Origin of the sequence: Burkholderia sp. HI4860, from assembly GCF_002223045.2 — a bacterium.
GTDB lineage: Bacteria > Pseudomonadota > Gammaproteobacteria > Burkholderiales > Burkholderiaceae > Burkholderia.
In genome coordinates, this window is the sequence record NZ_NKFO02000003.1 from 3,153,595 (window position 1) to 3,267,923 (window position 114,329).

The window sequence follows — 114,329 nt, forward strand, 5'->3', positions numbered from 1 at the left end:
CGCACCTGCTTTTCGACCTGGTTGCCGGCGAGGCCGCCACCCAGCGCGCCGATGATCGTCATCGCGGTGCGGCCGTTGCCGTGACCGAACTGGTTGCCGAGCAGGCCGCCGGCTGCAGCGCCGCCTACGGCGCCGATCCCCGAGCTCTGGCCCGGCGTGCGCGTCTGCGAGATCGCGACGACCGTGCCGCAGCTCTGGCAGTAGCTCTGGGCCGGCGCCGACGGCTGCTGCGCGTATTGCGGCGGCTGCGGTGCCGTCGTATGACGGCGATGCGGTGCGGCCGGGCGCGGCGCGGGCTTCGGTTCAGCCTGCGCGACGGCGGCCTTCTGCTCGGCAGCCTTTTGCTGCGCGGCGGCCTGTTCGGCCGCCTGCTGCTGGGCTTGCGCGGCCAGCGCGGCGCTGGCGGCCGCGGCCGTATCGACGGCCGGCTGCGACGCGATCAGCGCGGCCTGGGTCTGACCGTTCTGTGCATTGTTGCTGTTGGCCTTCGGGAAGATGCCCGTGATCGCTGCCGTCGCCGCGAGGCTGGCGACGATGACGGCGCCCGCGGCGGTGGCGATGAGCGGGTGGAGGCGTTGCTTTTGCGGCGTGGTCTGATTCTGATTGTCCATTTTGTTCTCCAATGTCGATCCGGATCGGCGTGCTGCGCCGGAGCAGGATCCCACGCTCGGGAGCGAGCAGACTCGGCGTTCCGGCGCCTCGTTCTGGTCCCGTGGTCATGCGTGGTGACGCAACAGGAGTGTCGTCCACGGCCCAGCGGCGCGCCGTATCAAGGTGTAACGAATTGCAGCGGGGCGCCGGAAGCCATGACAGGGAAAACCCGGGGCAGGCCGTCGCGACGAGGGGATAAAACGGGGGAGGATCGAAAGCCGGCGGACGCCGGCTGGCGGGATTTACGCGTCGTTACAAAGCTGACGCGTGCGCGCCGCAGGGGCGCGGCGCACACGTGGGCGCAGCGATCAGTCTTCGCGGCGCAGGTGCGGGAACAGCAGCACGTCGCGGATCGTCGGGCTGTCGGTCAGCAGCATCACGAGACGGTCGATGCCGATCCCGCAGCCGCCGGTCGGAGGCATCCCGTATTCGAGCGCGCGGATGTAGTCGGCGTCGAAGAACATCGCTTCCTCGTCGCCCGCATCCTTCTGCTCGACCTGCTTCTTGAAGCGCGCGGCCTGGTCTTCCGGATCGTTCAGCTCCGAGAAGCCGTTCGCGATTTCGCGGCCGGTCATGAACAGCTCGAAACGCTCGGTGATGCCCGGCACCGTATCCGATGCGCGTGCGAGCGGCGACACCTCGACCGGGTAGTCGATGATGAAGGTCGGCTCCCACAGCTGCGCTTCGGCCGTTTCCTCGAACAGCGCGAGCTGCAGCGCGCCGATGCCGGCGTTCAGGAACGCCGGCTGCGACACGTCGACGCCGAAGCGCTTCAGTTCGGTGCGCAGGAACGCGTCGTCCGACAGCTGGCCGTCGGTGTAGTCCGGTGCGTACTTCTGGATCGCCTGCGTGATCGTCAGGCGGTGGAACGGCTTCGCCAGGTCGAGCTCGCGGCCCTGGTACTGGATCGTCGCGGTGCCGAGCGCATCGATCGCCGCCTGGCGGATCAACTGCTCGGTGAAGTCCATCAGCCAGCGGTAGTCGGTGTACGCGGCGTAGAACTCCATCATCGTGAATTCCGGGTTGTGACGCGGCGACACGCCTTCGTTCCGGAAGTTACGGTTGATTTCGAACACGCGCTCGAAGCCGCCGACGATCAGGCGCTTCAGGTACAGCTCCGGCGCGATGCGCAGGAACATCTGCATGTCGAGCGCGTTGTGATGCGTGACGAACGGCTTCGCGGCCGCGCCGCCCGGGATCGGGTGCAGCATCGGCGTCTCGACTTCCATGAAGTCGGCGTTGTCCATGAACTTGCGGATCGACGCGATCGTCTTGGTGCGGGCGCGGAACGTGTCGCGCGTTTCCGGCGTGACGATCAGGTCGACGTAGCGCTGGCGGTAGCGCATTTCCTGGTCCGACAGGCCGTGGAATTTGTCCGGCAGCGGGCGCAGCGCCTTCGACAGCAGGCGCAGCTCCTTGCACTGGACCGACAGCTCGCCCTTGTTGGTGCGGAACAGCACGCCGCGCGCGGCGACGATGTCGCCGCGGTCCCACTTCTTGAATGCGTCGTAGGTGTCGGCGCCGACGTCGTTCGGCGTCACGAAGAACTGGATCTGGCCCGATCCGTCCTGCACCGTCGCGAAGCTCGCCTTGCCCATCACGCGCTTGAGCATCAGGCGGCCGGCGACCGACACCTCGACCGGGTTCGCTTCGAGCGCGGCCTTGTCCGAATCGGCGAATTTCGTCTGCAGATCGGCTGCGTGATGTTCCGGGCGGAAATCGTTCGGGTAGGCGACGCCTTGTTCGCGCAGGGCGCGCAGCTTTTCGCGGCGCTCGGCGATGAGCTGGTTTTCGTCCGCGACGACGGCGGGCTGCGTTTGGGTCGGTTCGGTCATGATGGTCGGAATTCGGAGTGGGTGCGGCAACGCAAACGGGAAGGGCAAGGGGGCGCGACCCGGCAGGGTCGCGCCGCGGCGCTTACACGCCCTGTTTGAGGCTCGCGCTGATGAAGTCGTCGAGGTCGCCGTCGAGGACGGCGCGCGTGTTGCTCATTTCGACGTTCGTGCGCAGGTCCTTCACGCGGCTCTGGTCGAGCACGTACGAACGGATCTGGTGGCCCCAGCCCACATCGGTCTTGCTCGATTCGAGCTTGTCCTGTTCGGCCTGGCGCTTGCGCATTTCAACTTCGTACAGGCGCGATTTCAGCATCGCCATCGCTTCGGCGCGGTTGCGGTGCTGCGAGCGGTCGTTCTGGCACTGCACGACGATACCGGTCGGCATGTGCGTGATCCGCACCGCGGAGTCGGTCTTGTTGATGTGCTGACCGCCCGCGCCCGATGCGCGGTACGTGTCGATGCGCAGGTCGGCCGGGTTGATCTCGACTTCGATCGAGTCGTCGATTTCCGGGTAGACGAACACCGACGAGAACGACGTGTGGCGGCCGCCCGACGAGTCGAACGGCGACTTGCGCACGAGGCGGTGAATGCCCGTTTCGGTGCGCAGGAAGCCGTACGCGTATTCGCCCGAGACCTTGACCGTCGCGTTCTTGATGCCGGCGACGTCGCCGTCGGACTCTTCGAGCACTTCGGCCTTGAAGCCCTTGCGTTCGCAGTAGCGCAGGTACTGGCGCAGCAGCATCGATGCCCAGTCGCACGCCTCGGTGCCGCCGGCGCCGGCCTGGATGTCGATGAAGCAGTTGTTCGGGTCGGCCGGGTTCGAGAACATCCGGCGGAACTCGATGTCGCCCACGCGTGCCTCGAGCTTCGCGGCGTCTTCTTCCGACGCGACGAGCGTGTCCTCGTCACCTTCCTCGCGGGCCAGCTCGAACAGGTCGAGCGCGTCGCGCAGGTCGCTATCGAGCGCGGTGAGCGTCATGACGACGCCCTCGAGCAGCTTCTTCTCGCGACCGAGCGCCTGGGCGTTCTTCGAATCGTTCCAGACGTTCGGGTCTTCGAGTTCCTTGTTGACTTCGGTCAGACGCGCAGCTTTGGCGTCGTAGTCAAAGATACCCCCGGAGCTCGCCCGCGCGGTTGCGCAGGTCGAGCAGGGAGCTTTCGATCGCGTTGAGACGTTCCGCTTCCATGATCGTTCGCTATTCTTGCTTCGTAAAAAAGCGGAATTATAGCCGATCGGCGGGGTTGCCCGGTGACGCAAACGGTGCTCGCACGCGCGCCGCGGCCCCGTCCGGCGCGGCGTGCATGCATCGGCGGGCAATGCAGGCCGGGCGGCCCGCGTTCAGCCGGCCGCGTGTTCGACGATCAGCTGGACGCGCGTGACGCCGTTCCACGTGTCGGCGACGAGGCGGTAGGCGACCAGCGCGCGCTGCGGCAGCGGCTCCGTGTGATTGAACCAGATCGCGTTGAAGCGCTGGCGGCCGCGCGCCAGCTGCAGCTTCAGGTGCTTTTCCTTCACGAGCGACTGCGACACGACGTCGAATTCGCCGGAGAAAAGCGGGGCCGGAAAGCCTTGCCCCCAGACGGCCTCGTCGAGCAGCCCGACGAACTGCGGCGTGAAGTACGCATCCTCGAGTTCGCCGTCGGTTTCGATCACGCGGGCCAGCGCGTCGTCGGACAGCCATTCGCGCGCGACGGCCTCGAACGCGGCCGCGAAGCGCGGCACGTTCCCGGTGTCGAGCGTGAGGCCGGCCGCCATCGCGTGGCCGCCGAACGCGACGATCAGGTCCGGTTCGCGTTTTGACACGAGGTCGAGCGCGTCGCGCAGGTGGAAGCCGGGAATCGAGCGGCCCGAGCCCTTGACCCGCTTGCCTTCGTCGTCCGCGTGCGCAAACGTGAACGACGGGCGGTGGAATTTTTCCTTGAGCCGGCCGGCGACGATGCCGATCACGCCCTGGTGCCACTCGGGGTTGAAGAGGGTGATCGTGCACGCGTCGGCCGGATCGACGTCGGCGAGATCGGCGAGCGCCTGCTGCTGCATGCCGGCCTCGATCTCGCGGCGTTCGCGGTTCATCACGTCGAGCTGCTGCGCGAGATCCCACGCGCGGCCGATGTCGTCGGTGATCAGGCATTCGATGCCGAGCGACATGTCGGACAGCCGTCCGGCGGCGTTCAGGCGCGGGCCGAGGCCGAAGCCGAGGTCGAAGCCCGAGGCCGTACGCGCTTCGCGCGCGGCGGCGCGGAACAGCGCGGCGACGCCCGGCTGCATGCGGCCGTTGCGGATGCGCTGCAGCCCCTGCGCGACCAGCACGCGATTGTTGCCGTCGAGCCGCACGACGTCGGCGACGGTGCCGAGCGCGACGAGGTCGAGCAGGCCGTCGAGGCGCGGCTCGGCGTCCTTGTTTGCGAACGCGCCGCGGCGGCGCAGCTCGGCGCGCAGCGCGAGCAGCACGTAGAACATCACGCCGACGCCGGCGAGGTGCTTGCTCGGGAACGCGCAGCCGGGCTGGTTCGGGTTGACGATCGCGCGCGCGGCGGGCAGCGCGTCGCCGGGCAGGTGGTGGTCGGTCACGAGCACGTCGATGCCGCGCGCGTTCGCGGCCTCGACGCCCGTGACGCTCGCGATGCCGTTGTCGACGGTGATCAGCAGGTCGGGCTTGCGCGCGGCGGCGAGTTCGACGATCTCCGGCGTGAGGCCGTAGCCGTATTCGAATCGGTTCGGCACCAGGTAGTCGATCTGCGCGCCGAACATCCGCAGGCCGCGCACCGCGACCGCGCACGCGGTTGCGCCGTCACAGTCGTAGTCGGCGACGACGAGCAGGCGCCGCTTGTCGGCGATCGCGTCGGCGAGCAGCGAGGCAGCGTCGGCGCAGCCTTTCAGCTCGGTGGGCGGAACGAGTCGCGCCAGCGCGGTCTCGACGTCGGCGGGGGACTGCACGCCGCGCGACGCGTACAGGCGTGCAAGGACGGGATGCAGGCCATGGCGCGCGAGCACTTCGGCGTCGGCGGGCGCGACGGGACGGGTAACGATCCGGGTCATACGGGGTCTGCTTTGTTATTCGAACAGGGAGGCCAGCGCGCGGCGGCGCCAGAACTTGCGCAGGTCGCCGCGCGTCGCGTGCAGCGTCACGGAACTCGTGTCGCCGCACAGCGTGAAATCGACGCTCGCGAGCTCGCCGTTCTGCAGCGCGGCAAGGGCCGGCGCGAACCAGTCGCGCTCGAGCGCGGCGAGTCCGTCGTGCCAGCGCGCCCAGTCCTGCTCGATGAACGGGGTGGTCAGCACCGGCAGTTCGACGAGCGTCGCGCCATCGGCGGCGGGCAGCGTGCCGAATGCGGCCGGCGGCGCGCCGGCGTCGGCTTGCGCGGCGCGCGCGAGGCCGAGCGCCGCGGGCGACGCGGACAGCACGCGCGCGAACGGCTTGCCGACCGGCTTCAGCGTGCCCTGCGCATGGAACCAGATCGAATTGACGGCCGGCAGGCCACGCGCCTCGCGGGTCTCGTTGACCGGATGCTGGAACCAGGCCATCTGCACCTCGTTCTGCAGCTTCATCCACATCCGCGAGCGTTCGCCCGTATGGGCCTCGTGCGGCAGCCAGATCTCGATGTTGCGGCCGCTCGCGCGCAGCGGCGCGGCGCCGGCGAGGCGGGCGAGCTGCTCGCTCGACAGGTACCAGCGTGACGGGTTCGGCGCCTCGAGCCGGACGCCGAGCTCCTCGATCAGCGGCCGCGCGACTGCGAGCAGCGCGGCGGCGTCGCCTTCGTCGAGCGCGAGGGCCGCCGGATCGACGAGCACCAGGTGATCGTGCGCGATTTCGACGTGGACGGGCTCGACGCAGGCCCACGCGTGCGCGCCGGGGTCGCCGCCGTCCGCCAGCAGCATGTAGGGCGCGAGCGGCGCCTCGTCCGCGGCGTTGCCCTGGGTGGCGCCGAACTGGCGGGCCAGCCAGCGTTCGTGCGGCAGCGTGCGCTGGAAGTCCTCGCCGGCCACGCGCTCGACGAGGCTGGCGCGGGCGAGCAACTTTTCGAGCGCGGGGCTGTCCAGCGTGTGCAGGGACGAGGCCGCATCGGCCGCCGACGGCAGCGCGAACGGAACGAGAAAATGGAGGCGTCGGTCGTGCATGATGGTGCGCATTGTATGGCAAACTGCGCGCGTGATCGGGCCGGCTGACGGCCCGTTCGCGTCCGGCGGCCGTTTTTCGACCGTGCCCGGGCCGGTGGCCGCCACCGGGCGGCGGTCCGGCCGCGGGGCGCCTCCCCGCCGTAACCAGCAGAAAGGATTCGCTTGAAACTTCCGTACGAATGGCAGATCGGCTGGCGCTACACGCGCGCCGGCAAACGCACGACCGGTAACGGCTTCATTTCCTTCATCGCGCTCGTGTCGATGCTCGGGATCGCGCTCGGCGTCGCGGCGCTGATCGTCGTGCTGTCGGTGATGAACGGCTTCCAGAAGGAAGTGCGCGACCGCATGCTGTCGGTGCTCGCGCACGTCGAGGTGTTCTCGCCGACGGGCTCGATGCCCGACTGGCAACTGACCGCGCAGGAAGCGCGCCGCAATCCGTCGGTGATCGGCGCGGCGCCGTACGTCGACGCGCAGGCGCTGCTCACCCGCCAGGACGCGGTGAGCGGCGTGATGCTGCGCGGCGTCGAGCCGACGCTCGAGCCGCAGGTGTCGGACATCGGCAAGGACATGAAGGCGGGCCAGCTCGGCGCGCTGGTGCCGGGCCAGTTCGGCATCGTGCTCGGCGATGCGCTCGCGGGCAACCTCGGCGTGACGGTCGGCGACAAGGTCACGCTGGTCGCGCCGGAAGGATCGATCACGCCGGCCGGCATGATGCCGCGGCTCAAGCAGTTCACGGTCGTCGGCGTGTTCGAGTCCGGGCACTACGAATACGACAGCACGCTCGCGATGATCAACATCCGCGACGCCGAGGCGCTGTTCCGGATGGCCGCGCCGACCGGCGTGCGGCTGCGGCTGAAGGACATGCAGAAGGCGCCGGACGTGGCGGTCGAGCTGTCGCATACGCTGTCGGGCAGCCTGTACATTCGCGACTGGACCCAGCAGAACAAGACGTGGTTCTCGGCCGTGCAGATCGAGAAGCGGATGATGTTCATAATCCTCACGCTGATCATCGCGGTGGCCGCGTTCAACCTCGTGTCGTCGCTCGTGATGACGGTGACCAACAAGCAGGCCGACATCGCGATCCTGCGCACGCTCGGCGCGCAGCCGGGGTCGATCATGAAGATCTTCGTCGTGCAGGGCGTGACGATCGGCTTCGTCGGCACGGCGTCGGGCGTCGCGCTGGGCTGCCTGATCGCGTGGAGCATCCCGTGGCTGATCCCGATGATCGAGCACCTGTTCGGCGTGCAGTTCCTGCCGCCGTCCGTGTACTTCATCAGCGAGCTGCCGTCCGAACTCGTCGCGAGCGACGTGATCCGGATCGGGCTGATCGCGTTCGCGCTGTCGGCGGTCGCGACGCTCTATCCGAGCTGGCGCGGGGCGAAGGTGAAGCCGGCGGAGGCGCTCCGCTATGAATGATCGCGCGACCGCATTCGCGGATGCAAAACAACACAACAGACAGGATTCGGCCGGTATGCAGGAATACGTGCTTCAGGCGCGCGGGATCACGAAGGCGTTCGTGCAGGGCGGCTTCAACGTGCAGGTGCTCAACAATACCGAGCTGACGGTGCGGCGCGGCGAGAAGCTCGCGGTCGTCGGCGCGTCGGGTTCCGGCAAGAGCACGCTGCTGCACGTGCTGGGCGGGCTCGACGAGCCGAGCGCGGGCGAGGTGTCGCTGCTCGGCAAGCCGTTCACGCAACTCGCCGAGCGCGAGCGCAACGAATTGCGCAACCGTGCGCTCGGCTTCGTCTACCAGTTCCATCACCTGCTGCCCGAGTTCACCGCGCTCGACAACGTCGCGATGCCGCTGCGCATTCGCCGGATGACGACCGAGGACGCGCGCGAGCAGGCACAGGCGATGCTCGAGCGTGTCGGTCTCGGCCCGCGTGCGAAGCACCGGCCGGGCGAGCTGTCGGGCGGCGAGCGGCAGCGCGTCGCGATCGCGCGCGCGCTGGTCACGAAGCCCGCGTGCGTGCTCGCCGACGAGCCGACCGGCAACCTCGACGGCACGACGGCCGATACGGTGTTCAACCTGATGCTCGAGCTGTCCGAAACGCTCGAGACGAGCTTCGTGATCGTCACGCACGATCCCGATCTCGCCGCGCGCTGCGACCGCATCATGCGGCTGCGCGACGGCGTGTTGCACGAGGAGCCGGCACTGCCGGTGTAAGAAGCGAACGCGCTTGGCCTGCTGCCGGGGTGGTCCCGGTGCGGCGCCGGCGCGCAGGACTGCCCATGTGGATCGACACGCACTGCCATCTCGATGCCGCCGAGTTCGACGCCGACCGCGACGCGGTCGCGCACGCGGCGCGCGCGGCCGGCGTGTCGCGCATCGTGATCCCGAGCGTCGGGCGCGACAATTTCACGACGGTGCGCGAACTAGCGCAACGCACGCCGGGCGCGGTCTACGCGCTCGGCATCCATCCGATGTATACGCCACGCGCACGCGACGAGGATCTCGACCGGCTGCGCATGGAGATCGAGGCGAGCCTCGACGATCCGCGCTTCGTCGCGATCGGCGAGATCGGGCTCGACTATTTCGTGCCGGGGCTCGACGAAGACCGGCAGCAGTTCTTCTACCAGGGGCAACTCAAGCTCGCGCGCGAATTCGACCTGCCCGTGCTGTGCCACGTGCGCAAGTCGCAGGATCGCGTGCTCGCCGGGCTGCGCCGTTTCGGCGTGCGGCGCGGTATCGCGCATGCGTTCAACGGCAGTTTCCAGCAGGCCGAGGCGTATCTCGCACACGGGCTGCATCTCGGTTTCGGTGGCAACGTGACCTTTACGCGCGCGCTGCAGATCCGCCGGCTCGCGGCGCAGTTGCCGCTCGAGGCGATCGTCGTCGAGACGGACGCCCCCGACATCGCGCCCGAATGGGCGTACAAATCCCGCAACACGCCCGATCAGGTGCCGCGCATCGGCGACGTGCTCGCCGAACTGCGCGGGATCGACGCCGGCGCGGTGTCCCTATGCACTTCGGCTAACGCGCTCTCCGCGCTGCCGCGACTCGCACTTTCGTCCGCATAATCGTTGCCCTGAGGCGCCGCATTCTCGATGGTGGCGCCGGGTCGACGAGGAGGGGCGATGCGCGTGTGGTGGATCGCGTTCGTGCTCGGCGTGGCCGTACTGCAGCGGCAGGCGGCGCTGCCGGGTGCGCTCGCATGGACGATCGGAGGGGCCGTGCTCGCGGGCTGCGCGATGCTGAGCGTGTGGTGCATGCATCGCCAGCGTACGCGCACGACCGCCATGTTCGGATGGATGCTGTGTGCGCTCGCGGCCTGCGATGCAGGGTTCGGCTACGCGGCCGCGCGGGCCGAATGGCGGCTGCGCGACAGTCTGCCCGTCGAGTGGGAAGGGCTCGACATCGTCGTCACCGGCGTGATCCGCGGGCTGCCCGTGGTCGACGAGACAGGTGCGCGGCTGCTGTTCGCGGTCGAGTCGAACGATGCGGGGCTGGCCCGTTTTCCGCCGTTGATCCGGCTGTCGTGGCGCGCATATGGCGCATCGGCGACACGCGATCCACTTCCCGACCTGCGCGCCGCACAGCGCTGGCGTTTCGTCGTGCGCCTGAAGCGCCCGCATGCCGAGGCCAATCCCGGTGTGCGCGACAGCGAGGCGGCGTGGCTGGCCGCAGGCATTCGCGCGATCGGTTATGTCAGCGCGCCCCGGCGGGCGGAATTGCTCGATGCGCGCGCCGCGGGATGGCGTGCGTCGATCGATCGGCTGCGCGACGCGCTGCGCGCGCGTATCGACGAGTCGCTCGGCAGCGACGCCGGTCATCGCGGCATCGTCGCCGCGCTCGCGATCGGCGACCAGTCGGGCATCGGCGACGATGACTGGCACGTGCTGCGCAGCACGGGGACGAGCCACCTCGTTGCGATTTCCGGCCTGCATGTCGGACTCGTCGGCGCGATCGCGGGCGGGCTCGTGTCGATGGTCTGGCGCCGCCTGCGCTGGCGCACACGGGCCGCAACGCTCGTGTTTCCGGCGCCGTACGCGGCCGCGCTCGCCGCGCTGGCAGCTGCGGCCGGCTATGCGGCGCTTGCGGGCTTCAACGTGCCGGCGCAGCGCGCATGGTGGATGATCGCGGCCGGCGGCATTGCGTACCTGGCCGGGCGCAGCGTGCCGACTTCCGCGGTGCTGTGCGCGGCGCTTGGCGGCGTGCTGCTTGCCGACCCGTGGGCCGTGCTGTCGGCCGGATTCTGGCTGTCGTTCGGGGCGGTCGCCGTGATCCTCCTGGCCGTCGCCGGCTGGCGTGGCGTGCGTGAGGTTGATACGGAAAACGAGGAGGGCGATGGCACGGCCGGCTTGTCGAGCCGGTTGCGCGCGTGGGGTGCCCGCGCCGGGCGCCGGATCGCCGAGGCCACGCGCGTGCAGTACGCGGTGACGATCGGTCTCGCACCGCTCACGGCTGCCTGGTTCGCGCAGATATCCCTGTCGGGTCCGCTTGGCAATGCGTTCGCGATTCCGTGGGTCAGTTCGGTCGTGACGCCGGTCGTGCTGGCGGGAATCGCGCTACCCGCGCCGCTCGATGCGTACGCGTTCCGGCTTGCGCACGCGGCGCTCGAACCGATGATGACGCTGCTCGGATACCTCGCCGGCTGGCCGGCCGGCGTGTTCTGGCTGCGCATGCCCGACTGGCCGGTGCTGGTGCTGGCCTGCGTGGGCGTCGCATGGGCGCTGATGCCGCGCGGCTGGCCGTTGCGCTGGGCGGCCCCGATCACGTGGCTGCCGCTCGTCGCGCCGGCATCTGATGCGCCGCCGCCGGGCGGCTTCCGACTGACCGTGCTCGACGTCGGGCAGGGCGCGTCGGTGCTGGTGGAGACCGCGCGGCGCACCTTGCTGTTCGATGCGGGGCCGGGCGCCGAGTCGACCCACGCCGGCGCGCGGATCGTCGCGCCGGCGTTGCGTGCACGCGGCATCGCGGTGATCGATTCGCTCGTGCTCAGTCACGCGGATGCCGATCACGCGGGCGGTGCACCGGCGGTCTATGCGGCAGCCGACGTGCGCCAGCTGCTGGCCGGCATCGTGCCGAACAGCCGGTTGTGGCGCGATGCGGCAGCCGCCGGCGTCGCCGACCGGCTGCCGTGCGCGGCCGGGCAGCGCTGGACCTGGGACGGCGTCGCGTTCACGATGCTGTGGCCGCAAGGCGGCCCGGGCGCGGGCTCGTCGAACGGACGGTCGTGCGTGCTGCGCATCGACGCGGGCGAGACGTCCGCGCTGCTGACGGGTGATGTGGATGCGCGCGGCGAACGCCGGCTCGTGGACGCTGCGCCCGACGCGCTGGCCGCACAGATCCTGGTCGTTCCGCACCACGGCAGCCGCACGTCGTCGGTCGAGCCTTTCCTCGATTCGGTCGGGCCGCGCGTCGCGGTATTTCCTGTAGGCTATCGCAATCGTTTCGGGCATCCGCACCGGACGGTGCTCGCCCGTTACGAGGCGCGCGGGATCCCGCTGCCGCGCACCGATCGCGACGGCGCCGTGCGATTCGACGTCGCGCCGGCCGACGGCGGGTTTGCCTTCGAGCGTCATCGCGACGTCTGGCGACGGTACTGGATGGATCGGTGAGCGCGGCGAAAGCCGGCGTATCAATAAAGATGGCCCGGGATCCGCGCTCCATGCCGAAGCGTGGGCCCGGCAGAACGCGAAGCATGGGGCGAGAGCAAGCGCTAAAGCACTCACTCTCGTCGACCGCCAAGCATGGGACCGGAGTAAGCGCTGAAGCGCCAACTCCGGTCGACCGCGAAGCATGGGACGAGAGTAAGTGCTGAAGCACTAACTCTCGTCGACAAAGGAGACATCGGCGTTTGAAGGACATCCTCCACTTCTCGCATGCGAACGGCTTTCCGGCATCGACGTACCGCACGATCTTCGCCGAACTGGCCGACGACTACGAGCTGCGCTACATCGAACGGATCGGCCACGACCGCCGCTACCCGGTGACGCGCGACTGGCCGCATCTCGTCGAGCAACTGCTCGACGACATCGGCAGCCGCTACGAGCGTCCCGTCTGGCTCGTCGGCCATTCGCTCGGCGGCTACCTGTCGCTGATGGCCGCGCTGAAGAAGCCGCAATGGGTGCGCGGCGTCGTGATGATCGATTCGCCGATCATCGCGGGCTGGCGCGCCGGCGCATTGCGCGCGAGCCAGTGGGCGGGGCTCGACGAGCGGCTGTCGCCGGCCGCCGCGACGCGCAACCGGCGCACGCGCTGGTCAAGCCGTGACGAAGTCTGGCGCCACTTCCGCGAGAAACCGGCGTTCGCCCGCTGGGACGAACGGATGCTGGCCGACTACATCGACTACGGGATCCCGCAGGTCGGCGCCGACGGCGAGCGCGCGCTCGCGTTCGACCGGCAGGTCGAATACCTGATCTACCGGACGCTGCCGCACACGCTCGGCCCGCGGCTCGCGCATGGCGCGCCGGTGCCGCTCGGCTTTCTCGCCGGCACGCGTTCGCGCGAGGTGCGTCAGGTCGGGCTCGATGCGACACGCCGCGCGGCGCGCGGCCGCGTCGAATGGCTGGAAGGCAGCCACCTGTTTCCGATGGAGCTGCCGCTCGAGACCGCCCGCGCATTGCAGCGGATGCTGAATTCGCTGAAGGCGGCGGAGGGCGATGTGTCGCAGGGCATCACCCCGCTCGCGAAGCGCGCCTGACGCAGGGTCTGGCGGCCGGGGCGCCGCCTCCGGCACGCGCGGTTGCACCCGCCGGCGGGCGGCTTCGCCCCGGCGCGCACGACTGGTGCGGGTCGGCGCGAAAGGGCGCGATCATCACGCCAATTGCTGAGAGAAGGGCGGCCTTTACGGTATAATCCGTTTTTCCCGCGAGCATCCAGCGATGACCAAATATGTTTTCGTCACCGGCGGCGTAGTTTCTTCCCTTGGCAAGGGTATTGCCGCCGCTTCCCTCGCCGCGATCCTTGAATCGCGCGGTCTGAAAGTCACCCTCCTCAAACTCGATCCGTACATCAACGTCGACCCCGGCACGATGAGCCCGTTCCAGCACGGCGAAGTGTTCGTGACGGAAGACGGCGCGGAGACCGACCTCGACCTCGGCCACTACGAGCGCTTCATCAGCACGAAGATGCGCAAGGCCAACAACTTCACGACCGGCCAGATCTACGAATCGGTGATCCGCAAGGAACGCCGCGGCGACTATCTCGGCAAGACCGTGCAGGTCATCCCGCACATCACGAACGAAATCCAGGCGTTCATCGAGCGCGGGGCCGCGTCGGCCACCTGCGGTGAGCCGGATGTCGCGATCGTCGAGATCGGCGGCACGGTCGGCGACATCGAATCGCTGCCGTTCCTCGAAGCCGCGCGCCAGATGAGCCTGCGCCTCGGTCGCAACAGCGCGTGCTTCGTGCACCTGACGCTGGTGCCGTACGTCGCGACCGCCGGCGAACTGAAGACGAAACCGACCCAGCACAGCGTGCAGAAGCTGCGCGAGATCGGCATCCTGCCGCACGTGCTGCTGTGCCGTGCGGACCGCCGCATTCCGGACGACGAATCGAAGAAGATCTCGATGTTCTCGAACGTGCCGGAAGACGCCGTGATCTCGGTGTGGGACGCCGACAGCATCTACAAGATTCCGCAGATGCTGCACGACCAGGGCCTCGACCGCATCATCTGCGAGGAACTGAAGCTGTCGCCGAAGGACGCGGACCTGACCATGTGGTCGGAGCTGGTCGAAAAGCTCGAGAACCCGAAGCACGAAGTGACGATCGGCATGGTCGGCAAGTATGTCGACCTGACCGAGTCGTACAAGTCGCTGATCGAGGCGCTGCGCCACGCATCGCTGCACACGTCGACCAAGGTCAACATCGAGTACATCGACTCGGAAGAGATCGAGACGAACGGTGTCGACAGCCTGAAGCATCTCGACGCTGTGCTGGTGCCGGGCGGTTTCGGCCGTCGCGGCACGGAAGGCAAGATCGCGGCGATCCGCTATGCGCGTGAAGCCAAGGTGCCGTATCTCGGCATCTGCCTCGGCATGCAGCTCGCGGTGATCGAGTTCGCGCGCGACGTCGTCGGCCTGAAGCAGGCGAACAGCACGGAATTCGAGCCGGACACGCCGGAACGCGTGGTCGCGCTGATCACCGAGTGGTACGACCGCGACGGCAAGGTCGAGACGCGTACCGAGGAATCCGATCTCGGCGGCACGATGCGCCTGGGTTCGCAGCGCTGCCCGATCAAGCCGGGCACGATGGCGGAAGAGATCTATGGCAAGGACGTGAACGAGCGCCATCGCCACCGTTATGAAGTCAATAACCGCTTCGTGCCCCAGCTCGAAGCCGGCGGCCTTATCATCAGCGCCCGTACCCCGAGCGAGGATCTGCCGGAGATGATGGAACTGCCGCGTTCGATGCACCCGTGGTTCGTCGGCGTCCAGTTCCACCCGGAATTCACGTCCACGCCGCGTGACGGTCACCCCCTCTTCAAGTCGTTCGTCGAAGCTGCGCTTGCCAACAAGCAAGCGCGCGGAGTGTAAGCATGAAGCTGTGCGATTTCGAGGTCGGTCTCGACAAGCCTTTCTTCCTGATCGCGGGTACCTGCGTCGTCGAATCGGAGCAAATGACGATCGACACGGCGGGCCGCCTGAAGGAGATCTGCGCGAAGCTGAACATTCCGTTCATCTACAAGTCGTCCTACGACAAGGCGAACCGCAGCTCGGGCAAGTCGTTCCGTGGCCTCGGAATGGACGAGGGCCTGCGGATCCTGTCCGAGGTGAAGCGTCAACTCGGCCTGCCGGTGCTGACCGACGTGCATTCGATCGAAGAGATCGAGCAGGTCGCGTCGGTCGTCGACGTGCTGCAGACGCCGGCGTTCCTGTGCCGCCAGACCGATTTCATTCATGCGTGCGCGCGCTCGGGCAAGCCCGTCAACATCAAGAAGGGCCAGTTCCTCGCGCCGCACGACATGAAGAACGTGATCGACAAGGCGCGCGAAGCGGCCCGTGAAGCAGGGCTGTCGGAAGACCGTTTCATGGCGTGCGAGCGCGGTGTCTCGTTCGGCTACAACAATCTGGTGTCGGACATGCGTTCGCTCGCGATCATGCGCGAGACGAGCGCCCCGGTCGTGTTCGACGCGACCCACTCGGTGCAGCTGCCGGGCGGGCAGGGCACGAGCTCGGGCGGCCAGCGCGAATTCGTGCCGGTGCTCGCGCGTGCGGCGGTCGCGACGGGCGTCGCGGGCCTGTTCATGGAGACGCACCCGAATCCGGCAGAAGCCAAGTCGGACGGCCCGAACGCCGTGCCGCTGAACCGGATGAGTGCGCTGCTGGAGACCCTCGTCACGCTCGACCAGGCGGTGAAGCGCAATCCGTTCCTGGAAAACGATTTCAATTAAAGATCGAATGAACCTTGCGACGGCTTCGCGCGTCAGTAGCGAAAGCGGTTCGGGCGCGCGCGCCGTCGCAGTTTGAAGAATCCATCGTCATTCTCAGAGGAAACCCATGAGTGCAATCGTAGATATCATCGGCCGCGAGATTCTGGATTCGCGCGGCAACCCCACCGTCGAATGCGACGTGCTGCTCGAATCGGGCACGATGGGCCGCGCGGCGGTGCCGTCGGGCGCGTCCACCGGCTCGCGTGAAGCGATCGAATTGCGCGACGGCGAAGCCGGCCGCTACAACGGCAAGGGCGTGCTGAAGGCAGTCGAGCATATCAACACCGAAATCTCCGAAGCCATCATGGGCCTCGACGCGTCGGAACAGGCGTTCCTCGACAAGACGCTGCTCGAGCTGGACGGCACCGACAACAAGTCGCGCCTCGGCGCGAACGCGATGCTGGCCGTGTCGATGGCCGTCGCGAAGGCAGCCGCCGAAGAGGCCGGCCTGCCGCTGTACCGCTACTTCGGCGGTTCGGGTGCGATGCAACTGCCGGTACCGATGATGAACATCGTCAACGGCGGCGCGCACGCGAACAACAGCCTCGACATCCAGGAATTCATGATCGTCCCGGTGAGCCAGCCGACGTTCCGTGAAGCCCTGCGTTGCGGCGCGGAAGTGTTCCACGCACTGAAGAAGATCCTGAGCGACCGCGGCATGAGCACGGCAGTCGGCGACGAAGGCGGCTTCGCGCCGAACTTCGGTAGCAACGACGAGTGCCTGTCGACGATCCTGCAGGCGATCGAGAAGGCCGGCTACCGTGCCGGTGAAGACGTGCTGCTCGCGCTCGACTGCGCGGCATCCGAGTTCTACCACGACGGCAAGTACCAGCTCGCGGGCGAAGGCCTGCAACTGTCGTCGGCCGAATTCACCGACTACCTCGCGACGCTCGCCGACAAGTTCCCGATCGTATCGATCGAGGACGGCATGCACGAAAGCGACTGGGAAGGCTGGAAGCTGCTGACCGATCGCCTCGGCAAGAAGGTGCAGCTGGTCGGCGACGATCTGTTCGTCACGAACACGCGCATCCTGAAGGAAGGCATCGAGAAGGGCATCGCGAACTCGATCCTCATCAAGATCAACCAGATCGGTACGCTGACCGAAACGTTCGCGGCAATCGAAATGGCGAAGCGCGCCGGCTACACGGCCGTGATCTCGCACCGCTCGGGCGAAACGGAAGATTCGACGATCGCGGACATCGCGGTCGGCCTGAACGCCGGTCAGATCAAGACGGGTTCGCTGTCGCGCAGCGACCGCATCTCGAAGTACAACCAGCTGCTGCGCATCGAGGAAGATCTCGGCGACATCGCAAGCTACCCGGGTAAATCGGCTTTCTATAACCTGCGCTAACGCGCTACTATCGGGTTCGTCATATCGACGCCGCTCTGTGCATGTGCGCGGAGCGGCGCTTCTTATATCTGCGGTTCTTACATGCGGCTTGTCACTGTCGTCCTGATTGCCTTGCTGGCGCTCATTCAGTACCCCCTATGGTGGGGACACGGCGGCTGGCTGCGGGTGCATGAATTGCGTCAGCAGCTCGACGACCAGCTCCAGAAGAACGCGGACGAGAAGCTGCGCAACGAGCGCACCGCAGGCGAAGTACAGGATCTGCAGGGCGGCACCGCGGCCATCGAGGAGCGCGCGCGCTACGAGATGGGCATGGTGAAGGACGGTGAGGTATTCGTGCAGTTCGTGTCGCCGAATGCGCCTGCCGCACCGCTGAACAACACGCCGTCGAATACGTCGACGCGCGGCGCCGTCTCCGCGGCGCCGGTCCGTGTCGTGCCGAATCCGCAGTCGATCGCGAAGCCGTCGCGGCATCATGGCGGCGACAAGGGCAAGGCCGCGCATCACTGATGCACGATTGCTCGAATCCATTGAAAAAGCGCGGGAAATGCCGCGCTTTTTTATTTCCTGCCGGTAGTCAATCGGCTGAGCGCTGCACGCTCACCACCACCATCCCGGGTAGCCGTAGCTGATGCCCGAGCCCCAGCGATTGCCCCATCCGCCGTAATATCCGCCGTAGACCGTCACCGGCGCCGGCGAATAATAGGCCCATGCGCGCGCGGCGGCCTCGGCGGCGATCGCGCTGTTCTGTTCGCGCAGCACCTGCTGGTCGATCTCGTCGTAGCGCTTGCGTTCGGCGCTCGAGAGCGCGGGCGGCTGGCCGCCCGATGCACCGGGTTCGGGCAGGCGGCTCAGGATCGTGGAAGTCGGCGGCGGCATCGCGCAGCCGGCGAGTGCGAGCGTGCCGGCGGCAACGCTCGTCAGGACGATGGTGCGGAACGGACGATGAAGCGGGCTCATGTGTTTCTCCTGCAGCGCGCCGACGACGGGAAGCGGCTTGCGCCGAAGTGCGTGACTTCGGCGCCGGAGCCTTGCGTGCGACGCTCGTGCGTCATTATGCGCCCGTGCCCGGACGGCGGGCATCGGGCCACTGATCAGTGACGCTGCTCGGTCGCGGGCGCAATGCCCGTCTCGACGCCGGGTGCCGCGAACAGCTGCGCGACGTCGACGGGATCGAATTCATAGCGCTGGTTGCAGAACTCGCAATGAATCTCGACATGGCCGCGCTCGACGATCACGCTGTCGACTTCTTCGCGGCCGAGCATGCGCAGCATCGCGCCGACCTTCTCGCGCGAGCACGAGCACTGGAAACGCGTGCCGGCCGGTTCGAAGTGCTGCACGTTTTCCTGCCAGAACAGCCGGCGGAACACGACTTCCGGTTCGACCTCGAGCAGTTCCTGGGCGGACAGCGTGCCGCCGAGCGTGCAGACGCGCTCCCACGTATCGGTATCGGTTTCGGCGTTACGCGGCACGATGCCGCCGTCGCCCGGCAGCTTCTGCAGCAGCATGCCGACCGCGCGGTCGCGATCGGCCGCGAGCCACATCCGCGTGTCGAGCTGTTCCGAGTGATGCATGTAATGCTCGAGCACCTGCGAGACCGATTCAAGCGGGCCGTCGACGCCGTTCAGCGGGACGATGCCCTGGTACGGCTGCTGGCCCGGCAGCTTGTCGGCCGGGTCGAGCGTGATCACGCAGCGGCCGTGGCCGCTCGCGTTGACGAGCGACGCGAAGCGCGTGTCGTCGCCGATCGTCTGGGCGGAGTCGCCGGCGAACTTCGCCGTGGCCCGCATCGACAGATCCGAACCGCACTGGACGACCAGCATCTGGACCGGCCCGTCGCCGAAGATCTGCATGATCAGGGTGCCGTTGAATTTCAGGTTCGCGGACAGCAGCGCGCACGCGGCCATCATCTCGCCGAGGATCGTGCGCACCGGGGCAGGGTAGTCGCGGCGGGCGAGCACTTCCTGCCACGTATTGCGCAGCGAAACGATCTCGCCGCGCACGGGCGCCGCATTGAACATGAATTTCTGTAACTGGTCGCTCACTCTTCTTCCTTGAAATCCGTGCGAATCACCCGATCCGCACGAGTTGCTCCTTGAAATGCGCACGCCGCTCGACGTACGTCTTCGCGTTCGTGCGCAGCCGCGCAATGTCTTCCGCCGACAGTTCGCGCACGACTTTCGCCGGTGCGCCGAGAATCAGCGAGTTGTCCGGGAACGTCTTGCCTTCCGTCACGACCGCGCCGGCACCAACCAGACAGTTGCGGCCGATTACCGCTCCATTCAAGACCACCGCCTGGATACCGACCAGTGAACCCTCGCCGATCGTGCAGCCGTGCAGCATGGCCTGGTGCCCGATCGTCACGTTTTCGGCAATCGTCAGCGGAAAGCCGGGGTCCGTGTGCAGGACCGCGCCTTCCTGGACGTTGCTGCCAGCGCCGACGGTGATCGTCTCGTTGTCGCCGCGAATCGTCGCGCCGAACCAGACGCTCGCGTTCTCCTCGAGCACGACCTTGCCGATGATGGCCGCCGTATCGGCGACGAATACGCTTTCGTGGATCGTCGGGGCCGTATCGCCCAGCTTGTAGATCGTCACGGAGTCTCCTTGTCTCTTCGATGATGGGCGCCGGTAGAATGGCGCGTCTGGTTTGCCCGGCGCATGCGCATTGCGCCGCGGAACAATCGCCTATTGTAAACCGTCGCGTGCGTGTGCTCCCGCGATGCGCACGCAGGGTGTCCCCGTTTATGAGCATGGAGTCTTCTTCTTTCGGCAATGCGTCTGCCTGCGTGCGCCGCACCGCGCTTGCCGCGCTGCGTGACGCCGAACCCGCGGCCAAGGCCGCCCAGGTGCGCGCGCTCCACGATGCGCTGCGGGCCGGGCAGGCGGCGATCGCGCCGTCGCTCGAATTGCCCGAGCCGGCCGATCTGCCGGGCCGGCCGGCGCGCCCGCCGCTCGTCGAGCCGCGCCAGCTCGAGCGACGCAGCATGCGTTCGCCCGAAGGGCGCGCCGTGCTGCTGCACGCGCTTGCCCATATCGAGTTCAATGCGATCAACCTGGCGCTCGATGCGGTCTGGCGCTTCGCGGGCCTGCCGGCCCCGTTCTATGCGGACTGGCTGAAGGTGGCGGCCGAGGAGGCCTATCACTTCACGCTGCTGTCCGAGCGCCTGGCGGCGTTCGGGCATGCGTACGGCGATTTTCCCGCGCACAACGGCCTGTGGGAGATGTGCGAGCGCACCAAGGGCGACGTGCTGGCGCGCATGGCGCTCGTGCCGCGCACGCTCGAGGCCCGCGGGCTCGACGCATCGCCGCCGATCCGCGCGCGGCTCCTGCAGGCGGGCGACGATGCGTCGGCTGCGATCCTCGACGTGATCCTGCGCGACGAAATCGGCCATGTCGCGATCGGCAACCGCTGGTTCCGGCATCTGTGCGACGAAGCCGGCCGCGATCCCGTGCCCACCTACCGGCAGCTCGCCGAGCAATACCATGCGCCGCGGCTGCGGGGCCCGTTCAATTTCGATGCGCGCCGCGATGCCGGATTCGAGCAGGCCGAACTCGACGAACTGGCTGCGCAGGACGTGGCGGAGGGCGGCGCACCGCGCTAGCGGGCTCGCGTTCGGCCGCGCTTCGACGAGCCGCCTGCAGTCCCGGGTGCCAGGACATGGCGCTTCCCCGCGGCCCCTGGCGTACGCGCACCGCTAGAGCGGCACCTCGATTGCCGGACGCCGGAAAGAGGGCGTCGCCGCTATAATCGAACGATCATTCTTTTTTCTGGCGGCTGCAATGAGGGCATCGAGTTCTGTTTCCGATTTCGTCACGGTGCGCGGCGTCCAGCTGCATGTCCGGCGCTGGGGCGGGCCCGATGCGCCGACGCTGTTCATGCTGCATGGCTGGATGGACGTCTCGGCATCGTTCCAGTTCGTCGTCGACGCGCTCGCGGGCGACTGGCAGGTGATCGCGCCCGATGCGCGCGGTTTCGGGCTGTCCGACTGGCCGGTCGCGCGCCAGGGCGGCGGGCACTACTGGTTCCACGAGTACCTGGGCGACCTCGATGCACTCGTCGACCACTATGCGCCGACCGGCGAAGTCAACCTGGTCGGGCACAGCATGGGCGCGAACGTCGTGTGCCTGTATGCCGGCGCGCGGCCGGAGCGCGTGCGGCGCGTGGTCGATCTCGAGGGTTTCGGGCTGGCGCCCGCGCGGGCCGAGCAGGCGCCGCGCCGGTTGCGCGGCTGGCTGGACGAGTTGCGTGAGCCGCCCGTGCTGCGACCTTACGCGTCCCTCGACGACGTGGCGGCGCGCCTGATCAAGACCAATCCGCGGCTCGACCCGCGCCGCGCGGCGTTCCTCGCCGCGCACTGGTCGAAGCGTGGCGACGACGGCCAGTACCACCTGCTGGCCGACCCCGCGCACAAGATGCCGGGCCCGCTGCTGTACCGGCTCGACGAAGTGATGGCCACCTGGGCGCAGGTGCGCGCGAAGGTGCTGCACGTCGAAGCCGTCAATTCGCCGACGCTCGCCCACATCGCGGGCGACATCCCGCTGCCGGAATTCAAGGCGCGCTTCAACGCGTTCCCCGACTGGCGCGAGAAGCTCGTCGAGGATGCCGGCCACATGGTGCATCACGACCAGCCCGAGCAGATCGCGGCGCTGATCGAGGCGTTCTGCGCGTAAGCGCGCGGCGGCAGCGGCGGGGCACGCGGGCGGCGTCTTGCCGCGTTGCAGTAGAATGAAGCCTTACCTGCCATGCCGACAATGAACGCTGATCTCCACTGCCATTCGAATGTTTCCGACGGGTTGCTGCCGCCTGCCGACGTCGCGCGCCGCGCTCATGCCGGCGGCGTGACCCTGTGGGCGCTGACCGACCACGACGAAATCGGCGGCCAGGCAGCGGCGCGCAGCGAAGCGGAAGCGCTCGGCATGCGCTACCTGAGCGGCGTCGAGATTTCGGTCACGTGGGCGTCGCGCACCGTGCACATCGTCGGCCTGAATGTCGATCCCGCGAACCAAGTGCTGGTCGACGGCCTGTACCGCACGCGCCACGGCCGCGCGGCGCGCGCGGTGGCGATCGGCGAGCAGCTCGCCACGCTCGGCATTCCCGGTGCGTACGAGGGTGCGTTGAAGTACGTGTCGAATCCCGACCTGATCTCGCGCACACACTTCGCCCGCTTCCTCGTTGAAAACGGTCATGCCACGTCGACATCCGATGTGTTCGATCGGCTGCTCGGCGACGACAAGCCCGGGTTCGTCCCGCACCGCTGGGCGACACTGCCCGACGCCGTCGCGTGGATTCGGGCGGCGGGTGGCGAAGCCATCGTCGCGCATCCGGGCCGCTACCGCTACACGCCCGTCGAATTCGACGCGTTCTTCGGCGAGTTCATCGATCTGGGCGGCCGCGCGATCGAGGTCGTCACGGGCAGCCACACCCCCGACCAGTACCGCGAATACGCGGACGTCGCACGCCGCTTCGGCTTCGAAGCGTCGCGCGGCTCGGATTTCCATGCGCCAGGCGAGGGCCGTGTCGAGCTCGGCAGCCTGCCGCCGTTGCCGCCCGACCTGACACCGGTCTGGGAACGCTGGCTCTGACACCGGGCGGCGGCCTGCCACCTGCGTTGCTGTTGGCCGCGCGCATCCGACTTTTCCCCCTTTACGACCCCCCATGTCCCAGTTCTTCAGGATTCACCCGGATAATCCGCAGCCGCGCCTGATCAAGCAGGCGGTGGAAATCGTCAGCAAGGGCGGCGTGATCGCGATGCCGACCGATTCGAGCTATGCGCTCGCGTGCCATCTCGACGACAAGGACGCGGTCGAGCGCGTGCGCCGGATTCGCGGCCTCGACGAGAAGCAGCACCTGTCGCTGCTCGTGCGCGACCTGTCGGAGCTCGCCAACTTCGCGATGGTCGACAACCGCCAGTACCGGCAGATCAAGTCGGTGACGCCGGGCCCGTACGTCTTCATCCTGCAGGCGACGAAGGAAGTGCCGCGCCGGCTGTCGCACCCGTCGCGCAAGACGATCGGGCTGCGCGTGCCCGATCACGCGATCACGCTCGCGTTGCTCGAATCGCTCGGCCAGCCGCTGCTCGGCACGACGCTGATCCTGCCGCCGGACGACGAGCCGCTCAACGATCCCGAAGAAATCCGCGAGCGGCTCGAGAAGCAGGTCGACCTCGTGATCGACGGTGGCGCGTGCCCGCGCGAGCCGTCGACGGTGATCGACCTGACCGGCGACGAGCCCGAGCTCGTGCGTGCGGGGCGCGGCGCGCTCGAACCGTTCGGACTCTCGGCCGCGTAAGCGCGCCGTTCCATTTTTTGCGCGAGTGCGCTTGTTACAATAACGCGATATGGATGCTTCCCTGATACAGACCATCGCCGTCTACGCGCTGCCCGTGATCTTCGCGATCACGTTGCACGAGGCCGCGCATGGCTACGCCGCCCGCCTGCTCGGCGACAACACTGCCTACATGATGGGGCGCGTGTCGTTCAACCCGATGCGTCACATCGATCCGCTCGGCACGATTGCGATCCCGCTCGCGATGTATTTCCTGACGGGCGGCGCGTTCCTGTTCGGCTATGCGAAGCCGGTGCCGGTGTCGTTCGGCAACCTGCGCGATCCGCGCTGGGGCAGCCTGTGGGTATCGCTCGCGGGTCCGGCCTGCAACTTCGTGCAGGCGCTGATCTGGGGCGTGCTGACCCTCGTGCTGCCCGCCGTCGGCATCGACGAGCCGTTCTTCACGCGGATGGCGTTTGCCGGCGTCAGCGCGAACCTCGTGCTCGGCGTGCTGAACCTGTTTCCGCTGCCGCCGCTCGACGGCGGCCGCATCCTGGCGGCGCTGCTGCCGACGAAGCAATCGATCGCGCTGTCGCGCATCGAGCCGTACGGTTTCATCATCGTCCTCGCGCTGGTCGCGACGGGCGTGCTGACGAATTTCTGGCTGCGCCCGCTCGTCAACGTCGGCTACGCCGTCCTGAGCGCCATCCTGTCCCCATTCGCCTCGCTTCTCTAACGACAATCATGTTCCCTGAACGTATTTTCTCCGGCATGCGACCCACCGGGTCGCTGCACCTCGGTCACTATCACGGCGTGCTGAAAAACTGGGTGAAGCTGCAATCCGAGTACCCGTGCTTCTTCTGCGTCGTCGACTGGCATGCGCTGACGACGCACTACGAGACTCCCGAGGTCATCGAGAAGAACGTGTGGGACGTGCTGATCGACTGGCTCGCATCCGGCATCGATCCGGCGCAGGCCACGCTGTTCATCCAGAGCAAGGTGCCCGAGCACGCCGAACTCGCGCTGCTGCTCGGCATGAGCACGCCGCTCGGCTGGCTCGAACGCGTGCCGACCTACAAGGAGCAGATGGAGAAGCTGAAGGACAAGGATCTGTCGACCTACGGCTTCCTCGGTTATCCGGTGCTGATGGCGGCCGACATCCTGCTGTATCGCGGCTCGCTCGTGCCGGTCGGTGAAGACCAGGTGCCGCACGTCGAGATGACCCGCGAGATCGCGCGCCGCTTCAACTACCTGTACGGCCGCGAGCCGGGTTTCGAGGAGAAGGCGCTCGATGCCGCGAAGAAGCTCGGCGGCAAGCGCGCGAAGCTCTATCACGAGCTGCGCAACGCGTATCAGCAGGAGGGCGACGACGAGGCGCTCGAACAGGCGCGCGCGATGCTGCAGGAATCGCAGAGCCTGTCAATGAGCGACCGCGAGCGCCTGTTCGGCTATCTCGAAGGCGCGCGCAAGATCATCCTGGTCGAGCCGCAGGCGCTGCTCACCGAAGCATCGCGGATGCCGGGCCTCGACGGGCAGAAGATGTCCAAGTCGTACGGCAACACGATCGGCCTGCGGGAAGACGCCGAGACGATCACGAAGAAGGTCCGCACGATGCCGACCGACCCGGCGCGCGTGCGCCGCACCGATCCGGGCGATCCCGACAAGTGCCCGGTGTGGCAGCTGCACCAGGTCTATACGGACGAAGCGACGCACGACTGGGTGCAGAAGGGCTGCCGCTCGGCGGGTATCGGCTGCCTCGACTGCAAGCAGCCGGTCGTCGAAGGCATCCTGCGCGAACAGCAGCCGATGCTCGAGCGCGCGCAGAAGTACATGGACGACCCGTCGCTGCTGCGCGCGATCGTCGCGGACGGTTGCGACAAGGCGCGCAAGTACGCGACGGAAACGATGCGCGACGTGCGTGACGCGATGGGCCTGTCGTACAACTGATCGACTGCATGAGCGCATTCGTCATCGCCGCCGCGGGCGGCCACGTCGCCCAGGCCGAGCCGTCGCGCTGGGTCGCGCAATGGTCGCGGCTCGTGTCGCCGGGCGGCGCGGTGCTGGATGTCGCCGCGGGCGGCGGCCGCCATGCGCGCTGGTTCGCGTCGCACGGCCATCCGGTCGTCGCACTCGACCGCGACCCGGCCGCACTGGCCGCATTGCGTTCGATTCCGGGCGTCGATGCCCGTGACGCCGATCTCGAAGGCGCGCCGTGGCCGTTGCCGGCCGGCGAGCAGTTTGCGGCGGTGGTGGTCACGAATTATCTGCATCGTCGGCTCTGGCCCCATCTGCTCGATGCGGTGGCGCCGGGCGGCGTGCTGATCTACGAAACCTTCGCGCAAGGAAACGAAACGGTCGGGAAACCGTCCAACCCCGCGTTCCTGCTCGCCCCGGGCGAGCTGCTGGACGCCGTGCACGGCCGCCTGCGGGTGGTCGCGTACGAAGACGGGTTCGTCGCCGCGCCGCGCGAGGCATTCGTCCAGCGTCTCTGCGCAGTGCGCGAGGGCGCGACCCCGAAGGCGGGGGCGGGAATTCCACGTTACGAACTGCCCGGCTAATCCGCTACAATCTCAATGTTTACCGGTACATAATCTCATTCGCGTTTCATGGCTAACGGCACCCAAGACGGCATTCAAATCCGCGGCAGCATCCCCGCGATCGTCACCCCGATGCTCGAAGACGGCAGTCTCGACCTGCCGGCGTTTCGCAAACTGATCGACTGGCACATCGCGGAAGGCACCGATGCGCTGGTCGTGGTCGGTACGAGCGGCGAGTCGGCAACGCTCAACGTCGAAGAGCACATCCTGATGATCCGCACGGCGGTCGAGCATGCGGCGAAACGCATCCCGATCATCGCGGGCGCGGGCGGCAACTCGACCGCCGAGGCGATCGAGCTGACGAAGCACGCGAAGGCTGTCGGTGCGGACGCGACGCTCCAGGTCGTGCCGTACTACAACAAGCCGACGCAGGAAGGCATGTACCGTCACTTCAAGACGATCGCCGAAGCGGTCGACCTGCCGGTGATCCTGTACAACGTGCCGGGCCGTACGGTCGCCGACATGGCGAACGAGACGACGCTGCGCCTCGCGGAAGTCCCGGGCATCATCGGCGTGAAGGAAGCGACCGGCAACATCGATCGCGCCGCGCACCTGATCAAGGCCGCCCCGAAGCATTTCGCGATCTATAGCGGCGACGATCCGACCGCGATCGCGCTGATGCTGCTCGGCGGCCACGGCAACATCTCGGTCACGGCGAACGTCGCACCGCGCGCGATGAGCGACCTGTGCCGCGCGGCGCTGGCCGGTGACGTACAGACGGCTCGCGCGCTGCACATGAAGCTGCTGTCGCTGCACAAGAACCTGTTCATCGAGGCGAACCCGATTCCGGTGAAGTGGGCGCTGCAGGCGATGGGCAAGATGCAGGGCGGCATCCGCTTGCCGCTCACGGCGCTCGACGAGCGCTGCCACGAAGCCGTGCGTTCGGCCCTCGTCGAGGCCGGCGTCCTCGCCTGATGCCGAGGCGGCCGCGTCCTGCGGCCGCCGGCTCGAACCCTGATCAACCCGCACCGGCCGGCTCCGTCCGGCGCCGCTCCTGACGAGCGTTCTAGCAAGACGAAGGATTTCATGAAACGTTTCGCCTTTTCCTCTCGCGCCATCCAGATGTCGGTGATGGCGCTGGCGCTGGGCGCGCTCGCCGGCTGCGATACGCTGAACGATTACCTGGCCCCAGACCGGGTCAACTACAAGAACACCGGTTCGGCGCCGCCGCTCGCGGTGCCGAGCGACCTGAAGCCGGTGCCGACGACGCAGCAGTTCGTCGCGCCGCCGAGCAACGCCGGCCTCGGCACGCTGCCGCCGCGGGTCACGACGCAGGCGGGCAACGCGACCGACGGCATCCCGAGCGCGCAGGATCCGCTTGGCATGCACATCGAGCGCGACGGCGACCGCCGCTGGCTCGTCGTCGATGGCCGCACGCCCGAGCAGCTGTGGCCGATCCTGAAGGAATTCTGGCAGGAGAACGGCTTCTCGCTGAAGACCGATGCGCCGTCGACGGGCATCATGGCCACCGACTGGGCTGAAAACCGCGCGAACATCCCCGACGACTGGTTCCGCCGTACGATCGGCAAGGTCATCGATTTCGCGTACTCGTCCGGCACGCGCGACCGCTTCCGTACGCTCGTGAACCGCACGTCGGACGGCAACACCGATATCTCGATCACGCACAGCGCGATGGAAGAAATGATGGTCGGCCCGCAGGGCGGCACGTCGTCGCGCTGGGAAGAGCGTCCGCGCAACCCGGTGCTCGAAGCCGTATTCCTGTCGAAGCTGATGCAGAAGTTCGGCCTGACCGATGCGCAGGCGAAGCAGCTGCTGACCGATGCCCGCCCTGCGACGGCGCCTGCGCAGGTCAGCGACACGAGCAGCGGCGGGGCGACGCTGCAACTGGCCGAGTCGTTCGACCGCGCATGGCTGCGCGTGGGCCTGGCGCTCGACCGCACCAACTTCGCGGTCGACAATCGTGATCGCGAGAAGGGTGTGTACACCGTGCGCTATGCGAACACGATGGAAGAGCTCAAGCGCGACGGCCTGTTCGGCAAGCTGTTCTATGGCGGTCCGTCGGCCGCGAAGCCGGGCAAGGAGTACCTCGTCAACGTGCGTGCACAGGGCAACGGCAGCACGCAGGTTGCGGTGGTCGGCGCGAACGGCCAGGTCGACAACTCGTCGGACGCACAGCGGATCATTTCGCTGCTCCACGCGCAACTGAACTAAGCGCGTGCGATTCTCCAGCCTCGGAAGCGGCAGCGAAGGCAACGCGCTGGTCGTCGAGGCCTCGAGCGGCACGACGACCACCCGCGTGCTGCTCGACTGCGGCTTTTCCGCCAAGGAGGTCGAGCGCCGGCTCGGCCGACTGAATCTCTGCATCGGCGATCTCGATGCGATCCTCATTACCCACGAACACAGCGACCACGTTGGCAGCGCTTTGACGCTCGCCCGCCGCGGATCGCTGCCGCTCTACATGAGCTGGGGCACCGCGCGCGCGGTTGGCGCGGATGAGGCCGATGTCGATCTCCACGTGCTGTGGGGCGACGAGACGGCCGCGATCCGCGATCTGGCCGTGATGCCCTATACCGTCCCTCACGACGCGCGTGAGCCGCTCCAGTTCGTCTTTATGGACGGCGCCAGCCGGCTCGGCGTACTGACCGACGTCGGAATGGCCACGCCGCACATCACGGCCGTCCTGAGCGGCTGTGACGCGCTGGTGCTCGAATCCAACCACGATACCGCGATGCTGGCCTCGAGCCGCTATCCGCAGTCGCTGAAGGCACGTATCGGCGGCACCCACGGCCACCTGAGCAATGACGCCGCAGCGGACATCCTCGCGTCGCTGGAGCGCAGCCGCCTCAAGCACCTGGTCGCGGCGCACCTGAGCCAGCAGAACAACCTGCCGGAACTGGTCCGCCAGGCGTTTGGCGGTGTACTGGGGACGAGCGGGGACGACGTGGTCGTGGCCACGCAGGACGCGGGCTTCGACTGGCTGGCGCTCGGATGAGCGGGGCGGCGCCGCTGCGGCGGCCCGTGCGACTGCCGTGCGATGGACGCTGAAGCGACAGACGTAAAAAAACCGGCCCTCGGGCCGGTTTTTTTTCAGCTGACGCTGAGGCTTACTGGCTTGCGCCCGAAGCCGGAGCAGCCGTCGCTGCCGAAGCAGCCGACGCCACTGCAGCAGCAGCGTCGCTCGCAGCAGCCGTTGCCGACGAAGCAGCAGCCGAAGCGTCGCTCGCAGCACCAGCAACTGCCGAAGCAGCCGACGAAGCAGCAGCAGCCGCGTCGCTTGCAGCCGACGAAGCAGCTTGATCAGCGCTCTTGTTGCAAGCAGCCAGTGCAACAGCAGCCAACAGGGAAGCTACGAGGAGGGATTTCTTCATGATCACGTCCTTTTATGGTTAAAGGTAAGCAACAGCGCGAAACAATACCGGTAATGTGCTCCAACACCGACCTGGGCCGCTGGTGGAGATGCACTTCTTAGAGCGTGAATCTTCCCTACGGCTTGGGCGGAAATTATATGCACTTTCCTATCGACCGTCGACAAATGCGGGGTCAATACGTTGTCTTTCCCATACAGAATTTGATCCGTACGGGCATACGGGGCGACTCACACTAAATCCGGTTTCCGACCCGTATCCAGCCCGCACGATACCACTCGTGCAACAAGGCTGTCATCGAGGGAACCCGGGATAGTGTTACAAACCGTTTCGCCTCCATCTGGCGTTGATTGGCCAGTTCGGGCAGCCATTCGCCGGCTTGCTCGAGCGGTCCTTCTTCACCATTAATGAAGTACGAGCGCGCGTTATACATCAATGCGGCCCTTCTGTCGAGACACACGCCACGGCGTGACGCTTGCGTGACGAACGCGGCCTCGGACAGCGGGCGCGCGGGCGGGTCGAAAACGACGTTCGGCTTGGGCTCGCTCAGGTAGCAGCCGAGGAATTCGGCGACATCCCGCTTGCGCCAGCGGATCGCGTCCACGATCTCGGCCACGCGCTCGACCATCGCCGGAGGCAACTGGGCGGGCGTGTCGACAGCCGGCTGCTTCGGATCGCGGTAAAGATCGTCGCCGCCACCGTCGCGCAGGCCGCCACGCTCCGCGAGATAGTACAGGAACTGGGCGCCCAGCTCGCCGGCGGACGGGGCCCGGAAGCCGATCGAGCAGGTCATGCATTCGCCTTCGGCGACGCCATCGTGCGCGATGTGCGGCGGCAGGTAGAGCATGTCGCCGGGTTCCAGCACCCATTCGTCGCTCGGCTCGAAATTTTCGAGGATCTTCAGCGGCACGTCCGGTTGCAGCGACAGGTCCTTCTGCGCACCGACGCGCCAGCGGCGCCGGCCTTCGACCTGCAGCAGAAATACGTCATACGAATCGAAGTGCGGGCCGACGCCGCCGCCATCCGTCGCATAGGAGATCATCAGGTCGTCCAGGCGCGCGTCGGGGATGAAGCGGAAGCGGTCGAGCAGTGCGCGCGCGGCATCGACGTGCAGGTCGAGACCCTGCACGAGCAGGGTCCAGGCCTTGCGCGTGACGGCCGGCAGCGATCCGGGCTCGAACGGGCCATGCTCCAGTTGCCACTTGTTACGAAAATGGGTGATCAGTCGCGATTCCGCGTCATAGTCTGCTGCGAGCTCGAACAGCGCGTCGCGCGAGACCGGCGACGCGACGCCGGGGATCGCCTGGCGGATCAGGAGCGGCTTCTTCTGCCAGTAGCCGCGCATGAATTGCGCCGGCGTAAGACCGCCGAGCAGCGGTGTGGGAAGATCGGAAGGCGGCGCGCCGAGCGGGGCGGCAGCGGCATCCCGCGGTTCGGCTTGAGACCGGTTGCGCATCGTATAATGAGACTTGTATTTGGGAGAATTGGATGAAAATCGCAAAAAACACCGTCGTGTCGGTCACTTACAAGCTGTCGGACGCACAGGGCAATCTGATCGAGGAAAGCGACGAGCCGATGGTCTATCTGCACGGCGGCTATGATGGCACGTTCCCCAAGATCGAGGAACAGCTCGACGGCCATGAGCCGGGCTACGAGGCGCAGGTTCAGCTCGAGCCGCAGGACGCGTTCGGCGACTACGATCCCGAACTCGTGAAGATCGAGCCGCGCGATCGTTTTCCCGAGCCGCTCGAAGTGGGCATGCAGTTCGAAGGCACGCCGGAAGACGGCGACGAGGAAGTCGATTCGCTGATCTACACGGTCACCGACGTCGCCGAAGACAAGGTCGTGCTCGACGGCAATCACCCGCTGGCAGGCATGGCGCTGCGTTTCGCGCTCACCGTGAAGGACGTTCGCGAAGCCACCGAAGACGAAATCGAGCATGAGCACGCACATGGCGCGGAAGGGCTCGAGATCGTCGACGAGGACGACGACGACGACGGCGAAGCGCCGTCAGGGCGTACCCTGCACTGAGCTGGCAGGCAGGCCGGGTGCCGGCCCCGACGCGCCGCCCGGTGCGGCGCCGTCACCCTGCAATGGCGGCGCGACCGACGACGAGTCGGGCAGCGCCGGCAACGCAGGGATTTCCGGCATCTGCGGCAGCGGCACGTCGTCACGCGGCACGAGCGGCAGCGCGGGCGGTACGGGCAGGTTCTTCGGCACCTCCTGCACGCTAACGTTGAAGATCGTCTGCCGTGCCGGCGACACGCTCACCTTGACCCACTGGTTCGTCGGATGGCGCGGTCCGATCGCGACGCGCGTCACATTACCCACCAGTTCACCGTCGTCTGCCCGCAGCGGGCGGTCGATCAGAAAACCGTTCGCAAGCGGCTCACCGCTCGCGTGCATCACGAGTATCGGGCCGCGGAACGTCGCCGCCGCCTTCACCAGCGTTCGTTTCAGCTCACGGAAGCCGTCGCGCACGCGCGGCCGGTTGAAACGCAGCCATGCGAAGCGTTCCGCGCGCTCGTAGCGTTCAAATTGCGGATCGCCTTCGAACATCACCACCATCGCGCGTGCCTCGCGCCGCTTCGCGTATTCGGCCGCGTGGTCGATCCAGAAACCGTTCGCGATGATGCGGTCCTCGAATTCGCCGTTGCGGCCGCCGGCCGTCAGGTAGTGATTGTTCGGCGCCGGCGCGTTGAGCGCGACGTAGACGATGTCGTCGCGCATCCAGCGGGCGTTTTCCCGATACGGCCGGAACCGGGCGACTTCGCTTTCCCGCGTGATCTGCAGCGCGCCGGGGTCGGGCAGTGCGGAATCGGCGAGCAGCGTTTGCCGCAGGAAGTCGAGCCGCTCGACCGGATCGTAGCCGCCGCCGGCCGCGGTGTTGCACGTCGCCCAGTCGTCGTGGCCGGGAATGAACACGAGCGGCACGCGCGCCGCATCCAGGATCGCCCCCCGCTGCGAATACAGGGCATCGCGGCACGCTTCCTTCGAACCCTTGAGATCGCCCGCATAGACGACGAACGCGAGGTTGCGCTCGCGCGCGATCGCATCGAGCAGCCGCTGGGCGGCAGGTTCGTCCGCAGGAGCGTTCATCACGCCCGACACGACCGCGAACGAGTAGGGCGTGGTGCCGCGCTTCGGCGGCGCGGCCAGCGCGGTGGCCTGCGCGAGCGCAAGCCCGGCCGCGATGAGCGCGGCGGCCGTGCGAGCCGGCAGGTCGCGCGGGATGCGCTTACGCGTGTCCGTCGACATCGTGCGACCGAACCAGCGTGCGCAGTTCGTACAGCAGGTCGAGCGCCTCGCGCGGCTTGAGATCGTCGGGATCGATGTCGCGCAGTTTTTCGAGCGCCGGATGCGGTGTGTCGGGCAGCGCCGGCGCGTCCGCGCATTCGAGATCGTCGGCGGGCGCCGGCGGCGCGCTGAACAGGTCGAGCTGCGGCGTGTGCTGCGACGCCGACTGCTGTTCGAGATACGCGAGGTGCTTGCGCGCGGCGCGGATCACGGGCGCCGGAACGCCTGCGAGCTGCGCGACCTGCAGGCCATAGCTCTGGTTGGCCGGGCCTTCGTTGACCGCATGCAGGAACACGATGCCGTGGCCGTGCTCGACGGCCGACAGGTGGACGTTGGCCGCTTGCGGGAATTCGGCCGGCAGTTGCGTCAGCTCGAAGTAGTGCGTCGCGAACAGCGTGTAGCACGCGTTGTGCGCCAGCAGGTGGCGCGCGATGGCCCACGCGAGCGCGAGGCCGTCGAACGTCGACGTGCCGCGGCCGATCTCGTCCATCAGCACGAGGCTTTGCGGCGTCGCGTCGTTGAGAATCGCAGCGGCTTCGGTCATCTCGACCATGAACGTCGAGCGGCCGCCCGCGAGATCGTCCGCCGCACCGATCCGTGTGAAGATCCGGTCGATCGGGCCGAAGCATGCCGACTTGGCCGGTACGTAGCTGCCGACGTACGCCATCAGCGCGATCAACGCGGTTTGCCGCATGAACGTCGACTTACCGCCCATGTTCGGGCCGGTGATCAGCAGCAGCTTGCGCTCGGTGCCGAAGCGGCAGTCGTTCGCGATGAATTGTTCGACCTGTGCTTCGACGACCGGGTGGCGGCCCTGTTCGATTTCGATGCCGATTTCGTCGGTGAAGGTCGGTGCGACCCAGTCGAGCGCACGAGCACGTTCGGCGAAGGCGGCGAGCAGGTCGAGTTCGGCGAGCGCCGATGCGACGCGCTGGCACTCCGGGATGAACGGCAGCAGCGCCTGCAGCACCGCGTCGTACAGCGCGCGCTCGCGGGCCAGTGCGCGTTCCTGCGCGGACAGCGCCTTGTCCTCGAACGTCTTCAGTTCGGGCGTGATGTAGCGCTCGGCGTTCTTCAGCGTCTGGCGCCGACGGTAATCGTCGGGCACCTTGTCGGTCTGGCCGCGCGTGACCTCGATGTAGAAGCCGTGCACCTTGTTGTATTCGACACGCAGGTTCGCGATGCCGGTGCGCGTGCGCTCGCGCGCTTCGAGATCGATCAGGAACTGTCCGCAGTTCTCCGAGATGTCGCGCAGCTCGTCGAGCTCGGCGTCGTAGCCGCGCGCGATGACACCACCGTCGCGTACCATCGCGGCCGGCTCGGGCGCAATCGCGCTCGTCAGCAGGTCGAGACATTCGGCGGGCGGTGCGAGTGCTGCGTCGACGCGGGTGAGTGCGTCCGCGTTCGCGACGATCGCGCTGATGCGCTCGCGGAGTGCCGGCAGCGCGGCGAACGTGTCGCGCAGGCTCGACAGGTCGCGCGGGCGCGCGGACAGCAGCGCGAGACGCCCGGTGATCCGTTCGACGTCGGCGATCTGGCGCAGCGCGCTGCGCAACGCATCGAGGCTTGCGTTGGCCGGTGCATCGAGCAGGGCGCCGATCGCCTGCTGGCGCGACTGCGCGGCGACCGACGCGCGCGGCGGGTGATGCAGCCAGTGACGCAGCAGGCGGCTGCCCATCGTCGTACAGCAGGTGTCGAGCAGCGAATACAGCGTCGGCGACTCGGTGCCGCGCAACGTCTCGGTCAGTTCGAGGTTGCGGCGCGTGGCCGGATCGAGACCGATGTACTCCGTTTCGTTCTCGACCTTCAGGCTGCGCACGTGCCGCAGTTGCTGGCCCTGCGTGGCGGCCGCATAGAGCAGCAGCGCGCCGGCCGCGCCGCACGCGCTCGTGAGGGAATGCGCACCGAAGCCATCGAGGCTCGCGACATCGAGCTGGTCGCACAGCCGCTGCGTGCCCGACGCGATGTCGAAGTGCCAGGCCGGCACGCGCTTGCTTGCGCCGGCGCCGGCCGGCACGACATCGGTCGCGCCGTCCGGCGTCAGGATCTCGGCCGGCCGGATGCGCTCGAGCGCGGCCGCGAGCTGGTCGGGTTCGATTTCGGCGAGCCGCAGCGCGCCGCTGGCGAGGTTCAGCCATGCAAGGCCGATGTTCACCGCGACGCCGCGCTTGTTGTGGCCCGTGCACATCGCGAGCAGATAAACGTCGTTCTTGTCGGACAGCAGCGCGGCATCGGTCAGCGTGCCGGGCGTGACGACGCGCACGACCTTGCGCTCGACGGGGCCCTTCGACGTGGCGGGATCGCCGATCTGCTCGCAGATCGCGACCGATTCGCCCATCTTCACGAGCTTCGCAAGATACTGCTCGACCGCGTGATGCGGCACGCCGGCCATCTTGATCGGCGTGCCGGCCGATGCGCCGCGTTGCGTGAGGGTCAGGTCGAGCAGGCGTGCGGCTTTCTCCGCGTCTTCGAAGAACAGCTCGTAGAAGTCGCCCATCCGGTAGAAGACAAGCGTGTCGGGATGGTCGGCCTTGATGCGCAGGTACTGCTGCATCATCGGGGTATGGCCGGCGAAGGCTTCGGGCGACAGCGTGGTCATAAGTCAGGCGTGAAGTTGTTGCTTTGGTTGCCCGAGTTTACCAGTGGCTTCGGCATGCACGCGCGAAGTTCGCCATTCGGCCAGGTTGCTGGAGAGTGCGCGACCGGCGGCGGTCGTTCTCACGCCGCCGTCCGACCGCGCTCCTGCTCGGCCATGCGAAAGTCGCCGTCGCTCAGGTCGAGAACCCTCGCGCGCCGGCTCGTTTCGTACCTCAGGCCGTTTGCCCCGACGTCATGCTGAGCGCCACCGCCTGCGCGACTTCGATCCCGTCGATGGCCGCCGAATAGATGCCGCCTGCATACCCCGCACCTTCACCTGCCGGATACAGCCCCTCGACGTTCATGCTCTGGTAATCGTCCTTGCGTCGAATCCGGATCGGCGACGAAGTGCGCGTCTCGACACCGGTGAGGACCGCATCGTGCATCGCGAAGCCGGCGATCTTCTTGTCGATCTCGGGGAGCGCTTCGCGGATCGCTTCGATCACGTAGTCCGGCAGCGCGGTGCTGAGATCGGTCGGGTTCACGCCCGGCTTGTACGACGGCTCCACGGAGCCGAGCGACGTCGACGGCCGGCCGGCGATGAAATCGCCGACCAGCTGGCCCGGCGCACGGTAATCGCCGCCGCCGAGTTCGAACGCGCGCTCTTCCCATTTGCGCTGGAACGCAATGCCCGCCAGCGGGCCGCCGGGATAGTCGTCCGGCGTGATGCCGACGACGATGCCCGCATTCGCGTTGCGCTCGGCGCGCGAATACTGGCTCATGCCGTTGGTGACCACGCGGCCCGGCTCGGAGGTCGCCGCGACCACCGTGCCGCCCGGACACATGCAGAAGCTGTAGACGGCGCGGCCATTGCTGCAGTGATGCACCACCTTGTAGTCGGCCGCGCCGAGCTGCTTGTGGCCCGCGAACTTGCCGAAGCGGCTGCGATCGATCAGCCCCTGCGGATGCTCGATGCGAAAACCCAGCGAGAACGGCTTGGCTTCGATAAAGACGCCGCGATCGTGCAGCATCTGGAAGGTGTCGCGCGCGCTGTGGCCCACGGCCAGCACCACGTGGTCGCACCGCAGCGTTTCGCCGTTCGAGAGCTTCAGCGAGCGTACCTTGCCCTGATCGATCTCGATATCGTCGACCCGCGTTTCAAAACGCACTTCACCACCGAGTTCGTGGATGGACGCGCGCATCTTTTCCACCATGCTGACGAGGCGGAACGTGCCGATGTGCGGCCGGCTCAGATACAGGATGTCGTCCGGCGCACCGGCCTTGACGAATTCGTCCAGCACCTTTCGGCCATAGTGGTTCGGATCCTTAATCTGGCTGTACAGCTTGCCGTCGGAAAACGTCCCGGCCCCGCCTTCGCCGAACTGCACGTTGGATTCGGGGTTGAGCACGCTCTTGCGCCACAGGCCGAAGGTGTCCTTGGTGCGCTCGCGCACGGCCTTGCCGCGTTCGAGGATGATGGGGCGAAAACCCATCTGTGCGAGGATCAGCCCCGCGAACAGGCCGCACGGCCCCATGCCGATCACGACCGGGCGCAGGAAATTGCCGTGCTCGGGTGCCTTCGTGACGAAGTGGTACGCCATGTCGGGCGTCACGCCGCAATGCGGCTTGCCGGCGAGGCGCTTGATCGCGGCCGCTTCGTCCGCGACTTCGACATCGACGATATACGTGAGCTTGATGTCGGCGCGCTTGCGCGCATCGTGCGCACGGCGGAACACGGTGTAACGGAGGAGCCCGTCCGCGGCCACGCCATGCTCCGCGAGGCGCGCGCGAATCGCGGCCTCGAGCGCGCTCTCGGGGTGGTCGAGGGGGAGTTTAATTTCGCTTAGCCGTAACATGGGGACTCGGATGCGATTGCCACGGCGTCGTGGCGGTGTTGATACGGTCGGGGGCCGGCTGGCCGGCGGGGTTGTCCGCCGTGCGGGCATGCCGGACGCAAACCCATCATTGTCATTGCGGGAAGGACCGTGCAAGCGGGAAGTCCGCTGATCGGCCCGTACAACTCAGGCAACTTCAGGATAGGCGCCCGAAGCGACCCTTGTGCGGGAAGATTGTCCCGCCTCCCGGTAACCGGGAGGCGAACGGCGCGCCGTCATGACGATGCCCGCGCGCGGTATGCGCGCAAGCCGCGCCATGCAGGCGCGGCCGGGGCTTACTCCGCCGCCGGATGCACGTGGGTGTAACCCTTCAGGATCGGGATCATCTGCGCGTAGATCTTCGGGTTCGCGGCGACGATTTCATGGCGATGCAGGAAGTCGGCGTCGCCCGTGTAGTTGCCGACGAGGCCGCCGGCCTCGGTGATCAGCAGGCTGCCCGCTGCCATGTCCCACACGTTGATGCCCTGTTCGAAGAACGCGTCGAGGCGGCCGGCCGCGACGTTCGCGAGATCGAGTGCGGCCGCGCCCGGACGGCGCAGGCCCGTGCAGGCCTGCGTCATTTCGGTGAAGAGGCGCGCGTAGGCATCGAGGCCGTCCTTTTCGCGGAACGGGAAGCCCGTGCCGACGAGTGCGTCCGACAGGCGGTCGCGGCGGCCGACGCGGATGCGGCGGTCGTTCAGGTACGCGCCGCGGCCGCGGGTGGCCGTGAACAGGTCGTTCTTGTTCGGATCGTAGACGACAGCCTGCGTGACGACGCCCTTGTGCTCGAGCGCGATCGATACGCAGTAGTACGGGAAGCCGTGGATGAAGTTGGTCGTGCCGTCGAGCGGATCGATGATCCACTTGAATTCGGATTCGTTCTCCGATTCGCCCGATTCTTCCGCGAGGATTGCGTGGTCGGGGTAGGCGGTCTTCAGCGTCTCGATGATCGCGTCTTCGGCGGCCTTGTCCACTTCGGTGACGAAGTCGTTCTGCTGCTTCTTGCGGATCTCGATCAGGTCGAGATCGAGGGACGCGCGATTGATGATCTGTCCGGCGCGGCGCGCAGCCTTGACAGCAATGTTGAGCATGGGATGCATGAGCCTGGATCCTGTAGCTGGCGGCACGAGCCACCACGAAGTGGAACAACCGCCCGGCACGGCGCAAGCGTGGCAGGCGAAATGAGACGCGAATTGACAAAGAACGGGGTACGACCCGCGTCGCACGGAGTGCGGCGCGTAAAGGCATGATTTTACCCGATTTTTGGCGGTTTCAGGCGACCGGTGTACGGGCAAACCCCCACTATCCGTCCGGACGAGTGGGTTTGCCGCGGCGATGGCGATACCATACTGCCATTCTGATGAACCGAGTCGTATCGTAGTGGAAACCCCGCAGATCACCGCCGCGCCGTCCGAGCCGGGCGCGGCCTCGTCCCAGTCGCCGTCCGGCGGCTTCACGTCCACCCGTTTCGTGCTCGTCGAGCCGAGCCATCCCGGCAATGTCGGGGCGGCCGCCCGCGCGCTGAAGACGATGGGCTTCTCGCGTCTCGTGCTGGTCGCGCCCCGCGTGCCGCACGTGCAGAGCGATCCCGAGGCGATCGCGATGGCCAGCGGTGCGGACGACGTCCTCGCGTCCGCGCATGTCGTGCCGACGCTCGGCGACGCGCTGTCCGGCGTTCACTGGTCGATCGCGCTGACTGCACGCACGCGCGAATACGGGCCGCCGCGCCTGGCGCCGCGTGCCGCCGCCACGCAGGCATGCGCGCAGGTCGGCACGGGCGACATCGCGCTCGTGTTCGGCAACGAGCGCACGGGCCTCGCGAACGAGCATGTCGAGCAGTGCAGCGCGCTGGCGCACATTCCGGCGAACCCGGCCTACAGTTCGCTGAATCTCGCACAGGCCGTGCAGGTGCTTGCGTACGAGCTGCGTGTCGCGTTTCTCGAGCAGGCGAGCGAGCCGTCGGCGCAACCGTCGGCCGAAGCCGGCACGCTCGCGCAGAGCGACGAGATCGAGCGGATGTACGTGCACCTCGAGAACGCGCTGATCGCGCTCGATTTCCTCGATCCGCGCAACCCGAAGAAGCTGATGCCGCGGCTGCGGCGCCTGTTCGCGCGCACGGGCCTCGAGCGCGAGGAGGTCAACATCCTGCGCGGTGTCGCGAAGCACATCCTGCTGAAATCGGGCAAACCCGACGGCGACGCGTAAGCGGTCGGCGCACGGGGCGGCGGATGTCCCGGCGCGCGGGGCAACCACCCCGTCGGCAGGTGCCGGTCCGGCCGCCGAAAGCGCCGAAGCCGACCACCCCGCAAACCCAGTAACAGCAAGCGTCCCACCCGAATACCCGCGCCGGCGGCGGGGTGAACCGGCGAGCGCGTGCGGCCGTTCGTGACTCGCCCTACAATCGCCGAACGTCATAAGTAAATTACCGGGCGCGATAACGGCCGGTCATTGCCGGCGATGCGCGCCGGCCTTTTCCCAGACCACATCATGTTCACGAGACTGCGCGAAGACGTTGCAACGATTCGCGAGCGGGATCCCGCCGCTCGCAGTGCATGGGAAGTGCTGACCTGTTATCCGGGGCTGCATGCGCTCGTGCTGCATCGTTTCGCGCACGCATGCTGGCGCGCGAAGCGCTACTGGCTCGCGCGTTTCGCGTCGCAGGCCGGCCGGTTCCTGACGGGGATCGAGATTCACCCCGGCGCGACGATCGGCCGGCGCGTGTTCATCGATCACGGGATGGGTGTCGTGATCGGCGAGACGGCGATCGTCGGCGACGACTGCACGATCTATCAGGGCGTAACGCTGGGCGGCACGTCGCTCACGCGCGGCGCCAAGCGCCACCCGACGCTCGAGGCCGGCGTGATCGTCGGTGCGGGCGCGAAGGTGCTCGGCGGCTTCACGGTCGGAGCGGGCGCGAAGATCGGTTCGAACGCGGTCGTCGTGAAGCCGGTGCCGGCAGGCGGCACCGCGGTCGGCAATCCGGCGCGCGTCGTGATGCCGGCGCAGCCGAAGCCGCAGCCCGAGCGTGCGGCGTTCTGCGCATACGGGATCACGCCCAATGCCGACGATCCGATGTCGCTCGCGATCCACGGGCTGATCGATCACGCGGCGAAGGAAAGCCGCCGCGTCGACGAGATCGTCGCGGCGCTCGAGCGGCTCGGCACGCATCTGGAAACACTGCAGGGCGCCGACGCGGCGCGCCTCGATCTGCGCCGGCTGTCGGCCGTGCTGGAAGGGAAGTCGGTCGAGCGTCAGGCGTAATTCAATGGATGCCCGCTGCTGCCGGTGCGTGCGACGGCAGCGGCGGTGTCAGTCGAGCGGCATCGCGTGGATGCCTTCCGCGTCGACGCGCAGGTAGCCGCCGCGCGGCTTGCCGTGGTCGAGATCCCAGTCGGGCAACACCCAGCGGATGCCACCCGGTTCCATGTGCCGGGCGGGGCGGTGCGTATGGCCGTGAATGATCACGCTCGCGCGGCTTTTCCGGAACAGCGCGGCCACGCCTTCACGCGTGACATCGTAGATCGCCGAAACAGGGCGCATCCGGCCCGATTCGCTGTTCGAGCGCATGCGCTGCGCGAGCGCGCGGCGCCAACGGAACGGCCAGGCGAGAAACAGCCATTGCGCGGCGCGGTTGCGCGCGAAGCGGCGGAATACCTGGTAGCCGCGGTCGGCCGTGCACTGCGCGTCGCCATGCGCGAGCACGATGCGCTGGCCGAACGCCATGATCAGCGAAGGATCGGGCAGCAGCATCGCGCCGGCTGCCTTCATGAAGCGCCGGCCGAGCAGGAAATCGCGGTTGCCGTGCATCACGTAGAGCGCAATGCCGCGTTCCGAGAACGTGTGCATCAGCGCGGCCATGCGGGCCGCGAACGGATCGTCGTCGAGGATGTCGTCGCCGATCCAGTATTCGAACAAGTCGCCGAGGATGAACACCGAGTCGGCGCTGTCGGCGGTGTATTTCACGAAATGCTCGAACGCGGCGACCGTCTTCGGAATCGCTTCGCTCAGGTGCAGATCGGAGAGAAACAGGAACGGGCGTGCGGCTTGCGCGTATTCGCGCTCGCCCGGCACGCCCGCGGAGACGCTTCGCGGCGGACTCTCCTGCAACATCGAAGTGCCTCCGTAACTGCGCGTCAGACCACGACGGCCTTCTCGATCACGACGTCGTCAGTCGGCACGTCCTGGTGGAAACCGGCGTTGCCCGTCTTGACGCCCTTGATCTTGTCGACCACGTCCTGGCCTTCGACGACCTTGCCGAACACCGCGTAGCCCCAGCCTTGCGGCGTCGGCGACGAGTGGTTCAGGAAGTCGTTGTCGTTCACGTTGATGAAGAACTGGGCGGTCGCCGAGTGCGGATCGTTGGTGCGCGCCATCGCGACCGTGTAGTTGTCGTTCTTCAGGCCGTTGTTCGCCTCGTTGTCGATCGGCGCATCGGTCGGCTTCTGCTTCAGGCCCGGCTCGAAGCCGCCGCCCTGGATCATGAAGCCGTTGATCACGCGATGGAACACGGTGCCGTCGTAGTGGCCCTTCTTCACGTAGTTCAGGAAGTTCTCGACCGTCTTCGGTGCCTTCGCGGCGTCGAGCTCGAGCTTGATCACGCCGTGGTTCGTATGCAGTTCAACCATGATGAATTCCTTCGGTGAGGCGGTTTAAATGGCACGCGGCCGGTCGTGCGACGCGGCCGCGTGTGGCGCCGGACGTGCCGGCAGGTTCTTACTTCGAGACGATGCTGGCCGATTCGATCACGATCGGTTGCGCGGGCACGTCCTGCATCGGGCCGCGCGAGGTCGTCGCGACGCCCTCGATCTTCTTCACGACGTCGAGACCCGACACGACCTTGCCGAATACCGCATAGCCGTTGCCGTCCGGGTTCGGGTAGTCGAGGCCGCTGTTGTCGACCGTGTTGATGAAGAACTGCGCGGTGGCCGAGTTCGGATCGCTCGTGCGTGCCATCGCGATCGTGCCCGTCAGGTTCTTCAGACCATTGCGGCTCTCCAGCGGGATCGGCGCGCGGGTCGGCTTCTCCTCGAAGTTGGTCTTGTAGCCGCCGCCCTGGATCATGAAGCCCTTGATCACGCGATGGAAGATCGTGCCGTTGTACTGGCCTGCCTTCACGTAATCGAGGAAGTTGGCGACGGACTTCGGCGCCTTCTCCGGGTAGAGCTCGACGCGGATGTCGCCCTGCGAGGTCTTCAGCTGCACGACGGGGTGCGCGGTAGCCGATTGCGCGAACGCAGGTGCGGTCGCGGTCGCGAGAAGGGCGGCGCCGCCAAGCGCCAGCAACAGACGTTTCATTGCGATCCTCAGGTTGGGAGGGAAAGAAGGCCGCGCCGCTTATTGCGACGGCGCGACGTACGGCGCCGCCAGTGCGCCCGACGGACCGCTGAACTGGAACGTCGGCGACATCGGCAGCGTGGTGGTGCTCACGTTCGCGGCTGCGCGGTCGGAGTAGTCGCGCGTGGCCGGTGCGGCTGCGCGGGCATTCGGCGCGGCCTTCGGCGGCGACACGATCTTCTGGAGATCGGCGAGGCGCTGCGCGGTCGCGCCGCTCGTGCGGCCGAGCGACTGCGCGCGCTTGTACGACTCGGCCGCGAGGCGCAGGTAGAGATCGCCGAGGTTTTCGTACGCGAGCGAGTAGCTGGGGTTCGATTGCGTCGCCGTGACGAGCGCGGTGCGCGCTTCGTCGTAGCGGCCATGCTTCGCGTAAAGCGCCGCAAGGTTGTTGTACGGCTCGGGCAGTTCGGGGTACGCCTGCGTGATCGCGACGAACTGCTGGATCGCATCGTCATCGCGGTTCAGGCGGGCCAGCACGGTGCCGCGCTTGAACTGCGCCTGCACGTCGCGCGGGTTCGACGCGATGCGCGCGTCGAGTTGCGCGAGCGCCTGCTTCCACTGCTTGCCGGCGATCGACGCGTCGATTTCGGGCGTGCCGTCGGCGGTGGCCGGGGCCTTCTGCGCATGCGCCGCGGGAGCCGCGAAAAGCGTCAGCGCGACGCCCATGACGGTGGTCGCAACGAGGGTCGCAGCGCTCTGCGCGCGGCCGCGATGAGGTTTCATAGGCGTAAATCGGAATGTTATACTCCGAGCCATTCTAACAAAACGTCTGCGCGTTCCGGCGAGCGTCAGACAGTCTTTCTTTGCCTCTCGTGGCCGTCACCGCTGTGCTTGCAGCCTGACCGCCCCATGTGATATCGAGGACGCTCGGCCTGGTGCCGCAGCAGATGGTCCGTCCGTTTCGCATGCTGGGCGAGCTTCGCCAGGGCGGTTTCCTTCGGCTCACGGTTCATCTCTATGGAATCACTGCGCATCTACAACACGCTCGCGCGTGACAAGCAAGTCTTCGTGCCGCGCCAGGCTGGCGAAGTGCGGATGTACGTATGCGGAATCACCGTATACGACTATTGTCACGTGGGCCACGCGCGCATGCTGGTCGTGTTCGACCTCGTCCAGCGCTGGTTGCGTGCGATCGGTTACCGGGTCACGTATGTGCGCAACATTACCGACATCGACGACAAGATCATCCGCCGCGCGGTCGAGAACGGCGAGACGATCAAGTCGCTGACCGACCGGTTCATCGGCGCGATGCACGACGATGAAAGCGCGCTCGGCATCCAGCGGCCCGACATCGAGCCGCGCGCGACCGAGTTCATCCCGCAGATGCTCGGCATGATCGAGACGCTCGAGACGAACGGCTACGCGTACCAGGCGACCGACGGCGACGTCAATTACTCGGTGCGCAAGTTCGCGAACTACGGGAAGCTGTCGGGCAAGTCGCTCGACGACCTGCGCGCGGGCGAGCGCGTCGCCGCAAACGACGCGAAGGAGGATCCGCTCGATTTCGTGCTGTGGAAACGCGCGAAGCCGGACGATCCGGAAGGCACGTCGTGGGCGTCGAAGTACGGGATGGGGCGCCCGGGCTGGCACATCGAGTGCTCGGCGATGGGCTGCACGCTGCTCGGCGAGCATTTCGACATCCACGGTGGCGGGCAGGATCTGCAATTCCCGCACCACGAGAACGAGATCGCGCAGAGCGAAGGCGCGACCGGCCAGACGTTCGTCAATTACTGGATGCACAACGGCTTCGTGCAGGTCGACAACGAGAAGATGTCGAAATCGCTCGGCAACTTCTTCACGATCCGCGAAGTGCTCGAACGCTACGATGCGGAAGTCATGCGCTTTTTCATCGTGCGCACGCACTACCGTTCGCCGCTCAATTACAGCGACGTGCATCTCGACGATGCGCGCGCGTCGCTCACGCGTCTCTATACCGCGCTGAAAGATGTTGAAGCCGACACGCTCGCGCTCGACTGGAACGAGCCGCACGCGCAGCGTTTCGCCGCCGCGATGAACGACGACTTCAACACGCCGGTCGCGGTGGCGACGCTGTTCGAGCTGGCGGGCGAGGTGAATCGCACGGGCGACGCATCGCTCGCGCGGCAGCTGAAACAACTGGCGGGCCTGCTCGGCCTGCTGGGCCGCGAACCGCGCGCGTTCCTGCAGCAGGCGTCCGGCGCCGCGCAGGCGGGCGGGCTCGCCGCCGACGAGATCGAAGCGAAGATCGCCGCGCGCGTCGCGGCGAAGCAAGCGAAGGACTATGCCGAAGCGGACCGGATCCGGGCGGAACTGCTCGAGACCGGTATCGCACTTGAAGACAAACCGGGCGGATCGACCGAATGGCGTCGCGTATGAGCGCGGTGCGTTCCACTGACCGATCCGTCAGGTAGGAGGCAAGATGGCAACGGCCAGAAAAGCGCCGGTCAGGCGCGCGACCCCGGTCGCCGCGCGTCCGGCAGCCAAGCGCGTGCCGCCGGCGAAAACGGACGCGACGCGCGCCGTGCCGAACGGCGCGCTCAACGGTCATGCGCAGCCGGCGGCGGTGCCGCCGCCCGCCGACGCGGCCCGCAAGGCCCGTGCGTCCGAAGCGGACGGCGAGGAGGTGGTCGTGCGTCCTGCATACTGGGACAAGGCATGCGCCGACCTCGTCAAGCGCGACCGGATCCTGAAGAAACTGATTCCGAAGTTCGGTCCCGCGCATCTCGTGAAGCGCGGCGACCCGTTCGTCACGCTCGCGCGCTCGGTCGTCGGCCAGCAGATTTCGGTGCCGTCGGCGCAGTCGCTGTGGGCGCGCATCGGCGATGCCTGTCCGAAGCTCGCGCCGCAGCCGGTGATCCGGCTCGGTGCGGACAAGCTGATCGCGTGCGGGCTGTCGAAGCGCAAGACGGAATACATCCTCGATCTCGCGCAGCATTTCGTGTCGGGCGCGCTGCACGTCGACAAATGGACGTCGATGGACGACGAGGACGTGATCGCGGAACTCACGCAGATCCGCGGCATCAGCCGCTGGACGGCCGAGATGTTCCTGATCTTCAACCTGTCGCGGCCGGACGTCCTACCGCTCGACGACCCGGGCCTGATCCGGGCGATCAGCGTCAATTACTTCAGCGGGGAACCCGTCACGCGCAGCGAGGCGCGCGAGGTTGCCGCCAACTGGGAACCGTGGCGCACCGTCGCGACCTGGTATATGTGGCGCAGCCTCGATGCGCCCGACGCCGACGCCTGAGCGGCGGCTATCGGGTTTTAAACATCAATAGTTGAGAGCCGGTTTTGAGCGTCGCCCGCGCGGGTAGAATACGCGCTGCCGCAAGACCCAAGGATTCGAACACATGAAGACCACGTTTCTGGATTTCGAACAGCCGATCGCCGAACTCGAGGCCAAGATCGAAGAGCTGCGATTCGTGCAGGACGACTCGGCTGTCGACATTTCGGAAGAAATCGAGCGGTTGTCGAAGAAAAGCCAGCAACTGACGAAAGACCTCTACGCGAACCTGTCGCCGTGGCAGGTCTCGCAGATCGCGCGGCATCCGCAGCGTCCGTACACGCTCGATTACGTTGCGGAACTGTTTACCGATTTTCACGAGCTGCACGGCGACCGCGCATTCGCGGACGACGTGTCGATCGTCGGCGGCCTCGCGCGCTTCGGCGGCCATCCGTGCATGGTGATCGGCCACCAGAAGGGCCGTGACACGAAGGAGCGCGCCGCGCGCAACTTCGGGATGCCGCGTCCGGAAGGCTATCGCAAGGCCGAACGCCTGATGCGTCTCGCCGAGAAGTTCGGTCTGCCGATCTTCACGTTCGTCGACACGCCGGGCGCATACCCGGGCATCGGCGCGGAAGAGCGCGGCCAGTCGGAGGCGATCGGCCGCAACCTTTACGTGATGGCCGAACTGAAGACGCCGATCATCACGACGGTGATCGGCGAGGGCGGTTCGGGCGGCGCGCTCGCGATCGCGGTGGCCGACACGGTGATGATGCTGCAATTCTCGACCTACTCGGTGATCTCGCCGGAAGGCTGCGCGTCGATCCTGTGGAAGAGCGCCGCGAAGGCGCCGGAAGCCGCCGAAGCGCTGGGCCTGACCGCGCACCGCCTGAAGGCGCTCGGCCTGATCGACAAGATCATCAACGAGCCGCTCGGCGGCGCGCATCGCGATCCGAAGGGCATGGCTGCGCTGCTGCGCCGTGCACTGGCCGATTCGCTGCGCCAGTTCCAGGGGATGAGCATCGATGCGCTGCGCGAGCGTCGCTTCGAGCGCCTGATGGCCTACGGCAAGTTCAAGGAAACCACGCCGGGCGCATGACCGGCTGCGTCCTCCCATCGCGCGCCGCTGCGCGCGCGTTCCTCTCGTGATTCCGCCCACCGAATTCTCCGCCGACCGCGTCGTTCTCGACGCGGTCGGCGTTGCGCTTTCCGGCATGCCGGCGGATGCACGCATCGCGATCGCGTACAGCGGCGGCCTCGACTCGACGGTGCTGCTCGACGCGGCCGTGCGCGTCGCGGGCGCGTCGCGCTGTGTCGCGCTGCACGTGCATCACGGGCTCAGTGCGAATGCCGACGCGTGGGTGGCGCATGCCGAGGCCAGCGCCGCAGGGCTCGGTGTCGCGTTCGAATCGATGCGCGTCGACGTGCCGCGCGACAGCGGCCTCGGTGTCGAGGCAACGGCGCGCGAGCGGCGCTATGCGGCGCTCGACGAGATGTGCGAGCGCCACGGCGCGGCCGCGCTGTGGCTCGCGCAGCATGCAGACGACCAGGCCGAGACGGTGTTGCTGCAGTTGTTGCGCGGCGCGGGGATCGCGGGGCTGGCCGCCATGGCGCCGCGTTACCGCCCTGACGGCGTGAGCGTCGAGCGCGTGCGCCCGCTGCTGCGACTGTTGCGTGCGCAACTCGAGCGCTATGCGACGCAGCGCGACCTGGCGTGGATCGACGACGAATCGAACAACGACACGCGATACGCGCGCAATGCGTTGCGCATCGACGTGCTGCCGGCGCTGGCCGTGCATTTCCCGGGCTTTCACGACGCGCTCGGCCGCGCGGCCCAGCATGCGGCGGCCGCGCAGCGACTGCTCGACGATCTGGCCGAGCTCGACTTCGCCGTTGCCGCGCGCGACGACGGGCAGGCACTGTCGCGCGACGCGTTGGTCGCGTTCGACGATACGCGCGGCGCGAACCTGCTGCGCTTCTGGATGCGTCGGCTCGGTCTGCCGAGTGCGTCGGCTGCCCGGCTCGCCAACATGATGCGGCAGTTGCGTGCCACGCATGTCGCCCATGCGCTGCGTGTCGATCACGCGGGGCAATGCCTGCGCCTGTATCGCGATGTCGTCTACTGGGAAGCGGGCGACAGCAGCGAACCGGCCGATGACGGCACCGGGAGCCCGCACCCGGAAGCAATGCTCGCGTGGGACGGGCAGGAAGTCTGGCACCTGCCGGGATGGCGCGGCACGTTCGTGTTCGCGCCGGCCGAGGCGGGAAGCGCCGACGCGGTGCCGGAGGCGCTGCTGCGCGGCACGCGGCTGGCGGCGCGTGCCCGCGCGGGCGGCGAGCGGATGCGCACGTCGCCGGGCGGCCCGGGGCGTACGCTGAAGAACCTGTTCCAGGAGCGTGGCGTGCCGGCCTGGCAGCGCGACGTCCCGCTGCTGTTCGCTGGCGACTTGCTGATCTACGTGCCGCGCCTCGGCGTGAATCGCGATGCCGGCTTGTCCGGCGGCGGGGCGCCCGGTGACGGCGCGTGGCGCCGGATCGAGTGGCGTCCCGACATGCTGATCGCATAGCGGCGGCGGCCCCTGACGGCGCGATGGCACGCGCATTTTCACCATTTGGTAAACAGCGCCGGAACGGCCCCGGACGCCGCGCGCGGCTTGTCAAGCGGGCCTCTATCGGGTACGCTCGGTCGTTTGCTCGGCTCGATTTTTGAGCGATTTGTGCAGGTTTTCCGCGTGACGTACCCGGTTTGCGCGGCCTGATCGGCCTTCCGGGCAAAATCCGTCACGCTCGCGTGTTGCGTCCCAGCCGTCCCCCTCGTCGTCCGTCCACAGCCACAAGCCGCGTGACCGAACGGCTACGCGGCCTGCCCAGCGCGCCCGTGCGGTTTCTCCTCCAGTTCAGAACGACAATGGCACTCATCGTACACAAATACGGCGGCACTTCGATGGGCTCGGTCGAGCGCATCAAGAACGTCGCGAAACGCGTCGCAAAATGGCATCAGGCCGGGCACCAGATGGTGGTCGTGCCTTCGGCGATGTCCGGCGAAACCAACCGTCTGCTCGGTCTTGCGAAAGAGATTTCGAGCCAGCCGAGCCCGCGCGAGCTCGACATGATCGCGTCGACCGGCGAGCAGGTCAGCGTCGGCCTGCTGTCGATCGCGCTGCAGGAAATCGGCGTCGAGGCCGTGAGCTACGCCGGCTGGCAAGTGCCGATCAAGACCGACAGCGCGTTCACGAAGGCGCGCATTCACTCGATCGACGACGAACGCGTGAAGGCCGATCTGAATGCAGGCAAGGTCGTGATCATCACGGGCTTCCAGGGCGTCGATCCGGACGGCCACATCACGACGCTGGGCCGTGGCGGCTCGGACACGTCGGCGGTGGCGGTGGCGGCTGCGCTGGGTGCCGAAGAGTGCCTGATTTATACGGACGTCGACGGCGTTTACACGACCGATCCGCGCGTCGTCGAAGAGGCGCGCCGCCTCGATCGCGTGACGTTCGAGGAAATGCTGGAAATGGCCAGCCTCGGCTCGAAGGTCCTGCAGATCCGCTCGGTCGAATTCGCCGGCAAATACCAGGTGAAGACGCGTGTGCTGTCGAGCCTGACCGATCCGCTGATTGCGCTCGACGAAGAAATGCGCTCGGGCACCCTGATTACTTTTGAAGAAGACGAGACCATGGAAAAGGCAGTCATTTCCGGCATCGCGTTCCAGCGCGACGAAGCACGCATTGCTGTGATGGGCGTGCCCGACAAGCCGGGCATCGCATATCAGATCCTCGGCCCGGTCGCGGATGCGAACGTCGACGTCGACATGATCATCCAGAACCAGAGCGTCCAGGGCAAGACCGACTTCACGTTCACGGTCGGCCGCGGCGACTACCAGAAGGCGATGGACATCCTCACCAACCAGGTGAAGGGCCACGTGAGCGCCGAGCACGTGCAGGGCGACCCGAAGGTGTCGAAGGTGTCGGTCGTCGGCGTCGGCATGCGTTCGCACGTGGGCGTCGCGAGCAAGATGTTCCGCACGCTGTCGGAAGAGGGCATCAACATCCAGATGATCTCGACGTCCGAAATCAAGATTTCGGTGCTGATCGACGAGAAATACATGGAGCTGGCCGTCCGCGCGCTGCACAAGGCATTCGAACTCGACCAGGCATCGTGAATTTTTCGTGATGCATTGAAGAAAATGCATCACGGAAATTGACGCGCGGTTCGAAACCCTATATTATTTCGTTCTCGTCGCACTGCCTCCCTGGTGCGAGCGAAAGTTTGGGAGACGTGGCCGAGAGGTCGAAGGCACTCCCCTGCTAAGGGAGCATCTGGGCCAAAACCTGGATCGAGGGTTCGAATCCCTCCGTCTCCGCCAAAAGCGGTGACAAAGCCCCGCAAGTTCTCGGACTTGCGGGGCTTTTTCTTTTTCGGGCGCCGCGGAGCGCGCGGTGCGGGATGTGGCTGGGATTCATTCGCCGGTGGATTCGGGCGGGGCTGGCGGTGTTCGATGCGTGTTTGGCTTGGGTTGAGCGGCAGCGACATGTCGCTTGTCGGCGCCGCCCGCCCCGAGCGGCATGATCGACGCTAGCCGATGCCACGCGTGGAAGCCGCTTCTTCCAATTTCCTCCGCAACACGACCGTCATCACGCGATGAAGATGCACATGCGGGCCGCCTGAGTCATCGGCGATCGCGCTCGGGAACATGAAGGCGAGGTGAGGTAACCATTCCCTCGACTTGCGTCGAGCAAGGCTGAGTGAAATTAAAATGAAAGTATTGTTGTAAGAATTGAGAGCCGCACACGCGCTACCTTGGCGACCATCAATTATCCGGCTCGGACCCTTTGAAAGAGGCCACCTGCGTCAAAAATGCGGCACTGCGTCGATTTTTGCGATCGATCTGATCGGGCAATACAAAAAATTACACATAAAAATCAGGAGCATAGAGCTTCGATGAAAATCAATGCTCTGCTGCGCTGCAGAAAATAATCAATCGCCTTATGCTGGTTAACCCGATCGCATTTGAGCGGCGTCAAGTTTTCCGATGATGCCGCTTTACATTTTGCCAACGCTGGCGATTCACGAAATCTACCTGTCGATTTGATTTCGTTCCTTTCGTCTCGCCTGTCCCCGATGCAGTGCGCGACTTCATCAAGGCCTTGTTGACATGCATGATTTCCCCTTCCTGAGTCTGGCCATCTGGGCTCCGATCCTATTCGGCGCGTGCCTGCTGCGCGCCGGTTCCGACCATCATCCACGCCGTACCCGGCTGATCGCGCTCGTCGGCGCGCTGGTGGGGCTTGCGGCGGTCGTGCCGCTGGTTGCCGGTTTCGATGCGCACTCGGCCGCGATGCAGTTCGTCGAAAGCCGCAACTGGCTGGCGGCATTCAATTCCGGATGGCGGGTCGGCATCGACGGCGCGTCGCTGTGGCTCGTCGTGCTGACCGCGTTCACGACGCTCGTGGTGGTGGTGGCGTCGTGGGAGTCGGTCACGGTACGCGTCGCGCAGTACTACGCGTCGTTCCTGATCCTGTCGGGGCTGATGGTCGGCGTGTTCGTCGCACAGGACGGGCTGCTGTTCTTCATCTTCTTCGAGGCGACGCTGATCCCGCTTTACCTGCTGATCGGCACGTGGGGGCGCGAGCGTCGCGTGTACGCGGCCGTGAAGTTCTTCTTCATCTCGTTCGCCGGCTCGCTGCTGCTGCTGATGGCGATGCTGTACCTGTACGCGCAGTCGCATACGTTCGACATGGCCGTATGGCGCACGCTGCAGCTCGGCTTCGCGCCGCAGTTGCTGGTGTTCCTCGGCTTCTTCGCCGCCTTCGCGGTCAAGGTGCCGATGTGGCCGGTCCACACGTGGCTGAGCGACGTCTACACCGACGGCCCGACCGGCGCCGCGCTGATGCTCGCGATGCTCAAGCTCGGCGGCTACGGGTTCCTGCGCTTCGCGCTGCCGGTCACGCCCGATGCGAGCCACTTCTTCGCGCCGGCCGTGATCGCGCTGTCGCTGTTCGCGATCGTCTACGCGAGCCTGATCGCGCTCGCGCAGACCGATCTCGGCAAGCTGCTCGCGTATTCGACGGTCGCGCACATGGGGATCGTCACGCTCGGGCTGTTCCTGTTCAACCGGATCGGCGTCGAAGGCGCGATCGTCCAGCTCGTGTCGTACGGCTTCGTCGCGGGCGCGATGCTGTTGTGCGTGAACGTGCTCGTCGATCGCACGAAGCAGCGCGAGATTGCCGCTTATGGCGGCGTCGCGGGCGTGATGCCGCGCTTCGCGACCTTCACGGTGCTGTTCGCGATGGCCAACGTCGGCCTGCCGGGCACGTCGGGGTTCGTCGGCGAGTTCATGGTCATCATGGGCGCGATCCGCTTCAACTTCTGGATCGGCGCGATCGCGGCGCTGACGCTGATCCTCAGCGCGTCGTACACGCTGTGGATGCTCAAGCGCGTCGTGTTCGGCAAGGTGGCGAGCCAGCGGATCGCGAAGCTCGCGGACCTGAACCGTCGCGAGATCGTGATGTTCGCGTCGCTCGCACTCGTGGTGCTGGCGGTCGGCATCGATCCGAAGCCGTTCACCGACGCGATCGATCCGACCGTCGGACGGCTGATCGAAGACGCGAGCCATTCGAAGCTGCCGACAGGGGACGGCCCTGCGCAGCCGCAGCCGTCGTACATGGCATCGACGCGCGGCTGATCGCGGCACGTCGCACGGAGTGGTGTGCACCGCACGGCGGTGCGGTCGTTGCGCGCGCATCGATTCCGTCGCAGTCCGGCGCACACCGCGCCGGGCCGGCTTCCGGCTGCGTGAAATTGCCCCGCGACAATCTGTCTCACGGCAGTTTCTGCAATGATGATTTTCCGCATTAGCTGGTTTTTCATCGCACTCGCGCGACGTATGATTCGGCCACTTTCGTGGATCGAATGCGCATCGGGCATACGCAAACGGATTCAATGACCCTCGGGCTGTGTGATGAAAAGAAAAGCTTCAAAAGGCGGAGTGGCGCTGATGTCGATCGGCGCGGCTTTGAGCCTGTCAGGCTGTAATTTAGATGTACTAAATCCGAAAGGAAGCGTGGGCGCTGCCGAAAAGGCGCTGATCGCGACGTCCACCTGGGCGATGCTGATCGTCGTCGTGCCGGTGATCCTGCTCACGCTGTGGTTCGCGTGGCGTTACCGCGCGTCGAACCGCAACGCCGCCTACGCGCCGAACTGGTCGCACTCGACCGCGATCGAGGTCGTGATCTGGACGGTGCCGACCCTGATCATCCTGTTCCTCGGCGTGCTCACGTGGAAGACCACGCACGAGCTCGACCCGTACAAGCCGCTCGAGTCGTCGGTGAAGCCGATCGACGTCGAGGTCGTCGCGCTCGACTGGAAGTGGCTGTTCATCTATCCGGAACTCGGCATCGCGTCGGTGAACCAGCTCGCGATTCCGGTCGGCACGCCGGTGAACTTCCGCATCACGTCGGATTCGGTGATGAACTCGTTCTTCATCCCGCAGCTCGGCGGCCAGGTTTACGCGATGGCCGGCATGCAGACGCGCCTGCACCTGATCGCCGACGAGCCCGGCAACTATGCGGGCACGTCCGCCAACTTCAGCGGCCGCGGCTTCTCCGACATGAAGTTCCGCACGCTCGCCGAGCCGCGCGAACAGTTCGATGCATGGGTGCAGAAGGTGAAGGCGTCGCCGGACCGGCTCGACGCGACCGTGTACGGCACCGTCGCGCAGCCGAGCGAGAAGGCGCCCGTGCGCTACTTCTCGTCGGTCGATCCGCGGCTCTTCCACAACATCATCGCGAAATACAACGATGGCCACGTCCTCGACCTGAAGGACGCCGCCTGCGGCACGAAGGGGTAACGCATGTTCGGCAAACTCACACTCTCGGCGATCCCGTTCGATCAGCCCATCATCATGGGGGCCGGCGCCTTCATGGGGCTGGTCGTGCTGGGCATCCTCGCCGCGCTGACGATCACCGGCCGGTGGAAATGGCTGTGGACGCAATGGCTCACCACGGTCGACCACAAGAAACTCGGCGTGATGTACATCATCGTCGCGCTGATCATGCTGCTGCGCGGCTTCGCGGACGCGATCATGATGCGCATGCAGCTCGCGCTCTCGTACAACGGGCCCGGCTACCTGCCGCCGCACCACTATGACCAGGTCTTCACGGCACACGGCGTGATCATGATCTTCTTCATGGCGATGGTGTTCATGGTCGGCCTGATGAACCTGATCGTGCCGCTGCAGATCGGCGCGCGCGACGTCGCATTCCCGTTCATCAACTCGCTGTCGTTCTGGATGACGGCCGTCAGCGCGATCCTGATCAACATCTCGCTCGTGATCGGCGAATTCGCCCAGACGGGCTGGCTCGCGTATCCGCCGCTGTCGGAGCTGCAGTTCAGTCCGGGGGTAGGGGTCGACTACTACCTGTGGGCGCTGCAGATCTCGGGCGTCGGCACGCTGCTGACCGGCGTGAACTTCTTCGTGACGATCATCAAGATGCGCGCGCCGGGCATGACGCTGATGAAGATGCCGGTGTTCACGTGGACCGCGCTCTGCACGAACGTGCTGATCATGGCGTCGTTCCCGATCCTGACCGCGACGCTCGCGCTGCTCGGCCTCGACCGTTACCTCGGCATGCACTTCTTCACGAACGAAGCCGGCGGCAACGCGATGCTGTACCTGAACCTGATCTGGGCGTGGGGTCACCCCGAGGTGTACATCCTGATCCTGCCGGCGTTCGGCATTTTCTCGGAAGTCATCTCGACGTTCGCGAAGAAGCCGCTGTTCGGCTACAAGACGATGGTGTACGCGACCTGCGCGATCATGGTGCTGTCGTTCCTCGTATGGCTGCACCACTTCTTCACGATGGGCTCGGGTGCGAACGTGAACGCGTTCTTCGGCATCATGACGATGATCATCGCGATCCCGACCGGCGTGAAGGTGTTCAACTGGCTGTTCACGATGTATCGCGGCCGGATCGAATTCACGACGCCCGTGCTGTGGACGATCGGCTTCATGGTCACGTTCACGCTCGGCGGCATGACCGGCGTGATGATGGCGATCCCCGGCGCGGACTTCGTGCTGCACAACAGCCTGTTCCTGATCGCGCACTTCCACAACGTGATCATCGGCGGCGTGCTGTTCGGCTATCTCGCGGGCTTCAACTACTGGTTCCCGAAGGCGTTCGGCTTCAAGCTGAACGAGAAGCTCGGCAAGGCCGCGTTCTGGTTCTGGCAGATCGGTTTCTACGTCGCATTCGTGCCGCTCTACGTGCTCGGCTTCATGGGCATGACGCGCCGGATCAACCATTACGACAACCCGGCCTGGCATCCGTGGCTGCTGGTCGCCGCATTCGGCGCGGTGTTGATCGCGATCGGCATTGCATGCCAGCTGCTGCAGCTGGTGGTCAGCATCCGCAACCGCAACCTGCCCGAGTACCGCGACACGACGGGCGATCCGTGGGGCGGCCGCACGCTGGAGTGGGCGACCTCGTCGCCGCCGGCCGACTACAACTTCGCGGTGATCCCGCAAGTGCGCACGCTCGACGCGTATGCGGACATGAAGGCACACGGCGAAGGCCGGCCGAACCCGGCGGCGATTCGCGACATCCACATGCCGTCGAATACCTGCGCGGGCCTCGTGGTCGCGATCTTCAGCCTGGTGCTCGGCTTCGCGCTGGTGTGGCACATCTGGTGGATGGCGATCGGCGGGCTGGTCGGGATCGTCGCGACGCTCGTGATCTACAGCTCGCGCGACAACGACGGCTATTACATCCCCGCGTCGACGGTGCGGAAGATCGAAGACAAGCAGCCGACGAAGCGCGTGGCTGCGCGCGTCGACGACGTGGAACTGGAGGCCAACTGATGTTGCAGAAAACCTTGAGTGCAACCCTGCTCGAGCACGACGACCATCCGCCGTCGCATTCGGTGTTCGGGTTCTGGCTGTACCTGATGACCGACTGCGTGATCTTCGCGGCGCTGTTCGCGACGTTCGCGGTGCTCGGCCAGCAGTATGCGGGCGGGCCGACCGCGAAAGACCTGTTCGATATCCCGGGCGTCGCGGTGGAAACGGGCGCGCTGCTGCTGTCGAGCATCACGTACGGTTTCGCGATGCTCGCTGCGTACAAGCAGCGGCGCGGCGCGCTGCTCGCGTGGCTCGCGGTGACGTTCGTGCTCGGCGCGGCGTTTCTCGTGATGGAACTGCGCGAGTTCTCGCACCTGATCGCGGAGGGCGCGGGCCCGCAGCGCAGCGCGTTCCTGTCGGCGTTCTTCACGCTGGTCGGCACGCACGGGCTGCACGTGACGGCCGGCCTGCTGTGGATGATCGTGCTCGCCGGGCAGATCGTGTTGCGCGGCGGCGACCTGACCGATCGCGACCTGCGACGCCTGACGTGCCTGAGCCTGTTCTGGCACTTCCTCGACATCGTGTGGATCTGCGTGTTTTCCTTTGTCTATCTCGCGAGCGTGATCTAAATGGCCCATTCGCATTCGTCTCAACTCGAAGAAGGGCACGGCAGTGTCGGCGGCTACGTCGCCGGTTTCATCCTGTCGGTGCTGCTCACGGCCGCGTCGTTCGGCCTCGTGATGGGCGGCGTGCTGTCGCCGCACGCGTCGCTGGTCGCGCTGGCCGTGCTCGCGTTCGTGCAGATCGTCGTGCACCTCGTGTACTTCCTGCACATGAACGGCTCGTCGGGGCAGCGCTGGAACGTGATGGCGTTCAGCTACACGGTGCTGACCGCGGTGATCCTGATCGTCGGCACGCTGTGGGTGATGCACAACGTCAGCATGAACATGATGTCGCGCTGAGCGGCAGCCAAGCGCAGCGGTAGCAATCCATGCGCGTTCATGCAGAAAAGGCGGCACTCGCGTGCCGCCTTTTTGCTTTTCCCGGCCGTGTTGTGCCGGGTGGCAGGATCAGTGCCGGGCGCCCGCATCGGCGGTCAGCGCATGCGAACAGTCCGCACGATACTCGGCGGCGAGCCGATCTTTTGCACCGTCGAGATCGTCGGGGTAATACGGGCTCGCATGCGCTGGCTCGTAGCCGACCTGTTCGAGTTCGGTCAGCTCGCGCACGAGGTCCGCATGCGTGACGTCGTGGCCGGTGTGGACGAACGGATACGCGTTGCATTCCTGCGGCGTCAGGTGCGGTGCCGCGAACGCGGCGGTGCTGGCGCATGCGAGCAGCATGCAGGCGACGGTAGTCGACAGTTTCATCCGGTAGCTCCTGGTTGCGCGGCCCGATGCCGCATGACGTCAGCGTAGGCGGCGTGCACGACGGGGCGGGCGACGCGCGGATGAAACATGTTTCACCCGTGCGCCACGGCGCCGGATGAAGCATTTTTCATGTAGCGCCGGACGGCGATCGAGGCGGCTACGATAGTCGCGGGCGCATCGCGTGCGCCCGTCATGACGTTCATTGCGAGGGCAACCATGCGAGTACTGACGGTCGAGGATGATGCGGTGACCGCGAACGAAATCGTCGGCGAATTGACCGCGCGCGGGTTCGAGGTCGACTGGATCGACAACGGCCGCGAAGGCATGCTGCGCGCGATGAGCGCATCGTACGACGCGATCACGCTCGACCGGATGCTGCCGGGCGCGGACGGTCTCGCGATCCTGACCGCGATGCGCACGGTCGGCATCGATACGCCGGTGCTGATGCTGAGCGCGCTCGGTGATGTCGACGAGCGCATCCGCGGGCTGCGCGCGGGCGGCGACGATTACCTGACGAAGCCGTTCGATTCCGGCGAGCTGAGCGCCCGCATCGAGGTGCTGCTGCGTCGCCGGCAGGCGTCGGGCGTGCCGCAGCAGACGCTGTTGAAGGTCGGGGCGCTCGAACTCGACCTCATTTCGCGCTGCGCGCGTCGCGGGGCCGACGAGATTCCGCTGCTACCGACCGAGTTCCGTGTGCTCGAATTCATGATGCGCAATGCGGGGCAGACGATCACGCGCACGATGCTGTTCGAGACGGTATGGGGCTATCACTTCGATCCCGGCACCAACCTGATCGATGTCCACATGGGCCGGTTGCGCAAGAAGATCGATCCGCCCGGCGTGACCCCGATGATCCAGACGGTGCGCGGCTCGGGCTACATGCTCGCATGACGGAGGCCCGGATGGATGCGGCTCGCGCGGCGAACTTCACGCGCCGCTGGCACACGACGACGTTTCGGTGGCTGTGCGCGTATGCGGCGATCTTCTCGGTTTCGCTGCTCGTGCTCGCGGGCGTGATCAGCGTGGCCGCGACGCACACGATGGCGCGCGACACCGACGAGGTGCTCGCGTGGCAACTGATCTATTTCGATTCGATTCCCGATGCCGAGCTGCCGCTCGCGATCCACCGGCGGCTCGAGCACGAGCACATGCATACCAGTTTCTACGGGCTGTTCGACGCGAACGGGCGCCGCGTGGCCGGGGACATCGCGACGCCGCCCGCGCTGCGCACGGATCGCCACGGACGCACGCTGAACCGCACGCTTGCGCCGCTCGACGGCCAGCCCGCGCCGATCACGCGCGCGATGGCGGTACGCCGCGACAACGGGATGACGCTGGTCGTCGCACGCGACCTGTCGCATTTCATCCAGATCCGCGATGTCGCGATCCGCGGGCTCGTGATCGGCGGCGTGATGATCCTGATCGCGGGCATCGCGGGCGGCAGCATGCTCGGCATGCGGCAGATGCGCCGCGTCGCCGCGATCCGGCGCGTCACGCGGCAGATCGCCGAGGGCGATCTCGGCAAGCGGCTGCCGGTCGGACGCTACGACGAACTCGACCTGCTCGCGCATCTCGTGAACCACATGCTCGACGAAGTCGAGCGGCTGATGGGCGAGGTGCGTCATACCTGCGACGGCATCGCGCACGACCTGCGCACGCCGCTCGCACGCGTGCACACGATGCTGGCCCGGCTCGCGGAGCAGCCGTTTTGCGCGGGCGACCCTGCGTCGTCGGCATTGCTCGCGTCGGCGCGCGACGAGACCGACCGCTTGCTCGAGCGCTTTCGCGCGATGCTGCGCATCTCCGAGATCGGCACGCTGAGCCGGCGTGGCGGCTTTGCCGCGGTCGATGTCGCGGCCTTGCTGCGCGACGTTTGCGAGCTCTATGAGCCGCTGGCCGAAGCCGTCGACGTGTCGTTCGAACTCGCTTCAGCATCGGTCGACCGCATTCATGGCGATCGTGCGTTGCTGTTCGAGGCATTCAGCAATCTCGCGGACAACGCGATCAAGTTCACGCCGCCGGGCGGCCGCGTGCGCGTCGCGCTCCAGTCAACGCCGAGCGGGCCGCTCGTGCGGATCGAGGACACCGGGCCCGGCATCCCGCCCGGCGAACGCGACGCGGTGCTCGAGCGTTTCTATCGCGGCGAGCGCACGCGCCATGTGAGCGGCTCGGGGCTGGGGCTGAGCATCGTCTCGGCGGTGATGCGCGTGCACGGCTTTGCGCTGCGGATCGGCGATGCACCGGTGGCCGGTGCGGCGATCACGGTCGAATGCTGGCCGCGCTCGCTCGCATGACGGCGTCGGGGAACGAGCGATGCGCATCCTGCTGATTTCTTCGCCGAACCCGGAGGCGGCGCGGCTCGACAAGGCCTTTCGCGAGAGCACGCACGGCGTCGAGCGCGTCGACGGATGGCGCGATGGCTGCTTCGTGGCGACCCAGGACCGGTTCGATGCCATCGTGATCATTGCGCCCGATACCGCTGCCGACCCCGCGATGCTCGAGGCATTGCCGCGACTCGCCGCATCGGCGGGCGGCGCGACGATTGCCGCGATCGTGGCTGGCACGACACCTGCGCGACGCGCGCGGATGTTGCTGGCCGGCTGCGATGTGTGTCTTGCCCATCCCTGTTCGTTCGTGGAGCTGCACGAGCGGTTGCGTGCGCTGTGGCGCCGCAACGGTGTCATCGCGATGCGCGAGTCGGTCCGGCTCGACGTGGCCGCGCGTGCACTCGAGGAGCGGGGCCGGAGGCTGGCGCTCAGCATGCGGGAATTTCGTCTCGTCGAATGCCTGTTGCGCGAAGCGGGGCGACCGGTCGGGCGCGATGCCGTGCTGCGTTATGCGTGGGGTGATGCCGACGTCGAACCCGAGACGGTCAATGCGCTGGTCGTGCGGTTGCGGCGCAAGCTGGCCGCACACGCGTTTTCCGCGCGCATCGAAACGGTTGCGCGATTCGGGTTCAGGTTCGACGCGGGCGGGTGACGGAGCGGCATCGCGCTGTGCCTGGCAGATGGCACAGCGCGATGCCGCGCGTCGCGCGGCAGGTTCGGTTGCGTGCGCTCAGTGCGAATAGAGTTCGCGGTTGAGCTGCGCGAGCTGGCCGTCGCGTTCGGCGTGGACGAGTTCACGATAAACCTGTGCACGTGTCAGCGGCGTCGCCGGTCGCGCGTTCCATGCCGGTTGCGACGACAACGATGCGGAAGCGGTCGCGGCGTACGTCTGCGGCGCAGTCGCGGTGTCGGGCTGCGTTGCGCTGGCCCGGCCGGGCAGCGCGACGCACAGGGCGGAGAGCAGGGTGGCGAACATCAATGTCTTCATGGCGTGATCCTTTTCAAGTGACAGTGGCCGGTGCTGCGATGGCGATGCCGGCAGGATCGACGTTATCGGATGCGCCCGTGCGGGCACCGGGCGCGCCGATGAAGAAACGTTCATGAACGCGCGTCGTGCCAGCCGCCGCCGAGCGCGCGCACGAGCCCGACGGATGCCTGCAGGCGTCGGGCGTCGACGTCGAGCGCCGCGATCTGCGTATCGAGTTCGGTCGTCTGCGCGGTGACCACGTCGAGATAGTTGACCGCGCCGTCGCGATAGCGCGACATCGCCAGCGCAAGTGAGTGCCGCGCCGCGGCGAGCGCCGCGTCGTCCTGGTCCGATTCGTCGCCGAGGCGGTGCAACTGCGCGAGATCGTCCTCGACGTCGCGGAACGCCTGCAGCACGACCGCGCGGTAGCGCGCGCCCTGTTCGGCGAGCTGCGCGCGCGCATGGCGTACGCCGGCGGCACGCTGGCCCCCGTCGAACAGCGTCATCGCGAGACGCGGCCCGATCGACCAGATCTCGTTGGGCGCGGCGAGCCACGGCGAAAACGTATCGCTCTGGAATCCGGCGTCGAGGCCGAGCGACAGGTCGGGAAAGTACGCGGCGCGTGCGACGCCGATTCGCGCGTTCGCGGCCGCGACGCGGCGTTCGGCGGCGGCGACGTCCGGCCTGCGTTCGAGCAGCGTCGACGCGAGTCCCGTCGGAATCGACGGCACGCCCGGCAGCGCCGCAACGGGCGGCAGCGAGAACGTCGACGCGGATTCCCCGACGAGTGCTGCGATCGCATGCTCGTCGAGCGCGCGCCGCGCGGCGATGTCGGACGCACGCGCCTGCGCGAGCGCGAGTTGCGTTTGCGCACGCGAAACGTCGAGTCCCGATGCGAGGCCGCCTCGATGGCGGCTGACCGTCAGTAGCCACGCACGGCGGTACGTGTCGATCGTTTGCGCGAGCGTGTCCGCTTCACGGTCTAGCCCCGCCAAGTCGAAGTAGGTGCTGGCGACGGCGGCCTGCAGGCTGAGCCGGACCGACGCGAGGTCGTCGTCGGCCGCCTGCGCGTCGTCGCGGCCGGCCGCAACCGCGTTGCGGACCTTGCCCCACAGGTCGACGTCGTAGCCGAATCCCGCTTCCAGCGTGTTCGACTCATAGGTGTCCGGCTGACCGCTGCCGCGCAGCGGCCGGCGAGCGGACTGACGGTCGCGGTCGGTCTCGGCATCGATGCCCACGGTCGGCAGTAACGCCGCATGCGCCTCGTCGAACAGCGCGGCGGCTTCGTCGTGCCTTGCGACGGCGGCGGCCAGGTCGGGATTCGCGCGTGCGACGAGCGGTTCGAGCCGGTCGAGTGTCGCGTCGCCGTACACGCGCCACCAGCCGTCACGCGGCAGACGATCGGCTGGTACGGCATCGACCCACGCGCCCGTCTCGCGAAACGCGGTCAGCACCGGAACGGCCGGCGTGCGATACGCCGGCGCCAACGAGCAGCCGGCGAGCAGCGCGACGCTGCCCAGCCATACAGCGAGCAGACGGTCAGCCATGCGCCCGCTCCGTCGCCGTGGTGCCGGCGATACGCACGGGGTCGCCGTCCGCGAGCGAATCGGGTGGATTGTCGATCACGCGGTCGGCGGCCGCGAGCCCCGATGCGATCTCGACACGCGTGCCGAGATCGGTCGCGATCGATACGTTGCGCAACCGCGCATGCCCGGTTGCATCGAGTACGGCGACTTGCAACCCGTCGTGGCGGAAGATCAGCGTGCTTGCCGGAATCGACAGCGCATGCGCGGCGCCGGGCATCGCGATCCGCACCTGCGCGTACTCGCCGGGAAACAGCGTGCCTGCCGGGTTGGCGATCGAGAACTGCGCGAGCAGCGTGCCGGAAGCCGGATCGATCGATTGGGCGGAATCCGCGAGCGTGGCGTCGAACGTCATGCCGGGACGCTCGGGCACGGTCAGCGCGACATGCATGCCTGCGCGGATCGCGGCCGCGTCGTCTTGCGGAACGTGGACGTACAGTCGCAGCCGCCGCGCGTCCGAGACGGTGAAGAGCTCGGCGCCGTTGCCGCTGCCCGCGTCGATCAGCGCGCCGACATCGGTCTTGCGGGCCGTCACGATGCCGTCGAACGGCGCGGTGAGACGCTTGAACGATTCGAGCGCTTCGAGCCGTCGCACGTTGGCGGTGCTCGCCGCGACGGCCGCGCGTTTGGCGTCGAGGTCGCTGCGTTTCTCGTCGGCCTCCTGCTGCGAGACGGAATCCTGCGCGAGCATCTCGGCCCAGCGGGCGGCCGTGATGGCCGCAAGCCGTTCGTTCGCGCTCGCGCTCTGCAGGTCCGCGCGTGCCTGCTGCAATTGCTGGTCGAGATCGGGCGTGTCGATCGACGCGAGCAACTGGCCGGCTTTCACATGCGCGCCGATGTCGGCGTACCACGCGTGCAGGTAGCCGGGCACGCGCGCATAGATCGGTGCGTCGACGTACGCATCGAGCCGGCCGGGCAGCACCAGCGCATCGGCCGCGGCCGGCTGGGGCGCAACCGTCGCGACGGTCGGGATCGCCTGTTGCACGGTCCAGGCGGCGACCGCGTGCGCATCGTGCAGGCGGGCGACGACGCCGGCCGCCGCGACGGCGAGCGCGGCGATGGCGCCCGCGATCGCGAGCGGTTTCAGGTAGCGCGGCGTGCCCGGGGGGCGGACGTCGAATTCAGTGGACATGCTGTTCTCCCGGAGTGAGGGGCAGGGATTCGGAACGAGGCGCGCGATCGCGCCGGTGGACGAGGCTGAACACGACGGGCACGAACACGAGCGTCGCGACGGTCGCGCACAGCAGGCCGCCGATGACCGCGCGGCCGAGCGGCGCGTTCTGCTCGCCGCCGTCGCCGAGACCGAGGGCCATCGGCGCCATGCCGATGATCATCGCGAGCGCGGTCATCATCACGGGCCGAAAGCGCGTGAAGCCGGCTTCGAGCGCGGCGACGGCCGCATCGGCGGTGTGCGCGAGCCGTTCGCGCGCGAAAGTCACGACGAGGATGCTGTTCGCGGTCGCGACCCCCATGCACAGGATCGCGCCCGTCAGGGCCGGCACCGACAGCGGCGTGCGCGTGACGAACAGCATCCAGACGATGCCGGCGAGCGCCGCGGGCAGGCCGCTCACGATCACGAACGCGTCGCGCCACGAATGGAAGTTGACGACGATCAGCAGGTAGATCAGCAGGACCGCGCCGGCGAGGCCCGCGAGCAGCCCGCCGAATGCGCCGTTCATCGTCTGCACCTGGCCGCGCAGGGTCACGCGCGACCCCTTGGGCAACCCAGCCGCGCTCGCGTGCAGCACGCGTTCGATGTCGGCGCTGACCGCGCCGAGATCGCGATCCTGCGTCGTCGCGAAGATGTCGTACAGCGGGGCGATGTCGTAGTGCGACACGACCGCGTCGGTCTGTCCGCGCACGATCGTCGCGAGCCCGCCGAGCAGTTGCGGCGCACCCGAGCGGCCCGTGACGGGCAGCGCGCGCAGGTCCGCCAGCGACGTCATCCGGTACTGGGGCGTCTGCGCGACGATCGGATACGACACGCCGTTGTGCGGATCGAGCCAGTAGGTCGGCGACACCTGGCTCGTGCCGGACAGGCTGGCGACCACGGCATTGGTGACGTCCTGCTCGGTGATGCCGAGTTGCGCGGCGCGCGTGCGGTCGACCGATACCGTGAACTGCGGATAGGTCGACGCCTGCTGCACGCGCGCGTCGGCCACCCCCGGCACGCTGCGGATGCGCCGCAACAACTCGGTGGCATAGGCGCGATTGGCGGCACGATCGGGGCCCGTCACCTGCACGTCGATCGGCGCGGGCGCGCCGAAGTTGAGGATCTGGCTCACGATGTCGGCGGGCAGGAACGAGAACGTCACGCCGGGAAACGCGCGCGGCAGCCGCGTACGCAACTGCTTGACGTAGTCGGCGCTCGGCGCGTGGTCGCCCGTGAGCGACACGAGGATGTCGCCGTCCTGCGGGCCGATCGTGCCGCTGTTGCTGTACGTGAGGTTGATCCCGCTGTTCGGCAGCCCCATGTTGTCGACGATGCTCGCGATCGCGTGCGGCGGCACGACGCCGCGCACCGTCTGCTCGACGTGGTCGAACAGCGCGGCCGTTTCCTCGATGCGCGTGCCGATTGGTGCGCGCACGTGAATCGCGATTTCGCCCGCGTCGACCGACGGGAAGAAATTGCGGCCGAGCCACGGCACCAGCACGAACGACACGGCGACCGCCGCGAGGAACAGCGCGACGAAACGCGTGCGGTGGACGAGTGCGAGGCCGAGCACGACGCGGTAGCCGGCGCGCAGTGCCGCGAAGCGGCGCTCGAACCCCTGCTGGAACGCGATGAGCGGATTGCGCGCACGTGGCGGCGGGAACGGCGCGCCGTGCGGCGCGAGCGCGGCCACCGGATGCGCGGCATGCGGTTTCAACAGGTAGCGGGCCATCATCGGCACGAACGTGCGCGACAGCACGAACGACGCGATCATCGCGAAGATCACGGCTTCGGCCATCGGCACGAACAGGAAGCGGGCCACGCCGTCGAGCAGCAGCATCGGCACGAACACGATGCAGATGCACAGCAGCGACACGAAGGCCGGCGCGACGATCTGCGACGCGCCGTCGAGGATCGCATCGCGCACCGCCTTGCCCTGTTCGAGATGCCAGTTCACGTTCTCGATCGTCACGGTGGCATCGTCGACGAGAATGCCGACCGCGAGCGCGAGCCCGCCGAGCGTCATCACGTTGAGCGTCTCGCCCGCGGCCGCGAGCGCCGCGATCGCGGCCAGCACGGCGAGCGGAATGGACGCGGCGATGATCAGCGTCGAGCGCCAGCTGCCGAGGAACAGCAGGATCATCGCGGACGTGAGCGCGGCGGCGATCAGGCCTTCGCGCGCCACGCCGCTGACGGCGCCCTTGACGAACACGGACTGGTCGCCCATCACGACGAGCCTGAGCGAAGGCGGCAGGGTCGCCTCGATGCGCGGCAACTGCGCCTTGACGCCCGAGATGATGTCGAGCGTCGACGCCGAACCGCTTTTCAGCACGCTCATTAGCACCGCGCGCCGGCCGTCGACGCGCACGATGTTGCCCTGCGGCGGATAACCGTCGCGCACGTGCGCGACGTCGCGCATGAAGATCACCGCGCCGTTCACGCTCCGGATCGGCAGCGCATTGAGCTCGTCGATGGTCAGCGGGCTGTCGTTGAGCCGGATGTTGTACTCGAAGCCGCCGATCTTTTGCGTGCCGGCCGGGATGATCTGGTTCTGCTGCGCCAGCGCGGTCGCGACATCCTGCGCGGACAGCCCCTTGGCCTGCAGCGCCTGCGGATCGAGATCGATCTGCACCTGGCGCACCTTGCCGCCGTACGGCGACGGAATCGCGACTCCCGCGACGGACAGCAATTGCGGCCGGATCACGTTGGTCGCGTAGTCGCCGAGCTGCTGTTCGTTCAGCGTGTCGCTCGTCAGCGCCAGCTGCAGCACGGGTACGGTCGACGCGTTGTAGTTGAGGATCTGCGGCGGCGTGGTGCCCGGCGGCATCTGCTTGAGCACGGTCTGCGAAATCGACGTGACCTGTGCGGTCGCGGTGCGGATGTCGACGCTCGGCTGGAAGAAGATCTTGACGATCCCGAAGCTGCGGAACGATTGCGACTCGATGTGCGCCACGTCGTTGACCGTCGTGCCGAGCGTACGCTCGTAGTAGGTGACGATGCGCCCGGCCATGTCGGCCGGCTGCAGGCCCGCGTAGTTCCACACCACGCTGATGACCGGAATCCGGATGTCGGGGAAGATGTCGGTCGGCGTGCGCAGCGCCGCGAGTGGCCCCGCGATCAGGATCAGCAGCGCGAGGACGATGAACGTATAGGGGCGCGCAAGCGCGAGTCGGACGAGTTTCAGCATCGGCGAGGTCTCCGCCGGCGCGGGGCGCCGGCCTGTCAGCGAAGTGCCGAAGCGCGGCGGGCGCCCGGTTCGGCTCGCGCAGTGTGCGTGGCGCCGCTTAACGCGGAGCGCGGCGCAGGATGAAAGATGTTTTAGGAATGGGGCGTGAGGGGGCGGGGCGGGCGTCGATTGTTACAAGACGTTAGCGCGGGCTGACCGTTGCGACGCGGCGCATCAGTTCTTACAAAGTGGAAATATGCGGAGACGGCGCTTGCCGTTATAGTCGAATCACACATGAAACAACCAGAAGAGGAATCCATGAAGACCTTGCGTGTTGCCTCGCTCTTGACCGGTATGACGGCCTTGCTCGTGTCGGGCGCAGCAATGGCGGGAGTCAATGTCGGGATCAATCTCGGCGTTCCGGCGCCGGTCTACGTCGCGCCCGCACCCGTGTATGCGCCGCCGCCTCCGCCGCCGGTCGTCTATCAGCCTGCGCCGGTCTACGCGCCGGCCCCTGTGTATGCGCCGGGGCCGGCCATCGTGATCGGCTGGCACGGCGACCGCTACTGGGACGGCCGCCGCTACTGGGGCCGTGACGAGTGGTATCGCCATCACGGCCGTGGCTGGGGCGATCGTGGCGATCGTGGCCACTGGGACAACGGCCGCCACAACGGCTGGCGCTGATCGGCAGGGCGCGCCCGCCTGATGCGCGCCCCCGATCCGCTCGTGAAGAAACCGCCCGCGTGGCGGTTTTCTTTTGGCTCGCTGGCTTGAATGGGTAGAATCGTCCCTCGTTACTCCCCTCATTCGACCGACAGGGCCTCTATGACGAAGGGTTCGCCCCGGGCCGCCGCCGCGCGCGTCCGCCGTGCGGTACGAACTGCCGGCCGCACGGCCGCGGTGTTCGTGCTGCAAGCGGTGCTGGCCGCGACTGCTGCGCACGCGGCCTACGCCATTGCGCAGTACGGCGAGCCGAAGTATCCGCCGGGCTTCAAGCATTTCGACTACGTCAACCCCGATGCGCCGAAGGGCGGCACGCTCGTGCTGGCGAACCCGAACCGGCTGACCTCGTTCGACAAGTTCAACCCGTTCACGATGCGCGGCAACCCGGCGCCGGGCATCGACATGCTGTTCGAGAGCCTCGCGACCGGCAGCTCGGACGAGCCGGCCTCGGCATACGGGCTGCTCGCCGACGACATCGACATCGCGCCGGATCGCCGGTCGGTCACGTTCCACCTGAATCCGCGCGCGCGCTTCTCGAACGGCGAGCGCGTCACCGCCGACGACGTCAAGTTCTCGTTCGACACGCTGAAGAGCAAGCAGGCCGCGCCGCAGTTCGCCGCGTATTTCGCGGAGATCGCGAAGGCCGTGGTCGTCGATCCGGCCACCGTGCGCTTCGAGTTCCGCAGCGCGAACCGCGAACTGCCGCTGATCGCCGGCGGCGTGCCGGTGTTTTCCCGCAAGTGGGGATTACGCGCGGACGGCTCGCGCATCCCGTTCGACCAGCTCGCGTTCGAGCAGCCGATCGGCAGCGGCCCGTACCTGATCGACCATTACGACAACGGCCGGACGATCACTTACCGACGCAACCCGGCCTACTGGGGCGCCGACCTGCCGGTGCGGGTGGGCACCAACAACTTCGAGCGGATCGTCTACAAGCTGTACGGCGACGGCGTCGCGCGGCTCGAGGCGTTCAAGGCCGGCGAATACGACGTGCTCGTCGAGTACATCGCGCGCAACTGGACGCGCCGCGACGTCGGCAAGCGCTTCGACAACGGCGAGCTCGTCAAGCGTGAATTCCGCCAGCATAACGGCGCCGGCATGCAGGGCTTCTTCATGAACCTGCGCCGGCCGCTGTTTCGCGACGTGCGCGTGCGCCAGGCGCTCGACCTCGCGTTCGACTTCGAATGGCTGAACCGCCAGCTGTTCTACAGCGCCTACACGCGGATGAACAGCTACTTCGCCGACACCGACCTGCAGGCGACCGGCACGCCGGGCCCCGGCGAGCTGAAGCTGCTGGAGCCGCTGCGCGCGCAGCTCGACCCGGCCGTGTTCGGTCCGGTGGTCACGCAGCCGAACACGAATCCGCCGGGCTCGCTGCGCGCGAACCTGCTGAAGGCGCGCGCACTGCTCGCGCAGGCCGGCTGGACCTATCGGGACGGCGCGTTGCGCAACGCGAAGGGCGAGCCGTTCACGTTCGAGATCCTCGACGATTCCGGCGCGGCAATGGAAGGGATCGTGGCGGCGTACCAGCGCAACCTGGCGAAGCTCGGCATCGATGCACGTTTTCGCACGGCCGATTTCGCGCTGCTGCAAAAGCGTCTCGACGCGTTCGACTACGACATGACGACGATCCGCCTGCCGGGCGTGCAGGTGCCGGGTGCCGAGCAATACTCGCGTTACGCGAGCAAGTTCGCCGACGAGCCGGGCTCCGACAACTTCATCGGGTTGAAGTCGCCGGCCGTCGACGCGCTGCTGCACGCGCTCGGTACCGCGCAGACGCGCGAAGACCTGCTCGACGCGACGCACGCGCTCGACCGCGTGCTGATGCACGGCTACTACGCGGTCCCGCAGTGGTACAGCACGACGCACCGGGTCGCGTACAAGCGCACGCTTGCCTATCCGCAGACGCTGCCGCTGTACTATTCGGCCGAGGGCTGGGTCGTGTCGACGTGGTGGGCGAAGCCCGATCACTGAACCACGCCGCCCTGACGTCCCATCCCGCCTACCGATCGCGAGTCGACGCCCTATGTGGAGCTACATCCTCAAACGCTTGCTGCTGATGATCCCGACGCTCATCGGCGTGCTGACCCTCACGTTCGCGGTGATCCAGTTCGTGCCGGGCGGCCCCGTCGAACAGGCCGTGCAGGAATTGCGCAAGGGCGCGACGGAGCAGGGTGCGGTGCCGTTCGGGATGCGTGCGCACACCGGCGTCGACGCGCAGCAGCTCGCGCAGCTCAAGGCGCTGTACGGCTTCGACAAACCGCCGCTCGAGCGCTACTGGCTGATGCTCAAGCGTTTTGCGCGCTTCGATCTCGGCGAAAGCTACTTTCGCCACCAGAGCGTGTGGTCGCTGGTCGTGCAGAAGCTGCCCGTGTCGATCAGCATCGGGCTGTGGACGTTCTTCCTCACGTACCTGATATCGGTGCCGCTCGGCATCGCGAAGGCCGTGCGCAACGGTTCGCCGTTCGACGTCGCGACGAGCCTCGTCGTGCTCGTCGGCTATGCGATTCCGGGCTTCGTGCTCGGCGTGCTGCTGCTCGTGCTGTTCGGCGGCGGCTCGTTCTGGCAGCTGTTCCCGCTGCGCGGGCTCACGTCGGACAACTTCGCGCAGCTGTCGCTCGTCGGCAAGGTGCTCGACTATCTGTGGCACATCGCGCTGCCGATCACGGCGTCGGTCGTCGGCAGCTTCGCGGTCGTCACGATGCTGACGAAGAATGCGTTCCTCGACCAGATCCGCCGGCAATACGTGCTGACCGCGCGTGCGAAGGGGCTTTCCGAGCGCAACGTGCTGTGGAAGCACGTGTTTCGCAATGCGATGCTGCCGTTGATCGTCGGCTTTCCGGCCGCGTTCATCGGCGCGTTCTTCACCGGCAGCCTGCTGATCGAGACGCTGTTCTCGCTCGACGGCCTGGGGCTCCTGTCGTACGAGTCGGTCGTGCGGCGCGACTATCCGGTCGTGCTCGGCACGCTTTATCTGTTCACGCTGATCGGGCTCGCGACCAAGCTGATCTCCGATCTCTGCTATGTGTGGGTCGATCCGCGCATTCAATTCGACACCCTGGAGCGCTGACATGAAACCGTCCGTCTGCATGCCCGGCGTCACCGGGCGAGGTGCGCGATGAACCGGGCCGTCGTGTCCTCCCGCATCGACGCGGCGCGCGCCCGCGTGTCGCCGTCGCCCGCGCGCCGCGTATGGCAGCGCTTCCGGCAGCAACGCCTCGGCTACTGGAGCTTCGTGATCTTTTTCGTGGCGTTCGCCGTGAGCGTGGCGGCGCCGCTGTGGTCGAACGACAAGCCGCTCGTCGTGCGTTACGACGGCCAGTACTATTTCCCGCTGTTCCACGCGTATCCGGAGACGACCTTCGGCGGCGACTTCCCGACGCCGGCCGACTATCTCGATCCATACGTGCGCAAGCGGCTCGAGGCGCCCGGCAACTTCGTCGTCTACCCGCCGAACCGTTACTACTACGACACGCTGAACTACTTCTCGAACGTGCCGAACCCCGCGCCGCCGTCCCGCGCGAACTGGCTCGGCACCGACGCGCAGGGGCGTGATCTGCTGGCGCGGCTCGTGTACGGGTTCCGCGTGTCGGTCGAGTTCGGGCTGATCCTGACCGTGATCGGCACGCTGCTCGGGATCGCCGCGGGCGCCGTGCAGGGCTTCTTCGGCGGGCGCATCGACATCGTCGGGCAGCGGCTGATCGAGATCTGGAGTTCGTTGCCGGAGCTGTACCTGCTGATCATCTTCGCGTCGATCTTCGAGCCGAGCTTCCTGCTGCTGATCGTGCTGCTGTCGCTGTTCGGCTGGATCGGACTCGCCGACTACGTGCGCGCGGAATTCCTGCGCAACCGCACGCAGGACTACGTGCGCGCGGCGCGCGCGATGGGCCTCACGAACTGGCAGATCATCTGGCGCCACGTGCTGCCGAACAGTCTCACGCCGGTGATCACGTTCCTGCCGTTCCGGATGAGCGGCTCGATCCTCGCGCTCACGAGCCTCGATTTCCTCGGGCTCGGCGTGCCGCCGCCGACCCCGAGCCTGGGCGAACTGCTCGCGCAAGGCAAGGGCAACCTCGACGCGTGGTGGATCTCGCTGTCGACCTTCGGCGTGCTGGTCGCGACGCTGCTGCTGCTGACCTTCATGGGCGATGCGCTGCGCAATGCACTCGACACGCGGATCGCCGATTCGGTGCGCGCGGCGGGAGGCCAGCGATGAGCGAACCGGTCGTATCGACGCAGGCTGAGCCGCTGCTGGCGCTCGAGCATCTGCATGTGCGCTTCGGCGACACGGTCGCGGTGGACGACGTGACGCTCGCGATCGGCCGCGGCGAGCGCGTCGCGCTGGTCGGCGAGTCGGGGTCGGGCAAGAGCGTGACCGCGCTGTCGATCCTGCGGCTGTTGCGCGACGCCGACGTGAGCGGCGCGATCCGCTTCGCGGGGCAGGACCTGATGGCCAAGAGCGAGCGCGAGATGCGCGGGTTGCGCGGCTCGGACATCGCGATGATCTTCCAGGAGCCGATGACCGCGCTCAACCCGCTGTATACGATCGGCGTGCAGATCGGCGAGACGATCGTGCTGCACGACGGCGTCTCGGCGGTCGAGGCGCGCAAGCGCGCGATCGCGTTGCTCGCGCGCACGGGCATCGCGGAGCCGGAGAAGCGCGTCGACAGCTATCCGCACCAGTTGTCGGGCGGTCAGCGCCAGCGCGCGATGATCGCGATGGCGCTCGCCTGCCGGCCGCGCCTGCTGCTGGCCGACGAGCCGACCACCGCGCTCGACGTGACGATCCGCGCGCAGATCGTCGACCTGCTGCTGGAACTGCAGCGCGAGGAGGCGGAAAAGCGCGGGATGGCGATCCTGCTGATCACGCACGACCTGAATCTCGTGCGGCACTTCGCGGATCGTGTCGCGGTGATGGAGCACGGCCGGCTCGTCGAGAGCGGGCCCGTCGAACGGATCTTCGCGGAACCCGAGCATCCGTACACGCAGCGGCTCTTGAACAGCCGGCCGCAACGCGCGGTCACGCCGGTGATGCCGATCGCGCCCGTCGTGCTCGACGCGCAGCACGTGAGCGTGCAGTTCGCACGCAAGCGGCCGGGCATCGCGGGCTGGTTCGGCTCGGTGCCGGTGACGGCCGTAGCCGACGTGTCGGTGTCGGTGCGGCAGGGCGAGACGCTCGGCATCGTCGGCGAATCGGGATCGGGGAAGTCGACGCTCGCGATGGCGCTGCTCGGCCTGCAGAAGACGGCCGGCGGCACGATCGAATTCCAGGGGCGCGCGCTGTCGACCTATCGCGGCCGCGAACAGACCGCGCTGCGCTCGAACATGCAGGTCGTCTTTCAGGATCCGTTCAGTTCGCTTTCGCCGCGTCACACGATCGAGCGGATCGTCGGCGAGGGGCTCGAGCTGCATCGCCCGGACATGACACCCGACGCGCGGCGTGAGAAGTCGCTCGCGGTGCTGCGCGAAGTCGGCCTCGACCGCACGGTGCTGCACCGTTATCCGCACGAATTCTCGGGCGGGCAGCGCCAGCGGATCGCGATCGCGCGGGCGCTGGTGCTGGAGCCGCGCATCCTGATCCTCGACGAGCCGACGTCCGCGCTCGACGTGTCGATCCAGCAGCAGGTGCTGAAACTGCTCGCGAATTTGCAACAGAAATACAACCTCGGCTATGTCTTCATCAGCCATGACCTGGAGGTGATCGGGGCGATGGCGCACCGCGTCGCGGTGATGCAGGACGGGGCCGTCGTCGAGTCGGGGGAGGTGGCCGACATCTTCGCCAGACCGTCACATCCTTACACACAAAAGCTGTTGAAAGCGGTCTGGAAAGCGTGATAGGCGGCCAATGGTCTGACTATCTCGATTGTATTTATTAATTTGTTTTGACAAACGATTACGCGCTGGCTAGTATCGACCGAAATTTTCCGCCAATCAGCTGATTTTTAAGCACATTCCATCGACCAATGCAGCATCGATCCCTGACCCAGGCATGCGCGCGCACCATCGCCGGGCTGTTCATCGGCGCCCTGTTCGCAGCAGCACCCGGCGCTTTCGCCGACGAAGTCAGCAGTTTTAACCAGAATGTCACGAATTCGACGCAGAACGCGTCGAGTGCCTCCCTCCAGCAGACTAGCGCACAGCCGTCGTCGAGCGGCGGCGCGAAGTCGTTCCTCGCGGGCATGGCCGGCAAGGCGGGCGACGTGGTCGTCGGCGCGCTGAACATGATCGGCGTGCGTTATCGCTGGGGCGGCAACTCGCCGGATTCGGGCCTCGACTGCAGCGGCTTCGTGCGCTACGTGTTCCAGGACACCCTCGGCATGTCGCTGCCGCGTCGTGCGGAAGAGATGAGCCGCGTCGGCGAGAAGGTGAGCATGAGCAACCTCAAGCCGGGCGACCTCGTGTTCTTCAACACGATGCGCCGTACGTTCTCGCACGTCGGCATCTACATCGGCGACAACAAGTTCGTGCACTCGCCGTCGACGGGCAGCACCATTCGCGTCGACGATCTCGACAGCGGCTACTGGGAAAAGCGTTTCACCGGCGCGCGCCGGCTCGAATCGGAGTTCCCGATGAAGCCGGAAGACCTGCGTCAGCGCGTGCGCGCGACGATCGGCGACGATTCGGCGAACGGCAACAACTGACGTTCGACGGCCGGTCCGGCCGGATCGAAAAAACCCTGTCACCGAAAGGCGGCAGGGTTTTTTGTTTTGGGGCGGCGCGAACGGCCGGCTGAAAACCGTTGCGCCGTTGGCGGGCCGGCGGCGCGCGCCGGCCTGCGCGTCGCGTGCGTTACGCGGCCGCCACGCCGCGTGCTGCCGCGAGCTTGCGCTGCAGTTCCGGCATGATGCGCGCGACGGCTTCCTCGCCCGCGAGAATCGCCGCGTTGCGCTGGTTGAAGTCGCTGCCGCCCATCGCGTTGAGGTTCGGGCGAATCACGACGTCCGCGTACTTGTCGAGTTCGTAGGTCTTGATCGTCTGGCCCATGATCGTGAAGGTCTGCAGCAGCATCTCGATCGGGTTGTTGGTTGCCGCGCCGTCCGGCCGGGACGAGATGTCGACCGCGATCACGAAGCTCGCGCCCATCTTGCGCGCATACGACGCCGGCACCGGGCTCACGAGGCCGCCGTCGACATACTCGCGGTTGCCGATCTTCACCGGCTCGAACACCGACGGCACGCTGCATGATGCACGCACCGCGAGCCCCGTGTTGCCTTGCTGGAACAGGATCGGCTGGCCGTTTTGCAGATCGGTCGCGACGATGCCGAGCGGCTTCGCCATCTTCTCGATTGGCCGGTTGTTGAGTGTCTTGTTCAGGAAGTTCTGCAGCGCCACGCCTTGCAGCAGCCCGCGCGAGCGGAACGGCAGCGCCCAGTCGCTGATCGCCGCCTGGTCCATGTCGAGCGCGATCTTGTTGATCTGAAGGGCGCTCATGCCCGATGCATAGAGTGCGCCGACCACCGAGCCCGCGCTCGTGCCCGCGACGATCTCGATCGGGATGCCGCGCGCCTCGAGCGCCTTCAGCACGCCGATGTGCGAGAAGCCGCGCGCGGCGCCGCCGCCGAGGGCGATGCCGATCTTCACCGGCTTTTCCTGTGGCAGTGCGGCGCCGGGGCGGGATTTGTCGCCGAACGACGTGCAGGCGGCGAGGCTGGCGGACGCGGCGGCGATCGTGAAGTGGCGGCGCGACAGGCGAGGGGACGACATCGAATGGTTCTCCGGCGGCTTGGCGGCGGGTGTCACGGCCCGCGGCGGCGATAGGTTCCGAGCGGCCGCGCAGCGGTTCCGTGCGGCCGGCGCCGCGCCGGCTGGCGGCCGCGGCGCGCACATCATAAAGCAAGCGGCGCGCTTGGCGCGATGTCCGGCGCGAGTATAATTCCGGCTTCTTTCCCGTTCCGGGCGTCGCCGGCCCCGTTGCTGTCCGGGCTGCCGCCGTCGATCCCGCGTCGAATCATTCATGCGCCCCAGGCGTTCGAGTTACCGTTTATGACCCGTCCTGTCCGTACCCGCTTCGCGCCGAGCCCCACCGGCTTCATCCACCTCGGCAACATCCGCTCCGCACTCTATCCGTGGGCGTTCGCCCGCAAGATGAAGGGCACGTTCGTGCTGCGCATCGAGGACACCGACGTCGAGCGCTCGTCGCAGGAAGCGGTCGATGCAATTCTCGAAGGGATGCAATGGCTCGGCCTGGATTTCGACGAAGGCCCGATCTACCAGATGCAGCGGATGGACCGCTATCGCGAGGTGCTCGCGCAGATGCTCGAGAAGGGTCTCGCGTACCCGTGCTACATGTCGGCCGAGGAGCTCGACGCGCTGCGCGAACGCCAGCGCGAGGCCGGCCTGAAGCCGCGCTACGACGGCACGTGGCGTCCGGAACCCGGCAAGGTGCTGCCGGAGCCGCCGGCCGGCGTGAAGCCGGTGCTGCGTTTCCGAAATCCGTTGACCGGCACGGTCGTGTGGGACGACGCGGTGAAGGGGCGTGTCGAGATCTCGAACGAGGAGCTCGACGACCTCGTGATCGCGCGCCCGGACGGCACGCCGATCTACAACTTCTGCGTGGTTGTGGACGACATGGACATGGGCATCACGCACGTGATCCGTGGCGACGACCACGTGAACAACACGCCGCGCCAGATCAACATCCTGAACGCGCTCGGCGGCGAGCCGCCCGTCTATGCGCACCTGCCGACCGTGCTGAACGAGCAGGGCGAGAAGATGAGCAAGCGGCATGGCGCGATGAGCGTGATGGCGTATCGCGACGCGGGCTTCCTGCCTGAAGCCGTCGTCAACTATCTCGCGCGCCTCGGCTGGTCGCACGGCGACGCGGAGATCTTCTCGCGCGAGCAGTTCGTCGAATGGTTCGATCTCGAGCATCTCGGCAAATCGCCCGCGCAGTATGACCACAGCAAGCTGAGCTGGCTGAACGCGCATTACATCAAGGAAGCCGACAACGCACGCCTTGCCGAACTGGCGAAGCCGTTCCTCTCCGCCCTCGGCATCGACGATGCGGCGATCGCGACGGGCCCTGCGCTCGAAGCGGTGGTCGGGCTGATGAAGGATCGTGCGACGACGGTCAAGGAGATCGCGGAAGGCGCCGCGATGTTCTATCGTGTGCCGGCACCGGAAGCCGATGCGCTCGCGCAGCACGTGACCGATGCAGTGCGTCCGGCGCTGGCCGATCTCGTCGCGGCGCTGAAGGCGGCCGACTGGACGAAGGAGGCCGTGTCCGCCGCGCTGAAGTCGACGCTCGGCACGCACAAGCTGAAGATGCCGCAACTGGCGATGCCGGTGCGTCTGCTGGTGGCGGGTACGACGCATACACCGTCGATCGATGCGGTGCTCGTGCTGTTCGGTCGCGATGTCGCGGTGTCGCGCATCGAGGCGGCGCTGGCCTGAGGTTCGAGGGCGAGCGAAGCTGCCCGTGCGTGACATCGCGGCAGCTTCGCAAAAAATTTCGCTCGAATCGCAAAAAGGGTATTTACAAGTTCAAAGTAGCTCCATATAATCTCATTTCTGTTCTGCAAGGGGGTATAGCTCAGCTGGGAGAGCGCTTGCATGGCATGCAAGAGGTCAGCGGTTCGATCCCGCTTACCTCCACCATCAGAACAAGCTGAGTTGATTTGCGAAGCACGGGTAGTAATAAATGCTTCACAAAATGATTTAAAGCAGTTAGAATTTCGGCCTTCGCTGTTGATTGAAAAGTGAATAGCGAAAGTCAGACAAATCTGAAAAGATTTTGTCCCCTTCGTCTAGAGGCCTAGGACATCACCCTTTCACGGTGAGTACAGGGGTTCGAATCCCCTAGGGGACGCCAGATTCAGCGGCGTTTCGTAGAAATGTCGCAACGCTTGCAGGAACGTAACCGACGTCCTGCGGGTGAGGGTAAGAAAGCTGGAGCGGTAGTTCAGTCGGTTAGAATACCGGCCTGTCACGCCGGGGGTCGCGGGTTCGAGTCCCGTCCGCTCCGCCAGAACGAAGCCCGTTCAAGACGTTTTTGAGCGGGCTTTTGTATTAAGGATGTAAGCAGTACGTTGTCCCCTTCGTCTAGAGGCCTAGGACATCACCCTTTCACGGTGAGTACAGGGGTTCGAATCCCCTAGGGGACGCCAGATTCAGCGGCGTTTCATCGAAGTGTCGCAACACCTGCAGGAACGTGACGATGTCCTGCAGGTGTGAGCAAGAAAGCTGGAGCGGTAGTTCAGTTGGTTAGAATACCGGCCTGTCACGCCGGGGGTCGCGGGTTCGAGCCCCGTCCGCTCCGCCAGAACGAAGCCCGTTCAAAGAACGATTTTTGAACGGGCTTTTGCATTAAAGATGTAAGCAGTACGTTGTCCCCTTCGTCTAGAGGCCTAGGACATCACCCTTTCACGGTGAGTACAGGGGTTCGAATCCCCTAGGGGACGCCAGATTTCGGCGTCGTTCGAACAAACGATGCGCCGGCAGGAAGCAACCGACGCCTGCCAGGCAAGTAGCAAGACTGGAGCGGTAGTTCAGTCGGTTAGAATACCGGCCTGTCACGCCGGGGGTCGCGGGTTCGAGTCCCGTCCGCTCCGCCAGAAAATGAAGAAGCCCGCCTTGTGCGGGCTTTTTCATTTGCATCGTCCGTTGCGCCCGCTTGCGGGCGCGTGACTGCGGAGTGGAGAATGCTGCCTGCGCAGCTTCCGGCGGGACTCGAAGGGCTGCGCTTGCAAGCGCAGCCGCGGCCTGCGGTATGTAGGCGAGTCCCGTCCGCTCCGCCAGAAAATGAAGAAGCCTTGTGCGGGCTTTTTCATTCGCGTTTCCGGTTGCGCCCGCTGGCCGCGTAACCTCCGGTCATCCGGCGTCGAGCCGCTACGAGAAATCCGCGATTGCATCCGCACGCGACTGCGCTATCGTGGCGGGATGCGTTCTTGACCCCTGCGCGATGCTCGATCCGACCGACCTGCGACTCCTGTATCAGCTCCGGCCCGCGGAGGCTGGCGATTTTCCGTTTGCCGAGGCGCTGACGCACGGCAACATGGGCGGCTACTACAAGCGCCATGGGCTCGTGTGGCGCAGCGACCTGTTCTACGCGAGCTGGCGCGAATCCGAGAACTTCATCCTCGAGGCCGATGGCGAGCGCATCGGCGTGCTGCGCGTGACCGAGGAAGGCGACTCGCTGCACATCCGCGACGTGCAGATCGCGGCCGGTCATCGCGGGCAGGGCGCCGGCACCTACATGCTCGACATGTCGCACCGCTGGGCGCGTGCGCGCGGGCTGCACGAACTGCAACTGCGCGTGTTCGTCGACAATCCGGCCGCGCGTCTCTACCTGCGCATGGGCTATCAGGTTGCCGGGTCGCGGCTCGCGCAACTGGGCTCGATCCGCCACATGGTGCGACCGGTCTGAAGTCCTGACGACATGAAGCGACGCGTTCAGCGGGCAGCGTCGATCGCGTCGTCGTCCGGGGTTTCGTCGTCCGCGCGGCTGCCTTCCGGGCCGCGATGCTCATAGCCGCGCAGCATGAATGCGCGCGGGCTTTCGCCGAATGCACGCCTGAACATCGCCGAAAAGGCGCTCTGGCTCTGGTAGCCGAGTTCGCGCGCGATATGCGACAGCGGGCGCCCCTGGTTCAGCAGCGGAATGGCCCGCGCGAGCAGCGCCTGCTGGCGCCACTGCGAAAAGCTCACCCCCAGTTCCTGCTTGAAGAGCCGCGAAATCGTGCGCGTGCTCGCGCCGACCTCGCCGGCCCAATGCTCGAGCGACTCCGCGTGGGCCGGGTGCGCGAGGACCGATTCGCACAGCATGCGCAGCCTTTTTTCGTCGGGCATCGGCACCGCGAGCGGCAGCGGCTCGGCGTGACTCAGCTCATCGAGCACGAGTCCGCACAGCAGGCGCTCGCGCGTGGTGCTCAGGTCGCGCGCGTCGAGTGCGACGATCAGTTCGCGCAGGAGCCCCGTCACTTCGACGACGCGGCACGCGTCGAGCCCGTCCGGCACGATCGACTCGTCGATATACAGCGTGCGCAAATATGCCTCTTCGACGATCACGACCTCGTGCGTCACGCTCGGCGGCACCCAGATCGCGCGGGATGGCGGCACCATCCAGGTCGTGCCGGTCGTCGCGACGCGCAACACGCCGCGCGACGCGTACGCGAGCTGCGCCCACGCATGCGTATGCAGCGGGATGCGATGGCCGGTATCGACCTGCCGCGCGCGCACGCGCATCGGATGGACGGCGGTCGGCGCGAATTCGGGCGGAATGTCGATGACGTACGGGTTCGGTACGTCGGCTTGGAACGGCGGGTTCATGGACGATTCGGGCAGCGCGGCGGCGATGCCGTTATTGTAGAAGGCGCCGCGAAAGTGCATGCGGCGGTTTGTCGGGCGATCATGCCGCGTTCAAATGAACTTTGTGTGGGGCTCCGGCGATTTCCGGACTGCCCCGGGGCCGGGCGCGCTGGCGGGCTCGAACCATCCGGCCGGTATCGTGGTCTATCGATGCGCGGGCGATATCGCCACGCATCGCGTGCGAACACGGCACCCTACGAATCAAAGAGGAGAACCACGATGCGCTACGTATTCGTCTACGGCACCCTGAGAAACGGGGAGGCCAACGACATCGGCCACGCGGCCGCCAGGCACGGGATTGCCGCGCCGACGCTGCTCGGTGCCGCCGCGCTGCCGGGCGAACTGTACGATTTCGGTACATATCCGGGAATGATTGCCGGGTCGGCCGGCAAGTCGCTGGTGTGGGGCGACGTCTACGAGGTCGACGACCGGCTCGTTCCCGTGCTCGACGAGATCGAGCGCGTGTATCCGGGCGTCGACTCGCTGTTCAAGCCGGAAGACGTGACCGTCGAGCTCGGCGGGCGGCAGTACGCGTGCCTTTACTATCCGGTCGCCGCGCACGCGATTGCCGGGCGTCCGCGCATTGCGTCGGGCGACTGGGTTCAGCACCGGCGCGAGCGGGAAGCCGTCTGACCGGTTGCGCGGCAGCCGCGGTAGCGGCCTGCCGCAAAAAGAAAAAACGCCCCGTGGGGCGTTTTTTTGATGCCGTCACCGCACGCGACCGGCGCCGACGCAGGGCCGGCCCCGATCGAGGCGGGCAGCGACGTCAGATTTCCTCGTACAGCGGCAGCGTCAGGAATTCGGTGAAGCCTTCCGACGTCGACATCTGCTCGAAGATCGCCGCGGCGCGCTCGTACGGCTGTGTGTTGCCGCCGACCGAGCGCTTCACGTTGTCGAGCTCGGCCTTCGAGAGTTCACGCACGAGTTCGGCGGTGACCTTGCGGCCGTCGTCGAGCACACCCTTCGGCGAGCGGATCCATTGCCACACCTGCGAACGAGAGATTTCGGCCGTGGCCGCGTCTTCCATCAGGTTGTGGATCGGCACGCAGCCGTTGCCGTCGAGCCATGCGCCGAGGTAGTGGATGCCGACGTTGATGTTGTTGCGCAGGCCGGCTTCGGTGATCGGCGCTTCCGGCTGGAAGTCGAGCAGGTTCTTGCCTTCGACCTGCACGTCGTCGCGCTGCTTCGCGATCTGGTTCGGCTTGTCGCCGAGCACCTTCACGAACTCTTCCATCGCGATCGGCACGAGGCCCGGGTGGGCCACCCAGCCGCCGTCGTAGCCGTCGGTCGCGTCGCGCTGCTTGTCCGAGCGCACGCCGCCCATCGCCTTGTCGTTCGCTTCGGGATCGTTCTTGATCGGGATCAGCGCGCTCATCCCGCCGATCGCCGGCGCGTTGCGCTTGTGGCAGGTCTTCAGCAACAGCAGCGCGTACGCGCGCATGAACGGCACCGTCATCGTGATCTTCGAGCGCTCGGCGAGGCAGAAGTCGCGGTCGTTCTTGAACTTCTTGATGGCCGAGAAGATATAGTCCCAGCGGCCGGCGTTCAGGCCCGAGCTGTGTTCGCGCAGTTCGTACAGGATTTCGTCCATCTCGAACGCGGCGAGGATCGTCTCGATCAGCACCGTCGCGCGGATCGTGCCGCGCGGCACGCCGACGCCTTCCTGTGCGGCGACGAAGATGTCGTTCCACAGGCGCGCCTCGAGATGGCTTTCCATCTTCGGCAGGTAGAAGTACGGGCCCGAGCCGCGCGCGAGCAGTTCCTTCGCGTTGTGGAACAGGAACAGCGCGAAATCGAAGATGCCGCCGGACACGCGCTGGCCGTCGACCGTCACGTGCTTCTCGTCGAGGTGCCAGCCGCGCGGACGCACGATCAGCGTGGCGACCTTGTCGTTCAGCCGGTACGACTTGCCGTTCTGCTCGAGCGAGATCGTGCGGCGCACCGCGTCCTTCAGGTTGATCTGGCCGTCGATCTGGTTCGTCCAGCTCGGCGCGTTCGAATCCTCGAAGTCCGTCATGTACGAATCGGCGCCCGAGTTCAGCGCGTTGATGATCATCTTGCGCTCGACGGGGCCGGTGATCTCGACACGGCGGCATTGCAGGTCGGCCGGCAGCGGCGCGACCTTCCAGTCGCCTTCGCGGATCGCCTTCGTCTCGGCCAGGAAGTCGGGGCGCTCGCCCGCGTCGAGGCGTTTCGTGCGCTCGACGCGCGCCTGCAGCAGCGCCTGGCGGCGCGGCTCGAACGTGCGGTGCAGCGCGGCGACGAGTGCGAGCGCTTCAGGCGTCAGGATTGCTTCGTAACCCGGCTTGATTTCGCCGGTGATCGCCATGCCTTGCGGCAGCGTGATCGGGGTGCTCATGAGTCTCATCTCCTTGGTCGGTCAGTTGCGGTTTCGGTGAAGGGGGAAGGCGGCAGCGCTGCGAACGTCATGCACCCGGGCTGGGGCGCGTGCGGTTTGCGGGTCTGCCGGACGGAGCCGGGGTGGCGAGGAATGCGAGCAGGTCGGCCATGCCGGTGCCGGTGCCGTCGGGCGGCGCGCCGAGTTCCTCGGCGGGTGCGCCCGTGCGGTTGAGCCAGAACGTCGTGTAGCCGAACCAGACGGCGCCGGCGACGTCCCATGCGTTCGACGACACGAACACGATGCCGCGCCGGTTCGGTCCGAACGCGTCGGTGCCGAGCGCGTAGGCGGCCGGGCTCGGCTTGTACGCGCGCACGGTGTCGGCCGACAGCACGCGATCGAACAGCCCGGACATGCCGGCGCTCTTGATCGCGATGTCGAGCATCTGCGGCGTGCCGTTCGACAGGATCCCGAGCGGCGGGCGCGGGTCGAGCGCGCGCAGCTTGCGCAGCGCCGGCACCGTATCGGGATAGGTGGACAGGCACGCGTATTCGTCCATCAGCCGCTTCTCGGCCGCGCTGTTCAGCGCGAGCCCGAGCCGGCGCGCGGCGAACCGCAGCGCGTCGAGCGTGATGTCCCGGAACGGGCGATAGCGGGCGCCGGCCGGATCAGCGAGCGTGCGCAGTTGCGAGTATTCGATTTGCTTGCGTCGCCACAACTGCGACAACCGTTCCCCGTGACCGGGAAACATCTGTTCCGCCGCGGCCAGGACCGCACGCACGTCGAACAACGTGCCGAATGCGTCGAAGAGGATGGCGTCGGGAGAGGAGAGTGTCGTTGTGGCCGACATAGCCTTGCGCTCCAGTTTCAGAGGTCAGGTGAATTCTATTCGTGATCGTATGTGCTAAAAAAGACGCTAAACATCACTTGATCTTTTACTTTTATCTACCTAATCTTGAGCGGTTCAAGCTAGTTGAAGGGTGGCGGCGCCGCCCGTGCGAGTCATGGACCGGTTCAAGCAGATCGAAACGTTCGCCGCGGTCGCGGCAAAGGGCAGCCTGTCGGCGGCCGCGCACGCGGAAGGCGTCGCGCCGGCGATCATCGGCCGCCGGCTCGACGCGCTGGAGGAGCGGCTCGGCGTGAAGCTGCTGGTGCGCACGACGCGCAAGCTCACGCTGACGTTCGAGGGTTCGGCGTTCCTCGAGGATTGCCAGCGCGTCATCAACGACATGCAGAACGCGGAGGCGAGCGTGTCCGCCGGCGGCGTCAAGGCGAGCGGCCACCTGCGCATCTCGGCGCCGGCCGGCTTCGGCCGACGGCACGTCGCGCCGCTCGTGCCCGAATTCAGCGTCGGGCATCCGGATGTATCGGTCACGCTCGACCTGTCCGACCGCATGGTCGACCTCGTCAACGAGGGGTTCGATTGCGCGGTGCGGCTCGGCGAGCTGCCCGACTCGTCGCTCGTGTCGCTGAAGCTCGGCGAGAATCGCCGCGTGTGTGTCGCTTCGCCCGCGTATTTGGCTCGACGCGGCACGCCGGTCACGCTCGCCGATCTGGCGCGGCACAACTGCCTCGCGCTCGCGGCAAACGCGAACCAGCAACGCGGCTGGACATTCCAGGAGGACGGCAAGGTCGTGTCGATCCGCGTGAACGGCACGATGGAATGCTCGGACGGCGCGGTGCTGCACGAGTGGTGCCTCGCGGGCCACGGCCTGGCGTGGCGTTCGTGGTGGGAGGTCGGCGAGGACATCGCGGCCGGCCGGCTCGTCAGCGTGCTCGACGCATTTGCGGCCCCGCCGATCGGCATTCACGCGGTGTTTCCGCAGCGCCGGCATCTGCCGTTGCGCGTGCGGCTGTTTCTCGATTGCCTGAAGCACACGTACGAGCAGCCCGGATATTGGGGCGAGTAGGCCGCGCGTGCCCGCGTGTTTCCGATATGAGGGCGAACCCGCTGCGCAGCCCGGCCGCGTGCTTTCACGTCCTACAATCGAAACAGGCATGCCCCACGCGACGCAGCCGGACCGCCCGGAAGCGCGGCGCGCGGAGTGCGATTGACGAAGGAGGGCGCGATGTTCCGGCACATCCTCGTTCCAACCGACGGTTCCGAACTGTCGCAGAAGGCGATCGACGGCGCGATCGACCTGGCGCGCGCGGTCGGTGCGCGGGTCACGGCCTACGCGTGCCTGCCGCAGTATCCGTACTCGCCGTTTTCCGAAGTGATCATCGAGCCGCCCGCCGATTTTCGGGCGCGCAGCGAGCGCGAGGCGCGTGCGCACCTCGACGAGGTCGAATCGGCCGCGAAGGCGGCCGGCGTCGATTGCGACACCTGGACGAGCGTGCATCCGTCGCCGTATCTCGGCATCATCGAGGCGGCCGAACGCGGCGGCTGCGACGTGATCTTCATGGCGTCCCACGGACGCCGCGGGCTCGGCAGCTTGCTGATCGGCAGCGAGACGCAGCGCGTGCTGACCCATACGAAAATTCCGGTGATCGTGTATCGGTAGGGCGGCGCCCTGGAAAAAGGGCGCGCCGGACGGAGCCGGCGCGCGTCGTTGCTGGCGGCCCGCAGGCCGCGCGGCCGGTCGCGCGATCGGTATCGCGCGCCTGCCGTCTCCTCCCTGATTGTTGTTCGGTGGCCGATGCCGCGCCGTCGCGAGACGGGGCGGGCATCGGCATGACGCGTGGCGCGTCGTGCTTTGCGGCTTACGCGACCTTCTTGCCGTCGAAGAACTGCTCGTCTTCGGTCGAGCCGTGCAGCGCGGTGGTCGATGCTTCGCGTTCGACCGTCTGCGTCACCGCGTCGAAATAACCGGTGCCGACTTCGCGCTGGTGCTTGACCGCCGTGAAGCCCTTGTCCGCTGCCGCGAACTCGGCCTGCTGCAGTTCGACGAACGCGCTCATCTGCGTGCGGGCATAGCCGTGCGCGAGGTTGAACATCGAGTAGTTCAGCGCATGGAAGCCGGCCAGCGTGATGAACTGGAACTTGTAGCCCATCGCGCCGAGCTCCTTCTGGAACTTCGCGATCGTCGCGTCGTCGAGGTTCTTCTTCCAGTTGAACGACGGCGAGCAGTTGTACGACAGCAGCTTGCCCGGGAACTGCTTGTGGATCGCTTCCGCGAACTTCTTCGCGTACTCGAGATCCGGCTTGCCCGTTTCGCACCAGACCAGGTCGGCGTACGGCGCGTACGCGAGACCGCGCGAGATTGCCTGCTCGATGCCCGGCTTCGTGCGGAAGAAGCCTTCCACCGTGCGCTCGCCCGTCAGGAACGGCTTGTCGTTGTCGTCGATGTCGGACGTGATCAGGTCGGCTGCTTCCGCGTCGGTGCGGGCGACCAGCACGGTCGACGTGCCCATCACGTCGGCCGCGAGACGTGCTGCCGACAGTTTCGCGACCGCTTCACGCGTCGGCACCAGCACCTTGCCGCCCATGTGGCCGCACTTCTTCACCGAAGCGAGCTGGTCCTCGAAGTGCACGCCCGACGCGCCGGCTTCGATCATCGCCTTCATCAGTTCGAACGCGTTCAGCACGCCGCCGAAACCGGCTTCCGCATCGGCGACGATCGGTGCGAAGAAGTCGACATAGCCTTCGTCGCCCGGGTTCTTGCCCTCCGACCACTGGATCTGGTCGGCGCGCGTCAGCGTGTTGTTGATGCGCTTCACGACGAGCGGCACCGAGTTTGCCGGGTACAGCGACTGGTCCGGGTACATTTCGCCCGCGACGTTCGCGTCGCCGGCCACTTGCCAGCCGGACAGGTAGATCGCCTTCAGGCCGGCCTTCACCTGCTGCATCGCCTGGTTGCCGGTCAGTGCGCCGAGTGCGTTGACGAACGGCTCGTTGTTGACGAGGCTCCACAGTTTTTCCGCACCGCGCTTGGCGAGCGTGTGCTCGATCGGGATCGAACCACGCAGGCGGACCACGTCCTCGGCCGAGTAGCTGCGCTTGATGCCCTTCCAGCGCGGATCGGTTTCCCATTGATGCTGCAGTTCCTGTGCCTGTTGCTGTCGCGACATGATGAGCTCCTTGATGCGGTGCGATGCCTGATGGGTTGACTCTGACGGTGTTGAGGCTGTTCTCGAAGCCGGGAGCGGTGCGTTCCGGTTCGTGAGGTCTTGTATAAGAGTCTAGGCAAATCGACTGGAGCAGGACAGGGGGCGGGCTGACGGGCGGGATAAATTTTTAGTCGTTTTAAATCAATATCTTGAAATAACAATTTCGGGATAAGAAATGCTTTTTTCCATCCCGCAATCGCCCGGGTTGTGCCGCGCAGCATGATTTTTTACGACACAAAAAAATTTTCCGCATCGTGAAATGTAGGGCGGGGCGAAAAAAAACCGGCGCGGATGCGCCGGTTGGCGGGATGGGCAGGGCGGTTATCCGCGGGCCTGCCCTCCGGAGGACGGCCGATGGCCGCCCGTGCGTCCTTACGACGCGGAGTTGCTGCGACGCGGGCCGCCGCTGCGCTGGCCGTCGCGACGCGGGCCGCCGTCACGGCTGCCGCCCGGCTTGCCGCTCCAGCCGCCGCCATTGCCGCCGCCGTAGCTGCGGCCGTTGCCGTTGCCGTTGCCGCCATAACCGCCGCCCGGCTTGCCGCCGAAACGACGACCGCCGTTGCCGCCGCCCGGACGGCCACGGCCGCCGGTGCCGCCGTTACGCGGGGGCGCCTTGCGCGGCTCGAAGCCTTCGATCACGTTGACCGGCAGCGGCGCGCGCACGAAACGCTCGATGCGCTTGAGCGCGCCTTGCTCGGCGTGGTGCACGAGGCTCACGGCCGTGCCCGAACGGCCTGCACGGCCCGTACGGCCGATACGGTGCACGTAGTCTTCCGCGAACTTCGGCAGGTCGTAGTTGAACACGTGCGTGATGCCCGGGATGTCGATGCCGCGTGCCGCGACGTCGGTGGCCACCAGCACGCGCACACGGCGCTCGCGCAGCGCACGGATCGTGCGGTTACGCGCGCCCTGCGGCAGGTCGCCGTGCAGCGCGGCCGATTCGAAGCCTGCGTCGGCGAGACGGCCGGCGAGCTGGTCGGCGTCGATCTTGGTCGCCGTGAAGATGATCGCCTGGTCGAGCGCGCCGTCGCGCAGCAGGTGATCGAGCAGGCGATCCTTGTGGTCGCGGTCGTCGACGTAGTGCACGGTCTGCGCGATGTTCGCGCGCGACTCGAGGCGCTGCTGGATCTCGATGCGTTCCGGATCCTTCAGCAGGCGGCTCGTCAGCGAACCGATCTTGCCGTCGAGCGTGGCCGAGAACAGCATCGTCTGGCGCGACTCGGGCGTGGCGGCGACGATCGTTTCGATGTCGTCGATGAAGCCCATGTCGAGCATGCGGTCGGCTTCGTCGAGCACGAGCATCTTCAGCTCGGACAGGTCGATGCGGCCGCGCTCGAGGTGGTCGAGCAGACGGCCCGGCGTGGCGACCAGGATTTCCGGGTTCTTCGCGAGCAGCATCAGCTGCTGGCCGTAGGCGACGCCGCCGAGGATGCTGACCGTGCGCAGGCGCTTCAGGTGCTTGCCGTAGGTCGTTGCGGCCGTGGTGACCTGCATCGCGAGTTCACGGGTCGGGGTCAGCACGAGCAGGCCCGGGCGCGCGACGGGTTGCGGGCGGCGCGCACGGCGGTCGCCCTGATTCGGTTCGCGCGGCGCGCGCGGTTGCTGCGCCTGCGCTTTCTGGAGCTGCGCGAAACGTTCGATCGCGGGCAGCATGAATGCGGCGGTCTTGCCCGAACCGGTCGGGCTCGAGACCAGCAGGTCACGGCCGGCGATGCCGGCCGGAATCGCGCGCTGCTGGACCGGCGTCGGCTTCACGTAGCCGGCGGCCTGCAGCGCGGAGACGATCTCCGGCGACAACCCGAGCGACGCGAAGTTCGGCTCGTCCGACGCCGGTTCGACCGCGGCCGGTACGGCGGCGTCGTCGAGACCGAGCGCCTGGTCGGCGATCGCGTTGAGCGGGCTGGAGTTGATGCTCGAAGTCATAACAATCCTTGAAACACAGTGGGTGAAACGTCGGCGCCAATCGCGCATACCCAAGTCGTCGGATTCAGCGAGCAAATCGGGAAACGGGTGCAATCCGCCGAACCTTCGGCGGATGAGGCATTAGAAGCTGTTTTGGGTGCGGCGCGCTTCTGGAGCGAGGCCGCCAGCCTAGTTGACGACCGCAAGGGTCGAAGCAGGAGGGGACAGGTTCTAAACCGGATTGGAGCTTAACGCTACGAGGCGTCAGGCCGGAACGGCTTGCGAGCCGAGCGCGGAAGATGACGCAGGCAGCATTATAAAGAGATTTGCTGCGCTGCGCCACTGATTTGATTGCCTATTGCGGCAGGGCGCGATTCGGTCAGGAAGCCGTGCCGTTCTTCAGCGATTCGACGAGTTCGATGTACTGCTGCTTCGCCGCATCCTGCGACGTGCCCTTCAGCGCATCCCAGGCGTCGTACTTGTATTTGCCGACGATGTCGGTGAAGCCCGGCTTGTCGCCATGGGCGTCGCCGTCGGTCGCCTGCTTGAAGAGCGCGTACAGGCGCAGCAGGGTCAGGTTGCCCGGACGCTCCGTCAGTTGCTTGACGTCGATCTGGGCCTGGTCGAATTGGGCGGTGAGGTCGCTCATCGGGTGTCTCCGTAAGGGTTTCAGGTCGGGCGATCTTAACAAGCTGACCGCCGCGCGGGGTCGAGCGATCCTTCCAAACCGCCGCCCGGTGCGGCGCGCACGCACGGATCGGGCCAGATCGCCCGTGGGAGCAGGGCGCCGCATTACAATGTCGCCCATGACGCAAACAGTGCTCCTCGCCATCGATACGTCGACCGAATACTGCTCGGTCGCGCTGCTGCGCTCGGCCCATGCCGATGACGCCGTTTCCACCCCGCAAACCTGGGTCCGCCACGAGCTGACGGGCGCCGTGTCGAGCACGCGCGTGCTGCCGGCCATCCAGGCGCTTTTCGCCGAATCGGGGCTGACGCTCGCCGATTGCGACGCGATCGCGTTCGGCGCGGGCCCCGGCTCGTTCACGGGCCTGCGCACCGCGACGGGTATCACCCAGGGTCTCGCGTTCGGGCGCGGGCTGCCGGTCGTGCCGATCGGCACGCTGCTCGCGTGCGCCGAGCACGCGCGGCTGCGCGCGCCTGGCACGACCCGCGTGCTGGCCGCGCTGGACGCGCGGATGGACGAAGCCTACTGGGCGGATTTCGCGTGGGACGACAGCACCGGCGACTGGCGTACGCTGCATCCGGCCTCGCTCGACGCGCCGGGCGCCGTCGGCGTGCCCGATGTGCCGTTCACGCTCGCGGGCAATGCGGCTGCCGCGTTCGGCGCGCAATTGCCGGCTGCGGCGCGCGCGGCCGTGATCGACGGCGACGCCATGCCGCACGCGCTGGCGGTCGCCCATGCCGCGCTGCGTGCGTTCCGCGCCGGCCGCGCGGTGCCGGCCGATCAGGCCGCGCCGGAGTACGTGCGCGACAAGGTCGCGCAGACCACCGCCGAGCGCGTCGCGGCGCGGGCCGCGCAGGCGGGCGGAGCGAAGGGATGACGGGCGTACTGCTGAGCGACCGCTATCTGGCGCCGATGACGGATGCCGATCTCGACGAGGTCGTCGCGATCGAGCACGTCGCGTACGAATTCCCGTGGAGCCGCGGCAACTTCGAGGATTCGTTGCGCAACGGCTATCTGGGCGTGTGCCTGCGGCACGTGACGGGTTCGCTGATCGGCTATTGCGTGCTGATGCCCGTGGTCGACGAGATGCACCTGCTGAATCTGTGCGTCGCGCCGGCCGCGCAGTGCGCGGGCGCGGGCCTGGCGCTGCTGCGCGAGGCCGTGCGCATTTCGCGCGCGGAAGGGCTCGACGGCGTGCTGCTCGAGGTGCGGCCGTCCAATCCGCGCGCGATCCATCTGTACGAGCGTTTCGGCTTCGTGACGATCGGCCGGCGCAAGAATTATTACCCGGCGAAGCATCGCAGCCGGGAGGACGCGATCGTGATGCGTCTGACGCTGAACAAGGACGAAGGGGACGCGCATGGCATGGGCTGAAGCGGCGCTCGAGGAAATGGGCCTCGCGCAGATCTGGGTGCGGCGCGGGCAAGGCGCGGGTGAAGGCACGGACGAGGGCGCGGCAGCCGAAGCGCACGCCGCCGCGCAAACCGGCGCGGTGGACGCCGCACCGGCCGCCGCGACCGGGCGACCTGCGCGGACTGCGCGTCCGCCGGTGCAGGACGACGCATCGCCGGCAGTGGCGCGGAGCGCCGATGCGTCGCCGGCTCGCACGCCGGCCGCCGCCCCGTCGCGGCGCGTCGACGGCGGCGAACGCGCGCCCGTACCGGTGACGCCGGTCGCGTCGGCCAACACGATGCCGCCGCTGGACGACATGCCGCCTGCCGGACCCGACGATTTCGCGTGGTTCGACGCGGCGCCGCCGGGCGATCCCGTGCCGATGGCCGAATCGCGTTCCGTCGGTACGCCGGTTGCCGCGCTCGACTGGGATGCGCTGGCCGCGCGCGTGGCCAACTGCACGCTGTGCGGTTTGTGCGAGAAGCGGACCAACACCGTGTTCGGCGTCGGCGACCGCGAAGCGGACTGGATGCTGATCGGCGAAGCGCCGGGCGAGAACGAGGACAAGCAGGGCGAGCCGTTCGTCGGCCAGGCCGGCAAGCTGCTCGACAACATGCTGCATTCGCTGTCGCTCAAGCGCGGCGACAACGTGTATATCGCGAACGTGATCAAGTGCCGGCCGCCCGGCAACCGTAATCCGGAGCCGGACGAGGTCGCGAGCTGCGAGCCTTATCTGCAGCGCCAGGTCGCGCTCGTGAAGCCGAAGCTGATCGTCGCGCTCGGCCGCTTCGCCGCGCAGACGCTGCTGAAGACGGACGCGAGCATTGCGTCGCTACGCGGCCGCGTGCATGCGTACGAAGGCGTGCCGGTGATCGTGACCTACCATCCGGCGTACCTGTTGCGCAGCCTGCAGGACAAGTCGAAGGCGTGGGCCGACCTGTGCCTCGCGCGCGACACGTTCCGGCGCGCAGAAGGCGGCGACGCGAACGGGCCGGCCGGGCAATGACGACCGGCGCGGCGTGTGCATTCGTCGATACGCTGCATGACGTCGCGGTTCGGGATCTGGGCTGGCTGCTGGCCAGCCCGAGCCTGCTCACCGCGGTGCCGGACGCGCCGCTGGCGCGTCCGTGGCTGGATGCGGTGGGACAGTCGGCCGTCGAAGCATGGCTCGCCGCGCTCGATGCGCAGCCCGAGCCGCTGCATCGCGCGCTCGACGGATTCCGGCCCACCCGGCTCGGCCGTTACGCCGAATGCCTGCTCGAGTATTTCCTGACGCACGGGCCGTCGCTGCGGCTCGTCGCGGCCAACCTGCCGCTGCGCAGCAACGGCAAGACGCTCGGCGAAGTCGATTTCCTCGTCGACGCGCCGGACGGGCGGCGCCTGCACTGGGAGCTAGCGGTGAAGTGCTATCTGTGCGCGCCGGTGCAAGCCGGTGCGTCGCTTGCCGATTTCGTCGGCCCGAACCTCGTCGACCGGTTCGACCGCAAGCGCCGCCGGTTGCTCGAGCACCAGCTGCGGCTCGGCGATCGCGACGGGTTTGCGCGCCTCGGCTACGGCGCGCCGTCCGATGCGCAGATGTTCATCAAGGGCTGGTTGTTCTATCCGCACGGCGCGCCGCTGCCGCCGGTGTCCGTGGAAATCGCGCCGGATCACCCGCACGGTTTCTGGCTCACCCACGCGCAGTGGCCGGCCTGGGCGGCCGAGCAGGGTGCTGACGTTGCATGGAGCGTGTTGCCGCGGCTTGCGTGGCTGGCGCCGCGACGGGCTGCCGCCGGTAGCGGATTCGAACCCGACATGCTGGCGGCCACGCTGGAATTGCCGCCGGTGTTGACGACGCGCGAGGCGCCCGCGCTGATCGGCATCCATGAAAAGGGTAGTGACGGCACGTGGCGCGAGACGGCGCGCGGCTTCGTCGTGCCGGACGACTGGCCGGTGCGCGCCCAGGCGTTCGCGGCGCAGGATCACTGACGCCGCGTCAGCAGGCGCTCACCACCAGCGATGGAAGTGATGGACGGGGCCGACGCCGTGACCGACGTCGAGGTGGCCGCTCGCGGCGATCGCGCCGGTCAGGTAGGTCTTGGCTTCGCGCACCGCGCTTTCGAGGTCGGGCTGCTGCGGCAGCAGCGCCGCGATCGCCGACGACAACGTACAACCCGTGCCGTGCGTATTGCTGACCGGCACGCGTGCGCCGTCGAGCCGCACGGTGCAGGTCGCTTCGACGAGCCAGTCGGGGCTCGCGGACGCGTCCGGCAGGTGGCCGCCCTTCATCAGCACGGCGCGCGCCCCCGTCTGTAACAGTGCCTGACCTTGCCGGACCATGTCGTCTTCCGTGGTTGCGGGCGCATCGTTCAGCAGCGCGGCTGCTTCGGGCAGATTCGGCGTCACGACCGTCGCGAGCGGCAGCAGCGCATCGCGCAACGCGTCGACGGCATCGGGTGCGAGCAGCGCGTGCGCGCTCTTCGAGATCATCACCGTGTCGAGCACGACGAAGCGCGGCGTGTAGCGCCGCAGCGCGTCGGCCACCGCGTGCACGATCGCCGCGTTCGCGAGCATCCCGATCTTGACCGCATCGATGCGGATGTCGCCGAACACCGCGTCGAGTTGCGCGGTCACGAACGCCGCGTCCGGCGCATGCACGCCCGTCACGCCGCGCGTGTTCTGCGCGGTCAGCGCGGTGATCACGCTCGCGCCATACGCGCCGAGCGCGGAAAAGGTCTTCAGGTCGGCCTGGATGCCGGCGCCGCCGCCCGAATCGGAGCCGGCGATCGTCAGGAGGTTGGGTATCGGGTGCGTCATGAGGGCAACGCGCCGGTTCGAGGACCGGCGCCGGCAGACGGAAACGGGAAGTGTAGCGTCAGTGCCGCGATTCGCCGATCAGCGCGACCGAGTCGAACTGGCGCTGGTTCGCCTGGTGACGGCGCATCACGAGCCACATCGTCAGGCAGACGAACGTGCCGAACAGCACGATCACGACGCCGACCGGCACGTCGAGCCACACGAGCACCGCGTACAGGCACAGCATCACGAGCACCGACAGGTTCTCGTTGAAGTTCTGCACCGCGATCGAGTGGCCGGCCGACAGCAGCACGTGGCCGCGATGCTGCAGCAGCGCGTTCATCGGAACGACGAAGTAGCCGGACAACGCGCCGACGCACATTAGGAAGATGTACGCGATGATCAGGTACACGGGCATGCGCAGGTGGCCGAAGTGCACGGCCCAGTGCGACGGGAACAGGTCGCGCGTGTAGAACGCCATCAGCATCACCGCGATGCCCATGATGATGCCGACGGGCAGCACGGTCAGCGACTTCTTCAACGGGATTCGGGCGGCGGCGGCGATTGCGCCGGCCGCGACGCCGACGGCGACCACGGCCTGCAGGATCGCGCCTTCCGACAGCGACATGCCGAGCGACACTTCAGCCCACTTCAGCACGATGAACTGCAGCGTCGCGCCCGCGCCCCAGAACAGCGTCGTGACCGCCAGCGAGATCTGGCCGAGCTTGTCGCGCCACAGCACCATGAAGCAGTCGGCGAAATCCGTGAGAAGCTTGACCGGGCCGCGTTCCTGCTTCGGGTAGCGGGCGCCCGTATCGGGGATGCGCAGGTTGAACAGCGCGGCGATCACGTAGATCGCCATGATGATCGCCATCGCCGCTTCGGCGGGCGTGCCGATCCAGGCCGGCGTGTGCGCGATCACGTGCGATGCGATGTGCGGGCTGATCAGCGCCCCGCCCAGCACGGTGCCGAGGATGATCGAGCTGACGGTCGTGCCTTCGATCCAGCCGTTCGCGGCGACCAGCCGGTCGGCCGGCAGCAGCTCGGTGAGGATGCCGTATTTCGCGGGCGAGTAGGCCGCCGCGCCGAACCCGACGATCCCGTATGCAATCAACGGATGGGCGCCGAACAGCATGATCATGCAGCCGACGACCTTGATCGAGTTGGTGATGAACATCACGCGGCCCTTCGGGCGCGAATCCGCGAAGGCGCCGACATAGGCCGCCAGCACCACATAGGACAACACGAAGAACAGCTTCAACAGCGGTGTCATCCAGTTGGGGGCGTGGAGGTCTTTCAGCAGGGCGATGGCGGCGATGAGGAGCGCATTGTCGGCCAACGACGAGAAAAACTGCGCGGCCATGATGGTGTAAAAACCTTTTTTCATCTGATGCGATGCTTTCGTCGCTGCGGCAGGGCCGCGTAGGCCGCCTGGTATGCGATCGGCTTATTCCGTTCGAAATGGGTTGTGCGCACGGCTTTATAACATGAAAATACGCCAATTCGGACTAGCAAGATTCCCCGATCGTTCCGCAAATTGTCGGCTTCAGTGCTCAAAAGGCGCGGTAAGCTGATGATTCGCAAGCGTCTTTACGTAAATTTCCCATGCCGCGCCCGATCTCCGCCACCATCCATACCGCCGCTCTCGCGAACAATCTCTCCGTCGTCCGCCGCTTTGCCGGCCCGTCCAAGGTCTGGGCGGTCGTCAAGGCCAACGCGTACGGTCACGGGCTCGCGCGCGTGTTTCCCGGCCTGCGCGGTACCGACGGCTTCGGCCTGCTCGACCTCGACGAGGCCGTCAAGCTGCGTGAGCTCGGCTGGGCCGGCCCGATCCTGCTGCTCGAAGGGTTCTTCCGCTCGACCGACATCGACGTGATCGACCGCTACAGCCTGACGACGACCGTCCACAACGACGAGCAGATGCGGATGCTGGAAACGGCGCGGCTGTCGAAGCCCGTCAACGTGCAGCTCAAGATGAACAGCGGGATGAACCGGCTCGGCTACGTGCCGGAAAAATACCGCGCCGCATGGGAGCGCGCCCGCGCGTGCCCCGGCATCGGCCAGATCACGTTGATGACCCATTTTTCGGATGCGGACAACGAGCGCGGCGTCGCCGAGCAGCTCGCGACGTTCGAGCGCGGCGCGCAAAGCATTGCCGGCGCGCGCAGCCTCGCGAACTCCGCGGCCGTGTTGTGGCACCCCGATACCCACTTCGACTGGGTGCGCCCGGGGATCGTGCTGTATGGCGCGTCGCCGTCCGGGCTGTCGTCCGACATCGCCGATACCGGGCTGAAGCCCGCGATGACGCTCGCGTCCGAGCTGATCGCGGTGCAGACCATCGGGAAGGGCCAGGCGATCGGTTACGGCTCGACGTTCTCCGCGCAGGCGCCGATGCGGATCGGCGTGGTCGCGTGCGGTTACGCGGACGGCTATCCGCGGGTCGCGCCCGAAGGCACGCCCGTGATCGTCGACGGCATCCGCACGCGGATCGTCGGTCGCGTATCGATGGACATGATCACCGTCGACCTGACCCCGTGCCCGCAGGCCGGCGTCGGCGCGCGCGTCGAGCTGTGGGGCAACGCGCTGCCGATCGACGACGTCGCCCGCCATTGCGGCACGATCGGCTACGAGCTGATGTGCGCAGTTGCCGGCCGCGTGCCCGTGCGAGCGGAATAAGGGCGTTGCGCGTGGCCAAACAGAAAACCGTATACGTCTGCAGCGAGTGCGGCGGACAGACCCCGAAGTGGCAGGGGCAATGCCCGTCGTGCCAGGCCTGGAACACGCTGGTTGAATCGGCCGCCGAATCGCCGTCGGCCCACCGATTCCAGTCGCTTGCGAAGCGGGCGCCCGTCCAGCGTCTCGTCGACATCGAAGCGGCCGACGTGCCGCGCTTCTCGACCGGCATCGGCGAATTCGATCGCGTGCTCGGCGGCGGGCTGGTTCCGGGCGGCGTCGTGCTGATCGGCGGCGATCCGGGCATCGGCAAGTCGACGCTGCTGCTGCAGTCGCTCGCGGACATCGCGAGCGAGCGGCGCGCGCTCTATATCAGCGGCGAGGAGTCGGCCGCGCAGATCGCGTTGCGCGCGCAACGGCTTGCGCTGCTCGACGGCGGTGCGCCGGCGGATGAGCTGAAGCTGCTCGCCGAGATCCAGCTCGAGAAGATCCAGGCCGCGATCGACACGGAACGGCCGGACGTGGCCGTGATCGACTCGATCCAGACCGTCTATTCGGAAGCGCTCACCTCGGCGCCGGGCTCGGTCGCGCAGGTGCGCGAGTGCGCGGCGCAGCTCACGCGTATCGCGAAGCAGTCGGGCACCGCGATCATCATGGTCGGGCACGTGACCAAGGAAGGCAACCTGGCCGGCCCGCGCGTGCTCGAGCACATCGTCGACACGGTGCTGTACTTCGAAGGCGACACGCATTCGTCGTTCCGGCTCGTGCGCGCGTTCAAGAACCGCTTCGGCGCGGTCAACGAGCTCGGCGTGTTCGCGATGACCGAGCGCGGGCTGCGCGGCGTCGCGAATCCGTCCGCGCTGTTCCTGTCGCAGCACGAGCAGATCGTGCCCGGCTCGTGCGTGCTCGTCACGCAGGAAGGCACGCGCCCGCTGCTCGTCGAAATCCAGGCGCTCGTCGATACGGCGCACGTGCCGAACCCGCGCCGGCTCGCGGTGGGCCTCGAGCAGAACCGGCTCGCGATGCTGCTCGCGGTGCTGCACCGGCACGCGGGCATCGCGGCCTTCGACCAGGACGTGTTCCTCAATGCCGTGGGCGGCGTGAAGATCACCGAGCCGGCCGCCGACCTCGCTGTGCTGCTGGCGATCCATTCGTCGATGCGCAACAAGGCGCTGCCGAAGGGGCTGATCGTGTTCGGCGAAGTCGGGCTGGCGGGCGAGATCCGGCCGTCCCCGCGCGGGCAGGAGCGGCTGCGCGAGGCGGCGAAGCTCGGTTTTACGTCCGCGCTGATTCCGAAGGCGAATGCGCCGAAGCAGCCGATCGAAGGGTTGAACGTGATGGCCGTCGATCGGCTCGAACAGGCGATCGATCGCGTGCGCGATCTCGAGTGACCGGCCCGGCAGCCGCCCGGGCCATGCGTGCGGGCGATCTGTCACGTAATTCGCTGTAAAGAAGATGTAGGGTTATGTAACCCGACGGACATCGCTTTTCCCTATCCTTTGCCGGATTGTCGAACCGCGCAATGCGAAGGGATCCTATGTTGAAATCGTATGGGGAAGCGCCGAGCGGACGCCTTTACAACCTGCGTGGCTGCCGCGTGTCCGAGCCGATTCGCCAGCCCTGGGGCGGCGGATGCCGGATCGTCGAATGGATCGACGACGAGGGGCGCCTGGCGCGCAAGGTCGTGTCCGAGGACGTGACGGAAGCGGAAGTCGCCGCGGCGATCCGGCGGCCGACCGAAGGGCGCCGGCACCTGATGGGCGACGACGAGCAGATGCCGCGCGACACGTTGCCGCGACGCTGAGCCGGCAACTCGGCGAATCGGGTGATTGCGGTAATGAATGAACAGGCCGGGCCGGCGCGCCCGGCCTTGTCGTATCTGGGCCCGCCGAGGGCCGGATGGTCTGTCGAGGTGCTGCGATGCCGAGGGGGCGGGGCGCGGTGCGGCGCCAGCCGGCACGCCGGGCTGGCCGGCGCATCGGCCGGCCGTGCCGCGACGGCGGTCAGCCGATCTGCTCGAGTTCTTCCTGTGCGGCGAGCCACTCGGCCTCGACCGTTTCCAGACGCGTGTTGACGTCCCCGAGCTTGCGGATCGCGTCGGTCAGTTCCGTCTTGCGCTCGGCCTCGTAGCTCGCCGGGTCGGCGACGAATGCGTCGAGGCGCGCCTTCTCCGCGTGCAATGTCTCCATTTCCTTTTCGAGCTTCGTGATGCGCGTCTGCAGCGGCTTCTTCAGCACCGACAGGCGCTGCCGCTCCTCGGCAGCCTGACGCTTCTGGTCCTTGCGGTTGGCCGCGGCACCTGCACCCGAAGAAGCCGCGCTGTCGGCCTTCGCGGCCGCGCGCTGCTCGGCCGCGTGCTGCAGCAGCCAGTCGCGGTAGTCGTCGAGGTCGCCGTCGAACGGCTGCAGCCGGTGCTTCGCCACCAGCATGAACTGGTCGGTCGTCGCGCGCAGCAGGTGGCGGTCGTGCGAGACGAGGATCAGCGTGCCTTCGAACTGCGCGAGCGCCATCGTCAGCGCATGGCGCGTTTCGAGGTCGAGGTGGTTGGTCGGTTCGTCGAGCAGCAGCAGGTTCGGCTTCTGCCAGATGATCAGCGCGAGCGCGAGGCGTGCCTTTTCACCGCCCGAAAACGGCCCGACCGGGGTGGTCGCCATGTCGCCCGAGAAGTTGAAGCCGCCGAGGAAGTCGCGCAGCTCCTGCTCGCGCGTGTCGGGCGCGAGCCGCGCCAGATGCGCGAGCGGCGAATCGTCCTCGCGCAGCGTTTCGAGCTGGTGCTGCGCGAAATAGCCGATCGTCAGCCCCTTGCCGTCGCGGACATGCCCCGACAGCGGCGCGAGCGTGCCGGCCAGCGTCTTGATCAGCGTCGACTTGCCCTGGCCGTTTGCGCCGAGCAGGCCGATACGCTGGCCGTTCTGGATCGACAGCGCGACGCGCTCGACGATCGGGATTTCCGCTCCGCCGTCGGCGTGGTAGCCGCAGCGGACGTCTTCCATCACCATCATCGGGTTCGGCGCGGCATCGGGCGTGCGGAATTCGAACGTGAACGGCGACGCGATGTGCGCAGGCGCGATCAGCTCCATCTTCTCGAGCGCCTTCATCCGGCTCTGCGCCTGCTTGGCCTTGGTCGCCTTGGCCTTGAAGCGGTCGACGAAGCTCTGCAGGTGCTCGATCGTCTTCTGCTGCTTTTCGTACGCGCTTTGCTGCAGCGCCAGTTGCTGCGCGCGCAGCACTTCGAACTGCGAGTAGTTGCCGCCGTAGCGCTTCACCTGGCGGTTTTCCAGATGCAGCGTGACATTGCAGATCGAATCGAGGAATTCGCGGTCGTGCGAAATCACGACGAGCGTGCCGGGGTAGCGGTGCAGCCAGTCTTCGAGCCAGACGATCGCGTCGAGGTCGAGGTGGTTCGTCGGTTCGTCGAGCAGCAGCAGGTCGGAACGGCACATCAGCGCCTGCGCGAGGTTCAGGCGCATGCGCCAGCCGCCGGAGAAGCTGGCGACGGATTCGCGCGTCTGCGCGAGCGTGAAGCCGAGGCCGAGCAGCAGCGCCTCGGCGCGGGCGGGCGCGGTATAGCCGTCGGCGTCGGCAAACGCCGCGTGCGCGTCGGCTTCGGCGGCGCCGTCATGCGCGGCGGACGCGGCGGCGATGCGCGCCTCGATCTCGCGCAGCGCGGCGTCGCCGTCGAGCGTGTAGTCGAGCGCCGAGCGGTCGACCGCGGGCGTTTCCTGCGACACATGGGCGATCCGCCACGACGGCGGCATCGAGAAATCGCCGCCGTCCGAGTGCAGCTCGCCGCGCAGGACCGAGAAAAGGGTCGACTTGCCGGCGCCGTTCGCGCCGATCAGGCCGGCTTTCTCGCCGGGATTGAGCACGAAGGAGGTCGACTCGAACAGCGGCTTGGTGCCGCGCGCAAGGCTGAACTGATTGAAACGGATCACGGCGGAAATGACTGGCCAAAACCGCTATTCTAGACTGCGCGCCGCTCGCGCCGGGCATTGGCCGTTCGGCGGATGCCGCAACGGGGCAATTTCGCCTAGACTCCACGTCGATCCGGTTTCGTAAAAGGAGTGCCCGATGTCCACCCTGTATTCGTTCAGCGCAGAGACGCTTGCCGGCGCGCCGGTCTCGCTCGACGCGTATCGCGGCAAGGTGCTGCTGATCGTCAACACCGCGAGCGAGTGCGGTTTCACGCCGCAGTACGCGGGCCTGCAGAAGCTGTACGACCAGTACGCGGCGCGCGGCTTCTATGTGCTCGGCTTCCCGTGCAACCAGTTCGGCAAGCAGGAGCCCGGCGACGCCACGCAGATCGGTGCGTTCTGCGAGCGCAATTACGGCGTCACGTTCCCGATGTTCGCGAAGATCGACGTGAAGGGCGACCATGCGCATCCGCTGTACCGCTACCTGACCGACGAGGCGCCCGGCATTCTCGGTCTCAAGGCGATCAAGTGGAATTTCACGAAGTTCCTGGTCGATCGCGAAGGGCGCATTGTCAAGCGCTACGCGCCGTCGACCAAGCCGGACGAAATCGCCGCGGATATCGACAAGCTGCTGTGACGGCTGCCGGCGGCGTTCGCGGCGCCGGTGCGGATCGCACGGGCGCTGCCGCCGCCCCGGCCGCTAGAGGATCGGGGCGAACAGCCGCGCGACGTGCATCGCGATGCGCCGCCAGGCGGGCGATTGGCGGTATTCGCTCGCATCGACCTCGTACGCCTGCGCGAAATCGGCATCGAGCATCGTCTCGACTTCGTCGGCGAACGTGCGATCGACGGTCAGCACCATGATCTCGAAATTGAGGCGGAACGAGCGGTTGTCGAGGTTCGCGCTGCCGATCGCCGCCGCGATGCGGTCGATCAGCACGACCTTCTGGTGCAGGAAGCCGGGCCGGTAGCGGAACACCTTGACGCCCGCATCGACCAGGTCGCGCGCGTACAGCTTCGACGCCTCGAACACCACGTAATGATCGCGCCGGCTCGGGATCAGGATGCGCACGTCGACGCCGCGCATCACGGCGAGCTTCAGCGCGGCGATCACGGCTTCGTCGGGGACGAGGTACGGCGTGGTGATCCAGACCCGCTCGCGCGCGGCATTGATCGCCTCGACGAAGAACAGCGAGCCCGTCTCCTGCTTGTCGGCCGGCCCCATCGGCACCGCGAGGCAATGCATGTTGTCGCCGGGCTGCGCGGGCGGGGGCAACGCGAGCGGCGGCAGCTTCTGCGTTGCCCAGTGCCAGTCTTCGGCGAACACGTACTGGATGCTCGCGACCACCGGGCCGCGAATCTCGATGTGCGTGTCGCGCCACGGCGACAGGCGCGGCTTCGCGCCGAGATACTCGACGCCGACGTTGTGGCCGCCGACGAACGCGCAATTGCCGTCGACGACGACGATCTTGCGGTGGTTGCGGAAGTTGAGCTGGAAACGGTTAACGAACTTCCGGTTGGTCGCGAACGGGTGAACCTCGACGCCGCCCCGGCGCAACGTGTCGACGTAGCTGTGCGGCAGGTCGAAGCTGCCGATGCTGTCGTACAGCAGGCAGCAGCGCACGCCGGCCGCCGCGCGCGCGAGCAGCGAGTCGCGCAGCATCCGGCCGAGCGCATCGTCGCGCACGATGAAGAACTGCACCACCACGTAGTCGCGCGCCGCGTCGATGGCTGCCAGGATCGCCGAGAACGTCGCGTCGCCGTTCACGAGCGTGCGCACCGAATTGCCGCCGAGGAACGGCATGCCGCCGAGCCGCGTGAGCGCGAGCACCGCGGCCTGGCCGATTGCGTCGGCGGCCGGCCCGTCGGTCGCGTCGGTGCTGAGCCAGGGCGAGCGCGGTGTGTGCATGCGCAACATTTCCAGCTCGTGGCGCCGGGCGTCCACGTAGCCGGAGAATTTGCTCCGGCCGAGGAACAGGTACGGAATGAGCGTCAGGTAGGGCATGGCCGCGAGCGAGACGGCCCACGCGATCGCGCCTTGCGACGTGCGCGTATTCATGATCGCGTGGAACGCCGCGACGATCCCGAGCACGTGGATGGTCAGGATCAGGGTGCCGAGATGTAGCCAGTCGAGGGTCATGGGCGCGTGTCGGACTCCTGAGGTCGCGCGGCCGGGCGGCCGCCTACGCGCATCTTACCCAACCGTGCGGCGCAACGGTGCACCGCACGGTGGGCGAGCCGGGAAGGCTCAGGCCTTGCGGGGCAGGTCCGACGCCTGGATCAGGAACACGGCGTCGTCGCCGGCGCTGGTGGGCAGCCACGTGAGCTCGAGGCCGCCGAACGCGGCTTCGACGTGCTCGCGCTCGTTGCCGATCTCGACGACGAGCACGCCGTCGTCGTGCAGCCAGCGATGGGCCTCGGCGACGATACGTCGCACGATGTCCATCCCGTCATCGCCACCGGCGAGCGCCATCTCCGGCTCGTGCCGGTACTCGGGCGGCAGCGCGGCCATCGACGACGCGTTCACGTACGGCGGGTTCGTCAGGATCACGTCATAGCGCGCGCCCGGGTCGGTGCGGAACGCGGGCAGCGGCGCGTAGAGGTCGCCGTGGTGCAGCGTGACGCGGTCTTCGAGGCCGTAGTCGCGCACGTTGATCTCGGCGACTTCGAGCGCCTTGTCGGACAGGTCGACCGCGTCGATCTCGGCGTTCGGGAACGCGCTCGCCGCAAGGATCGCGAGGCAGCCGGAGCCCGTGCACAGCTCGAGCACCGCGCCGACCTGTTCGGGGTCGGCGACGTACGGCTGCAGCCCGTCGTCGAGCAGTTCGCCGATGAACGAGCGCGGCACGATCACGCGTTCGTCGACGTAGAAGCGGTGGCCGTGCATCCACGCTTCATGCGTGAGGTACGCGGCCGGCACGCGGTCGGTCGCGCGCCGTTCGATCACCGCGAGCACGGCCGCGATTTCGTCGGGCAGCAGTCGCGCGTCGAGGAACGGCTCGAGCGTGTCGAGCGGCAGGTCGAGTGTGCGCAGCACGAGGTAGGCCGCTTCGTCGTACGCATTGTCGGAGCCGTGGCCGAATGCGAGTTTCGCCTTCGAGAAGCGCGTGACCGCGTAGCGCAGCAGGTCGCGAACAGTGGCAAAAGGTGTCGTCATGCGAGGCTCCATCAGGCGATCAGTTGTTCGAGCACGCGGCGGTACACGTTCTTCAGCGGGTCGACGAAGCGCACTTCGATGTGCTCGTCGATCTTGTGGATGCTGCCGTTCGGCGGGCCGAACTCGATCACCTGCGGGCAGATGCGCGCGATGAAACGGCCGTCCGACGTGCCGCCCGTGGTGGACAGCTCGGTCGTGATGCCGGTCTCGGTGCGGATCGCGTTTTCCAGCGCGCCCGACAGCTCGCCGCGCGGGGTGAGGAACGGCAGGCCGCTCACCGACCACTTCAGCGTGTATTCGAGGCCATGCTTGTCGAGGATCGCGTGCACGCGTGCCTGCAGGCCTTCGACCGTGCTGGCGGTCGAGAAGCGGAAGTTGAACAGCAGGTCGGCGTGGCCGGGAATCACGTTGGTCGCGCCGGTGCCGGCATGCAGGTTCGACACCTGCCAGGTGGTCGGCGGGAAGTATTCGTTGCCTTCGTCCCACTGCTCGGCGGCGAGCTCGGCGAGCGCCGGCGCGAGCAGGTGGATCGGGTTCTTCGCGAGGTGCGGATACGCGATGTGGCCCTGCACGCCCTTGACGACGAGTTCGCCCGACATCGAGCCGCGGCGGCCGTTCTTCACGACGTCGCCGAGCTCGGTGGTCGACGTCGGCTCGCCGACGATGCAGTAGTCCATGCGTTCGCCGCGCGCTTCGAGCAGCTCGACGACCTTCACGGTGCCGTCGGTAGCGGGGCCTTCCTCGTCGCTCGTGATCAGGAACGCGATCGCGCCGCGGTGGCCGGGATGCGCTGCGACGAATTCCTCGGACGCGACGACGAACGCCGCGAGCGACGTCTTCATGTCGGCCGCGCCGCGGCCGTACAGCTTGCCGTCACGATGGGCGGGGATGAACGGCGGCGAGCTCCATTGCTCGAGCGGGCCGGTCGGCACGACGTCGGTGTGGCCCGCGAACGCGAGCAGCTTGCCGTCGCGGCCGTCGGTGCCGCGCTTGACGGCCCACAGGTTGGTCACGCCGTGCGACGCGATGGTTTCGCATTCGAAGCCGAGCGCGGCGAGGCGCTCGGTCATGATCTGCTGGCAATGCTGGTCGTCGGGCGTCACGGATGCGCGGGCGATCAGCTGTTCGGTAAGGGCTAGGGTGGCGGACATGGTTCGGACCACTTTCGATAAAAAATGCCGGCGCGGTGGCCGGCAGCGACAAGACGTCGGGCTGCGCCGACAGGCGCAGCGCGGGCGGCCCTATGCGGCAAACAGCGCCGCGTATTGATCGGCCACGAAGCCGAGCGATTTCACGCGGCCGTTGACCACCAGCACGGGGCGCTTGATGACCGACGGCTTGTGGATCATCAGCGCGACCGCGCCGGCCTTCGTTTCGGCGGCCGCCTTCATCGCGTCGTCCAGGCCGCGCCACGTCGTGCCGCGCTTGTTGACGAGCGCGTCGAGCGACACGTCCTTCAGCCAGTCCTCGACGAGCGGTGCGCTGACACCGAGCTTCTTGAAGTCGTGGAACTCGAATTCGACGCCGTGATCGTCGAGCCACACGCGGGCCTTCTTCACGGTGTCGCAGTTCGGAATGCCGTAGACGACCACGGTGTGCGGCTTTGCCATCAGTCGCCTCGCAGCAGCTCGTTCAGGCCGACCTTCGCGCGGGTCTTCGCATCGACCTTCTTGACGATCACCGCGCAGTACAGGCTGTGCGAGCCGTCCTTCGACGGCAGGTTGCCGGCGACGACGACCGAGCCGGCCGGGATGCGGCCGTAGCTGACTTCGCCCGTCTCGCGGTCGTAGATCTTCGTGCTCTGGCCGAGGTACACGCCCATCGAGATCACCGAGTTTTCCTCGACGATCACGCCTTCGACGACTTCCGAGCGCGCGCCGATGAAGCAGTTGTCCTCGATGATGACCGGGTTGGCCTGCAGCGGCTCGAGCACGCCGCCGATGCCGACGCCGCCCGACAGGTGCACGTTCTTGCCGATCTGCGCGCACGAACCGACCGTGGCCCACGTGTCGACCATCGTGCCTTCGTCGACGTACGCGCCGATGTTGGTGTACGACGGCATCAGCACGACGTTCTTCGCGATGAACGAGCCGCGGCGCGCGATCGCCGGCGGGACGACGCGGAAGCCGCCCGCGGCGAAATCTTCAGCGGTGTAGTTCGCGAACTTCGACGGCACCTTGTCGTAGAACTGCGAGTAGCCGCCGGCGGGCATCGGCGCGTTGTCCTCCAGGCGGAACGACAGCAGCACGGCCTTCTTCAGCCACTGATGCACGGTCCAGTTGCCGTCGATCTTCTCGGCCACGCGCAGCGCGCCTTTGTCGAGCTGCTCGATCGCGTGCGCGACGGCTTCGCGGACGTCGGCCGGTGCGGCCTTCGGCGACAGCTCGGCGCGGTTGTCCCAGGCGGTATCGATGATTTGCTGAAGTTGTTGCGACATGTTCGTTTTCGCAGGAGATGGATGGAATTGATCGGATGGACGATTGATTACCGCGCGAGAGAGCGGCAGAAATCGACGATGCGTTGCGCGCCCTCGACGCATTCGGGGGTGCCCGCGACGAGCGCGATCCGGATGAAATCGCGGCCCGGATTCGTGCCGTGCGCATCGCGCGCCAGGTACGAGCCGGGCAGAACCGTCACATTATAGTCGGCGTACAGGCGGCGGGCGAACTCGGTGTCCGACAGCCCGGTGCGCGACACGTTGGCCCACAGGTAGAACGCGGCGTCGGGCAGCTTCACGTCGATCACGTCGGCCAGCATCGGCGTGACGGTATTGAACTTCTGCAGGTACAGCGCGCGGTTCTCGCGCACGTGCGCCTCGTCGTTCCACGCGGCGATGCTCGCGTGCTGCCAGACCGGCGACAGCGCCGCGCCGTGGTACGTGCGGTACAGCAGGAATTTCTTCAGCAGCGCCGCGTCGCCGGCGACGAAGCCGGAGCGCATGCCCGGCACGTTCGAGCGCTTCGACAGGCTCGACAGCATCACGAGCCGCTCGAAGCCGCGGCCGAGGCGGTGCGCGGCCTCGAGGCCGCCGAGCGGCGGCGCCGCTTCGTCGAAGTAGATTTCCGAATAGCACTCGTCGGACGCGATCACGAAACCGTGGCGGTCGGACAGTGCGAACAGCTCGCGCCAGTCGTCGAGCGTCAGCACGGCGCCCGTCGGGTTGCCCGGCGAGCAAACGTACAGCAGCTGCGTGCGCGCCCAGACGGTGTCGGGCACGGACGCGTAGTCGCACGCGAAGTTGCGGGCCGGATCGCTGTTCGCGAAATAGGGTTCGGCACCGGCCAGCAGCGCCGCGCCTTCGTAAATTTGATAGAACGGATTCGGACAGAGTACGATCGCTTTCTCGCCCTGTTCGGACGGGCGGGCGTCGATCACCGTCTGCGCGAGCGAGAACAGCGCCTCGCGCGAGCCCGACACGGGCAGCACCTGCGTGGCCGGATCGATGGCCGGCAGCCCGTAGCGGCGCTCGAGCCAGTGTGCGATCGACGTGCGCAGCGCGTCCGAGCCGGCGGTGGCCGGGTACGACGCGAGACCGTCGAGCGCGGCCACCACGGCGTCGCGGATCAGCGCCGGGGTCGCGTGTTTGGGCTCGCCGATGCCGAAGCTGATCGGTTTGAGGGCGCCGGAGGGCGTCACGTCCTTGAACAGGGCGCGCAGCTTTTCGAAGGGATAGGGCTGGAGCGAGTCGAGTCGAGGGTTCACGGGCGAAGCGGCCATCGCGGCCGGTTGGAGCGAAAGAAGCGGCGGGCGCGCCGCACGGCTGCGAACGGGCGCCGATGGCGCGCGGGTCGCAACAGACGATTATAGCGTGACGGAATGCGGTCACGGCCTGCCGGAACGGCGGCCGGGCCGGTCGAATAAAGGGTATTGAACCAAATGAATAACGCGGTACGCGGCAGCCTGCCGACGCTGGCCATCCTGATCGGCGCGTCGGTATGGGGCCTGATCTGGTATCCGCTGCGGATCCTCGCGTCGCTCGGCGTGACGGGCACGCTGGCGAGTGCGCTGACGAGCCTCGTCGCCTTCCTGTTCGTGATCGTCGCGCGCCACCGCACGATCGCGACGCTGCGCTGGCACTGGGTGCTGCCCGGCATCGCGGCGACGGCCGGCGTGACGAACCTCGGGTTCGTGTGGGGGACGATCCACGGCGAAGTGCTGCGCGTGATGCTGCTGTTCTACCTGACCCCCGCATGGACCGCCATCTACGCGCACTTCCTGCTGCGCGAGCGGCTGACCTGGGCCGGCGCCGGGCTCGCGGCGCTGTCGATCGGCGGCGCGATGCTGATGCTGTGGTCGCCGACGCTCGGCCTGCCGCTGCCGGCCACCCCGGCCGAATGGGCCGGGCTTGCGGCCGGGTTGAGCTTCGCGATGAGCAACGTGCTCGTGATCAAGGCGAGCCGCGAGTTGCCGGAGATGCGCGCCGAGATGCGTACCGCGACGCTGTTCGGCGGCGCGGCCGTGTTCGGTGCGATCGCATCGCTGTTCGAGGGGATCCCGGCTGCGCCCGCGGGCGGCCACCTCGGCACGGCCGCGCTGATCATCGTCGCGATCGGCGTGACGATGGCGTCGAACAACCTGCTCGTGCAATACGGGCTGGCGCGCGTGCCGGCCAACCGTGCGTCGATCATCATGCTGTTCGAGATCGTGATCACCGCGCTGTCGGCGTGGGTGTTCGCGAGCGAGCTGCCGACCGCCCGCGAGTGGGCAGGCGGCGCGTGCATCGTGCTGGCGACGCTGCTGTCGAGCCGGGTCCATCGTGCCGCGCCGGCACCGGACAAACCCGGCGACGGTCGGGACGGCGCACGCGCGATGGTATGATGGAAGCCGTTTGCGGGGCCCAACGCTGTATGCGCGCGGCCCCGCTTTTGAATTCCGGAGCGCATCGCGCGCATGGGCCGTCGGGCCCCGCGCAGTGCGGCTCCGTCCGTTTCACACCTTCTTCACATCCGATACCGCCGTGCGTCTGAGCTCGATCAAACTCGCTGGCTTCAAATCCTTTGTCGATCCCACGCATTTCCAGGTTCCGGGCCAGCTTGTCGGCGTGGTGGGCCCGAACGGGTGCGGCAAGTCCAACATCATCGACGCCGTGCGCTGGGTGCTCGGCGAGTCGCGCGCTTCCGAGCTGCGCGGCGAATCGATGCAGGACGTGATCTTCAACGGCTCGACCGCCCGCAAGCCCGGCAGCCGGGCCAGCGTCGAACTGATCTTCGACAACTCCGACGGCCGCGCGGCCGGCCAGTGGGGCCAGTACGGCGAGATCGCCGTGAAGCGCGTGCTGACGCGCGACGGCACGTCGAGTTACTACATCAACAACCTGCCGGCGCGCCGCCGCGACATCCAGGACATCTTCCTCGGCACCGGCCTCGGCCCGCGCGCGTACGCGATCATCGGGCAGGGCATGATCGCCCGGATCATCGAGGCGAAGCCGGAAGAGCTGCGCGTGTTCCTCGAGGAAGCCGCGGGCGTGTCGAAGTACAAGGAACGCCGCCGCGAGACCGAGAACCGCCTGCACGACACGCGCGAGAACCTGACCCGCGTCGAGGACATCGTCCGCGAACTCGGCGCGAACCTCGAGAAGCTCGAGGCGCAGGCCGTCGTCGCGACCAAATACAAGGAACTCGTCGCCGACGGCGAGGAGAAGCAGCGCCTGTTGTGGCTGCTGCGCAAGAACGAGGCCGCCGGCGAGCAGCAGAAGCAGCAGCGCGCGATCGAACAGGCGCAGATCGACCTCGAGGCGCAAACGGCGAAGCTGCGCGAGGTCGAGGCGCAGCTCGAGACGCTGCGCGTCGCGCATTACTCGGCAAGCGACGCGATGCAGGGCGCGCAGGGCTCGCTCTACGAAGCGAACGCCGAGGTGAGCCGCCTCGAAGCCGAGATCAAGTTCATCGTCGAATCGCGCAATCGCGTGCAGGCGCAGATCGCCGCGCTGAATGCGCAGCGCGAGCAATGGCGTGCGCAGGCCGAGAAGGCGCAGGACGAGCTCGAAGAAGCCGAGGAAGCGCGCGCGATGGCCGACGAGAAGGCCGCGCTCGCCGAAGACAACGCCGCCGCGAAGCACGATGCGCTGCCGGCGCTCGAAGCGAAATTCCGCGATGCGCAGGCGCAGCTCAACGACGAGCGCGCGCGGATCGCGCAGACCGAACAGTCGCTGAAGCTCGAAGCCGCGCACCAGCGCAACGCCGACCAGCAGCTCCAGCAGCTGCAGCAGCGCCATGAGCGCCTGAAGAGCGAAGCGGGCGGGCTCGATGCGCCGGACGAGGCGCAGCTCGAGGAGCTGCGCATGCAGCTGGCCGAGCAGGAAGAGATCCTGGCCGAAGCGCAGGCGCGCCTCGCCGACGCGCAGGAAACCGTGCCGCGCCTCGATGGCGAACGCCGTTCCGCGCAGGAGCGCGTGCAGGCCGAAGCCGCGCAGATTCACCAGCTCGAGGCGCGTCTCGCCGCGCTGAAGCAGCTGCAGGAAAACGTTCAGACCGAAGGCAAGGTGCAGCCGTGGCTCGACAAGCACGAGCTCGGCGCGCTGCCGCGTCTGTGGAAGAAGCTGCACGTCGAAGCGGGCTGGGAAGCCGCGCTCGAGGCCGTGCTGCGCGAGCGCCTCGCCGCGCTCGAAGTGTCGAATCTCGACTGGGTGAAGGCTTTTGCCACCGACGCACCGCCCGCGAAGCTCGCGTTCTATGCGCCGCCCGCGGCCGGTGAACCGCCGGCGGCCGTGGCTGGCCTGCGTCCGGTGCTGTCGCTCGTGCGCATCGACGATGCGGGCATCCGCGCGGTGCTGAACGACTGGCTCGGCAACGTGTACGTCGCCGACGACGTCGCGCAGGCGCTCGCGACGCGCACGCAGCTGCCGGCAGGCGGCGCGTTCGTCGTCAAGGCCGGCCATATCGTCACGCGCGTCGGCGTGCAGCTGTATGCGGCCGATTCGGAGCAGGCCGGGATGCTGGCCCGCCAGCAGGAAATCGAAAACCTGACGCGCCAGGTGCGTGCGCAGGCGCTGCTCGCCGACGAGGCGCGCACGGCCGCTGTCCGCGCGGAAGCCGCGCACACGCAGGCCACGCAGGCGCTCGGCGACGTGCGCGCACAGGCCGAGCGTGCGACGCAGCGCGTGCATGCGCTGCAGATGGACGTGCTGAAGCTTGCGCAGGCGCACGAACGTTACACGCAGCGCAGCACGCAGATTCGCGAGGAACTCGAGGAAATCGGCGCGCAGATCGAAGAGCAGCGTGCAATGCGCGCGGAGTCGGAAGCGAATTTCGAGCGTTTCGACGGCGAACTGGCGGAACTGCAGGCGCGCTTCGAGGACAATCAGCTCGCATTCGAAGCGCTCGACGAATCGCTGACGCAGGCGCGTCAGGAAGCGCGTGACCTGGAGCGCGGCGCGACCGACGCGCGCTTCGCCGCACGCAATGCCGTGGCGCGGATCGACGAGCTCAAGCGCAGCATCCAGGTCGCGCACGAGCAGAGCGAGCGCGTCGCCGCGTCGCTCGAAGACGCTCGCGCCGAGCTCGAGACGATCAACGAGCAGACCGCACACACGGGCCTGCAGGACGCGCTCGAGATTCGCGCGGTGAAGGAAGAGGCGCTGCAGGCCGCGCGGATCGAACTCGACGACCTGACCGCGAAGCTGCGTGCGTCGGACGAGCAGCGCCTCGTCGCCGAGCGCTCGTTGCAGCCGCTGCGCGACCGCATCACCGAATTGCAGTTGAAGGAGCAGGCCGCGCGCCTGTCGGTCGAGCAGTTCGCCGAGCAGCTCGTGACGGCCGAGGTCGACGAGGTGGCGCTGTCCGCGAAGCTCACGCCGGATCTGAAGCCGTCGTACCTGCAGGGCGAGGTCACGCGCCTGAACAACGCGATCAACGCGCTCGGCCCGGTGAACATGGCCGCGCTCGACGAGCTGAAGGCCGCGAGCGAGCGCAAGGTGTTCCTCGACGCGCAGTCGGCCGACCTGATCGACGCGATCACGACGCTCGAGGACGCGATCCACAAGATCGACCAGGAAACCCGCACGCTGCTGCAGGGCACCTTCGACGAGGTCAACCGTCACTTCAGCGACCTGTTCCCGCGCCTGTTCGGCGGCGGCCAGGCGAAGCTGATCATGACGGGCGACGAAATTCTCGACGCCGGCGTGCAGGTGATGGCGCAGCCGCCGGGCAAGAAGAACGCGACGATCCACCTGCTGTCGGGCGGCGAGAAGGCGCTGACGGCCACCGCACTGGTGTTCGCGATGTTCCAGCTGAACCCGGCGCCGTTCTGTCTGCTCGACGAGGTCGACGCGCCGCTCGACGACGCGAACACCGAGCGTTTCGCGAATCTCGTGCGCGCGATGTCCGACAAGACGCAGTTCCTGTTCATCTCGCACAACAAGATCGCGATGGAAATGGCGCAGCAGCTGATCGGCGTGACGATGCAGGAGCAGGGCGTGTCGCGGATCGTTGCGGTGGACATGGAAACCGCCGCGGGTTTTGCCCAGAATTGACGTTTGACGAAACCGGACCGCGTTCGCGCGGCGCATGGGCGCCCGTTCGCGGTTCCGACGAACAAGAATTGCTGATGGAGCGTGCATGGACGAGTTGACACTCGGTTTGATCGGCGCGGGCGCCGTCGTGGTGGGCGGCGTCGTGGTCTACAACGCATGGCAGGGCGCGAAGGTGCGGCGCAGGATGCCGCGCCCGATGCCGGAGGAAGCGGCCGAGGCGATGAACCGCCCCGAACGCGAGGAAGAATTGCCGTTCATCGAGCCGGTGCGCCAGCCGGTGCGGCGCGAGCCCGCGGCACCGGCCCCGGCGGCCGCCACGGGCGGCGCGCAGGCCGAAGTCGCGCGCGTCGAGCCGACGTTCGGTGGCGCGGCGCCGGCCGACACGCCGGCCGATCTGCAGGCCGAGGCGACCGGCGTCGATGCACCGGCCGAGTCGGCCGAGCCGGTTGCCGGCGAAGCAGCCGCGCCGGCTGCCGCGCACGCCACGCACGCTGAACCGGCAGAGCCGGCCGAACCCGTGCTGCCGGCCGCCACGACGATCTCGTCGGCTCCGCCGGCGATCGTCGACCGCCGGATCGACTGCATCGTGCCGATCCGCCTCGGCGGGTCGCTGCCGGGCGACAAGATCCTGCCGGCCGCGCAGCGGCTGCGCCGCGCGGGCAGCAAGCCCGTGCACATCGAAGGCAAGCCGGAAGGCGGCCAGTGGGAGTTGCTGCAGAACGGCGTGCGCTACGAGGAGCTGCGCGCGGCCGCGCAGCTCGCGAACCGCAGCGGTGCGCTGAACGAGCTCGAGTTCTCCGAATTCGTGACGGGCGTCCAGCAGTTCGCCGACGCGATCGACGGCGCGCCGGAATTCCCGGACATGATGGAAACGGTCGCGATGGCGCGCGAGCTCGACGCGTTTGCCGCGCAGTGCGACGCGCAACTGTCGATCAACGTGATGTCGGACGGCGCGCCGTGGTCGGCGAACTACGTGCAGGCGGTCGCGTCGCAGGACGGGCTGCTGCTGTCGCGCGACGGCACGCGTTTCGTGAAGCTCGACGCGAAGCAGAACCCCGTGTTCATGCTGCAGTTCGGCGATACGAACTTCCTGCGCGACGACCTCACGTACAAGGGCGGCAACATGATCACGCTGGTGCTCGACGTGCCGGTCGCCGAAGAGGACATCCTGCCGTTCCGGCTGATGTGCGATTACGCAAAATCGCTGTCCGAGCGGATCGGCGCGCGGGTCGTCGACGATTCGCGGCGGCCGCTGCCGGAATCGACGCTGGTCGCGATCGATCAGCAACTGATGAAGCTGTACGCGAAGCTCGAGGAAGCCGGCATCCCGGCCGGTTCGCCGGTCACGCGCCGCCTCTTCAGCCAGTAACGCGCGCCCGGCGGGCGACGGCTTCCGGCGCCGGCGCCCGTCGCTGCAATGCACCGTGCTCGTGTGCACTGCAGCGGGCCCGCGCGGCACGCATCGCGTGCCCCCGCTGCGGCGTCAAACTGAGATAATCGGAATTCCGATTTTTCAGAACGACTCTGCCGCCAGCATGGCCCGAACCCAAGCCGAACCGCCAGCCAGCCAGCCCGACGCGCGTGCCGCGTGGCTGCGCGACCAACTCGAGCGCGCGAACTACGCCTACTACGTGCTCGACCAGCCGGATCTGCCCGACGCGGAATACGACCGGCTGTTCCGCGAACTGCAGCAGCTCGAAGCCGACCATCCCGAACTCGTGACGCCCGATTCGCCGACGCAGCGTGTCGGCGGCGAGGCGGCCGGCGGCTTCACGCCGGTCGTCCATGACGCGCCGATGCTGTCGCTGAACAACGGCTTCGCCGACGAGGACATCGTCGCATTCGACAAGCGTGTCGCCGACGCGCTCGACAAGACGACCGATCTCGCCGGCTCGGTGACGGAGCCCGTCGAGTACGCATGCGAACTGAAGTTCGACGGTCTCGCGATCTCGCTGCGCTACGAGCAGGGCGTATTCGTCCAGGCGTCGACGCGCGGCGACGGGACCACGGGCGAGGACGTGACCGAGAACGTGCGCACGATCCGCTCGATTCCGCTGAAGCTGAAGGGCAAGAACGTGCCGGCCGTGCTCGACGTGCGCGGCGAGGTGCTGATGTTCAAGCGCGATTTCGCACGCCTGAACGAACGCCAGCGCGCGGCCGAGCAGCGCGAATTCGCGAACCCGCGCAACGCGGCGGCCGGCAGCCTGCGCCAGCTCGACTCGAAGATCACCGCGCAGCGTCCGCTGTCGTTCTTCGCGTACGGGATCGGTGTGCTCGACGGGATGCCGATGCCCGATACGCACAGCGCGCTGCTCGACTGGTACGAGTCGCTCGGCCTGCCCGTGAACCGCGAGCGCGCGGTCGTGCACGGCGCCGAAGGCTTGCTCGGCTTTTTCCGCCGGGTCGGCGAGAAGCGCGAGTCGCTGCCGTACGACATCGACGGCGTCGTCTACAAGGTCAACCGGCGCGACGAGCAGGAGCGCCTCGGTTTCGTGTCGCGCGCGCCGCGCTTCGCGCTCGCGCACAAGTTCCCCGCACAGGAAGCGCTGACCAGGCTCGTCGCGATCGACGTGCAGGTCGGCCGCACCGGCGCGATCACGCCGGTCGCGCGCCTCGAGCCCGTGTTCGTCGGCGGCGCGACCGTGACGAACGCGACGCTGCACAACGAGGACGAGGTGCGCCGCAAGGACATCCGGATCGGCGATACCGTGATCGTGCGCCGCGCGGGCGACGTGATCCCCGAGGTGGTCGGCGCGCTGCTCGACCGGCGCCCGGCCGATGCCGCCGAATTCGTGATGCCGACCGAATGCCCGGTGTGCGGCTCGAAGATCGAGCGCCTGCCGGACGAGGCGATCGCGCGCTGCACGGGCGGCCTGTTCTGCCCGGCGCAGCGCAAGCAGGCGCTGTGGCACTTCGCGCAGCGCCGCGCGCTCGACATCGACGGGCTCGGCGAGAAGATCATCGACCAGCTCGTCGAGCTGAATCTCGTGCGCACGCCGGCCGACCTGTTCAATCTCGGCTTTGCGACGCTCGCCGAGCTCGACCGGTTCGCCGAGAAATCGGCGCAGAACCTGCTCGACTCGCTCGAGAAGGCGAAGCACACGACGCTCGCGCGCTTCATCTACGGGCTCGGTATCCGTCACGTCGGCGAATCGACCGCGAAGGATCTCGCGAAGCATTTCGGCTCGCTGACGCCGATCATGGACGCATCGATCGAAGAGCTGCTCGAGGTCAACGACGTCGGGCCGATCGTCGCCGAGTCGCTCCATCAGTTCTTCGCGGAAGAGCACAACCGGACCGTGATCGAGCAGTTGCGCGCGCCGGGCAAGGTGACGTGGCCGGAAGGGCCGCCCGCGCCGAAGGCGCCGCAGGGCGTGCTGGCCGGCAAGACGGTCGTGCTGACGGGCACGCTGCCGACGCTCACGCGTGATGCCGCGAAGGAAATGCTCGAAGCGGCGGGCGCGAAAGTGGCCGGTTCGGTATCGAAGAAAACGGATTACGTGGTCGCGGGCGCCGAAGCCGGCAGCAAGCTCGCGAAGGCCGAGGAACTCGGCATCCCCGTGCTGGACGAAGACGGCCTGCACCAACTCCTGGAGGGTAATACGCCATGATTCGCGAGATCCTGAAGATGGGCGATCCGCGCCTGCTCGAAGTCGCCAAGCCGGTCGAGCGGTTCGATACACCCGAACTGCACGAGATCGTCGCGGACATGTTCGAGACGATGCACCACGCGAACG

General features: G+C 67.2%; 98 protein-coding genes, 8 tRNA genes and 1 pseudogene (2 of these 107 only partly in view). 68 read left to right on the forward strand and 39 right to left on the reverse strand.

Features of this window, described 5'->3' with window-relative positions:
* From CFB34_RS30030 to CFB34_RS30050, 5 genes are all read right to left on the reverse strand, one after another.
* Positions 1 to 611, reverse strand: the 5' portion of a protein-coding gene (locus CFB34_RS30030) for a glycine zipper 2TM domain-containing protein (RefSeq protein ID WP_089440505.1). It extends 133 nt beyond the left edge of the window; 611 of the gene's 744 nt are visible here — the first part of the coding sequence; it begins with the start codon at positions 609 to 611; its stop codon lies off the left edge, out of view.
* Between the two features lie 348 nt (positions 612 to 959).
* Entirely contained in the window at positions 960 to 2,486 is a 1,527-nt protein-coding gene (gene lysS / locus CFB34_RS30035; RefSeq protein ID WP_089440504.1) for a lysine--tRNA ligase, read from the reverse strand.
* 82 nt (positions 2,487 to 2,568) lie between these two features.
* A protein-coding gene (gene prfB / locus CFB34_RS30040; RefSeq protein WP_105749870.1) for a peptide chain release factor 2 occupies positions 2,569 to 3,673 on the reverse strand; the annotation gives its coding sequence in 2 pieces (ribosomal slippage) (positions 2,569 to 3,591 and positions 3,593 to 3,673; 1,104 coding nt in all).
* Positions 3,674 to 3,825: 152 nt separating this feature from the next.
* A complete protein-coding gene (gene recJ / locus CFB34_RS30045; protein WP_089440503.1) occupies positions 3,826 to 5,523 on the reverse strand; it encodes a single-stranded-DNA-specific exonuclease RecJ in 1,698 nt (565 codons plus the stop codon).
* Positions 5,524 to 5,538: 15 nt separating this feature from the next.
* The gene (locus CFB34_RS30050) at positions 5,539 to 6,603 is read right to left on the reverse strand and encodes a regulator (protein WP_089440642.1); all 1,065 of its coding nucleotides are present in this window, start codon (positions 6,601 to 6,603) and stop codon (positions 5,539 to 5,541) included.
* 162 nt (positions 6,604 to 6,765) lie between these two features.
* Between CFB34_RS30050 and CFB34_RS30055 the strand changes: the two genes are divergently transcribed.
* The 9 genes from CFB34_RS30055 (at position 6,766) to ftsB (ending at position 17,838) form a co-directional block, all read left to right on the forward strand.
* Positions 6,766 to 8,019 (forward strand): lipoprotein-releasing ABC transporter permease subunit, encoded by a 1,254-nt coding sequence (locus tag CFB34_RS30055; protein WP_043190315.1) that lies wholly within the window; start codon positions 6,766 to 6,768, stop codon positions 8,017 to 8,019.
* Between the two features lie 55 nt (positions 8,020 to 8,074).
* Positions 8,075 to 8,770 (forward strand): lipoprotein-releasing ABC transporter ATP-binding protein LolD, encoded by a 696-nt coding sequence (gene lolD, locus CFB34_RS30060; RefSeq protein WP_034174517.1) that lies wholly within the window; start codon positions 8,075 to 8,077, stop codon positions 8,768 to 8,770.
* A gap of 65 nt (positions 8,771 to 8,835) precedes the next feature.
* Positions 8,836 to 9,624, forward strand: a complete 789-nt coding sequence (locus CFB34_RS30065; protein WP_089440502.1) for a TatD family hydrolase — start codon at positions 8,836 to 8,838, stop codon at positions 9,622 to 9,624.
* Positions 9,625 to 9,681: 57 nt separating this feature from the next.
* Positions 9,682 to 12,165, forward strand: coding sequence for a DNA internalization-related competence protein ComEC/Rec2 (locus CFB34_RS30070; RefSeq protein WP_089440501.1), 2,484 nt, complete (start codon positions 9,682 to 9,684; stop codon positions 12,163 to 12,165).
* A 239-nt stretch (positions 12,166 to 12,404) separates the two neighbouring features.
* Positions 12,405 to 13,250: an alpha/beta hydrolase gene (locus CFB34_RS30075; RefSeq protein ID WP_089440500.1), complete on the forward strand. Its 846-nt coding sequence runs from the start codon at positions 12,405 to 12,407 to the stop codon at positions 13,248 to 13,250.
* Between the two features lie 181 nt (positions 13,251 to 13,431).
* Positions 13,432 to 15,084, forward strand: coding sequence for a CTP synthase (locus CFB34_RS30080; protein ID WP_089431257.1), 1,653 nt, complete (start codon positions 13,432 to 13,434; stop codon positions 15,082 to 15,084).
* A 2-nt stretch (positions 15,085 to 15,086) separates the two neighbouring features.
* Complete coding sequence (gene kdsA / locus CFB34_RS30085; protein ID WP_046546045.1) at positions 15,087 to 15,941, forward strand: 3-deoxy-8-phosphooctulonate synthase; 855 nt, start codon at positions 15,087 to 15,089, stop codon at positions 15,939 to 15,941.
* A 106-nt stretch (positions 15,942 to 16,047) separates the two neighbouring features.
* Positions 16,048 to 17,331 carry a phosphopyruvate hydratase gene (gene eno, locus CFB34_RS30090; RefSeq protein ID WP_011352544.1) on the forward strand — a complete coding sequence of 428 codons (1,284 nt, stop codon included), beginning with the start codon at positions 16,048 to 16,050 and terminating at the stop codon, positions 17,329 to 17,331.
* 81 nt (positions 17,332 to 17,412) lie between these two features.
* Positions 17,413 to 17,838: a cell division protein FtsB gene (gene ftsB / locus CFB34_RS30095; protein WP_089440499.1), complete on the forward strand. Its 426-nt coding sequence runs from the start codon at positions 17,413 to 17,415 to the stop codon at positions 17,836 to 17,838.
* Positions 17,839 to 17,928: 90 nt separating this feature from the next.
* Here the strand turns inward: ftsB and CFB34_RS30100 are convergent, their stop codons facing one another.
* The 3 genes from CFB34_RS30100 to CFB34_RS30110 all read right to left on the reverse strand — a co-directional run bounded on the left by CFB34_RS30100 (position 17,929) and on the right by CFB34_RS30110 (position 19,923).
* Positions 17,929 to 18,288 carry a hypothetical protein gene (locus tag CFB34_RS30100; protein WP_089440498.1) on the reverse strand — a complete coding sequence of 120 codons (360 nt, stop codon included), beginning with the start codon at positions 18,286 to 18,288 and terminating at the stop codon, positions 17,929 to 17,931.
* A 134-nt stretch (positions 18,289 to 18,422) separates the two neighbouring features.
* Positions 18,423 to 19,373: an Hsp33 family molecular chaperone HslO gene (gene hslO, locus CFB34_RS30105; RefSeq protein ID WP_089440497.1), complete on the reverse strand. Its 951-nt coding sequence runs from the start codon at positions 19,371 to 19,373 to the stop codon at positions 18,423 to 18,425.
* A 25-nt stretch (positions 19,374 to 19,398) separates the two neighbouring features.
* A complete protein-coding gene (locus tag CFB34_RS30110) occupies positions 19,399 to 19,923 on the reverse strand; it encodes a gamma carbonic anhydrase family protein (RefSeq protein ID WP_071334714.1) in 525 nt (174 codons plus the stop codon).
* A gap of 149 nt (positions 19,924 to 20,072) precedes the next feature.
* On the opposite strand from CFB34_RS30110, the gene CFB34_RS30115 reads away from it, so the two are divergent.
* The 11 genes from CFB34_RS30115 to CFB34_RS30165 all read left to right on the forward strand — a co-directional run bounded on the left by CFB34_RS30115 (position 20,073) and on the right by CFB34_RS30165 (position 29,521).
* Entirely contained in the window at positions 20,073 to 20,930 is an 858-nt protein-coding gene (locus CFB34_RS30115) for a ferritin-like domain-containing protein (RefSeq protein WP_089440496.1), read from the forward strand.
* Between the two features lie 178 nt (positions 20,931 to 21,108).
* Complete coding sequence (locus CFB34_RS30120) at positions 21,109 to 21,999, forward strand: alpha/beta fold hydrolase (RefSeq protein WP_089440495.1); 891 nt, start codon at positions 21,109 to 21,111, stop codon at positions 21,997 to 21,999.
* 81 nt (positions 22,000 to 22,080) lie between these two features.
* On the forward strand, positions 22,081 to 22,911 hold the full coding sequence (locus CFB34_RS30125; protein WP_071334957.1) for a 3',5'-nucleoside bisphosphate phosphatase: 831 nt from the start codon (positions 22,081 to 22,083) through the stop codon (positions 22,909 to 22,911).
* A gap of 73 nt (positions 22,912 to 22,984) precedes the next feature.
* Complete coding sequence (locus CFB34_RS30130) at positions 22,985 to 23,617, forward strand: L-threonylcarbamoyladenylate synthase (RefSeq protein ID WP_039364722.1); 633 nt, start codon at positions 22,985 to 22,987, stop codon at positions 23,615 to 23,617.
* A 49-nt stretch (positions 23,618 to 23,666) separates the two neighbouring features.
* Positions 23,667 to 24,329: a site-2 protease family protein gene (locus CFB34_RS30135; protein WP_089440493.1), complete on the forward strand. Its 663-nt coding sequence runs from the start codon at positions 23,667 to 23,669 to the stop codon at positions 24,327 to 24,329.
* Between the two features lie 8 nt (positions 24,330 to 24,337).
* Positions 24,338 to 25,540 (forward strand): tryptophan--tRNA ligase, encoded by a 1,203-nt coding sequence (locus tag CFB34_RS30140; protein ID WP_011352534.1) that lies wholly within the window; start codon positions 24,338 to 24,340, stop codon positions 25,538 to 25,540.
* 8 nt (positions 25,541 to 25,548) lie between these two features.
* Positions 25,549 to 26,151, forward strand: coding sequence for a class I SAM-dependent methyltransferase (locus CFB34_RS30145; protein ID WP_089440492.1), 603 nt, complete (start codon positions 25,549 to 25,551; stop codon positions 26,149 to 26,151).
* Between the two features lie 48 nt (positions 26,152 to 26,199).
* Positions 26,200 to 27,105, forward strand: coding sequence for a 4-hydroxy-tetrahydrodipicolinate synthase (dapA, locus tag CFB34_RS30150; RefSeq protein ID WP_011352532.1), 906 nt, complete (start codon positions 26,200 to 26,202; stop codon positions 27,103 to 27,105).
* A 111-nt stretch (positions 27,106 to 27,216) separates the two neighbouring features.
* Positions 27,217 to 28,362, forward strand: a complete 1,146-nt coding sequence (bamC, locus tag CFB34_RS30155) for an outer membrane protein assembly factor BamC (RefSeq protein WP_089440491.1) — start codon at positions 27,217 to 27,219, stop codon at positions 28,360 to 28,362.
* 4 nt (positions 28,363 to 28,366) lie between these two features.
* Positions 28,367 to 29,143, forward strand: a complete 777-nt coding sequence (locus CFB34_RS30160) for an MBL fold metallo-hydrolase (RefSeq protein WP_089440490.1) — start codon at positions 28,367 to 28,369, stop codon at positions 29,141 to 29,143.
* 42 nt (positions 29,144 to 29,185) lie between these two features.
* A complete protein-coding gene (locus CFB34_RS30165) occupies positions 29,186 to 29,521 on the forward strand; it encodes a hypothetical protein (RefSeq protein WP_179243609.1) in 336 nt (111 codons plus the stop codon).
* Here CFB34_RS30165 and CFB34_RS39210 read toward each other — a convergent pair.
* Together CFB34_RS39210 and CFB34_RS30170 are read right to left on the reverse strand one after the other, a co-directional pair.
* Positions 29,449 to 29,695 (reverse strand): annotated as a pseudogene (locus CFB34_RS39210) (hypothetical protein). The gene CFB34_RS30165 and the pseudogene CFB34_RS39210 sit on opposite strands and share 73 nt — an antisense overlap.
* Before the next feature lie 56 nt (positions 29,696 to 29,751).
* Positions 29,752 to 30,972: a cupin domain-containing protein gene (locus CFB34_RS30170; RefSeq protein ID WP_089440489.1), complete on the reverse strand. Its 1,221-nt coding sequence runs from the start codon at positions 30,970 to 30,972 to the stop codon at positions 29,752 to 29,754.
* 32 nt (positions 30,973 to 31,004) lie between these two features.
* On the opposite strand from CFB34_RS30170, the gene CFB34_RS30175 reads away from it, so the two are divergent.
* Positions 31,005 to 31,547 (forward strand): peptidylprolyl isomerase, encoded by a 543-nt coding sequence (locus CFB34_RS30175; protein ID WP_089440488.1) that lies wholly within the window; start codon positions 31,005 to 31,007, stop codon positions 31,545 to 31,547.
* Here the strand turns inward: CFB34_RS30175 and CFB34_RS30180 are convergent.
* The 4 genes from CFB34_RS30180 to CFB34_RS30195 all read right to left on the reverse strand — a co-directional run bounded on the left by CFB34_RS30180 (position 31,527) and on the right by CFB34_RS30195 (position 38,364).
* A complete protein-coding gene (locus tag CFB34_RS30180; protein ID WP_179243639.1) occupies positions 31,527 to 32,774 on the reverse strand; it encodes a hypothetical protein in 1,248 nt (415 codons plus the stop codon). The genes CFB34_RS30175 and CFB34_RS30180 overlap by 21 nt on opposite strands.
* Positions 32,755 to 35,412, reverse strand: coding sequence for a DNA mismatch repair protein MutS (mutS, locus tag CFB34_RS30185; protein ID WP_089440487.1), 2,658 nt, complete (start codon positions 35,410 to 35,412; stop codon positions 32,755 to 32,757). The genes CFB34_RS30180 and mutS overlap by 20 nt, the downstream gene beginning before the upstream one ends.
* Positions 35,413 to 35,623: 211 nt before the next feature.
* Positions 35,624 to 37,246: an NAD(P)/FAD-dependent oxidoreductase gene (locus CFB34_RS30190; protein WP_089440486.1), complete on the reverse strand. Its 1,623-nt coding sequence runs from the start codon at positions 37,244 to 37,246 to the stop codon at positions 35,624 to 35,626.
* Between the two features lie 314 nt (positions 37,247 to 37,560).
* Positions 37,561 to 38,364: an inositol monophosphatase family protein gene (locus CFB34_RS30195; protein WP_039364710.1), complete on the reverse strand. Its 804-nt coding sequence runs from the start codon at positions 38,362 to 38,364 to the stop codon at positions 37,561 to 37,563.
* Positions 38,365 to 38,644: 280 nt separating this feature from the next.
* On the opposite strand from CFB34_RS30195, the gene CFB34_RS30200 reads away from it, so the two are divergent.
* Positions 38,645 to 39,469 (forward strand): RNA methyltransferase, encoded by an 825-nt coding sequence (locus CFB34_RS30200; protein ID WP_089440485.1) that lies wholly within the window; start codon positions 38,645 to 38,647, stop codon positions 39,467 to 39,469.
* A 252-nt stretch (positions 39,470 to 39,721) separates the two neighbouring features.
* Entirely contained in the window at positions 39,722 to 40,525 is an 804-nt protein-coding gene (cysE, locus tag CFB34_RS30205) for a serine O-acetyltransferase (protein ID WP_089425733.1), read from the forward strand.
* A gap of 48 nt (positions 40,526 to 40,573) precedes the next feature.
* On the opposite strand, the gene CFB34_RS30210 is transcribed toward cysE, so the two are convergent.
* The 4 genes from CFB34_RS30210 to CFB34_RS30225 form a co-directional block, all read right to left on the reverse strand.
* Positions 40,574 to 41,374: a UDP-2,3-diacylglucosamine diphosphatase gene (locus CFB34_RS30210; RefSeq protein ID WP_089440484.1), complete on the reverse strand. Its 801-nt coding sequence runs from the start codon at positions 41,372 to 41,374 to the stop codon at positions 40,574 to 40,576.
* A gap of 23 nt (positions 41,375 to 41,397) precedes the next feature.
* Positions 41,398 to 41,889 carry a peptidylprolyl isomerase gene (locus CFB34_RS30215; RefSeq protein WP_006478428.1) on the reverse strand — a complete coding sequence of 164 codons (492 nt, stop codon included), beginning with the start codon at positions 41,887 to 41,889 and terminating at the stop codon, positions 41,398 to 41,400.
* A gap of 88 nt (positions 41,890 to 41,977) precedes the next feature.
* A complete protein-coding gene (locus CFB34_RS30220; RefSeq protein WP_011352517.1) occupies positions 41,978 to 42,559 on the reverse strand; it encodes a peptidylprolyl isomerase in 582 nt (193 codons plus the stop codon).
* A 39-nt stretch (positions 42,560 to 42,598) separates the two neighbouring features.
* The gene (locus CFB34_RS30225; RefSeq protein ID WP_179243638.1) at positions 42,599 to 43,321 is read right to left on the reverse strand and encodes a tetratricopeptide repeat protein; all 723 of its coding nucleotides are present in this window, start codon (positions 43,319 to 43,321) and stop codon (positions 42,599 to 42,601) included.
* Between the two features lie 234 nt (positions 43,322 to 43,555).
* On the opposite strand from CFB34_RS30225, the gene cysS reads away from it, so the two are divergent.
* The 11 genes from cysS (at position 43,556) to cyoD (ending at position 56,600) form a co-directional block, all read left to right on the forward strand.
* Positions 43,556 to 44,953 carry a cysteine--tRNA ligase gene (gene cysS, locus CFB34_RS30230; RefSeq protein ID WP_089440482.1) on the forward strand — a complete coding sequence of 466 codons (1,398 nt, stop codon included), beginning with the start codon at positions 43,556 to 43,558 and terminating at the stop codon, positions 44,951 to 44,953.
* A gap of 43 nt (positions 44,954 to 44,996) precedes the next feature.
* Positions 44,997 to 45,824: a DNA-3-methyladenine glycosylase gene (locus CFB34_RS30235; protein WP_089440481.1), complete on the forward strand. Its 828-nt coding sequence runs from the start codon at positions 44,997 to 44,999 to the stop codon at positions 45,822 to 45,824.
* Between the two features lie 103 nt (positions 45,825 to 45,927).
* Positions 45,928 to 46,899, forward strand: a complete 972-nt coding sequence (locus tag CFB34_RS30240) for an acetyl-CoA carboxylase carboxyltransferase subunit alpha (RefSeq protein ID WP_039364696.1) — start codon at positions 45,928 to 45,930, stop codon at positions 46,897 to 46,899.
* A gap of 46 nt (positions 46,900 to 46,945) precedes the next feature.
* Complete coding sequence (gene tilS, locus CFB34_RS30245; RefSeq protein WP_089440480.1) at positions 46,946 to 48,367, forward strand: tRNA lysidine(34) synthetase TilS; 1,422 nt, start codon at positions 46,946 to 46,948, stop codon at positions 48,365 to 48,367.
* Between the two features lie 341 nt (positions 48,368 to 48,708).
* On the forward strand, positions 48,709 to 49,962 hold the full coding sequence (locus CFB34_RS30250; RefSeq protein ID WP_039364692.1) for an aspartate kinase: 1,254 nt from the start codon (positions 48,709 to 48,711) through the stop codon (positions 49,960 to 49,962).
* A 110-nt stretch (positions 49,963 to 50,072) separates the two neighbouring features.
* A tRNA-Ser gene (locus CFB34_RS30255) sits at positions 50,073 to 50,166 on the forward strand.
* Between the two features lie 789 nt (positions 50,167 to 50,955).
* The gene (locus tag CFB34_RS30260; RefSeq protein ID WP_069248321.1) at positions 50,956 to 52,485 is read left to right on the forward strand and encodes an NADH-quinone oxidoreductase subunit M; all 1,530 of its coding nucleotides are present in this window, start codon (positions 50,956 to 50,958) and stop codon (positions 52,483 to 52,485) included.
* Between the two features lie 276 nt (positions 52,486 to 52,761).
* Positions 52,762 to 53,649, forward strand: a complete 888-nt coding sequence (cyoA, locus tag CFB34_RS30265; RefSeq protein WP_089440479.1) for a ubiquinol oxidase subunit II — start codon at positions 52,762 to 52,764, stop codon at positions 53,647 to 53,649.
* A gap of 3 nt (positions 53,650 to 53,652) precedes the next feature.
* Entirely contained in the window at positions 53,653 to 55,659 is a 2,007-nt protein-coding gene (cyoB, locus tag CFB34_RS30270) for a cytochrome o ubiquinol oxidase subunit I (RefSeq protein ID WP_089440478.1), read from the forward strand.
* Entirely contained in the window at positions 55,659 to 56,267 is a 609-nt protein-coding gene (cyoC, locus tag CFB34_RS30275; RefSeq protein ID WP_089440477.1) for a cytochrome o ubiquinol oxidase subunit III, read from the forward strand. The genes cyoB and cyoC overlap by 1 nt, the downstream gene beginning before the upstream one ends.
* A complete protein-coding gene (gene cyoD, locus CFB34_RS30280; protein WP_089440476.1) occupies positions 56,268 to 56,600 on the forward strand; it encodes a cytochrome o ubiquinol oxidase subunit IV in 333 nt (110 codons plus the stop codon).
* 108 nt (positions 56,601 to 56,708) lie between these two features.
* Here the strand turns inward: cyoD and CFB34_RS30285 are convergent, their stop codons facing one another.
* A complete protein-coding gene (locus CFB34_RS30285; RefSeq protein ID WP_089440475.1) occupies positions 56,709 to 57,008 on the reverse strand; it encodes a DUF4148 domain-containing protein in 300 nt (99 codons plus the stop codon).
* A gap of 216 nt (positions 57,009 to 57,224) precedes the next feature.
* Here CFB34_RS30285 and CFB34_RS30290 point away from each other — a divergent pair, with 216 nt between their 5' ends.
* Genes CFB34_RS30290 through CFB34_RS30300 form a run of 3 tightly spaced genes read left to right on the forward strand, consistent with a single transcriptional unit; the run spans position 57,225 to position 59,987 of the window.
* On the forward strand, positions 57,225 to 57,899 hold the full coding sequence (locus CFB34_RS30290; RefSeq protein WP_039342574.1) for a response regulator transcription factor: 675 nt from the start codon (positions 57,225 to 57,227) through the stop codon (positions 57,897 to 57,899).
* An 11-nt stretch (positions 57,900 to 57,910) separates the two neighbouring features.
* The gene (locus CFB34_RS30295; protein WP_089440474.1) at positions 57,911 to 59,302 is read left to right on the forward strand and encodes a HAMP domain-containing sensor histidine kinase; all 1,392 of its coding nucleotides are present in this window, start codon (positions 57,911 to 57,913) and stop codon (positions 59,300 to 59,302) included.
* 19 nt (positions 59,303 to 59,321) lie between these two features.
* Positions 59,322 to 59,987: a winged helix-turn-helix domain-containing protein gene (locus CFB34_RS30300; RefSeq protein WP_089440473.1), complete on the forward strand. Its 666-nt coding sequence runs from the start codon at positions 59,322 to 59,324 to the stop codon at positions 59,985 to 59,987.
* 78 nt (positions 59,988 to 60,065) lie between these two features.
* Here the strand turns inward: CFB34_RS30300 and CFB34_RS30305 are convergent, their stop codons facing one another.
* The 4 genes from CFB34_RS30305 to CFB34_RS30320 form a co-directional block, all read right to left on the reverse strand.
* Complete coding sequence (locus CFB34_RS30305) at positions 60,066 to 60,323, reverse strand: DUF4148 domain-containing protein (RefSeq protein ID WP_089440472.1); 258 nt, start codon at positions 60,321 to 60,323, stop codon at positions 60,066 to 60,068.
* 110 nt (positions 60,324 to 60,433) lie between these two features.
* On the reverse strand, positions 60,434 to 61,849 hold the full coding sequence (locus CFB34_RS30310) for an efflux transporter outer membrane subunit (protein WP_089440471.1): 1,416 nt from the start codon (positions 61,847 to 61,849) through the stop codon (positions 60,434 to 60,436).
* Positions 61,842 to 63,017 (reverse strand): efflux RND transporter periplasmic adaptor subunit, encoded by a 1,176-nt coding sequence (locus CFB34_RS30315; RefSeq protein WP_089440470.1) that lies wholly within the window; start codon positions 63,015 to 63,017, stop codon positions 61,842 to 61,844. Before CFB34_RS30315 ends, CFB34_RS30310 begins: the two co-directional genes overlap by 8 nt.
* Positions 63,007 to 66,225: an efflux RND transporter permease subunit gene (locus tag CFB34_RS30320; RefSeq protein WP_089440469.1), complete on the reverse strand. Its 3,219-nt coding sequence runs from the start codon at positions 66,223 to 66,225 to the stop codon at positions 63,007 to 63,009. The genes CFB34_RS30315 and CFB34_RS30320 overlap by 11 nt, the downstream gene beginning before the upstream one ends.
* Before the next feature lie 297 nt (positions 66,226 to 66,522).
* Between CFB34_RS30320 and CFB34_RS30325 the strand changes: the two genes are divergently transcribed.
* From CFB34_RS30325 to CFB34_RS30350, 6 genes are all read left to right on the forward strand, one after another.
* The gene (locus CFB34_RS30325; RefSeq protein ID WP_089440468.1) at positions 66,523 to 66,888 is read left to right on the forward strand and encodes a hypothetical protein; all 366 of its coding nucleotides are present in this window, start codon (positions 66,523 to 66,525) and stop codon (positions 66,886 to 66,888) included.
* Between the two features lie 141 nt (positions 66,889 to 67,029).
* Positions 67,030 to 68,901 carry an extracellular solute-binding protein gene (locus CFB34_RS30330; RefSeq protein WP_089440467.1) on the forward strand — a complete coding sequence of 624 codons (1,872 nt, stop codon included), beginning with the start codon at positions 67,030 to 67,032 and terminating at the stop codon, positions 68,899 to 68,901.
* 52 nt (positions 68,902 to 68,953) lie between these two features.
* Entirely contained in the window at positions 68,954 to 69,997 is a 1,044-nt protein-coding gene (locus CFB34_RS30335) for an ABC transporter permease subunit (protein ID WP_089440466.1), read from the forward strand.
* Between the two features lie 48 nt (positions 69,998 to 70,045).
* Positions 70,046 to 71,143 carry an ABC transporter permease gene (locus CFB34_RS30340; protein WP_046546014.1) on the forward strand — a complete coding sequence of 366 codons (1,098 nt, stop codon included), beginning with the start codon at positions 70,046 to 70,048 and terminating at the stop codon, positions 71,141 to 71,143.
* The gene (locus CFB34_RS30345) at positions 71,140 to 72,762 is read left to right on the forward strand and encodes a dipeptide ABC transporter ATP-binding protein (RefSeq protein WP_089440465.1); all 1,623 of its coding nucleotides are present in this window, start codon (positions 71,140 to 71,142) and stop codon (positions 72,760 to 72,762) included. The genes CFB34_RS30340 and CFB34_RS30345 overlap by 4 nt, the downstream gene beginning before the upstream one ends.
* 128 nt (positions 72,763 to 72,890) lie before the next feature.
* Positions 72,891 to 73,568 carry a C40 family peptidase gene (locus CFB34_RS30350; protein WP_089440464.1) on the forward strand — a complete coding sequence of 226 codons (678 nt, stop codon included), beginning with the start codon at positions 72,891 to 72,893 and terminating at the stop codon, positions 73,566 to 73,568.
* A 148-nt stretch (positions 73,569 to 73,716) separates the two neighbouring features.
* Here the strand turns inward: CFB34_RS30350 and CFB34_RS30355 are convergent, their stop codons facing one another.
* Entirely contained in the window at positions 73,717 to 74,631 is a 915-nt protein-coding gene (locus CFB34_RS30355) for a patatin-like phospholipase family protein (RefSeq protein WP_089425949.1), read from the reverse strand.
* A gap of 279 nt (positions 74,632 to 74,910) precedes the next feature.
* On the opposite strand from CFB34_RS30355, the gene gltX reads away from it, so the two are divergent.
* From gltX to CFB34_RS30400, 9 genes are all read left to right on the forward strand, one after another.
* Complete coding sequence (gltX, locus tag CFB34_RS30360) at positions 74,911 to 76,320, forward strand: glutamate--tRNA ligase (protein WP_089440463.1); 1,410 nt, start codon at positions 74,911 to 74,913, stop codon at positions 76,318 to 76,320.
* 128 nt (positions 76,321 to 76,448) lie between these two features.
* Positions 76,449 to 76,524 (forward strand) — tRNA-Ala (locus CFB34_RS30365).
* A gap of 138 nt (positions 76,525 to 76,662) precedes the next feature.
* Positions 76,663 to 76,738 (forward strand) — tRNA-Glu (locus CFB34_RS30370).
* Between the two features lie 79 nt (positions 76,739 to 76,817).
* Positions 76,818 to 76,894, forward strand: a tRNA-Asp gene (locus CFB34_RS30375).
* Positions 76,895 to 76,957: 63 nt separating this feature from the next.
* A tRNA-Glu gene (locus tag CFB34_RS30380) sits at positions 76,958 to 77,033 on the forward strand.
* A gap of 78 nt (positions 77,034 to 77,111) precedes the next feature.
* Positions 77,112 to 77,188, forward strand: a tRNA-Asp gene (locus CFB34_RS30385).
* A 66-nt stretch (positions 77,189 to 77,254) separates the two neighbouring features.
* Positions 77,255 to 77,330, forward strand: a tRNA-Glu gene (locus CFB34_RS30390).
* A 73-nt stretch (positions 77,331 to 77,403) separates the two neighbouring features.
* Positions 77,404 to 77,480: transfer RNA gene (locus CFB34_RS30395), tRNA-Asp, on the forward strand.
* Between the two features lie 347 nt (positions 77,481 to 77,827).
* A complete protein-coding gene (locus CFB34_RS30400; protein ID WP_027787064.1) occupies positions 77,828 to 78,292 on the forward strand; it encodes a GNAT family N-acetyltransferase in 465 nt (154 codons plus the stop codon).
* Positions 78,293 to 78,318: 26 nt separating this feature from the next.
* Here CFB34_RS30400 and CFB34_RS30405 read toward each other — a convergent pair whose 3' ends face one another.
* Positions 78,319 to 79,194, reverse strand: coding sequence for a helix-turn-helix transcriptional regulator (locus CFB34_RS30405; RefSeq protein WP_089440640.1), 876 nt, complete (start codon positions 79,192 to 79,194; stop codon positions 78,319 to 78,321).
* Positions 79,195 to 79,452: 258 nt separating this feature from the next.
* Here CFB34_RS30405 and CFB34_RS30410 point away from each other — a divergent pair, with 258 nt between their 5' ends.
* Positions 79,453 to 79,866, forward strand: a complete 414-nt coding sequence (locus CFB34_RS30410) for a gamma-glutamylcyclotransferase family protein (protein ID WP_089440462.1) — start codon at positions 79,453 to 79,455, stop codon at positions 79,864 to 79,866.
* 133 nt (positions 79,867 to 79,999) lie between these two features.
* On the opposite strand, the gene aceB is transcribed toward CFB34_RS30410, so the two are convergent.
* The gene (aceB, locus tag CFB34_RS30415; RefSeq protein ID WP_089440461.1) at positions 80,000 to 81,592 is read right to left on the reverse strand and encodes a malate synthase A; all 1,593 of its coding nucleotides are present in this window, start codon (positions 81,590 to 81,592) and stop codon (positions 80,000 to 80,002) included.
* A gap of 67 nt (positions 81,593 to 81,659) precedes the next feature.
* Entirely contained in the window at positions 81,660 to 82,421 is a 762-nt protein-coding gene (locus CFB34_RS30420) for a haloacid dehalogenase type II (protein ID WP_011352491.1), read from the reverse strand.
* Positions 82,422 to 82,575: 154 nt separating this feature from the next.
* On the opposite strand from CFB34_RS30420, the gene CFB34_RS30425 reads away from it, so the two are divergent.
* Complete coding sequence (locus CFB34_RS30425) at positions 82,576 to 83,481, forward strand: LysR family transcriptional regulator (protein ID WP_089440460.1); 906 nt, start codon at positions 82,576 to 82,578, stop codon at positions 83,479 to 83,481.
* A 159-nt stretch (positions 83,482 to 83,640) separates the two neighbouring features.
* Positions 83,641 to 84,075 carry a universal stress protein gene (locus CFB34_RS30430; RefSeq protein ID WP_031399397.1) on the forward strand — a complete coding sequence of 145 codons (435 nt, stop codon included), beginning with the start codon at positions 83,641 to 83,643 and terminating at the stop codon, positions 84,073 to 84,075.
* A gap of 199 nt (positions 84,076 to 84,274) precedes the next feature.
* On the opposite strand, the gene aceA is transcribed toward CFB34_RS30430, so the two are convergent.
* The 3 genes from aceA to CFB34_RS30445 all read right to left on the reverse strand — a co-directional run bounded on the left by aceA (position 84,275) and on the right by CFB34_RS30445 (position 88,172).
* Complete coding sequence (aceA, locus tag CFB34_RS30435) at positions 84,275 to 85,582, reverse strand: isocitrate lyase (protein WP_089440459.1); 1,308 nt, start codon at positions 85,580 to 85,582, stop codon at positions 84,275 to 84,277.
* 411 nt (positions 85,583 to 85,993) lie between these two features.
* Positions 85,994 to 87,544 carry a DEAD/DEAH box helicase gene (locus CFB34_RS30440; RefSeq protein WP_089440458.1) on the reverse strand — a complete coding sequence of 517 codons (1,551 nt, stop codon included), beginning with the start codon at positions 87,542 to 87,544 and terminating at the stop codon, positions 85,994 to 85,996.
* A 358-nt stretch (positions 87,545 to 87,902) separates the two neighbouring features.
* A complete protein-coding gene (locus tag CFB34_RS30445; RefSeq protein WP_031399394.1) occupies positions 87,903 to 88,172 on the reverse strand; it encodes an acyl-CoA-binding protein in 270 nt (89 codons plus the stop codon).
* A 148-nt stretch (positions 88,173 to 88,320) separates the two neighbouring features.
* Here CFB34_RS30445 and tsaB point away from each other — a divergent pair, with 148 nt between their 5' ends.
* Genes tsaB through CFB34_RS30465 form a run of 4 tightly spaced genes read left to right on the forward strand, consistent with a single transcriptional unit; the run spans position 88,321 to position 91,571 of the window.
* Complete coding sequence (tsaB, locus tag CFB34_RS30450; RefSeq protein WP_089440457.1) at positions 88,321 to 89,088, forward strand: tRNA (adenosine(37)-N6)-threonylcarbamoyltransferase complex dimerization subunit type 1 TsaB; 768 nt, start codon at positions 88,321 to 88,323, stop codon at positions 89,086 to 89,088.
* Positions 89,085 to 89,585 (forward strand): ribosomal protein S18-alanine N-acetyltransferase, encoded by a 501-nt coding sequence (rimI, locus tag CFB34_RS30455; protein WP_089440456.1) that lies wholly within the window; start codon positions 89,085 to 89,087, stop codon positions 89,583 to 89,585. The genes tsaB and rimI overlap by 4 nt, the downstream gene beginning before the upstream one ends.
* The gene (locus tag CFB34_RS30460; protein WP_089440455.1) at positions 89,572 to 90,609 is read left to right on the forward strand and encodes a uracil-DNA glycosylase; all 1,038 of its coding nucleotides are present in this window, start codon (positions 89,572 to 89,574) and stop codon (positions 90,607 to 90,609) included. The genes rimI and CFB34_RS30460 overlap by 14 nt, the downstream gene beginning before the upstream one ends.
* Entirely contained in the window at positions 90,606 to 91,571 is a 966-nt protein-coding gene (locus CFB34_RS30465) for a DUF1853 family protein (RefSeq protein ID WP_089440454.1), read from the forward strand. Before CFB34_RS30460 ends, CFB34_RS30465 begins: the two co-directional genes overlap by 4 nt.
* Before the next feature lie 18 nt (positions 91,572 to 91,589).
* Here CFB34_RS30465 and thiD read toward each other — a convergent pair whose 3' ends face one another.
* Both thiD and lplT read right to left on the reverse strand, forming a co-directional pair.
* A complete protein-coding gene (gene thiD, locus CFB34_RS30470) occupies positions 91,590 to 92,399 on the reverse strand; it encodes a bifunctional hydroxymethylpyrimidine kinase/phosphomethylpyrimidine kinase (RefSeq protein ID WP_089440453.1) in 810 nt (269 codons plus the stop codon).
* A gap of 58 nt (positions 92,400 to 92,457) precedes the next feature.
* Entirely contained in the window at positions 92,458 to 93,765 is a 1,308-nt protein-coding gene (gene lplT, locus CFB34_RS30475; protein WP_089440452.1) for a lysophospholipid transporter LplT, read from the reverse strand.
* A gap of 218 nt (positions 93,766 to 93,983) precedes the next feature.
* Between lplT and alr the strand changes: the two genes are divergently transcribed.
* The 3 genes from alr (at position 93,984) to CFB34_RS30490 (ending at position 96,855) form a co-directional block, all read left to right on the forward strand.
* Complete coding sequence (gene alr, locus CFB34_RS30480) at positions 93,984 to 95,054, forward strand: alanine racemase (protein WP_089440451.1); 1,071 nt, start codon at positions 93,984 to 93,986, stop codon at positions 95,052 to 95,054.
* An 11-nt stretch (positions 95,055 to 95,065) separates the two neighbouring features.
* The gene (gene radA, locus CFB34_RS30485) at positions 95,066 to 96,442 is read left to right on the forward strand and encodes a DNA repair protein RadA (protein ID WP_089440639.1); all 1,377 of its coding nucleotides are present in this window, start codon (positions 95,066 to 95,068) and stop codon (positions 96,440 to 96,442) included.
* Between the two features lie 146 nt (positions 96,443 to 96,588).
* The gene (locus CFB34_RS30490; protein ID WP_039342663.1) at positions 96,589 to 96,855 is read left to right on the forward strand and encodes a DUF2866 domain-containing protein; all 267 of its coding nucleotides are present in this window, start codon (positions 96,589 to 96,591) and stop codon (positions 96,853 to 96,855) included.
* 199 nt (positions 96,856 to 97,054) lie between these two features.
* Here CFB34_RS30490 and CFB34_RS30495 read toward each other — a convergent pair whose 3' ends face one another.
* The gene (locus tag CFB34_RS30495) at positions 97,055 to 98,986 is read right to left on the reverse strand and encodes an ATP-binding cassette domain-containing protein (protein ID WP_089440450.1); all 1,932 of its coding nucleotides are present in this window, start codon (positions 98,984 to 98,986) and stop codon (positions 97,055 to 97,057) included.
* A 136-nt stretch (positions 98,987 to 99,122) separates the two neighbouring features.
* Here CFB34_RS30495 and CFB34_RS30500 point away from each other — a divergent pair, with 136 nt between their 5' ends.
* Positions 99,123 to 99,602, forward strand: a complete 480-nt coding sequence (locus CFB34_RS30500; RefSeq protein WP_089440449.1) for a glutathione peroxidase — start codon at positions 99,123 to 99,125, stop codon at positions 99,600 to 99,602.
* Positions 99,603 to 99,665: 63 nt separating this feature from the next.
* Here the strand turns inward: CFB34_RS30500 and cls are convergent, their stop codons facing one another.
* The 6 genes from cls to dapC all read right to left on the reverse strand — a co-directional run bounded on the left by cls (position 99,666) and on the right by dapC (position 105,839).
* Positions 99,666 to 101,105, reverse strand: a complete 1,440-nt coding sequence (gene cls / locus CFB34_RS30505; RefSeq protein ID WP_089440448.1) for a cardiolipin synthase — start codon at positions 101,103 to 101,105, stop codon at positions 99,666 to 99,668.
* 108 nt (positions 101,106 to 101,213) lie between these two features.
* Positions 101,214 to 102,122, reverse strand: a complete 909-nt coding sequence (gene prmB / locus CFB34_RS30510) for a 50S ribosomal protein L3 N(5)-glutamine methyltransferase (RefSeq protein ID WP_089440447.1) — start codon at positions 102,120 to 102,122, stop codon at positions 101,214 to 101,216.
* A gap of 11 nt (positions 102,123 to 102,133) precedes the next feature.
* Positions 102,134 to 103,273, reverse strand: a complete 1,140-nt coding sequence (gene dapE, locus CFB34_RS30515; protein ID WP_047850710.1) for a succinyl-diaminopimelate desuccinylase — start codon at positions 103,271 to 103,273, stop codon at positions 102,134 to 102,136.
* A gap of 90 nt (positions 103,274 to 103,363) precedes the next feature.
* The gene (locus CFB34_RS30520; RefSeq protein ID WP_069248286.1) at positions 103,364 to 103,732 is read right to left on the reverse strand and encodes an ArsC family reductase; all 369 of its coding nucleotides are present in this window, start codon (positions 103,730 to 103,732) and stop codon (positions 103,364 to 103,366) included.
* Entirely contained in the window at positions 103,732 to 104,559 is an 828-nt protein-coding gene (gene dapD, locus CFB34_RS30525) for a 2,3,4,5-tetrahydropyridine-2,6-dicarboxylate N-succinyltransferase (protein ID WP_014896723.1), read from the reverse strand. The genes CFB34_RS30520 and dapD overlap by 1 nt, the downstream gene beginning before the upstream one ends.
* A 47-nt stretch (positions 104,560 to 104,606) precedes the next feature.
* A complete protein-coding gene (dapC, locus tag CFB34_RS30530; RefSeq protein ID WP_089440446.1) occupies positions 104,607 to 105,839 on the reverse strand; it encodes a succinyldiaminopimelate transaminase in 1,233 nt (410 codons plus the stop codon).
* A 159-nt stretch (positions 105,840 to 105,998) separates the two neighbouring features.
* Between dapC and CFB34_RS30535 the strand changes: the two genes are divergently transcribed.
* The 5 genes from CFB34_RS30535 to def form a co-directional block, all read left to right on the forward strand.
* On the forward strand, positions 105,999 to 106,940 hold the full coding sequence (locus CFB34_RS30535) for a DMT family transporter (protein ID WP_089440445.1): 942 nt from the start codon (positions 105,999 to 106,001) through the stop codon (positions 106,938 to 106,940).
* A 139-nt stretch (positions 106,941 to 107,079) separates the two neighbouring features.
* A complete protein-coding gene (gene smc / locus CFB34_RS30540; RefSeq protein WP_089440638.1) occupies positions 107,080 to 110,592 on the forward strand; it encodes a chromosome segregation protein SMC in 3,513 nt (1,170 codons plus the stop codon).
* A gap of 85 nt (positions 110,593 to 110,677) precedes the next feature.
* Positions 110,678 to 111,961 carry a cell division protein ZipA C-terminal FtsZ-binding domain-containing protein gene (locus CFB34_RS30545; RefSeq protein WP_089440444.1) on the forward strand — a complete coding sequence of 428 codons (1,284 nt, stop codon included), beginning with the start codon at positions 110,678 to 110,680 and terminating at the stop codon, positions 111,959 to 111,961.
* Positions 111,962 to 112,127: 166 nt separating this feature from the next.
* Complete coding sequence (ligA, locus tag CFB34_RS30550; protein ID WP_089440443.1) at positions 112,128 to 114,203, forward strand: NAD-dependent DNA ligase LigA; 2,076 nt, start codon at positions 112,128 to 112,130, stop codon at positions 114,201 to 114,203.
* Positions 114,200 to 114,329 carry the start of a peptide deformylase gene (gene def / locus CFB34_RS30555; protein ID WP_039342702.1) on the forward strand. It continues 404 nt past the right edge of the window, so only the first 130 of its 534 coding nucleotides appear in the window; the start codon lies at positions 114,200 to 114,202; the stop codon falls past the right edge of the window. Before ligA ends, def begins: the two co-directional genes overlap by 4 nt.

Coding starts and splice junctions, on each gene's coding strand:
- cyoA (WP_089440479.1), top strand. CDS start 52,762: ATGAAAAGAAAAGCTTCAAAAGGCGGAGTGGCGCTGATGTCGATCGGC.
- recJ (WP_089440503.1), bottom strand. CDS start 5,523: ATGACCCGGATCGTTACCCGTCCCGTCGCGCCCGCCGACGCCGAAGTG.
- CFB34_RS30170 (WP_089440489.1), bottom strand. CDS start 30,972: ATGCGCAACCGGTCTCAAGCCGAACCGCGGGATGCCGCTGCCGCCCCG.
- CFB34_RS30340 (WP_046546014.1), top strand. CDS start 70,046: ATGAACCGGGCCGTCGTGTCCTCCCGCATCGACGCGGCGCGCGCCCGC.
- CFB34_RS30190 (WP_089440486.1), bottom strand. CDS start 37,246: ATGTTACGGCTAAGCGAAATTAAACTCCCCCTCGACCACCCCGAGAGC.
- eno (WP_011352544.1), top strand. CDS start 16,048: ATGAGTGCAATCGTAGATATCATCGGCCGCGAGATTCTGGATTCGCGC.
- CFB34_RS30235 (WP_089440481.1), top strand. CDS start 44,997: ATGGCAACGGCCAGAAAAGCGCCGGTCAGGCGCGCGACCCCGGTCGCC.
- CFB34_RS30100 (WP_089440498.1), bottom strand. CDS start 18,288: ATGAGCCCGCTTCATCGTCCGTTCCGCACCATCGTCCTGACGAGCGTT.
- CFB34_RS30545 (WP_089440444.1), top strand. CDS start 110,678: ATGGACGAGTTGACACTCGGTTTGATCGGCGCGGGCGCCGTCGTGGTG.
- cyoB (WP_089440478.1), top strand. CDS start 53,653: ATGTTCGGCAAACTCACACTCTCGGCGATCCCGTTCGATCAGCCCATC.
- dapC (WP_089440446.1), bottom strand. CDS start 105,839: ATGGCCGCTTCGCCCGTGAACCCTCGACTCGACTCGCTCCAGCCCTAT.
- CFB34_RS30465 (WP_089440454.1), top strand. CDS start 90,606: ATGACGACCGGCGCGGCGTGTGCATTCGTCGATACGCTGCATGACGTC.
- CFB34_RS30330 (WP_089440467.1), top strand. CDS start 67,030: ATGACGAAGGGTTCGCCCCGGGCCGCCGCCGCGCGCGTCCGCCGTGCG.
- lysS (WP_089440504.1), bottom strand. CDS start 2,486: ATGACCGAACCGACCCAAACGCAGCCCGCCGTCGTCGCGGACGAAAAC.
- CFB34_RS30295 (WP_089440474.1), top strand. CDS start 57,911: ATGGATGCGGCTCGCGCGGCGAACTTCACGCGCCGCTGGCACACGACG.
- CFB34_RS30490 (WP_039342663.1), top strand. CDS start 96,589: ATGTTGAAATCGTATGGGGAAGCGCCGAGCGGACGCCTTTACAACCTG.
- CFB34_RS30140 (WP_011352534.1), top strand. CDS start 24,338: ATGTTCCCTGAACGTATTTTCTCCGGCATGCGACCCACCGGGTCGCTG.
- CFB34_RS30145 (WP_089440492.1), top strand. CDS start 25,549: ATGAGCGCATTCGTCATCGCCGCCGCGGGCGGCCACGTCGCCCAGGCC.
- CFB34_RS30305 (WP_089440472.1), bottom strand. CDS start 60,323: ATGAAGACATTGATGTTCGCCACCCTGCTCTCCGCCCTGTGCGTCGCG.
- CFB34_RS30285 (WP_089440475.1), bottom strand. CDS start 57,008: ATGAAACTGTCGACTACCGTCGCCTGCATGCTGCTCGCATGCGCCAGC.
- CFB34_RS30065 (WP_089440502.1), top strand. CDS start 8,836: ATGTGGATCGACACGCACTGCCATCTCGATGCCGCCGAGTTCGACGCC.
- CFB34_RS30215 (WP_006478428.1), bottom strand. CDS start 41,889: ATGGTTGAACTGCATACGAACCACGGCGTGATCAAGCTCGAGCTCGAC.
- CFB34_RS30440 (WP_089440458.1), bottom strand. CDS start 87,544: ATGACTTCGAGCATCAACTCCAGCCCGCTCAACGCGATCGCCGACCAG.
- CFB34_RS30325 (WP_089440468.1), top strand. CDS start 66,523: ATGAAGACCTTGCGTGTTGCCTCGCTCTTGACCGGTATGACGGCCTTG.
- CFB34_RS30130 (WP_039364722.1), top strand. CDS start 22,985: ATGTCCCAGTTCTTCAGGATTCACCCGGATAATCCGCAGCCGCGCCTG.
- cyoC (WP_089440477.1), top strand. CDS start 55,659: ATGTTGCAGAAAACCTTGAGTGCAACCCTGCTCGAGCACGACGACCAT.
- CFB34_RS30420 (WP_011352491.1), bottom strand. CDS start 82,421: ATGTCGGCCACAACGACACTCTCCTCTCCCGACGCCATCCTCTTCGAC.
- CFB34_RS30080 (WP_089431257.1), top strand. CDS start 13,432: ATGACCAAATATGTTTTCGTCACCGGCGGCGTAGTTTCTTCCCTTGGC.
- CFB34_RS30425 (WP_089440460.1), top strand. CDS start 82,576: ATGGACCGGTTCAAGCAGATCGAAACGTTCGCCGCGGTCGCGGCAAAG.
- dapE (WP_047850710.1), bottom strand. CDS start 103,273: ATGTCCGCCACCCTAGCCCTTACCGAACAGCTGATCGCCCGCGCATCC.
- CFB34_RS30405 (WP_089440640.1), bottom strand. CDS start 79,194: ATGAACCCGCCGTTCCAAGCCGACGTACCGAACCCGTACGTCATCGAC.
- lolD (WP_034174517.1), top strand. CDS start 8,075: ATGCAGGAATACGTGCTTCAGGCGCGCGGGATCACGAAGGCGTTCGTG.
- CFB34_RS30410 (WP_089440462.1), top strand. CDS start 79,453: ATGCGCTACGTATTCGTCTACGGCACCCTGAGAAACGGGGAGGCCAAC.
- CFB34_RS30355 (WP_089425949.1), bottom strand. CDS start 74,631: ATGTCGTCCCCTCGCCTGTCGCGCCGCCACTTCACGATCGCCGCCGCG.
- CFB34_RS30430 (WP_031399397.1), top strand. CDS start 83,641: ATGTTCCGGCACATCCTCGTTCCAACCGACGGTTCCGAACTGTCGCAG.
- tsaB (WP_089440457.1), top strand. CDS start 88,321: ATGTCGCCCATGACGCAAACAGTGCTCCTCGCCATCGATACGTCGACC.
- CFB34_RS30520 (WP_069248286.1), bottom strand. CDS start 103,732: ATGGCAAAGCCGCACACCGTGGTCGTCTACGGCATTCCGAACTGCGAC.
- mutS (WP_089440487.1), bottom strand. CDS start 35,412: ATGACCACGCTGTCGCCCGAAGCCTTCGCCGGCCATACCCCGATGATG.
- CFB34_RS30210 (WP_089440484.1), bottom strand. CDS start 41,374: ATGTTGCAGGAGAGTCCGCCGCGAAGCGTCTCCGCGGGCGTGCCGGGC.
- alr (WP_089440451.1), top strand. CDS start 93,984: ATGCCGCGCCCGATCTCCGCCACCATCCATACCGCCGCTCTCGCGAAC.
- CFB34_RS30135 (WP_089440493.1), top strand. CDS start 23,667: ATGGATGCTTCCCTGATACAGACCATCGCCGTCTACGCGCTGCCCGTG.
- dapD (WP_014896723.1), bottom strand. CDS start 104,559: ATGTCGCAACAACTTCAGCAAATCATCGATACCGCCTGGGACAACCGC.
- CFB34_RS30400 (WP_027787064.1), top strand. CDS start 77,828: ATGCTCGATCCGACCGACCTGCGACTCCTGTATCAGCTCCGGCCCGCG.
- CFB34_RS30315 (WP_089440470.1), bottom strand. CDS start 63,017: ATGTCCACTGAATTCGACGTCCGCCCCCCGGGCACGCCGCGCTACCTG.
- CFB34_RS30345 (WP_089440465.1), top strand. CDS start 71,140: ATGAGCGAACCGGTCGTATCGACGCAGGCTGAGCCGCTGCTGGCGCTC.
- cyoD (WP_089440476.1), top strand. CDS start 56,268: ATGGCCCATTCGCATTCGTCTCAACTCGAAGAAGGGCACGGCAGTGTC.
- CFB34_RS30180 (WP_179243639.1), bottom strand. CDS start 32,774: ATGTCGACGGACACGCGTAAGCGCATCCCGCGCGACCTGCCGGCTCGC.
- dapA (WP_011352532.1), top strand. CDS start 26,200: ATGGCTAACGGCACCCAAGACGGCATTCAAATCCGCGGCAGCATCCCC.
- ligA (WP_089440443.1), top strand. CDS start 112,128: ATGGCCCGAACCCAAGCCGAACCGCCAGCCAGCCAGCCCGACGCGCGT.
- CFB34_RS30050 (WP_089440642.1), bottom strand. CDS start 6,603: ATGCACGACCGACGCCTCCATTTTCTCGTTCCGTTCGCGCTGCCGTCG.
- kdsA (WP_046546045.1), top strand. CDS start 15,087: ATGAAGCTGTGCGATTTCGAGGTCGGTCTCGACAAGCCTTTCTTCCTG.
- CFB34_RS30115 (WP_089440496.1), top strand. CDS start 20,073: ATGAGCATGGAGTCTTCTTCTTTCGGCAATGCGTCTGCCTGCGTGCGC.
- CFB34_RS30460 (WP_089440455.1), top strand. CDS start 89,572: ATGGCATGGGCTGAAGCGGCGCTCGAGGAAATGGGCCTCGCGCAGATC.
- rimI (WP_089440456.1), top strand. CDS start 89,085: ATGACGGGCGTACTGCTGAGCGACCGCTATCTGGCGCCGATGACGGAT.
- CFB34_RS30320 (WP_089440469.1), bottom strand. CDS start 66,225: ATGCTGAAACTCGTCCGACTCGCGCTTGCGCGCCCCTATACGTTCATC.
- gltX (WP_089440463.1), top strand. CDS start 74,911: ATGACCCGTCCTGTCCGTACCCGCTTCGCGCCGAGCCCCACCGGCTTC.
- ftsB (WP_089440499.1), top strand. CDS start 17,413: ATGCGGCTTGTCACTGTCGTCCTGATTGCCTTGCTGGCGCTCATTCAG.
- cysS (WP_089440482.1), top strand. CDS start 43,556: ATGGAATCACTGCGCATCTACAACACGCTCGCGCGTGACAAGCAAGTC.
- bamC (WP_089440491.1), top strand. CDS start 27,217: ATGAAACGTTTCGCCTTTTCCTCTCGCGCCATCCAGATGTCGGTGATG.
- CFB34_RS30070 (WP_089440501.1), top strand. CDS start 9,682: ATGCGCGTGTGGTGGATCGCGTTCGTGCTCGGCGTGGCCGTACTGCAG.
- lplT (WP_089440452.1), bottom strand. CDS start 93,765: ATGAAAAAAGGTTTTTACACCATCATGGCCGCGCAGTTTTTCTCGTCG.
- CFB34_RS30195 (WP_039364710.1), bottom strand. CDS start 38,364: ATGCATCCCATGCTCAACATTGCTGTCAAGGCTGCGCGCCGCGCCGGA.
- CFB34_RS30165 (WP_179243609.1), top strand. CDS start 29,186: ATGGACGCTGAAGCGACAGACGTAAAAAAACCGGCCCTCGGGCCGGTT.
- CFB34_RS30225 (WP_179243638.1), bottom strand. CDS start 43,321: ATGAAACCTCATCGCGGCCGCGCGCAGAGCGCTGCGACCCTCGTTGCG.
- CFB34_RS30500 (WP_089440449.1), top strand. CDS start 99,123: ATGTCCACCCTGTATTCGTTCAGCGCAGAGACGCTTGCCGGCGCGCCG.
- CFB34_RS30445 (WP_031399394.1), bottom strand. CDS start 88,172: ATGAGCGACCTCACCGCCCAATTCGACCAGGCCCAGATCGACGTCAAG.
- CFB34_RS30300 (WP_089440473.1), top strand. CDS start 59,322: ATGCGCATCCTGCTGATTTCTTCGCCGAACCCGGAGGCGGCGCGGCTC.
- CFB34_RS30250 (WP_039364692.1), top strand. CDS start 48,709: ATGGCACTCATCGTACACAAATACGGCGGCACTTCGATGGGCTCGGTC.
- CFB34_RS30220 (WP_011352517.1), bottom strand. CDS start 42,559: ATGAAACGTCTGTTGCTGGCGCTTGGCGGCGCCGCCCTTCTCGCGACC.
- aceB (WP_089440461.1), bottom strand. CDS start 81,592: ATGAGCACCCCGATCACGCTGCCGCAAGGCATGGCGATCACCGGCGAA.
- cls (WP_089440448.1), bottom strand. CDS start 101,105: ATGACCCTCGACTGGCTACATCTCGGCACCCTGATCCTGACCATCCAC.
- CFB34_RS30125 (WP_071334957.1), top strand. CDS start 22,081: ATGAACGCTGATCTCCACTGCCATTCGAATGTTTCCGACGGGTTGCTG.
- CFB34_RS30310 (WP_089440471.1), bottom strand. CDS start 61,849: ATGGCTGACCGTCTGCTCGCTGTATGGCTGGGCAGCGTCGCGCTGCTC.
- thiD (WP_089440453.1), bottom strand. CDS start 92,399: ATGACGCACCCGATACCCAACCTCCTGACGATCGCCGGCTCCGATTCG.
- CFB34_RS30120 (WP_089440495.1), top strand. CDS start 21,109: ATGAGGGCATCGAGTTCTGTTTCCGATTTCGTCACGGTGCGCGGCGTC.
- CFB34_RS30175 (WP_089440488.1), top strand. CDS start 31,005: ATGAAAATCGCAAAAAACACCGTCGTGTCGGTCACTTACAAGCTGTCG.
- CFB34_RS30290 (WP_039342574.1), top strand. CDS start 57,225: ATGCGAGTACTGACGGTCGAGGATGATGCGGTGACCGCGAACGAAATC.
- cysE (WP_089425733.1), top strand. CDS start 39,722: ATGCGCGCCGGCCTTTTCCCAGACCACATCATGTTCACGAGACTGCGC.
- CFB34_RS30535 (WP_089440445.1), top strand. CDS start 105,999: ATGAATAACGCGGTACGCGGCAGCCTGCCGACGCTGGCCATCCTGATC.
- CFB34_RS30260 (WP_069248321.1), top strand. CDS start 50,956: ATGCATGATTTCCCCTTCCTGAGTCTGGCCATCTGGGCTCCGATCCTA.
- CFB34_RS30350 (WP_089440464.1), top strand. CDS start 72,891: ATGCAGCATCGATCCCTGACCCAGGCATGCGCGCGCACCATCGCCGGG.
- CFB34_RS30335 (WP_089440466.1), top strand. CDS start 68,954: ATGTGGAGCTACATCCTCAAACGCTTGCTGCTGATGATCCCGACGCTC.
- prmB (WP_089440447.1), bottom strand. CDS start 102,122: ATGACGACACCTTTTGCCACTGTTCGCGACCTGCTGCGCTACGCGGTC.
- aceA (WP_089440459.1), bottom strand. CDS start 85,582: ATGTCGCGACAGCAACAGGCACAGGAACTGCAGCATCAATGGGAAACC.
- CFB34_RS30240 (WP_039364696.1), top strand. CDS start 45,928: ATGAAGACCACGTTTCTGGATTTCGAACAGCCGATCGCCGAACTCGAG.